General features: G+C 57.1%; 88 protein-coding genes (1 of these 88 cut by a window edge). 54 read left to right on the top strand and 34 right to left on the bottom strand.

Going from position 1 to position 93360, the window contains the following annotated elements:
- A partial coding sequence (locus tag QZQ97_RS17865) for a transketolase-like TK C-terminal-containing protein (RefSeq protein WP_311994545.1) occupies positions 1-718 on the top strand: 718 nt, incomplete at its 5' end.
- Between the two features lie 71 nt (positions 719-789).
- Here the strand turns inward: QZQ97_RS17865 and nudK are convergent.
- The 8 genes from nudK to QZQ97_RS17825 form a co-directional block, all read right to left on the bottom strand.
- The gene (gene nudK / locus QZQ97_RS17860; RefSeq protein WP_311994544.1) at positions 790-1365 is read right to left on the bottom strand and encodes a GDP-mannose pyrophosphatase NudK; all 576 of its coding nucleotides are present in this window, start codon (positions 1363-1365) and stop codon (positions 790-792) included.
- A gap of 130 nt (positions 1366-1495) precedes the next feature.
- Positions 1496-2113: a cytochrome c-type protein NapC gene (gene napC, locus QZQ97_RS17855; protein ID WP_311994543.1), complete on the bottom strand. Its 618-nt coding sequence runs from the start codon at positions 2111-2113 to the stop codon at positions 1496-1498.
- An 11-nt stretch (positions 2114-2124) separates the two neighbouring features.
- Positions 2125-2574, bottom strand: a complete 450-nt coding sequence (gene napB / locus QZQ97_RS17850; RefSeq protein ID WP_311994542.1) for a nitrate reductase cytochrome c-type subunit — start codon at positions 2572-2574, stop codon at positions 2125-2127.
- 52 nt (positions 2575-2626) lie between these two features.
- Positions 2627-5113, bottom strand: coding sequence for a nitrate reductase catalytic subunit NapA (napA, locus tag QZQ97_RS17845; RefSeq protein ID WP_311994541.1), 2487 nt, complete (start codon positions 5111-5113; stop codon positions 2627-2629).
- Positions 5110-5373 (bottom strand): chaperone NapD, encoded by a 264-nt coding sequence (napD, locus tag QZQ97_RS17840; protein ID WP_311994540.1) that lies wholly within the window; start codon positions 5371-5373, stop codon positions 5110-5112. The genes napA and napD overlap by 4 nt, the downstream gene beginning before the upstream one ends.
- Positions 5366-5860, bottom strand: coding sequence for a ferredoxin-type protein NapF (napF, locus tag QZQ97_RS17835; protein ID WP_311994539.1), 495 nt, complete (start codon positions 5858-5860; stop codon positions 5366-5368). The genes napD and napF overlap by 8 nt, the downstream gene beginning before the upstream one ends.
- Before the next feature lie 260 nt (positions 5861-6120).
- Positions 6121-7107: a phage integrase gene (locus QZQ97_RS17830; protein WP_311994538.1), complete on the bottom strand. Its 987-nt coding sequence runs from the start codon at positions 7105-7107 to the stop codon at positions 6121-6123.
- A 66-nt stretch (positions 7108-7173) separates the two neighbouring features.
- A complete protein-coding gene (locus QZQ97_RS17825; RefSeq protein ID WP_311994537.1) occupies positions 7174-7467 on the bottom strand; it encodes a helix-turn-helix domain-containing protein in 294 nt (97 codons plus the stop codon).
- A 136-nt stretch (positions 7468-7603) separates the two neighbouring features.
- On the opposite strand from QZQ97_RS17825, the gene QZQ97_RS17820 reads away from it, so the two are divergent.
- The 10 genes from QZQ97_RS17820 (at position 7604) to QZQ97_RS17775 (ending at position 13983) form a co-directional block, all read left to right on the top strand.
- On the top strand, positions 7604-7873 hold the full coding sequence (locus QZQ97_RS17820) for a Cox family DNA-binding protein (protein WP_311994536.1): 270 nt from the start codon (positions 7604-7606) through the stop codon (positions 7871-7873).
- A gap of 2 nt (positions 7874-7875) precedes the next feature.
- Complete coding sequence (locus QZQ97_RS17815) at positions 7876-8127, top strand: hypothetical protein (protein WP_311994535.1); 252 nt, start codon at positions 7876-7878, stop codon at positions 8125-8127.
- A gap of 2 nt (positions 8128-8129) precedes the next feature.
- Positions 8130-8348, top strand: a complete 219-nt coding sequence (locus QZQ97_RS17810; protein ID WP_311994534.1) for a phage filamentation protein Fil family protein — start codon at positions 8130-8132, stop codon at positions 8346-8348.
- 107 nt (positions 8349-8455) lie between these two features.
- On the top strand, positions 8456-8812 hold the full coding sequence (locus tag QZQ97_RS17805; protein ID WP_311994533.1) for a hypothetical protein: 357 nt from the start codon (positions 8456-8458) through the stop codon (positions 8810-8812).
- 188 nt (positions 8813-9000) lie between these two features.
- Entirely contained in the window at positions 9001-9516 is a 516-nt protein-coding gene (locus QZQ97_RS17800; RefSeq protein WP_311994532.1) for a hypothetical protein, read from the top strand.
- The gene (locus tag QZQ97_RS17795) at positions 9513-10313 is read left to right on the top strand and encodes a hypothetical protein (RefSeq protein ID WP_311994531.1); all 801 of its coding nucleotides are present in this window, start codon (positions 9513-9515) and stop codon (positions 10311-10313) included. The genes QZQ97_RS17800 and QZQ97_RS17795 overlap by 4 nt, the downstream gene beginning before the upstream one ends.
- A complete protein-coding gene (locus tag QZQ97_RS17790) occupies positions 10310-10879 on the top strand; it encodes a 3'-5' exonuclease (RefSeq protein WP_311994530.1) in 570 nt (189 codons plus the stop codon). Before QZQ97_RS17795 ends, QZQ97_RS17790 begins: the two co-directional genes overlap by 4 nt.
- Positions 10876-11166 (top strand): DUF5405 family protein, encoded by a 291-nt coding sequence (locus QZQ97_RS17785; RefSeq protein ID WP_311994529.1) that lies wholly within the window; start codon positions 10876-10878, stop codon positions 11164-11166. Before QZQ97_RS17790 ends, QZQ97_RS17785 begins: the two co-directional genes overlap by 4 nt.
- On the top strand, positions 11153-11407 hold the full coding sequence (locus QZQ97_RS17780) for a DUF3850 domain-containing protein (RefSeq protein ID WP_311994528.1): 255 nt from the start codon (positions 11153-11155) through the stop codon (positions 11405-11407). Before QZQ97_RS17785 ends, QZQ97_RS17780 begins: the two co-directional genes overlap by 14 nt.
- The gene (locus QZQ97_RS17775; RefSeq protein ID WP_311994527.1) at positions 11404-13983 is read left to right on the top strand and encodes a replication endonuclease; all 2580 of its coding nucleotides are present in this window, start codon (positions 11404-11406) and stop codon (positions 13981-13983) included. The genes QZQ97_RS17780 and QZQ97_RS17775 overlap by 4 nt, the downstream gene beginning before the upstream one ends.
- Before the next feature lie 25 nt (positions 13984-14008).
- Here QZQ97_RS17775 and QZQ97_RS17770 read toward each other — a convergent pair whose 3' ends face one another.
- From QZQ97_RS17770 to QZQ97_RS17750, 5 genes are read right to left on the bottom strand one after another with little or no spacing between them, the layout of a single operon-like run.
- The gene (locus QZQ97_RS17770; RefSeq protein ID WP_115061052.1) at positions 14009-14275 is read right to left on the bottom strand and encodes an ogr/Delta-like zinc finger family protein; all 267 of its coding nucleotides are present in this window, start codon (positions 14273-14275) and stop codon (positions 14009-14011) included.
- A gap of 59 nt (positions 14276-14334) precedes the next feature.
- Positions 14335-15117 (bottom strand): hypothetical protein, encoded by a 783-nt coding sequence (locus QZQ97_RS17765; protein WP_311994526.1) that lies wholly within the window; start codon positions 15115-15117, stop codon positions 14335-14337.
- Positions 15114-16955, bottom strand: coding sequence for a hypothetical protein (locus QZQ97_RS17760; RefSeq protein WP_311994525.1), 1842 nt, complete (start codon positions 16953-16955; stop codon positions 15114-15116). The genes QZQ97_RS17765 and QZQ97_RS17760 overlap by 4 nt, the downstream gene beginning before the upstream one ends.
- Positions 16948-18003, bottom strand: coding sequence for a phage portal protein (locus tag QZQ97_RS17755; RefSeq protein WP_311994524.1), 1056 nt, complete (start codon positions 18001-18003; stop codon positions 16948-16950). Before QZQ97_RS17755 ends, QZQ97_RS17760 begins: the two co-directional genes overlap by 8 nt.
- Complete coding sequence (locus QZQ97_RS17750) at positions 18000-19772, bottom strand: terminase large subunit domain-containing protein (protein ID WP_311994523.1); 1773 nt, start codon at positions 19770-19772, stop codon at positions 18000-18002. The genes QZQ97_RS17755 and QZQ97_RS17750 overlap by 4 nt, the downstream gene beginning before the upstream one ends.
- Before the next feature lie 175 nt (positions 19773-19947).
- Here QZQ97_RS17750 and QZQ97_RS17745 point away from each other — a divergent pair, with 175 nt between their 5' ends.
- The 24 genes from QZQ97_RS17745 (at position 19948) to narL (ending at position 40339) form a co-directional block, all read left to right on the top strand.
- Positions 19948-21003 carry a GPO family capsid scaffolding protein gene (locus QZQ97_RS17745; protein WP_311994522.1) on the top strand — a complete coding sequence of 352 codons (1056 nt, stop codon included), beginning with the start codon at positions 19948-19950 and terminating at the stop codon, positions 21001-21003.
- Between the two features lie 34 nt (positions 21004-21037).
- Positions 21038-22057, top strand: a complete 1020-nt coding sequence (locus QZQ97_RS17740; protein WP_311994521.1) for a phage major capsid protein, P2 family — start codon at positions 21038-21040, stop codon at positions 22055-22057.
- 26 nt (positions 22058-22083) lie between these two features.
- On the top strand, positions 22084-22788 hold the full coding sequence (gene gpM / locus QZQ97_RS17735; protein ID WP_311994520.1) for a phage terminase small subunit: 705 nt from the start codon (positions 22084-22086) through the stop codon (positions 22786-22788).
- Between the two features lie 101 nt (positions 22789-22889).
- Positions 22890-23357 carry a head completion/stabilization protein gene (locus QZQ97_RS17730; RefSeq protein WP_311994519.1) on the top strand — a complete coding sequence of 156 codons (468 nt, stop codon included), beginning with the start codon at positions 22890-22892 and terminating at the stop codon, positions 23355-23357.
- Positions 23354-23848 (top strand): phage tail protein, encoded by a 495-nt coding sequence (locus QZQ97_RS17725; RefSeq protein WP_311994518.1) that lies wholly within the window; start codon positions 23354-23356, stop codon positions 23846-23848. Before QZQ97_RS17730 ends, QZQ97_RS17725 begins: the two co-directional genes overlap by 4 nt.
- Complete coding sequence (locus tag QZQ97_RS17720; RefSeq protein ID WP_311994517.1) at positions 23845-24546, top strand: phage virion morphogenesis protein; 702 nt, start codon at positions 23845-23847, stop codon at positions 24544-24546. Before QZQ97_RS17725 ends, QZQ97_RS17720 begins: the two co-directional genes overlap by 4 nt.
- On the top strand, positions 24546-25667 hold the full coding sequence (locus QZQ97_RS17715; protein ID WP_311994516.1) for a DUF2586 domain-containing protein: 1122 nt from the start codon (positions 24546-24548) through the stop codon (positions 25665-25667). The genes QZQ97_RS17720 and QZQ97_RS17715 overlap by 1 nt, the downstream gene beginning before the upstream one ends.
- Positions 25668-25673: 6 nt before the next feature.
- Positions 25674-26132 carry a phage protein gene (locus QZQ97_RS17710; RefSeq protein ID WP_311994515.1) on the top strand — a complete coding sequence of 153 codons (459 nt, stop codon included), beginning with the start codon at positions 25674-25676 and terminating at the stop codon, positions 26130-26132.
- A gap of 9 nt (positions 26133-26141) precedes the next feature.
- On the top strand, positions 26142-26441 hold the full coding sequence (locus QZQ97_RS17705; RefSeq protein WP_311994514.1) for a phage holin family protein: 300 nt from the start codon (positions 26142-26144) through the stop codon (positions 26439-26441).
- Positions 26428-26766, top strand: coding sequence for a M15 family metallopeptidase (locus QZQ97_RS17700; protein WP_311994513.1), 339 nt, complete (start codon positions 26428-26430; stop codon positions 26764-26766). The genes QZQ97_RS17705 and QZQ97_RS17700 overlap by 14 nt, the downstream gene beginning before the upstream one ends.
- A complete protein-coding gene (locus QZQ97_RS17695; RefSeq protein WP_311994512.1) occupies positions 26766-27149 on the top strand; it encodes a hypothetical protein in 384 nt (127 codons plus the stop codon). The genes QZQ97_RS17700 and QZQ97_RS17695 overlap by 1 nt, the downstream gene beginning before the upstream one ends.
- 120 nt (positions 27150-27269) lie before the next feature.
- Positions 27270-27536: a putative phage tail assembly chaperone gene (locus QZQ97_RS17690; RefSeq protein ID WP_311994511.1), complete on the top strand. Its 267-nt coding sequence runs from the start codon at positions 27270-27272 to the stop codon at positions 27534-27536.
- The gene (locus tag QZQ97_RS24560) at positions 27533-27724 is read left to right on the top strand and encodes a DUF6890 family protein (protein ID WP_442995268.1); all 192 of its coding nucleotides are present in this window, start codon (positions 27533-27535) and stop codon (positions 27722-27724) included. Before QZQ97_RS17690 ends, QZQ97_RS24560 begins: the two co-directional genes overlap by 4 nt.
- Positions 27724-29562: a phage tail tape measure protein gene (locus QZQ97_RS17685; RefSeq protein ID WP_311994510.1), complete on the top strand. Its 1839-nt coding sequence runs from the start codon at positions 27724-27726 to the stop codon at positions 29560-29562. Before QZQ97_RS24560 ends, QZQ97_RS17685 begins: the two co-directional genes overlap by 1 nt.
- On the top strand, positions 29555-29890 hold the full coding sequence (locus QZQ97_RS17680; protein WP_311994509.1) for a DUF2590 family protein: 336 nt from the start codon (positions 29555-29557) through the stop codon (positions 29888-29890). Before QZQ97_RS17685 ends, QZQ97_RS17680 begins: the two co-directional genes overlap by 8 nt.
- A complete protein-coding gene (locus QZQ97_RS17675; RefSeq protein WP_311994508.1) occupies positions 29880-31073 on the top strand; it encodes a baseplate J/gp47 family protein in 1194 nt (397 codons plus the stop codon). Before QZQ97_RS17680 ends, QZQ97_RS17675 begins: the two co-directional genes overlap by 11 nt.
- Positions 31066-31674, top strand: coding sequence for a phage tail protein (locus QZQ97_RS17670; RefSeq protein ID WP_311994507.1), 609 nt, complete (start codon positions 31066-31068; stop codon positions 31672-31674). Before QZQ97_RS17675 ends, QZQ97_RS17670 begins: the two co-directional genes overlap by 8 nt.
- Before the next feature lie 14 nt (positions 31675-31688).
- Positions 31689-33431, top strand: coding sequence for a phage tail-collar fiber domain-containing protein (locus QZQ97_RS17665; RefSeq protein WP_311994506.1), 1743 nt, complete (start codon positions 31689-31691; stop codon positions 33429-33431).
- Positions 33428-34048, top strand: a complete 621-nt coding sequence (locus QZQ97_RS17660) for a tail fiber assembly protein (RefSeq protein WP_311994505.1) — start codon at positions 33428-33430, stop codon at positions 34046-34048. The genes QZQ97_RS17665 and QZQ97_RS17660 overlap by 4 nt, the downstream gene beginning before the upstream one ends.
- Complete coding sequence (locus QZQ97_RS17655) at positions 34048-34746, top strand: hypothetical protein (RefSeq protein WP_311994504.1); 699 nt, start codon at positions 34048-34050, stop codon at positions 34744-34746. Before QZQ97_RS17660 ends, QZQ97_RS17655 begins: the two co-directional genes overlap by 1 nt.
- The gene (locus QZQ97_RS17650) at positions 34743-35288 is read left to right on the top strand and encodes a baseplate complex protein (protein ID WP_311994503.1); all 546 of its coding nucleotides are present in this window, start codon (positions 34743-34745) and stop codon (positions 35286-35288) included. The genes QZQ97_RS17655 and QZQ97_RS17650 overlap by 4 nt, the downstream gene beginning before the upstream one ends.
- Before the next feature lie 2 nt (positions 35289-35290).
- Complete coding sequence (locus tag QZQ97_RS17645) at positions 35291-36961, top strand: hypothetical protein (protein WP_311994502.1); 1671 nt, start codon at positions 35291-35293, stop codon at positions 36959-36961.
- A 902-nt stretch (positions 36962-37863) separates the two neighbouring features.
- Positions 37864-39546: a nitrate/nitrite two-component system sensor histidine kinase NarQ gene (gene narQ, locus QZQ97_RS17640; protein WP_311994501.1), complete on the top strand. Its 1683-nt coding sequence runs from the start codon at positions 37864-37866 to the stop codon at positions 39544-39546.
- Between the two features lie 160 nt (positions 39547-39706).
- Positions 39707-40339 (top strand): two-component system response regulator NarL, encoded by a 633-nt coding sequence (gene narL / locus QZQ97_RS17635; RefSeq protein WP_311994500.1) that lies wholly within the window; start codon positions 39707-39709, stop codon positions 40337-40339.
- Positions 40340-40366: 27 nt separating this feature from the next.
- On the opposite strand, the gene QZQ97_RS17630 is transcribed toward narL, so the two are convergent.
- Positions 40367-40645 carry a winged helix-turn-helix domain-containing protein gene (locus QZQ97_RS17630; RefSeq protein ID WP_311994499.1) on the bottom strand — a complete coding sequence of 93 codons (279 nt, stop codon included), beginning with the start codon at positions 40643-40645 and terminating at the stop codon, positions 40367-40369.
- Positions 40646-40926: 281 nt separating this feature from the next.
- Between QZQ97_RS17630 and acrD the strand changes: the two genes are divergently transcribed.
- Positions 40927-44061: a multidrug efflux RND transporter permease AcrD gene (acrD, locus tag QZQ97_RS17625; RefSeq protein ID WP_311994498.1), complete on the top strand. Its 3135-nt coding sequence runs from the start codon at positions 40927-40929 to the stop codon at positions 44059-44061.
- Between the two features lie 242 nt (positions 44062-44303).
- Here the strand turns inward: acrD and ypfM are convergent, their stop codons facing one another.
- Both ypfM and QZQ97_RS17615 read right to left on the bottom strand, forming a co-directional pair.
- Positions 44304-44363: a protein YpfM gene (gene ypfM, locus QZQ97_RS17620; protein ID WP_100396732.1), complete on the bottom strand. Its 60-nt coding sequence runs from the start codon at positions 44361-44363 to the stop codon at positions 44304-44306.
- Between the two features lie 262 nt (positions 44364-44625).
- On the bottom strand, positions 44626-46665 hold the full coding sequence (locus tag QZQ97_RS17615) for a TonB-dependent receptor domain-containing protein (RefSeq protein ID WP_311994497.1): 2040 nt from the start codon (positions 46663-46665) through the stop codon (positions 44626-44628).
- Between the two features lie 393 nt (positions 46666-47058).
- Between QZQ97_RS17615 and yncE the strand changes: the two genes are divergently transcribed.
- The 4 genes from yncE to QZQ97_RS17595 all read left to right on the top strand — a co-directional run bounded on the left by yncE (position 47059) and on the right by QZQ97_RS17595 (position 51412).
- A complete protein-coding gene (gene yncE, locus QZQ97_RS17610; protein WP_442995248.1) occupies positions 47059-48129 on the top strand; it encodes a 7-bladed beta-propeller protein YncE in 1071 nt (356 codons plus the stop codon).
- 9 nt (positions 48130-48138) lie between these two features.
- On the top strand, positions 48139-50310 hold the full coding sequence (locus QZQ97_RS17605; protein WP_311994495.1) for a TonB-dependent siderophore receptor: 2172 nt from the start codon (positions 48139-48141) through the stop codon (positions 50308-50310).
- A 312-nt stretch (positions 50311-50622) separates the two neighbouring features.
- A complete protein-coding gene (locus QZQ97_RS17600) occupies positions 50623-50967 on the top strand; it encodes a hypothetical protein (RefSeq protein WP_311994494.1) in 345 nt (114 codons plus the stop codon).
- Positions 50968-51076: 109 nt separating this feature from the next.
- A complete protein-coding gene (locus tag QZQ97_RS17595) occupies positions 51077-51412 on the top strand; it encodes a hypothetical protein (protein WP_311994493.1) in 336 nt (111 codons plus the stop codon).
- Between the two features lie 35 nt (positions 51413-51447).
- Here QZQ97_RS17595 and imm45 read toward each other — a convergent pair whose 3' ends face one another.
- From imm45 to QZQ97_RS17580, 3 genes are all read right to left on the bottom strand, one after another.
- Positions 51448-51759: an Imm45 family immunity protein gene (imm45, locus tag QZQ97_RS17590; protein ID WP_311994492.1), complete on the bottom strand. Its 312-nt coding sequence runs from the start codon at positions 51757-51759 to the stop codon at positions 51448-51450.
- Entirely contained in the window at positions 51759-62444 is a 10686-nt protein-coding gene (locus QZQ97_RS17585; protein WP_311994491.1) for a hemagglutinin repeat-containing protein, read from the bottom strand. Before QZQ97_RS17585 ends, imm45 begins: the two co-directional genes overlap by 1 nt.
- Positions 62445-62517: 73 nt before the next feature.
- On the bottom strand, positions 62518-64239 hold the full coding sequence (locus tag QZQ97_RS17580) for a ShlB/FhaC/HecB family hemolysin secretion/activation protein (RefSeq protein ID WP_311994490.1): 1722 nt from the start codon (positions 64237-64239) through the stop codon (positions 62518-62520).
- Between the two features lie 388 nt (positions 64240-64627).
- Here QZQ97_RS17580 and QZQ97_RS17575 point away from each other — a divergent pair, with 388 nt between their 5' ends.
- From QZQ97_RS17575 to QZQ97_RS17565, 3 genes are read left to right on the top strand one after another with little or no spacing between them, the layout of a single operon-like run.
- Entirely contained in the window at positions 64628-65107 is a 480-nt protein-coding gene (locus QZQ97_RS17575; RefSeq protein WP_311994489.1) for a tetratricopeptide repeat protein, read from the top strand.
- A gap of 9 nt (positions 65108-65116) precedes the next feature.
- A complete protein-coding gene (locus QZQ97_RS17570) occupies positions 65117-65548 on the top strand; it encodes a GNAT family N-acetyltransferase (protein ID WP_311994488.1) in 432 nt (143 codons plus the stop codon).
- 16 nt (positions 65549-65564) lie between these two features.
- Positions 65565-65882 carry an isochorismate lyase gene (locus QZQ97_RS17565; RefSeq protein WP_311994487.1) on the top strand — a complete coding sequence of 106 codons (318 nt, stop codon included), beginning with the start codon at positions 65565-65567 and terminating at the stop codon, positions 65880-65882.
- Between the two features lie 99 nt (positions 65883-65981).
- Here the strand turns inward: QZQ97_RS17565 and QZQ97_RS17560 are convergent, their stop codons facing one another.
- Positions 65982-66407, bottom strand: coding sequence for a GNAT family N-acetyltransferase (locus QZQ97_RS17560; protein ID WP_311994554.1), 426 nt, complete (start codon positions 66405-66407; stop codon positions 65982-65984).
- 226 nt (positions 66408-66633) lie between these two features.
- On the opposite strand from QZQ97_RS17560, the gene QZQ97_RS17555 reads away from it, so the two are divergent.
- The 7 genes from QZQ97_RS17555 to QZQ97_RS17525 all read left to right on the top strand — a co-directional run bounded on the left by QZQ97_RS17555 (position 66634) and on the right by QZQ97_RS17525 (position 76061).
- Positions 66634-66999 (top strand): ArsC family reductase, encoded by a 366-nt coding sequence (locus tag QZQ97_RS17555; RefSeq protein ID WP_311994486.1) that lies wholly within the window; start codon positions 66634-66636, stop codon positions 66997-66999.
- A complete protein-coding gene (dapE, locus tag QZQ97_RS17550) occupies positions 66996-68123 on the top strand; it encodes a succinyl-diaminopimelate desuccinylase (protein ID WP_311994485.1) in 1128 nt (375 codons plus the stop codon). Before QZQ97_RS17555 ends, dapE begins: the two co-directional genes overlap by 4 nt.
- Positions 68120-68794 carry a M15 family metallopeptidase gene (locus QZQ97_RS17545; RefSeq protein WP_311994484.1) on the top strand — a complete coding sequence of 225 codons (675 nt, stop codon included), beginning with the start codon at positions 68120-68122 and terminating at the stop codon, positions 68792-68794. The genes dapE and QZQ97_RS17545 overlap by 4 nt, the downstream gene beginning before the upstream one ends.
- A 2-nt stretch (positions 68795-68796) precedes the next feature.
- Positions 68797-68988 carry a YpfN family protein gene (locus QZQ97_RS17540; RefSeq protein ID WP_311994483.1) on the top strand — a complete coding sequence of 64 codons (192 nt, stop codon included), beginning with the start codon at positions 68797-68799 and terminating at the stop codon, positions 68986-68988.
- 262 nt (positions 68989-69250) lie between these two features.
- A complete protein-coding gene (locus QZQ97_RS17535; RefSeq protein WP_311994482.1) occupies positions 69251-72538 on the top strand; it encodes a transglutaminase family protein in 3288 nt (1095 codons plus the stop codon).
- 107 nt (positions 72539-72645) lie between these two features.
- Positions 72646-75138 (top strand): circularly permuted type 2 ATP-grasp protein, encoded by a 2493-nt coding sequence (locus tag QZQ97_RS17530; protein WP_311994481.1) that lies wholly within the window; start codon positions 72646-72648, stop codon positions 75136-75138.
- The gene (locus QZQ97_RS17525; protein WP_311994480.1) at positions 75135-76061 is read left to right on the top strand and encodes a transglutaminase family protein; all 927 of its coding nucleotides are present in this window, start codon (positions 75135-75137) and stop codon (positions 76059-76061) included. Before QZQ97_RS17530 ends, QZQ97_RS17525 begins: the two co-directional genes overlap by 4 nt.
- A gap of 38 nt (positions 76062-76099) precedes the next feature.
- Here the strand turns inward: QZQ97_RS17525 and ypfH are convergent, their stop codons facing one another.
- The 6 genes from ypfH to dapA form a co-directional block, all read right to left on the bottom strand.
- Complete coding sequence (gene ypfH, locus QZQ97_RS17520; RefSeq protein ID WP_311994479.1) at positions 76100-76789, bottom strand: esterase; 690 nt, start codon at positions 76787-76789, stop codon at positions 76100-76102.
- A gap of 111 nt (positions 76790-76900) precedes the next feature.
- Positions 76901-78895 carry a tRNA(Met) cytidine acetyltransferase TmcA gene (locus tag QZQ97_RS17515; RefSeq protein WP_311994553.1) on the bottom strand — a complete coding sequence of 665 codons (1995 nt, stop codon included), beginning with the start codon at positions 78893-78895 and terminating at the stop codon, positions 76901-76903.
- A 75-nt stretch (positions 78896-78970) separates the two neighbouring features.
- Positions 78971-79837, bottom strand: coding sequence for a KPN_02809 family neutral zinc metallopeptidase (ypfJ, locus tag QZQ97_RS17510; protein WP_311994478.1), 867 nt, complete (start codon positions 79835-79837; stop codon positions 78971-78973).
- Positions 79838-80006: 169 nt separating this feature from the next.
- Entirely contained in the window at positions 80007-80720 is a 714-nt protein-coding gene (gene purC / locus QZQ97_RS17505; RefSeq protein ID WP_020828051.1) for a phosphoribosylaminoimidazolesuccinocarboxamide synthase, read from the bottom strand.
- Between the two features lie 251 nt (positions 80721-80971).
- Positions 80972-82024, bottom strand: coding sequence for an outer membrane protein assembly factor BamC (bamC, locus tag QZQ97_RS17500; RefSeq protein WP_006316873.1), 1053 nt, complete (start codon positions 82022-82024; stop codon positions 80972-80974).
- 16 nt (positions 82025-82040) lie between these two features.
- Positions 82041-82922 carry a 4-hydroxy-tetrahydrodipicolinate synthase gene (dapA, locus tag QZQ97_RS17495; protein WP_311994477.1) on the bottom strand — a complete coding sequence of 294 codons (882 nt, stop codon included), beginning with the start codon at positions 82920-82922 and terminating at the stop codon, positions 82041-82043.
- Between the two features lie 110 nt (positions 82923-83032).
- Between dapA and QZQ97_RS17490 the strand changes: the two genes are divergently transcribed.
- Positions 83033-83638 (top strand): glycine cleavage system transcriptional repressor, encoded by a 606-nt coding sequence (locus QZQ97_RS17490; RefSeq protein WP_311994552.1) that lies wholly within the window; start codon positions 83033-83035, stop codon positions 83636-83638.
- A gap of 2 nt (positions 83639-83640) precedes the next feature.
- Positions 83641-84105: a thioredoxin-dependent thiol peroxidase gene (bcp, locus tag QZQ97_RS17485; protein ID WP_006316879.1), complete on the top strand. Its 465-nt coding sequence runs from the start codon at positions 83641-83643 to the stop codon at positions 84103-84105.
- Between the two features lie 48 nt (positions 84106-84153).
- On the opposite strand, the gene QZQ97_RS17480 is transcribed toward bcp, so the two are convergent.
- Positions 84154-85224, bottom strand: coding sequence for an AI-2E family transporter (locus tag QZQ97_RS17480; protein ID WP_311994476.1), 1071 nt, complete (start codon positions 85222-85224; stop codon positions 84154-84156).
- A 604-nt stretch (positions 85225-85828) separates the two neighbouring features.
- Between QZQ97_RS17480 and QZQ97_RS17475 the strand changes: the two genes are divergently transcribed.
- Entirely contained in the window at positions 85829-86746 is a 918-nt protein-coding gene (locus tag QZQ97_RS17475; protein WP_311994475.1) for a bestrophin family protein, read from the top strand.
- A 62-nt stretch (positions 86747-86808) separates the two neighbouring features.
- On the opposite strand, the gene moaE is transcribed toward QZQ97_RS17475, so the two are convergent.
- The 7 genes from moaE to QZQ97_RS17440 form a co-directional block, all read right to left on the bottom strand.
- The gene (moaE, locus tag QZQ97_RS17470; protein ID WP_311994474.1) at positions 86809-87258 is read right to left on the bottom strand and encodes a molybdopterin synthase catalytic subunit MoaE; all 450 of its coding nucleotides are present in this window, start codon (positions 87256-87258) and stop codon (positions 86809-86811) included.
- Position 87259: 1 nt separating this feature from the next.
- Positions 87260-87505, bottom strand: coding sequence for a molybdopterin synthase sulfur carrier subunit (gene moaD / locus QZQ97_RS17465; RefSeq protein ID WP_311994473.1), 246 nt, complete (start codon positions 87503-87505; stop codon positions 87260-87262).
- Positions 87498-87983, bottom strand: coding sequence for a cyclic pyranopterin monophosphate synthase MoaC (gene moaC / locus QZQ97_RS17460; protein WP_311994472.1), 486 nt, complete (start codon positions 87981-87983; stop codon positions 87498-87500). Before moaC ends, moaD begins: the two co-directional genes overlap by 8 nt.
- 144 nt (positions 87984-88127) lie before the next feature.
- Positions 88128-89114, bottom strand: a complete 987-nt coding sequence (gene moaA, locus QZQ97_RS17455; RefSeq protein WP_311994471.1) for a GTP 3',8-cyclase MoaA — start codon at positions 89112-89114, stop codon at positions 88128-88130.
- A gap of 159 nt (positions 89115-89273) precedes the next feature.
- The gene (locus QZQ97_RS17450) at positions 89274-89420 is read right to left on the bottom strand and encodes a DUF2474 domain-containing protein (protein ID WP_311994470.1); all 147 of its coding nucleotides are present in this window, start codon (positions 89418-89420) and stop codon (positions 89274-89276) included.
- 28 nt (positions 89421-89448) lie between these two features.
- Positions 89449-90459, bottom strand: a complete 1011-nt coding sequence (gene cydB, locus QZQ97_RS17445; protein WP_311994469.1) for a cytochrome d ubiquinol oxidase subunit II — start codon at positions 90457-90459, stop codon at positions 89449-89451.
- Position 90460: 1 nt separating this feature from the next.
- A complete protein-coding gene (locus tag QZQ97_RS17440) occupies positions 90461-91870 on the bottom strand; it encodes a cytochrome ubiquinol oxidase subunit I (protein WP_311994468.1) in 1410 nt (469 codons plus the stop codon).
- A 627-nt stretch (positions 91871-92497) separates the two neighbouring features.
- Between QZQ97_RS17440 and QZQ97_RS17435 the strand changes: the two genes are divergently transcribed.
- Positions 92498-93360: the 5' portion of a Dyp-type peroxidase gene (locus tag QZQ97_RS17435; protein WP_311994467.1), read on the top strand. Its footprint extends 103 nt past the window's final position; the window shows 863 of its 966 coding nt (coding positions 1-863); its start codon is at positions 92498-92500; its stop codon lies off the right edge, out of view.

Raw genomic sequence — 93360 nt, 5'->3', positions numbered from 1 at the left:
CTTCCTGCCGTACTCCGCGACCTTCCTGATGTTCGTGGAATACGCCCGTAACGCGGTGCGCATGGCGGCGCTGATGAAAATCCGCAATGTGTTCGTTTACACCCACGACTCCATCGGTCTGGGCGAAGACGGCCCGACGCACCAGCCGGTCGAGCAAATCGCCAGCCTGCGTGTGACCCCGAACATGAGCACCTGGCGTCCGTGCGACCAGGTGGAATCGGCGATTGCCTGGCAGTACGGTATCGAGCGCAATGACGGCCCGACCACGCTGATTTTCTCGCGTCAGAACCTGACCCAGCAGCCACGTACCGCCGAACAGCTGGCCAACGTGTCCCGCGGCGGCTACGTGCTGAAAGACTGCGCGGGTACGCCGGACGTGATTTTGATTGCGACCGGTTCGGAAGTGGGCATTACCGTGGAAGCGGCAGACAAGCTGAGCGCGGCGGGCACCAAAGTGCGCGTGGTGTCGATGCCGTCGACCGACGCGTTCGACAAGCAGGACGCGGCTTACCGTGAATCGGTGCTGCCGGCGGCGGTCACTGCCCGCGTGGCGGTGGAAGCGGGTATCGCGGACTACTGGTACAAGTACGTGGGCCTGAACGGCGCCATCGTGGGCATGACCAGCTTTGGTGAGTCGGCTCCGGCAGACCAGTTGTTCAAAGAGTTCGGTTTCACCGTGGACAACGTGGTGGCCAAGGCGCAGGCGCTGCTGAAATAAGTCACGGCAGGGGCGGCTCATGCCGCGCCCTGAACATGACAACGCCAGGCCCGGCAAATTGCCGGGCTTTTTTATGCCATAACTTGGTGAATTTGCAGGTATTGCAGCAGCATAATGGTTTTGCCGTCCTTGATCCTGCCGTCGGCGATCATCGCTACCGCCTCGGTGAACGGCAGCTCCACCACTTCGATATCTTCATCTTCGATACCGCCGCCGGCGGCACGGCGCTCGTCGTCATGGTATTCGGCGATAAAGAAATGCACGATCTCGGTCACGCCGCCCGGCGACATGTAGGCCTCGAAAATCTTCTTCACGTCACCGACCTGAAAACCGGTTTCCTCCACCGCTTCACGGCGCGCGCACTGCTCCGGGGAATCGGCGTCCAGCAGGCCGGCGCAGGCTTCCAGCAGCATACCGCTGTCGTTGCCGTTGACGTAGGTCGGCATGCGGAACTGATTGGTCAGCACCACCGTGCCCTTGGCGCGGTTATACAGCAAAATGGTGGCGCCATTGCCGCGATCGTACACCTCGCGCATCTGCTGCACGGAACCGCCATCCTTGCGCTTCAAATCAAAGGTGTACTTGTGCAGCACATACCAGTTATCCGACAGCAACTCTTTCTTCACATTCTCAATTTTCGCCGACATGAACCCTTCTTCTTTTCCATTAGCTGAATCGCAAAAATGATACCGCGATTGGGTCTCAAGGCGACAACGGATTTGCAACAAAAAACCCCACGGCTCAGGAAAAGCGGCGGGGCTATGGGCATTGAAGGGTTTAAAACCCGTTGGGAACGTCGCGCATATCCGGCAGCTTATGGGCGATGCCCTTATGGCAATCAATGCAGGTTTTGCCTTCGGTTATCGCCTTGTCATGCATCTTCGCCGCCACGGTTTTCTGCGCGGTGAAGTCCATATACTCGAAGTTATGGCAGTTACGGCACTCCTGCGAATCGTTGGCCTTCATCCGCGCCCATTCGTTGCTGGCCATCGCCAGCCGGTGCTGGTCAAACTTCTGCGGCGTATCGATCAGGCCGAACGCCTTGGCGTACAGCTCCTTGCTGGCTTTCAGTTTGCGCAGCATTTTCGGTGCCCACTCGTGCGGCACGTGGCAATCCGGGCAGGTGGCGCGCACGCCGCTGCGGTTGTTGTAATGCACCGTACCCATGTATTCCTCATACACGTTTTCGCGCATTTCGTGGCAACCGATACAGAACTGTTCGGTATTCGCCGCCTCCATGCCGGTATTAAAACCGCCCCAGAAGATAATCCCGGCACCAAAACCCAGCAATAACAACGTGCCCAGGGCCAGGCGGCTGGGCCTGCGCCACCAGCGCCACAGGCGCAGCAACGGGCCGGTTTTTTTTTCGGTCGGGGTGTGATCAGGTTCTGCCATAAGGCCTCCGTTTAGCGCCCAAAGCCCGGCATGGGCTGGAAATCATTGCCGACAATCGGCGCCGCATCGGTTTGCGGCACGTGGCACTGCAGGCAGAAATAGCGGCGCGGCGCAACGTCGCTCAGTACCCGGCCATCACGATCCATAAAGTGCGTCGGGCTGATACGCGGCGCGCCGGTGGTGCGGTAATGCTCCACCCCGTGGCACTGCAGGCAGCGGTTGGTGTTTTTGCTGACCTGATAACCGTCCACGCTATGCGGGATCATCGGCGGTTGATTGACATAGTTCAGCGCCATCCGTTCCTGCTGTTTAGGCGTGGAGATTGGCCCGACGGCGGTGGCGGAGACCTCCGGCGACTGGCTGAGATCGACATCGCCGGCGGCAAAGGCCAGGCCGGTAAACGCCAGCGACAACGCCGCTGCCCACAGGGCAAGCGTCTTTTTCACGACAGGGCTTTTCATTTTTATTTGGCTCCCGGGTAATAAAATGGGTGTTGAACGCACCTGGGCGCACTCACGCCTTCTCCAGCTTCACCGCGCATTTCTTGAAATCGACCTCTTTCGATAGCGGATCGGTGGCGTCCAGCGTCAGGGTGTTCACCAACTGCGCGGCATCAAAGAACGGCATATACACCAGCCCACGCGGCGGACGATTGCGGCCACGGGTTTCGACCGTGCTGATCACCGCGCCACGGCGCGACAGCACTTTGACCTTGTCGCCACGGCGCAGATTACGGCTCTTGGCATCCAGAGGATGGATAAACAGCACCGCCTCCGGGAAGGCGCGGTGCAACTCCGGCACCCGCCGGGTCATAGAACCGGTATGCCAGTGTTCCAGCACCCGGCCGGTAGACAGCCAAAGGTCGTATTCGCCGTCCGGGCTTTCCGCCGCCGGTTCAAACGGCAGCGCGAAGATAACCGCCTTGCCGTCCGGTTTGCCGTAAAAACGCACCGCCTCCCCCGCTTTGACATAAGGATCCGTACCTTCGCGGTAGCGCCACAGCGTCTCTTTGCCGTCGACCACCGGCCAGCGCAAGCCGCGCGCCTGATGGTACATATCGAACGCGGCCAGATCGTGGCCGTGGCCGCGGCCAAAACCGGCATATTCTTCGAACAACCCCTTTTGCAGATAGAAGCCAAAGGCACGCGCTTCATCGTTGAGCTGGTCCGCCGGGATTTCCGTCAGCGGGTATTTATTCACCTCGCCGTTGGCGAACAGGACGTCGTACAGCGTTTTACCCCGGTATTGCGGATTTTGCTCCAGCAGTTGCGCCGGCCATACCTCTTCCACCGTGAAACGCTTGGCGAACTCCACCAGCTGCCACAGATCGGATTTGGCCTCGCCCGGCGCTTTCACCTGCTGGCGCCAAAACTGGGTGCGGCGCTCCGCATTGCCGTAAGCGCCCTCTTTTTCCACCCACATGGCGGTCGGCAGGATCAGGTCGGCGGCCAGAGCGCTGACGGTCGGATAGGGATCCGACACCACCACAAAGTTGCGCGGATCGCGCCAACCCGGCATCCGTTCCTCATTGATGTTCGGCCCGGCCTGCATGTTGTTGTTGCACATCACCCAGTAAGCGTTCAGCGTGCCGTCTTTCAGCGCACGGTCCTGCGCTACCGCATGCAGCCCGACTTTTGCCGGAAGGGTACCGGCCGGCAGTTGCCATTTCTGCTCGGCCGTCTGGCGGTGTTTTTCGTTGGTGACCACCATGTCGGCCGGCAGACGGTGGGCAAAGGTGCCTACCTCGCGCGCGGTGCCGCAAGCGGAAGGCTGACCGGTCAACGAGAACGGCCCGCAGCCCGGTTTGGCGATCTTGCCGGTCAACAGGTGCAGGTTGTAACACAGGTTATTGGCCCAAACGCCGCGCGTATGCTGGTTGAACCCCATGGTCCAGTACGACACCACCTTGATATTCGGATCGGCATACAGCTTCGCCAGCGCTTCCAGCTGGTCTTTCGGCACACCGCTCATTTCCGCCGTTTTATCCAGCGTATATTCGGCGACAAAAGCCTTGTACGCCTCAAAGCTCATCGGTTCCGAGGCATCGCTGCCCGGATTCCTGGCCGCTTTTTCCAGCGGGTGGGTCGGGCGCAGGCCGTAACCGATATCCGTCGCCCCTCGGCGAAAATTGACGTGCCGATTGAGGAAGTCCTGATCTACGGCGTTGTGTTGAATGATGTAGTTGGCGATGTAGTTCATGATCGCCAGATCGGTCTGTGGCGTGAACACCATCCCGTTATCCGCCAGTTCGAAGCTGCGGTGCTCATACGTCGACAATACCGATACGTTGACTTTCTCGTTGCTCAAACGGCGATCGGTAATGCGCGACCACAGGATCGGGTGCATTTCCGCCATGTTGGAGCCCCACAGCACGAAGGCATCAGCCTGCTCGATATCGTCATAGCAACCCATCGGCTCGTCCATGCCAAAGGTGCGCATGAAACCCACCACCGCCGAAGCCATGCAATGGCGGGCGTTCGGATCCAGGTTATTGGTGCGCAGCCCGGCCTTGAACAGTTTGGCGGCGGCGTAGCCTTCCCACACCGTCCACTGGCCGGAGCCGAACATGCCCACCGCGTCGGGCCCCTTCTCCTTCAAAGCCTGTTTGAATTTTTCGGCCATGACGTCGAAAGCCCGTTCCCAACTGACGGGGGTAAACTCGCCTTCTTTATGGTACTGGCCGTCTTTCATGCGCAGCAGCGGCTGGGTCAGGCGATCTTTGCCGTACATGATTTTCGGCAGGAAATAGCCTTTGATGCAGCTCAACCCGCGGTTGACCGCCGCATCGGGGTCCCCCTGCGAGGCAACGATACGGCCATTTTGAGTGCCGACCAGCACGCCGCAGCCGGTGCCGCAGAAGCGGCAGGGCGCCTTGTCCCATTTGATGGCATCCGCACTGCCTGCCACCGCCTGCGCTACCGTTGGAATAGTCAGCCCGGCCGCCGCCGCAGCGGCCACCGCGGCGTTAGCCTTCATGAAGTCTCGACGACTGAGTTTCATGGCGTTACCTCACCTTGCAAGTCCTGCTGGTGATAAACCAGCGATACCGCCAGCACGCCGTCCAGATTGCGCACTGACTCAATTTTTTCCAGCAGCGTCTGGGAGCAAGACGCCTGCATCACTACCACCAACTTCCCCTGTGGCCGATCCTGCACCGGGATTTCGGTGTCCGTTATCGCCAGCAGTGCCAAGACAAGCCGTGGAATTTTTTCCGGCCGGGCCTGCACCACCAGCCCGCTTACGTGCCATTCGTTATTCATTGTTTTCGCTCCGGATTAGGGTGACGGCATTCGCCGGGCAGCCGGCAACACAGGCGCCGCAGCCGTTACAGGCCGCCGTATCCAGCATGGGTTGCGCCATCTCGCCCAGCCGTGGCCGAAAGCGGATCGCCTGCGGCGCGCAGCTGTCCTGGCAACTGCGGCATTCAATACCTCTTTGCGCCAGGCAATCGGCGCCAAACGCCGCATATTGCCGCCAGGGGATTTCCGCCAGCGGGCGAAACAGCGGCGCTTCGCAGGCCTGCGCGCAACGCCCGCAAAACGTGCATTCCGCCCGCTGGAAATCAATCTCGGGAAAGCCGCCGCTGCCGCCGATCAGTACGCCGGTTTCACAGGCGCGAATGCAGGCCTGGCAGCGGGTACAACCGGCAATAAAAAGGGACTCTTGATGCGACCACGGGGGGCGGTTCGCCGCCGAAGAGAGACGCCATTGTCCGCCGAGCAGCCTGCGCCGCGACAATACGGTCATGCTGTTTATCCTTGAGGTTGCAAACATACCCACACGCCAGTTTGCGGGCAGCGGCTATAGCCTGGGGATTTAAAACCCTGAAAAATACGGAGGTAACATAAGAGGAGTCCGGGGGGTATATAATCACCCTAAAGGGGTAAAGTGGGGGTTTCATTGCGCTAGGTCAATAAAGCGTTGAATATAAAAATCAATCACTTGTGGCGACCTGTTAGCTGTTCATCGCTGCTAAAGGCCGCCTAAACGTGGACAAGGTGTGGACGTTAGCCCACTACATCAAGCCCCCCACTTAGTGGGTTCAACGCAACGGCATCTTGCAGATATTCTGGAGAAAAATGCGCATACACCATCGTCTGTTGAATCGTTGCATGACCAAGTATCCGTTGTAAGGCAATGATGTTGCCGCCCTTCATAATGAAGTGGCTGGCAAATGTATGCCGTAAAACGTGGGCCGCTTGGCCTTTCGGTAAATCGGGTTTAATAGCTTTCAGCTTTAATCGAAACTTGGGGTAGTCAACATTGAATAGCCGCCCCGAATCGCTCGTTTTGATCTCATCCTGAAGCACTGATGAAATTGGCACCGTTCGCGGTTTGCCGCTCTTAGTTACCATGAACGTGACCCGCCCGTGATTTACCCTTTCCGCAGTCAAATTATTGGCCTCACCAAACCGAGCACCCGTACTCAAGCAAAAGAGCGCAAAACGCCTTTCCTCTCCTTCCAACATGCTAAGTAGCCTTGCGACCTCCGGTATTGAGAGGTAGGTCATTTCAGGGTGTTTTTCTTCAAGCTTCCCAATGCCGCGCAGCGGATGCTCAGCGGTAAATAGGTCGGCTTTACACAAGAATGAAAACATTCCAGACAAACGGCCCAGGTCGCGATTTATGGTTGCAGCAGTGATACCGAGTGATAACCGGCGTGCGCGGTACTCCAGAACAGTGCGCTTATTGAAACGGTTAACGGCTGGATCGCCAATATCTGCGACCGTCTTTTTCAACTGGCATAAGTAGGTTTGACCACAGCGAAGGTTCTGGCCGTGATATAGCCACCATGTATCCAGTAACGTGCTCAATTGTCGGCGGTCAACTACTGCGCCTAACCATTCCTTTCTATCTGCATTTGCCAGGACGTAGCGTTCAAACGCCTGTGCTTCCATCTTCTTATTGAACCGCTTGCGGATACGCTTTCCATTGCGACCGGCTGGGCGGATGTCCACTTGGTACTGACCATCATCGAGCTTCTTAATCGACATAGCGAAGCCCTCCGATGAATTGCTCATCTTGGTAACAGATTGTGAAAATGTATTCTTTGTAAAGGTTTATCCAATTTTCTTTTCGGATTGGGACGATTCCGCGCTCTCTTGCCCAGAGTGTGCGAGAGCCGGTGCTATTTGCCCGGATTCTGGCGCTGTCTGGCCGGTCATCATCCAGAGCGTGTATTTAATGAAGCGAGGGTGTTGCAGGATTTTCATTAAAACAGCTGATCCAGGCTCTGCAAAACCACCGTCGTACTTCTTCACCGTACTAATTGAAATCTCTAGCATTTCGCTAAATTTAGATTGACTTAAACCTTCAGCCATTCTCATTGCCTTCATTTTTTCATGTATCTGCATTGACGAGTTCCACATCTGGATATAGTATTCACGCAAAGGTATCCATATACGGATACACCTGAACAACAAAACATCAACCGCCATATATGGCAGTTAGAAGCAGTTAAAGGCAGTTGATCCAGAGAGGTTAGCACACATGATCGAGAGCTTTCAGGAAATCAAGCACCCGGTAGACGCGGTGCATTACGTGAAATTCGCCGAGATGATCGGCAAACCAGCCACCGCAGTGAAAACGATGATTGATGACAACAAGTTGCCAATCATCCCGTGGCGTGTCCCGGGTGGTAAATCTAAGAAGGGAGAAAACTGGGTATTCCTGCCGGAGTTCAACCGCGCCATGCGTGACGCATTCGAGAACCGCCCGAAAGAGCAGCGCGACGCGTGGTTGTTGTGGTTGGGGCTTTAATCATGAAAGCCCCGTTCTTCGCAGCCGCTAACCGTGTGATCCGCATGTACGAAATGCGCCAGGAGCAAGCATTCCAACGTAGCCCAGCGCATTCCCCGTCCGAAATCCATTGGGCAAGCGAAATGTTGTATTCACTGGCGGGCGCCGCGGGATATGCAGCAAGTAAAGAAGCGATCGGGTTGCGCGATGCAGCCGACCACTGGCGGAACCATGAGAAGGTTCCCGACTTTTTCCCCGAAGAGATTGAGGATTGACCATGACTATCACACAGCAATGTCCATCAATGGCGGCCCTGTTGACTCAGGCACACCAGATTACCCACCGGAGCCACCGCCGCGGATGGCTGGAACTGCCAGACGGTCGCCACTTCCAGCCATCTGTCGCCAACGTGCAGTTTTTACCTGGGCTGCAAAAGCCTTATATGTCCCGACCGCGTCGGCGCTGGTTCGCTCGCTTGATGGGCATTTTCGCTTAGCCGGGGAAACCCGGCCCTATCTTAAAGCGTCCCCTTTCCTTTTATGTGGGTGATTGGCGTCACTGGGGACGCTTTAAAATAGGTAATTAATAATGAACGGGGGATTTATGGGCGGTATTACACAAAGTCAGGAAACAAGGAAATTGCCATTCCGCGATTTTTGCGTCGAATGGCGAGAGAACGCCAAAATAAATCAAAATGTCGCCTGCCGTCATTTTAATGCAAACCATAACTGCCAGGAACAAGGCGACGAAGACCGAGAGGTGATCTTGTTCCGGGCTAATCGTATTGCTGACAAGCGGGGACAGAAAAAACCTTTCCGTACGTCAGACGCCAAACGCCGCTTTGAGACATTCACCGAAGCCGAGCGGGAATTAATAGTTCTGGCGATGAATGCCGAAAGCCGGTTAGGCCGCTGCCTACCGAAGTTTATTTCCATCGCTGACCGCACGCTGAATCTTTAATTAACAACCTGTAAAGCACTGGCGCGTTTATTCCGTGCCGGGATTTTTATTGCCTGAAATTGGAGGTACCGCCATGCATTACGCGTTTTATATCCTTCTCGCCATCGTCCTGATCGTCAATGGAACGCTGGCCCTCCACTGCTGGCGACGCTGTCGCACTACGGCACCTCGTCCAGAGGAACGCAACTATGACTAGGCTTTACTCCCCCAGTGTCACCGGAAGATTGAACCAGGCTAAGCCCGAATGGAGCCAGGGCGATATAGCGTTACTTATGAAGCACAAGGACACATTGACCGCCGCCGCTATTGGCAATCTCATGACGCCACCACGTAGCCGAAGCGCCGTTATCAGCAAGGCCAATAAACTGCACGTGAATCTTACGGCAAGAAGCTTTACTCATTTCACAACCGCGGAAAGTGAGTTTATTGAAAATAATGCGGGAAAAATACGCGTAAAGGAAATGGCCGAGAAGTTAGGCAAGCCCGAATGCGCTATCAGAAAACACGCCAACTACAAGGGCATTAAGTTACGTATCCCCAATGACGATATTTATTTAGTGCATCAGCTAAGAACGAATTACGGCCTGAGCTACTCAGAAATTGCCAAAAAGTTCGAGGTATCAACTGGAACGATTTTCTATTGGTGCCGGAAGCTTCAAGAAGATCAGTCAATAACCGACCAAACCAATGAGGTGACAAAATGAGCTACCCAGTAAAACCTAAACATACAGAAAACTTGCGCGTAATTATCAGCTTCCTGCGTGCGTTAATTCCAGCTGAGAACAATGCATTCGCAAAAGCGCAAGTTGGTGTTTTTGCCGACATGATAAACGATGCCATTGTCGAATTAGATGCACGTCAAAAAACTGCCGGTATAGGCCAGTACACTGAGGAACTGAAGGAGGAAGCTAAAAAGCAACGCCAGCGCATCGAGCACCTGGAGCAATACAAAGCGGGCTGGCTTTCTATCATCAATGCTTGCAATGAAGCCTACCCGCATTGGGCACCAATATCTGAAACCGATTTCCTGCGGGTCGCTGACTTAATCAAGTCTGTAGCCGCTGACCCCGTCGGATTTCACGCCCGCGATGCCATTCTCGGTGGAGCAAATGAGCATTTCAAACGCCGCTATGCTGGGCATGGCCGCCGTGTTCTGTTCATCCAGAAGAAGGACACCGACGAAATCTGTCTCCGCCAAGTGATCGCCACCCAGGCACTGCAAGCCTTAATCATCGCGGGGCTGAATACCGACGCCTGGGAAAACTACACCGACCTTTCTGCCTCCGCTTACGCGATCGCCGACGAGTTCCTGACCGCGGGAAAAACATCTGCCCCGAGGCTAGAAAGATATATCAGCAGCCAAGACATCGATATTTTCCGCCAGTGGTATAACGCCGTTGAAGACACGAATAGGCCTTTCTTAAAAGACTATGACAAAGCCGCATACCTCAAGATTTTGTCCTTTTTGGAAGACTCAGCCGCTAAAGGCGGTGCGCAATGACACCACAACAGCAAGCGAATAAATGGCTGGGCGATGACCGTCTGATTTTCGATACCGAAACAACCGGTTTAGGTGTTGATGCCGAGATCGTGGAAATAAGCATTATCGATTGCAATGGGTTCATCATGCTCAACACGCTGATAAAGCCAACAAAATCAATCCCATCAGAAGCCACAGCGATCCACGGCATCACCGATGAAATGGTGGCAAACGCCCCGACATGGCGAGATGTGCATGGTGCTGTTGGCGCTATGTTTTTTGAACATGGTTTTGTTGCCTACAACGCTAGTTTTGATGCTCGGATGATTATCCAATCAGCCCGTTTGAATGGGCTTGGTTATGATGGCTTATGTTCTTTTATTGGTGAAAATTCTCATTGCGCCATGCTGGCCTACGCGGAGTATTACGGCGAAGAAAGCAACCGTGGCGGCTACAAATGGCAAAAGCTGACCGCCGCTGCTGAACAACAAGGCGTCGTCATTGAAGGAACGCCACACCGTGCACTTTCAGATTGCCTGACCACTCTCGGTGTTATTAAGGCCATGGCAGCAGGCGGTGCGCAATGAGCATCCATATCACGATTGACGATCGCTTCGTCATCACCAGCGACGCGCACCAGTTCATCCTCAACCAGCGTGTAGTCGGCAAAGCAGGAAAGAGCGCGGGCGAAGAACGCCTGGTCCCACTGGCTTACTGCCCGACCATTCCCCAGTTGGTCAACGTTCTCATTTACCAACACGTCCGCGAATCCGATGTCCGCAGCATTTCAGAACTGGCCGCCAAGATTCTGCGTATCGGCCAGAAGTGCGAAGCAGCCTTCAGCAGCGAGGAACATCACAATGAAAACCCATGAACTGAAGATTACTACAGCCAATTTTTGCTTTGTGGTGGCCGGGGTTAAAAAGGCGGAGTTTCGTTTCAACGACCGTGATTTTCAGGAAGGTGACATTCTGAAGCTTCGCGAGTGGTTGCCTGAAGCTGAAGGCTACACCGGTGAATATGTGCATGTTCAGATCACACATATCACTGACGTCAGTGAGTGGGCGCCAGGCTATGTCATGCTGAGTATCAAACGAGGCCCCTGGAAGTTATGACCAAAGCTGTGAAAGGTCGTTACTCCCCGACTCCGCCGCTGCCCTATCCGGGCGGCGGCGCTGTCGCTTCTGATCTGCCATTCACCTGGAACGCACCGCGCCAAGCGATAAACCCGCGCCAGGAAGAAACCCCGACCGCGCCGCCCCAATCATCCCTGGCCGGTATCATCGCGCTGTACACCTCGGAACGCCGCCACCTGGCCGAACAGGCGGAAGCCCTGAGCGAGGCCACCTGGCGCAAATACTTCAATAGTGATGAGCGCGACCCGGAACTGCGCGGCTTCAACCAGGACAAGCGCATTAGCCAGGTCAAACTGGCACGGGAAATGTATCGCCACAACCCCGCCCTGGCCGCCCAGGCAGACCTTAATGCCCAGCCAAAATTCATCCGCCAGCCGCTGCAACAGCGGGTCGACTATTTGCGCCGGGAAGAAGGCGACGATCGGGCCAATGCGTTTTTATGCGACATCGTAAAAAGCGAATTGGCACGGTTGGACGTGGTACGTAACCGCCAGCAAACCATCGGTTTTCGGCATATGGCCCGCCATGAAGGCATGGAAACCCTGCTAAGTTTGCCGGAGCTGTACCAGGACGACGTTAAAGGGCTTGCCGTCAAAGTAGCCACCCACATGGATATGCTGTTCGTTGACCTGTACGAGCAAATTGTCACGGACGAAGAGAACATAACACCCGACGACCTGCTCCAGCTTTACCGCCTGGTCGCCAACGAGGCGGCCAAGTTGTGCGTACAGCCGCCGGGTTATCATGCATTACTGCATAAAGGTACCCGCCGCGCTGAGATCCCCTATGACCTGATCCCCGGTGCATTGGCCCGCTTGCGCTGCGCAAATTGGTGGTATCGAAATCTGTGGCGTCTGCGTTGCGAATGGCGCGAAGCCCAGCTCCGTGCTGTCTGCCTGGTGCATAAGCACGCGTCCGTTTATATCAGCCATGACGCCCTGATACACAAGCGCGAACAGCGTCGCAAGGCAATGGAGTTTTTCAAGGCGCATGAGCTGACCAATGAGGACGGCGTCACGCTGGCGATGGAAGACGTGATCGAGGCCAGCAACAGCAACCCGAAGCACCGCCGCAATGAAATGATGGCCTGCGCCAAGGGGCTGGAACTGTTGGCTGAAATGCGCGGCGACTGTGCCGTCTTCTATACGATCACTACCCCGTCGAAATATCACGCGACGCTGGCGAGCGGAAAACCTAATCCGAAGTGGAACCACACCACCCCACGCGAAACCAGCGATTACCTTGTCAATCTGTTTGCCGGTATCCGCAAGGCAATGCACCGCCAGGGCTTGCGCTGGTATGGCCTGCGCGTGGCCGAGCCGCACCACGACGGAACAGTACACTGGCATTTGCTGTGCTTCATGCGCAAGAAAGACCGCAAGGCGATCACCACCTTGATGCGCAATTTTGCTATTCGGGCCGACCGGGCCGAACTGGGGCCAGGCCTGGGTAAAAACATCAAGCCGCGTTTTGATGCCGAGCTGATCACCAAAAGCAAAGGCAGCCCAACCAGCTACATCGCGAAATACGTCAGCAAGAACATTGACGGGCGAGGGCTGAAAGACACCATCAGCAAAGAGACCGGAAAATCCCTGAAAGAGACAGTGGAGAACGTCACCGCCTGGGCGTCGCTGCACCGCGTGCAACAGTTCCGATTTTTCGGCATTCCGTCGCGCCAGGCTTACCGCGAACTACGGTTACTGGCCGGGCAGTTGCTTCGTAAGCAAGACCCGCAACAGGCAAAGAAACCCGGTACCCCGATGCTGGCAGACAAGAAAATGGACGACGTGCTCGCCGCCGCCGACGTCGGCTGTTTCGCCACGTACATCAGCAAACAGGGCGGCGTACTTATCCCGCGCAAATACCATGTTGTCCGCACCGCTTACACCTCATCGGAGACACCGAACGATTACGGCGATCACGGTACGCAAATTTATGGCGTCTGGTCGCCACGCCTGGGCGATGCCTCCCGCATCTGTACCCATTCCGGCGACTGGAAAATGGTACGAAAAACCGACAGCAACGCCCCTAATTCGGCGACCGACGCCAACGGCGGCGATCGCTTCGGGTTTGACGTTGACCATCAGGGCGGCCCTACCGCCCCTTGGACTCGTGGCAATAACTGTCCCCTTGAGCAAAATTCAAACAGCGAAGGGGGAGAGATTGCCACGCATGAAAAGCCGGAATACCTCAATTTTGACGTACTGGGATATAAAGAGCGGCGGGAGCTACTGAAGCGATTGCGGGATGATGAGCCGAAGAAGGTGCAGGAACGGCGCCAGCCCCAACCACCTACGCCCGGAGAGCGTGCATTATCACCACAACAGGACGAACTGATCGGGAAACTGGATGATTACGCCTTCACACTGGGGATCGATATCAGCCGGGCCGCACTGCGGCGCCTGGTCATTGGGCAAACGGTCAACATTGACGGCGACCGCTACCGCGCCGGGCCGGAGGGCGTTTTATACCTGGTACGGGAGAACAATACGCCGTCCCCTGGCGAACTGATCACCCGCTTCGGGCGGGCACTTCGCAAGAACAGCAGCCAATAAAAAACCCGCTTTCGCGGGTTTCATGTTAAATCGCTTGCCCCTGGAGCAAGTCCAGCGCCATCTGCCGTTCGTCCGGTCTCAGTAAACTGAGTAGCGACCGCACCAGGCTACTGCCTGTTTTGGCGCTGGGGCTGATCGTGTGCGAGAAGGTGACGTTTAACACAAACGTATGGCCACACTCCACGTCAGAGCACGCACAATACAGGTCGGACAATTTTTTATCTTTCCGGCATGTTTTCCGAATAATGGCATTATCACCACACTCAGGACAGTAAACCTTCATTACTCGCATAGCTTCCCCCGAAACCGCTTTATTTATCATATTTTAACCGTTTCGGGGGTAAGGGCAAACTAAAGCGACCAGCCGTATTGATATAAGAAAATCGACTTAATCCAGTTCCTGAAAAAGGCCACTTCATCAGCGGTCAGTGCGCGGCTAAAGATGGCTACTGCGGCAATTTCAGCAGGCTTACCATTCACACTCCCCAGGGCGCCACCTAATGAGCCGATCATGATATTCCCACCAATCTCAATATGCCCCCCTGGTGGCAAGCCATACGCTTTGGCTGCTGTTACCCCTTTCTGCGTAAACCAGAAATTGCCGCCGTTCAGACCCGCTGAACTCCGGGCTTCAATAATGGCCCACTCCCCTGGCGTATACGGCGTACTGAGCTGACCCAGCGCGACACTTCCGTCGCTGCTTACCAACGCATTGTTATAATAAAAGCTGTTCGGGCGGAACATGATGCCGGTGCCTTGGGACGTCCCGCCCCCAGGTTTGGGGCCGTTAAAGTTGGACAGGATAGCCGACTCATCCGCAGGGTTTGGCGCCTTAGCAATGGCAATCAACGTCATAGAATCAGTGTGGGCAACACCGGAATCAATGTAGTCGACAAGGCTATGAAAGGTTGCGCTCATATCGTTGAGCAACGGCGTACCTACAATACGGCCACGCTTTTTCCCCCGCACCAGGTTCCGGCTTAAGTTGCGCGTCGGGTCCGAAAAGTCGGGGTTATCACAGAAAAAATTCAGGTATTCGAGGCCAGCCAATGGCGCGGGGATACCGTTAGAGCGGCGGATCGCCCGCGCCCCTTTTGAAACAATTGTCATGCCGATGTCGATAATGTCACTCATTTTTTAGCCTCGATACGGTACGCGGCGCACGCGTTGTTTAACGGATAGGGTTTATTGACATAGGTCGGCAGATTGGCCGCAGCAAACTGGCCGGAACCTTCGTGATATTCGTAGTTATAGAGCGACAGCGTGCTGTCCGAGTCATACAGGTTGCCGTCGCCGCTGTAGGTAGTTTGCCCGGCATACCAGACGAACACCGGTGCCACCAGGTCACGATCTGCGATAATGCGCGTAATGGTATCGGCGGCGATCTCGACTTTGGTGATTGTCACAGCGCCAACAGCATCAACCAGGCGATAGCCTTTATTTTGATACATCGTGGGGGTGATCGTGCTGAATGTCTCCCGCCATGCTACCGGCCAACGCATGACCATATGGTCGACCAGCGCCTCCTTGCCTGAATAGGTCGCGTTAAGCGCATGCATCGGGAACCATTTACGACGTAAATCAATGGTGTGGTGCAGCACTTGGCCGATCTTCTGACCCAGCCACCGGTAGCCGTTTGGGTCACGATGCCCGCCAGGTTTTGATGGAACTGGATAATTTGGCCCTGCGCAGAAGAAATTATCGCGCTCATTTTGCAATTCGATATGTGCCGTACCGATAGAAAGGTTAGTCGAATCTCGTGTGTAGACATCGCCCGTCTGGGTCGTGATAAATACAGGCCTTTTATTGGTGCCAAAAATAGCTTGGTTTTCGGAAGCGATAGTGTCGCCCATTGAACCCAGCTCGACTTTATATTCATCTAACTTCGTTGTACCGTCGGTACCCAGGTAGTTCCATTCATTACCGATATAGATACCGGCAACAATGCCACATGTTAGCGTCCGCCCCACTTCAGCAGATTTAGCATCAACCAAAGATTTGATGTTATTTAGCGCTTTTAGTACCCGGTTTTCGTAATGACGTGATTGTGCACCTTTTTTAAGTTGTTCAATCGAACGCCCGGCAACACAGCAGTTAACAACGATGATTTTCCGGTCGGGGTTAGACGTGGCCCCCTGCATCTGTAATTGCAGCTCTCGCCAGAAATGAATGGCGCTAACCTCAAGGCTTTCACCCTCACAAGTGCTTTTTTCATCTAATACGGCCACCTCTTGATCGGACAGCGCCAGGGCCGGGTTAGCAGTGCTTTGCACCACCGCCCGCAAGTCCTGGAAGATGTTTTCCCCCAGGGGCATATAGGTGCCATTACGAGAACTGCCCCGGACAGAGTTGCCAACCATCAAAATATTGCCTACCTCACGCGCCACCTTAGTGAGAGCAGGCCAACCCTCCATTCCAGAGCCGAGGGATTGACCGTAAACAAGCACGATGCAGTAGTCCCAAATCATCCCGGCAATGTCATGCGCCAACACCTGGGATTGTTTGAGCATAGATGCCAGCTTGTTGCGGTTATCTCGCTCAATCAGCGAGTTATCCGGGGGCGTAGGCGGTGTGGGGGTCGTCGGGGTGTAAACATCTTCAGGCTGGAATTCGAAGCCCTGGGGATCGCACTCAATGCGACGCCCTTCTGTGTTCGTCGTGATGTAGAACGCATTATTTTCAATATCACGATTACCGACAAATGCGTCTGGGGTACCGAACCCCCCTGTTTTCTCAACCTCAAAAATTGAGAACAGACTTTCGTCACGCAGTGCGGCGGCTACCTCCCCGGTTTCTGGGCGGAATGCCTGGCCGAGAATATGATCGGAAAGCGTCGCAACCTTCACACCTTGCGTGCGGTACACGGATGTGTCGTTTTTGTCGTTTTGTGCAACGGGTAATACGTCATTGCTGCCTAGCGTTTCAGACGCATTTAATTCGGAAATACGCTTTCCCGCCGGTTGGTCACTCATCTGTTGCCCCTCGTGTTGTCTCAATAATAAATCGCAGGTGTAATGACTCCGGGACTTCCGGGTCAGTGTTCACGGCGTTCATGAACATTTTTTGCAGCGGGATCACCTCGTCTTTGCGATAGGTTTCACGCGCTTTAACTGGGTCGCCCAAGCCCCCGGCATTTTCTGGAATAATCCCCGCCAAGCCCGCGGGGAATCGGTGTGCATTTAGGATGTCCTGGGCGGAGATATTCTTGACGCTGGCAAACTCGTCTTTGGCGCCAATATCGCCAACAGAGATAAACTTCACCCCGTCCGGGTCGCCTTTCGGGATATTGATGTACAGGTTACGGAAATTGCCGATCCCCTTGCTTTGTTCAACCTTCTGTTTGATCTCGTCTTCCATTTCATCCGACAAGTTGGCATCCGTGGTATAGAGAATGCCGCCCATGTGGGCACCGTTGTGGTAATAGCGGCGGCGGAAAATGGTTGCTTCGCTGTTCAACAGGGCGCTGTTGATGCCACCGATATAATCAGGAAGCCCGTAAACCTGTTGCTGTGGGTCGTATTGTTTGATGAAGATCACGTCTTCGGGGTCATAAATTAGCGGCGCCCCCTTTTGCAAAAGGGCGAAAGAGTCGTCCTTGCGCACCCGCAGGTACAGCGACGGCAGCGGCGCCAGGCGAATAACTTCACCGAAGTAGTTCCGTACCTTCAATAAGCCCGCATCGCCGAAGGTGGTGAAATCGAACGCCGCCGCTTTCAGCTCTTCATGTGACAGGCCGCCACTCATGTAATCAGCCGACATCATGTTGCGCCGGGCGTAAATGACCCCGCCGTGCTGGCCGTTGCTGTTGACCAGGTTCGCCAGGGCCAGCCGGTCAATCGGCTGCGTCCAGTGGTCAAAGTCGCTGTCGTACCAGACATCCTGGTAATCGGTACCACTTGTCAGCACCATTTCCGGCGGTCCGAAAACCACCGACCCCGGCTTACCGCCGGTCATGCTGGGCAAGGCTGAGAACTGTTTGCCGCCTTGGCGGCGCTGCTGCTGGCGCTTTTTCTTTTTCATGCTGCCTTTCCGAATGCCCAGGTTGATTTACGTTTGTGCTCGTAGTCGATCGGCTCGTTGGCTACGGCGTGAGAGATAGCGAAGAAAACATCCGCATGGCCGGTTTCGGCGGTGCGATCGGCTACAAAGGTCAGGCTGTTGCCGCTAGCCGTGGTGGTGCGGCGGATAGCCAGGAAGCTGGCAGGGATTTCGGTTTGGTCTTTGTCCCATTCGATACGGTTTTCACCGATGACGTCGATCATCTTCAGCACCAGACGGTTTTTGCTTTCAACGCTGTAATGGATTGGCACGGCTTCGCGCATGGCAAAATGCTGCACCAACTCAAACACACCGCGCCCGCTGCCGGTAATGTCGATACCGATATAGGTCATGTTGTAACGCTGTTTCAGCGCCTTGATCTGCTTGGCCTGATAGTTGAAGTTCATCCCCTGCCAGTAGAAGGTGGCCAGAACGCGGAACCGCTCCCCGTCAAACAGAGGCGGCGCCACAATGACAAAGGTCGAGGTATCGCCGGTGCGTGCCGGGTCGAAACCGGCCCACACTTCACGATTGCCGAAAGGCCGTGGCGCATCGGGGTTGTGATCCAGCCAGGTATCGAAATCAACACCGCATCGCTCCAGGTCGCTGAATTTGAAGACGCTGTCCCCGGAGTCGACGAACACGCACATGTAAAGCATGTTGAAGGTGTCCGGGTTGTACTTGTTGCGCAGCCGTTCGATGTCGACCAGTTTGTCGAGGCCACCGGCCACCGCGTCTTCCATCGTGACAATGAAACGCCACTGGCCATCAGGACACAGGCGCCCGCCGTCACGCATCTGGTCGAAGGTCGGGAATTTAACCGCGCTGCGTTTCTTGCTGCCTTTCTTCCACTCGTCACCCGTCCAGAAGGGGTACGCCTGGTGCGTCTTGGCGCTGGGGGTAGAAAAATAGGTTGTGCGCAGGTGTTTATGGGTTGCCATGGCGGAAGACACTTCATTCAGCACATGGAAGTTGGGCACCCAGAAATATTCGTCACAGTACAAATGGCCGCGGTGAGATTGCGCCGTGTTTTTGTTGGTCGACAGGAACATCATTTCGGCGCCGTTACTCAGGCGGATGTCCTTGCCGGTCAGCGTCAGGTCGAAAAGTTCCTGGGCAAATTTGACGATATAAGAGCGGAACACCTCCGCCTGTCGCTTCGACGCCGACAGGAAAATCTGGTTCTCCCCAGTCAGAACCGCGTCTTCGAAGGCTTCAAAGGCAAAATACCAAGTGGCGCCAATCTGGCGCGACTTGAGCAGGTTGCGAACCAACTGATGCTTGTTGTCGCGCAGGGTCTGCTGATAGGCGAACAGGTTCTCTTTCGCGAAGTATTCGAACTCCTCCCCCGTCAGTTTCGATATGTCGTTCTTGCGGTACTTCCGTTTTTCGGGCTTTTCATCGTCAGGTATCCCGGCGCCCGTTTGGCTCCCTGCCCTGGCCGCCGCCATCTTCTCTTCGTGTTTATAACGTTGAGTCAGCAAGCGGACGTGCTTTTCTATCAGCATGTCCAGCTCTTGCGCCTGCTCCGGGCTTTTATTGTCCCGTGGCGCCAGCGCCATGATCCGGCGGTTAATACACTCTTCGACGCTTTCCGCGCTGAGCATGTCGCGCCAGCCATCTTTTTGCGCCCAGTGGTATATGATCCGCACAGAGGGCAGATTAAGCTCTTGGCGTATTTCTTGCGGCGTCCACTTTTTTATATAAAGGGAACGGGCAACGCCTTTTAATTCATCTGAATATTTAGCCATGCGCTTATTATGCAGTGCAAAAATAACGAAAATGACAACTAAATATCGGATGCATTCGGTAATAGGGCTATATCCGAACGTATAAGAAAAAAAGGGAATGCGAGCACATTAAATATTCGCAATACTGCAATTCGCCAAGTAATTAAATTTACCCCAACTGATTAAAAGGTCTGTTATGCCTCAATTAGTTTCTGACTGGTTACGTGTTTGCACGTCCGGCACATCCGTAGACGGGCGTCCTATAGAACCGCAATGGCTGATTGATTGCGCAAACAATTACAGCCGTGAGACATACACCGCACTGTTGTGGCCTCAACATGAAGATGATATTTCAATGCGCCAATACGCTTATAACATGGGCGAAGTTGACGAGCTGAAATATGAAGAGCAAAACGGTGTAGTCGAGCTATATGCGAAATTAATCCCAAATCAATTTTTGATTGACGCTAATCGCATGGGGCAAAAACTTTTCACCTCTGTGGAAATCATCCCCGACTTTGCCGGTAAATATTCTAATTACCTCATGGGCATGGCCGTTACTGATATTCCGGCCAGTCTGGGGACTGAGAAACTTTCCTTTGTGTTCGACGGTGAAACGGTCGAAGGCAGTCGCGGAACCGTGGAAGCGTTCAGCCTGGGGAAATTATCAAAACGAAATAACGACAGCGGCAAAAAAACCTCTTTCTTAGGCCGCTTATTTACCACCGGTAAAACCTTCACCCCCGAAGAAGACGCTACCGCCACCCTATCCGAAGAGGAAACAGGAAAAATGGACGAGTTAAAAGACCTCATCACAGCGCTGGCGCAGCGTCTTGATGCACTGGAGGCTAACGCCAACGGCGACGCCGAAGCCAGCACCCCGGAAGAAGCCGCTGACGCAGTCGCCGATCTGGCCGATGAAATTGCCGCAGTGGCCGACGAAGTCGCCGCCGCCGCTGAAGAAGTTGCAGCCAACCCGGAAGACGAGGTGAAGCAAGAAGAGTTCACCGCGAAAAAAGCCAAGATGGCCCAACTGTGGCAAACCTTCTCCGCCAAGACGCCCGCAGCGAAACGCATGTCACGCCGTCAAGGACGCCGTCAACCAGCAGCCAAGCCAGAATCGCAGGACTTCAGCGTCCTGAAAACCCAGCTTGCGGCGTTGACTGAGCGCATGACCCAGTTGTCGACTCGCGCGACGCCATTGCCCAGCAAGACGCCAGCAGGCGGCAAAAAGCCGTTTGAATTCGTCTAACGGCGCCTAACCACCACTTTCAGGGGATGCAGACATGCAACTGAACCAACGCGCCTTTGCGCTTATTAACCAATACCTGGGCGGTCTGGCGCTGTCCTATGGCGTGGATAACCCGTCGCGTTATTTCTCGCTGACCGACCCGAAGGAAACCAAGCTGCGCGATGCCCTGCTGCATAGCTCTGCATTCCTTCAGATGATCACCGTGATGGACGTCGACCAGTTACAGGGTCAAGTGGTTGCCGTCGGCAATCCGGGTCTGTTCACCGGTCGCAAAAAAGAAGGCCGCTTTACCAAGAAAGTCGGCGTGGATGGCAACGAGTACAAGCTGGTTGAGACCGACTCGTGCGCCCAACTGACCTACGCCCTGCTGTCTGTTTGGGCCAACGCGGGCAGCGAAGAAGAGTTCTTCCAGCGCGTTACCAACTTCAGCAATGAATCGTTTGCCCTGGACATGATCCGCATTGGTTTCAACGGTACCAGTATTGCCGAAGACACCAACCCGGCAACCAGCCCGAACGGTGAAGACGTCAACCGCGGCTGGCACAAAATCGTCTTTGACCGTTCACCGGGTCAAATCGTTACCGACGCGGTGGTACTGGGCGAACACGGCGACTACAAATCTCTGGACGCCATGGCGTCGGATTTAATCAACACCAAGATTGCCGAGCAGTTCCGCCAAGACCCGAACCTGATCGTGTTGTGCGGCTCCGACCTGGTGGCGGCTGAAGAGTTCCGCCTGTACCAGGCAGCCGACAAGCCAACCGAAAAGAACGCCGCGCAGCTGCTGAGCAAATCTATTGCCGGTCGCCCCGCATATGTACCGCCATTCATGCCTGGCAAGCGTTTGATCGTCACCACCCTGTCGAACCTGCACATTTACACCCAGCGCGGCACGCGCCAGCGTAAATCGGAATGGGTCGACGACCGCAAGGCATTTGAAAACAAATACCTGCGCAACGAAGGCTACGCCGTCGAGTATGACGAGATGTACGCCGCGTTTGATGAAAAGGCCGTCACGATTTCCGACGACGTCCCCGCCCCAGGCGGCGAATAACCCTTAACCGACAGTAAGGATTGAACATGGCACTTTCACCCTGCCAGCGACACACCGCCCGCATCAAGGCCGAGAAGGCCCTGGCGGAAGGTCGCGCACTGAGTAGCAGCCCGGATAGCTTGAACGTCCAGTTCCGCAGCCTGGACATGGACGTCGCCCGCCTGCGTGACCTGCCGCAAGTCGCCGACAGGGTGGAAATGAAGCGCAACATCCTGCTGCCGAAATGGACGCCGACAGTAGAGCAATACCTGAAAGACGGTATCGCCTACCAAAACCCGACGTTCGCTTATTGCGTGATCTGGCTGTTTGACGTTGGCGAATATGACATGGCCCTTGAATGGGCCGATATCGCCATCGAACAAGGCCAGGCCACCCCCGAAAACTTTGGCCGGACGTTCCCGGCATTCGTGGCCGACACCATGTTGTCCTGGGCAATGGCCGAGGCTGACGCCGGTCACAGTGTTGAACCGTACTTTAGTCGCACCTTTACCAACATCTGCGACAACTGGCGGCTGCACGAAGAAATCAATGCCAAGTGGTACAAGTTCGCCGGGCAACTTCTGCTGAAAGACAAAAACGGCAAGGTGCAGCCCACGGCGATCGACGACGTGGCTGTCCTGGAACAGGCCGACGCCCTGCTGGCGAAGGCGCACAACTATCACCAGCCGGTCGGGGTGAAGACATTGCGCGACAAAATCGCCGCCCGTATTCGGTCACTCCAGGCCAATTAACGACTACCGCAAGCCGGGGCGGGCACGGTGGAGGCTGATAACCCGTAAGGTTTTCGTGGCCAAAGAAACCGGTTAGCCCGCTTCTCTTTCACAGGTGATGTATGAGCTTAGGATTCAGTGGCAAAAGCCTGGACTACCAGGACGTGACAATCGCCAATACCGCCGTGCCGTTTTGGCCGGACTTGAACCTGGGCGAGTTTCAGAAACAACGCGCCATCCCGCCGCACATGGACGGTGCTACCGCGGTGCAGGCACTGCTGGCCTCCGTCAGTGAGGTGAACAAAAGCCTGGCGGGTTACGTGGAACAACAGCAGGCCAAAGGGTACGACGCAGCCCTGGCCGTGCCGGGCGCCACCGTCAACGGTGAAAACCAACTGACTGCCCAGTACAAAAAGGCCGTGTATGCCCGCGCCAAAGCCGATTTGATGGGCGAATTAGCCAGTATTGGCCGGCGGGAAACTCACCCAGGCCAGGAGAGCAACGAGACCCGCGAATCGCTGATCGCCGAATCGACGCTGGTCATTCGCAACATCAAGGGCAAATCCCGCGTTGGGGTCAGTCTGGTATGAGCCAGTTAACGAGCCTGACCGCGTTTTTGCAGGAAAATCTGCCGGTTAGAGTGCGTGACTTTGACAGCTACATGGACGACCAGAAAATCGTGTCCAGCAACAAGGACATGGGGATGGGACAGCGTCGCATCGGATACACCACGTACACCGGCGAACTGCGCTGGGACGACTGGCCCTATCGCCTGTGTGACCCCCAGTTGCTGTACACGCTGGTGCTTGTCTGGCTGGGTGACCATGCCAATGACCTGCGCGAAGAACTTGGCCTGGAAGACCCGGACATCGACCCACAACCCATTGACGAGCAAACCGCGATTGTCAGTGTTTCCGTCCCCTTGGTGGACGAACTGGGCATTATCGAAGACGAAGACGGGCCAGTGCCGCACGACAATAAACGCTGGCGCTTGGGCGACCCGGTGGTACTGATTGCCGAGACGGCCACCGTGTACGGCGCCGACAACGTCGGGGCCAACGTGGACGGCAACAGCGAATGATCCATGGTGAGCTGAATAAAGCCCAACTGGCCGCCCTGAAAGAGGCGTTAGCCTCCGGCGACATGCCCGCTAGAAAGCAGCAGCGCCTGCTGTGGCGCATCGCCAAGCTGGGCGTGATCACCGCAGCAAAGCGTAACGCCCGTAACCAGACAGATCCCGACGGACAGCCCTGGGCAAAGCGCAAGCGAGGCAAAAAGAAGATGTTACGGCAGTTACCGAAACTGCTGCACGTCAAGGAAATGCCGGAAATTGGCGCCGTGCGCATTTATCTCCAGGGCGGGAAGTACCAGAACGCCGGGAAATCCGTTGCCGCCGGACTGATTGGCGCCGTGCACCAGGGCGGCGCCAGCATCCAGGGTAACGCCGGTACCGCACCGCGGCCCAGCAACCAGGACAAACCGGCCAATGCCCGGCAGGCCAGGAAGCTGCGCAAGCTGGGTTACAAGGTCTGGCGCGGCAAGCGGTATGCCAAGGCCACGGCAAAAGAAATCACGGAAAAAATGAGCATGGCCCAGGCGGGCCTGCTGATTAGAAAGCTAAGCGCTAAGCCGCCGAAGCGTACCTGGAAAATTGATATTCCCGCCCGCGTATTCCTGGGCGTGAGTGACGACGAGTTCAACCGCATTCTTGCCCGCCAGCTCCAGGCTATTGGTTTTGGTTGGGATGTGAAGGCACAAGACATTAAGGGGAAACAATAATGACCTGGCCGAATGTCACCATTAACCAGCTCAACCAGTACCAGGGCACCACCAACGAGGTGGAGCGCGTCCTGTTGTACATCGGTATCGGCGCCGCAACCGGCGGCCTGCTGTCAGTCAACAGCCAGTCTGACTTCGACGCCCTGTTAGGGGCCGCTGACAGCGTGCTGAAAAGCAACGTGAAAGCCGCCTTTGCCAACGCAGGCCAGAACACTTTCGGCTATGTCCAGGTATTGGCCCCCGAGGCCAAAACGGAGGATTGGGTCGCTGCCATCAAAGCCGCGCAAGCCGTCGCATCCGTGGAAGGCGTGGTGTTGCTGATCGACGTCAAAGCCAAAGCTGACATTGAGGCTGCCAATACATTACGCGCTGACCTGATTGCCCGTTACGGGCGTTGGGTGTGGTTCATCCTGGGCGTGCAAGGTATCCAGGCCGAAGAGACCTGGGCGGAGTATGAAACACGCTTGGCCGCACTGGAGAACGGCGTCGCCGCCTTCGGCGTGCAGTTGGTGCCGCGGCTGTGGGGAAATGAACCCGGCGTTCTTGCCGGTCGACTGTGCAACCGTAGCGTGACGATTGCCGACAGCCCTGCCCGCGTTAAAACCGGCCCGCTGTTGAACATCGGCAGCACTGAAAAGCCTACCGACAAGGACGGACTTGAAATTAGCCTGGCGAACCTGCAAACGCTGAATGCCAACCGGTACAGCGTCCCGATGTGGTACCCGGACTTTGACGGCATGTACTGGGCCGACGGGCTGACGCTGGATGTAGAAGGCGGCGACTACCAGGTGATCGAATACCTGCGCACCGTCGACAAAGCCGCGCGCCGGGTGCGTTTGCAAGCCATTACCAAAATCGGCGATCGCAGCCTGAACAGCACGCCGGGTAGCATCGCGGCAAACCAGGTGTACTTCAGCCGTACATTGCGTGAAATGTCGCGCAGCACCCAAATCAACAACGTTGCGTTTCCTGGTGAGGTGAAGACACCACGCGACGGCGACGTGGTGATCACATGGCTGGACAGCAAGAACGTCAGCGTTTATCTGACCGTCCGCCCGTATGAAAGCCCGAAGGGGATCACCGTCAACATCTTGCTGGATACCAGCCTGGACACGGAGTAACCGCCAATGAGCACCAAACGCATTTCGGGGCAGTCGTTCGACATCGACATGGGCGGCGTTGCCATCCAGGTGAAGAACATCTCCCTGGACATCACCGACAACACAGAAGTGTCGCAAACCCGCGGCATTCCTGACGGCTATACAGACGGGTCAGTCGCCGCCGAGGGCGAGATCGAACTGGATACCAAAAACCTGAAGCTGGTGCAGTCGAAAGCCCAGGCTGCCGGGTCATGGCGCGGGATTGATCTTCAGGATTTCCTGTTCTACGCCAAGGCGGGCGACGAAGAACTGAAGGTCGAAGCCTACGGGTGCAAGCTGAACGTTTCCAACCTGCTGGCGATCGACACATCCAGCGCCGGGACGTCTAGCCACAAAATCAAGTATCTGGTCACGTCGCCCGACTTCGTGCGGATTAATGGTATTCCGTACCTGTCCGCCGATGATACCCGCGACCTGCTGGGCTAAGGGGACAGGATGCAAGACCACGAAAAGAAAATCCTGACGCTGGCCGCTATCGGTGCCGTGATCGCACTCGGGCAGATATTGAATAACAAAGACCCGATCACCCCGCGGCTGATGGTTGGCCGCATCATTCTGGGGTCTGCCGTTTCCATGGTGGCCGGGGTCGCGCTAGTGCAGTTTCCTGACCTGTCCCCGGTCGCTATCAACGGCATCGGGTGCGCCTTGGGGATTGCGGGCTATCAATTCGTTGAGCGCTGGCTACGCCGCCGCGGTAACAAGTGGGTACAAGGGGAAAACAATGACGTTAAGTGAAAAACAACAGCTTTTCACCAAGCTGATCGCCCAGCTCATCATGTGGGCGGACGAAAAAGGCTATCGGCTGACATTCGGCGAAGCCTACCGCACACCGGAGCAGGCCAAGCTGAATGTCCAGTCCGGCAAGGGGATCGCCAACAGCTTGCACACGCAGCGCCTGGCTGTCGATTTTAACCTGTTCATTAATGGGCAATACCAGACTGACAGCGCCGCTTATACCGAGCTGGGTAAGTTCTGGGAAAGCATTGGCGGCAGTTGGGGCGGTCGATTCTCCCGCCCGGACGGCAACCACTTTAGCCTGGAACACAACGGCGTCCGCTGATGAACCTGTCGCCGATCGCCTTACTGTTGGCACTGGGTGCCGCCTTTGGGTGTGGCTGGACGGCTGCCGGGTGGTACCAGGACAGCCAACAACTGGTTATTGAACGGGCAGCCACCGCCGGGGCAGAACAAAGCCGCCGGTATACAGAACACATGGCCGGGGCTTCGGCCAGACTGCTGGAAGAAAAACTGGAGGCGTTGCGCGGTAATGAAATACGTACTGAGCGGGAAATCCGCACTGAAACGGTTAAACCGGTGTTTCGCAACGTGTGCGCTACTGACGAGTTTGTCCGGTTGTTCAACGCCGCCACCGACCGCGCCGAACGTGCCTTATCAGGCCAACCTGCGCAGCCGCTGCCCGACGGTTCTGCCGCGCCTCACTGATGCCACCGGCAGCGCCATGACCGCCGCGCTGCTGGAATATCAGAAGCTTTACCCATTATGCGCAGCCCGCCACAACGCGCTGGTTGCAGAAATTGAACAACGAGAGAACGGGATAACACCATGAGCGAACAAGTGAAAATCATTCTGGATGTGGCTGGCGTTGAGCTGGTATTTGAACCGACTACCACCGCCTATAACAAGATGGTCAACGAAACCAGCATGGACAACAAAGTCGCCCCGGCGACCAACTACCTGCGCCGCATCGTGGCCGCTGAATCAAAAGACTCTCTGGAGACCTTCCTTAAGCAACCCAGCGCCGGGATGCAGATCGCCGCGAAAGTGAATGAGCGTTTTACCCCTGAACTGGACATCCAGGTAAAAAACTGAGGGAGCGGGTCAAGGCGATCGAGTCCAACGAGCTGGAACAGCTATTCGCCCTGCGGCGCCATTACCTGCCGCAAGAAGCGGACGACGAAGAAAGCCTGGCTCGCGCCATTTGGCTGGATAACAGACATTGGAAATATATGGGCATTGCCGTCAATAACGGCATAGCCCAGGCATTCAAAGGCGAATAATGAAACAGCTCGACTTTACCCTAAGCCTCATCGACAAAATGACCCGCCCGCTCAAGCAGGCGCAGTCAGCCGTCGGTAACTTTGCGGAAAAGTCGCAGGCCAACTTCAAGCAGATCGGTATTGGCGCCGCCGCCATTTGGGCCGTGACGCAATCCATCAAAGCTATGCTGGGGCCAGCCTACGAAATGCAGCACGCCCTGGATGAATTATCACTCCGTGGCGTCGATAACAATGCCCTGAATAAGCTGGCATCCGATGCCAACCGCTTCAGCATCCGCTACGGAAAAAATGCCGTTGAATTCGTTGCGTCGGCTGCAACCATCAAAGGCAGTATCGCCGGTCTGACCAACGACGAACTGCCCCGCTATGTTATTGCCGCCAACACACTGGCCGCCGCCACCAAAACCAGCGCCGAAGAAGCGGGCGGATACATGGGCGCCATGTACAACCAGTTTAAAAGCACTGCGGACAAGATGGGCAAAGTCCAATTTGCCGAAAAGCTGGCCGACCAGGGCGCCTATATGGTGAAAACCTTCGGCATGGACATGGCGACCATTCAGGACATGCTGGTCGGCAGTAAGGGCGAAGGCAGCAACTACGGGATCGGTATGGATGAGCAGTTCGCCGTCCTGGGTGAGTTGAATCGCACCATGGGCAGCGAAGGCGCGGGCGCCTATGAACAATTTTTGAAAACGGCTCAGGCTGGCGCCAAGTCACTGGGGCTGAGCTTCACCGATGCCAGCGGCAAGATGATGTCCATGCCGGACATGCTGGAAAAACTCCAGGGCAAATATGGCAAGACCATCGAGGGCAATATCAAGGCCCAGGCCGAACTGGATAAAGCCTTCGGTGAAGGCGCGAACGTTATCAAGCAGCTGTATGACAACGTCGGCGATCTGCGAAAAAACATGGACGCCATGGGCAACGCCCAGGGCATGAAGCACGCCACTGATATGGCTAACAAGATGGCCGACCCATGGCAGCGGCTTATCGCTATCTGGAACGCCATCAACACCACGATCGGGCGCACGCTCATCCCAGTGCTTAATCCTGTGCTTGCCAAGGTAGCGGCCATCGGGGAAAAGTTCGCCAGATGGGCTGATATGTTCCCCAACATCTCGCGATGGATTGGCTACATCGCTTTAGGTTTGTTGTCGCTGGCCGCCGTGGGTGCCGTAATCACTGTGATCACCGGCCTCTTCACATTGTTGACCAGCCCCATACTGCTCATTATCGCCGCCCTGGCTATTCTGGCCTGGGCTGTCTATGACCAATATCTTTATTGGAGCTGGGCATTTTCCGAGATTGGCAAAGACCTTACGGCATTGTGGGGGCAGATTGTCGGTGTTTGGGACAGCGTCACGGCATATTTCTCCGGCGTTTGGGCAAGCATCATGCTGGGCTGGGAAATGGTGGTTAACTTCTTCGCCGGGCTGTCACCACTGGCCGCATTCGAAGGGTTCGCAGACGCCATCACCGGCGTTTTCAGCGGACTGTGGGATTACCTGAAAAGCGCGTTCAACGACACCTACAACTGGATTGTGGACAAACTGAATTACCTGCCCGGCGTCAATATCGCCATCAAAAGCGATGCGCCAACCCTGCCACCTGGAGCGCTTGGGAACCCGGTTCCGAACAGCAACCCGACCACGTCACCAATGTTGACCGGCGGCCAGGCGAAGACAGTCGGCCAGGGCGGGATCGGGCGTCAGTTAGGACAGGCCAACAACAACAGCAAGAAAGTCGAAAATAATCAGAATATTGGCCGGATGGAGTTCAACGTTACCACCCCGCTGTCTCCGCAGCAGCTTCAGGAATATCAGGAATTGTATGGCTGACGAATTGTACATCGACCTGCTGATCACTGATCGGGACATTACGCTGAACGCAGGTAATGAGCCATTGCTGTGCAGCAACCGGGTCAGTATCGCCCAGGACATCAAGCATTCGCTGATGGAGTCCGGCTTACCGGCCCTGTTGATTGCCGAGCGCAGTCCAACGTTACGGGCGGATATCATCATGCAAATGATCATCCTGGTCGAAGACGACGAACGCCTGGTACCGGGAAAGGTATATATCAACGAGGAAAGCAGCACGCGCTTAACCATCCTGGCCGAAACCTACGAGTTCGGCCAGATTGACGCGGGGATCATCTATGGCGACTAAACCCACTAAACCCACTATCGACTTCGAAGCCTCCCTGCATGAAGGCGGGATGCCTGTCACCGAAGAACAGGCCCGCGCCGAGTTTGACACTATCGTCAAGCAGGAAGGGTTAATAACCAACACCTCCAAAATGTCACCGTTCTGGCGATTAATCACGGCTATCGTGACTGCGCCGGTCATGTGGCTAAAAGACATTCTGGTTACGGCTGTAATGCCGAGCATGTACCTGGCAACTGCATCCGGGGTGTTTGTCGACTTGTTCGCCTGGGCGCTCAATCTTGAACGGAAAAAGGCGTCGGCGACCGTTGGGCTGATTACCTTCATCAAGACTGACAGTAGCGTAGCGATCACCATCCCTGCCGGTACTCTGATCCAGACTGAGCGTATCAACGATAAGGTGTACGCGGTCGCCGTCAATTCCGACACCGTTATCCCTGCGGGCATTGCCTCTCTGGACATTGCCACCACGGCAACCAAGCCGGGAACAGCCTACAACCTGGCTCCGGGCTACTACCGTATTTTGCCGAAAGAAATTAGCGGGATTGCGTCGGTTGAGAACCGGGACAACTGGCTGAGCACGCCTGGTGCTGACGTGGAATCTGACGACGACCTGCGCGATCGTTGCCGTAACCAGTACAACCTGGTCGGCAGCTATCACGTTGACGCGGTCTACCGCGGCATGATCGCCGCCGTGGCCGGGCTGAGCACCGACCGTATTTTCTTCGAACATGACGCCCCCCGCGGGCCGGGAACCGCCAATGCCTTTTTGCTGTTGGATACCGGCGTGCCGTCCGCGTCCTTTGTCGAGAAGGTTAACGACCACATCAACGGTCAGGGCTACCACGGCCACGGCGATGATATGCAGTGCTTCCCCATCCCGGAGACGCAGCACAACCTGACCGTGCACGCCTGGTACTTCAGCACCTTGAACCTTGACGACGACGAACAGGCCGTCCTGAAGAATAAAATTACCGATGTCGTGCGCTGCGCCTTCCGTGATAACGCGGACTATCAGGTCTCTAAAACCTGGCCGCATAGCCGGTTTTCATTTTCGCGCCTGGGCGAAGAACTGCACCTGTTATTACCTGAGCTGGAATCCGTGGTTTTTTCTCTGCCGGACATTATCAGCGGGCTGAATATCCCGCGCCTGGACGCGTTGAGCGTGGAGTTGACCAGTGGATGAGCAGAAATTAACGATCACCCTCCCCACCTGGTTAAACCGTGGAGAGATTAAAAAGCTGGCCGTCGCAGCGGGAAAATTCTGGGAGAAGGTACGCGGCTGGATAAGCTGGCCGCTACAGCAAACTGACCCGCTCACCTGCACGGTGCAAATATTGAACCTGCTGGCGTACCAACGTGACATAAACCGTTTTGACGGTGAACCGTTGAGCCTATTTCGCAAACGCGTCAAATACGCGTTCCTCAACGCCCAGGACAGCGGCAGCCTGGCAGGATTCCGCAATATCTTTCTGCGCCTGGGGATTGGGGAAATCGGTCAGGCAGAACGCCAGCCCGGAATTGACTGGGACGTGATCATCATTCGCGTGGACGACAGCCAGCTCGCAAGCAACGCGGCGCTGATGCAGGAAATTATTCGCCAGTATGGGCGTACTTGCCGCCGGTACCAGTTTCAAGTGGTCAACACCGCCGCCGCGGCTGTCCGCGCCGGGCAATTTGATAACGATCACCAGCTCTTTGCCGCGCAACCGGGCATTGATGCAAATATTTTGACGGAAGACCCGTTCAACCTGCTGACCGAAGACGGTTACTACGTGACGGTATAACGAGGAAAAACACGATGTCCGCAATCATTACCAGAAAATTTGAGCAGTGGTGTGCCGAGCGTACTGCGGCCAACCTGCCCGCCAGGCCGGACACTTTTATTTTTGCTTTTGTGCCTGGGCAAGACCACGACGGCGAGATGGACAGAGACGAGGCATTGCCTCCGGCTAGTCAAATTGTGCATCAGGCACCAGTAGCGCAACACGGTCTGATTAACACGGACGCAGTAGCCTACTCTGTCGTCATGGACACCACCGTTGGCGACTTCGACTACAACTGGATCGGACTTCAAGACGCCGCCAGCGGCACGCTGTGCATGATTGTGCATACCCGTACGCAGAAGAAAATCGCAACCAGTGGACAGAACCAGGGCAACACGTTAACCCGCACGCTGGTGATGGAGTTCAACGGCGCCGCGGGCGCATCGCAAATCACCGTCACCGCGGCAACCTGGCAAGTCGACTTCTCTGCCCGCATCTTCGGCCAGGACGAACAATTGCGCCTGGCTAATCTGGAAGTCTACGGCGAGGCCGCATTTTTTGGCGACGGCTTCCTTGTTGTCAGGAACGGCGACACTTTCACCGCGACAGCGGGTCGCGGCTATGTCGGTGGTATACGTGCTGAGCTGGCGGTCAACACACCGATCACAATCAGTAAATGGACGACTAAAGTCTGGGCTGATGTGAGTTGGCAAGGCGCCACGACCAGCCGCTGGTCAGCTCGTATTACCCTGTCCGCCGCAGACAATCTGGTCGATTACACCGACGCCCAGGGATACCGGCATTATGTAACCGCTCTGGCCGGTATCGGCGCCGACGGCACCGTCACCGACCTGCGTAAAAAAGGTTCTCAGGCTGAACAGGGGGCAAATCGCGTTTTTCTGCGGAAAGACCAAAACCTGGCCGACATTGTGGACAAGGGAGCAGCACGCCAAAACATCAACGTGCTTAGTCAAAGTGAAGCTGACGAGCGTTTTGTTAAACAATCAGGTGACAACGTTGCATGGATGACGGTTGAGGATGGCCTTACCGTTAACGGCAAGGGATTCATTGTAAAAAATGGTCTGGGTGACATCGAAGGTAACAACGAGCGCCAGACCAACGGCGTACGCATCACCGGAGCCGGTAACTTGTTTGCGGATTTTTACCACCGTGAACGCATCGGCCAGCACCACTTGATGGGCATTCACGTTGCAAATGGTGGCGCGGATGGCTGGTTCGAATTCCGTAACGACGGCCACTTCGTCACAAACGGCAAGGTATCCGCTGGCGGTGAAGCCGGTGGCACATTACATCATGATGGGAATGTGCAAGGCAGTATTTGGGGCGGTTATCTATCTGAATATATCAATAGCGCTGCAACCGTAACCGGCTGCCCTCTGCCGTGGCCGGGGCCAGGCGCGCCTACGGGGTGGCTGATGTGTAATGGCGCCGCATTTGACCGCAATGCATTTCCCCGCCTAGCCTCCGCCTACCCCAATGGGCTACTGCCAGACTTGCGGGGGGTTTTTATTCGTGGCTGGGATGCCGGTCGCGGACTTGACCCCAATAGGGGACTGGGCGACTTGCAGGCCGGACAGGCTCCAGCATCGGCCATTGGTCGCGGGGACTGGGGCGATTACGCAGGCCGGAGCACCGGTATTACGGCGATGATCGGGACGGACGCCGACGGACACCCGACGGTTAAGCAGGAAACCGAACAACAGCGGGAAACCCGCCCGGTAAACGTCTCATTCAACTACATCGTAAGGGCAGCATGATGACCGAACAAAAATATACGCTCAACGCGCCAACGGCGGTGATCGGCAAAAATGGCCTGGCAACCGCTGCCGGGTGGCTGACGGTTTACAACTCCAGCGCCCAAAACGGGGAATATACCGGCGCCAGCGTGGAATATATTCCCGTCGGCGTCGGACTGCCCGCCGGTGGGCATCAGGACGCCCCACAATTGCCAGCCGATAGCAGCCTGGCGATACAGCGCCAGGGCAGCGCGTGGCAGTTAGTTGCCGATCACCGCGGTAAAACCGCATTTTTCATCCAGACAGGCCAGTCGGTGATTATCAGCCAGATCGGCGAACTGGACGCCGCACTGACATTCCTCGCCCCGGCAACGCCGTTCGATAGTTGGGACGGTCAGAAATGGGTCACGGATGAAGACGCGCAGCACCGGTCACAGGTTGAAACAGCCCAGGAAGAACTGGCACGGCGTACCACTGCTGCCACCACAGCGATCGCCCCACTTCAGGATGCCGTGGACACCGAGATAGCAACGGATGCCGAACAGGCAGCACTGCTGGCCTGGAAAAAATACCGTGTGGCGCTAAGTCGCATTGACGCAGATACTGCGCCCGATATTGCCTGGCCGGAGTTGCCGTAATGTGGCACCTGGCGCGTTTGGGCTTTCCTGACGAACTCCAGGCAGTAACATGCTCACTGCTGACAGTACACCCCTGGACATATGGGGCGGCCCAGGTGACTGAGTCGGGGCCGTATCTCAGCCCACAGAACGCCATCAACTATCTGGCCGAAAAGCTGCGGGGTGCAGGGGGCATTCAGGACGTGATCGTCTTTCTGTTGACCAGCTACGCCCTGCCCGACTTCAAAGCATCGTTGGACAGCATGGCAGGCGTTTTTCCGCTGCCGGTATTCATGCAGACAGCCCGAAAAAGCGCCGCAGCGCTTCAACTGGATACTACAAAAATGCAGTTACCTGGCGTTATGGGCGGCGGACTTCCCGCCAGTATGCCGTTATCAATAGGCACTTGCCGCACTGCAATAAACGCGCAACGCCTGGCAACGGCAGCAGCACAAGCCAGCCAGGGAACATCGCTTGAAGGCATTGAAAACGCGCTGAACGCCCTTTCTTCACTGCGACAACAGGCTAGCCAAGCTGCCGCGGATGCCCTGGCGGAACTTCAGGGTAAAAGTGTCCAGGTTTGGACATATCAGGCACACGGTGAACCGGCAAATATTGCCGCAGACATCGTCAACGGTGTGCCTGTTCCCGACGCTATCTACACAATGGGCGCAATGTTTACAGGCGACCTTGAAGGACTGAAAGGGATGATCACATGACACAAATCATCATGCTGGCGCTGGATGGTGAAGCCATCCCGCTGAAAGAAATCCTGGTCACACCGCAGATGCAAATCCCAGATAAAGACCAATCCGGCCAGGCGTCCAGCACCGCAACAGCGGAGCAAGGCGTTAAGGCCAAGGAACTGCGTATCTCCGGGGAAATTCCGTTTAAAACCCCGCAAGTGCTCAACCGGCTGTTTGCCCTGGCAGAAGCCAAAGGTAGCAACGGCGCAATGAAACGCTACCGGGTGGCGAACAAAACCGCGCAGTTGGTGAATTTTCGCGAAGGCATGTTTTCCGGCTCTATCGACGCAGCCCCCCAGACCAATAAAATGGTCTGGCTGGTCAATTTCACCTTGAAAGAACAGGACAGTGTCGCCGAGAAAGCTGCCGCCCGCACCGCGTCCAGCGTGAAGAACAAAACCCAGACGGCCAAAGGAACCAGTGGCACGCCAGGTGCTGCCGCCGGTGAAGAAGGTAAGCAGGAATTGACCTCCTTTGAAAAGTTCCTGAAGAAAATCGACGATAAGCTGGCGTAATCATGAAACCGATCATCACTCTTCAAATTGATGCCAACACCGTGCCGGTAGCAGCCAGTGAGCTGGTTATCGAGCTTAGCGCGTGCGGTCGGGGTTTCATCACTGCCCAGACTGACCAGGTGAGCACCGGCAAACTGATCCGGGTCAACGTCGGCTACAACGACCAGACCTTGCGCTGGTTTACCGGCTATGTTGAGCGTGACCAGGCCGCCGAAAATGGCTACCGCCGGATGTTCGTGCGGGAATTGGTAGGCGTATTCGAGAAAAGCTGGCCGGTATCTATGCAGCACCCCACGCTACGCCAGGTCGCGGACAAATTGGCCGCCGAATCCGGGTTGGCGTTCATTTTGCCGGATGGCAAAGCGTATACCGATACCCCAATCCCCCATTTCGTTCACAGCGGCACCGGATGGCAATTACTGTCAAATCTGGGGCGAGCATTCGGGATTACTGATTACATCTGGCAGCAGTTGCCGGACGGCACGGTATGGCTGGGTGCCTGGTCAGATTCACGCTTCGCCAATCTGCCGATCGACATCCCAAACGAATACACCAAAGCCGCCGGGGCCGGTAACAGCATCACATTACCGGCAATCCCGTCTATTCGGCCTGGCGTGCTGGCGAACGGCCAGCGTATCACCCGCGTGGCGTTAAAAGACAACGACCTTACCCTGACCTGGACGCCGTTAAACAGTAAAGGCCAGCCTAAGCAGAAAAGCCCCTTTGAGCGTCAGTTGGAAACCGCACACCCTGAGCTGGCCGCGGGGCTTCATCTGCCGAAGTTGGCCCGCGTCGAAGCACCAACCGAAGGCGCCAGCCTGGGCGATATTTCCGACCCATTCCGCCCACGTTTCGCGGTCGACGTGCAACTACTGGACGAGAACGGCGCAGCGAACCATGAAACGCCGGTTTATCCTGCGGTCGCCCTACCGGTACCGATGGCCGGGGATGAGTCGGGCTTGATGCACTACCCACCCGCGGGAACTCTGGTAGAACTGGCATTTACTGACGGCAGACCCGATAAACCCTTTATCCGCCAGGTATTACCGCAAGGTAACAGTCTCCCCAGCATCAAGCCGGGTGAGCAGCTCCAGCAGCAACGTGCCGAAGTGTTCCAGCGCGTCAACCAGGCTGGCGACTGGCAACGGGAAACTGACCAGGCGATACAGGAAACCAGCGCCACACGTACGATAACCGCGGACGAAGAAAACCGAACGCTGACCCAGCGAACAACCACAATCCAGGCGACCGACAGCACCACTGTGATCGGCACGGCCAAACTGATGGCAGGCGCTATCGTTCAACTGGCCCAGGGAGACTACAGCATCGGGACAACCGGCCAACTCTTGGTGAAAGCGAAAAGCAGCAGACACAATATATCCGGGGATGCCCAGACCGAGATTGGCGGCCAGCTCACAGAGAAAATTAGCGGGCTGCGCCGCAGCGTGTCCGCCAGCCTGGAACTGATCGCCAACCAGGTGCGCGTGGGTACTGACGACACCAACGTATTGTCACTGTTGCTGGAAACCCTGGACGTGGTACAAGCCCTGGCTCAACGCACCGCCGAGCATACCCATTCGAACACCGGCAGCCCCACCAATGGCGAAGCGATCGCCGAGACCGGTGCATCGGCCAGCATCCTGAAATCCCGCTACCAACCCTACATTGCCTGACCTGGGCGGAAGCCTCCGCCCTCAACCTCACACGACCGCATGACACGCCTTTAGCGCGACGCACCGCCGCCGCCACACCCGCACGCCTGCGCACCATCAAACGTCGCACCACACGCCAACCACAGCGCCAGAAATTGACGCGACGGAATACTCAACCGACGTAATCGGCGCTACACCGCACCCGCCTGCACGTTTTGCGTGCTAAAAATATTGCAAAAGAATTTTGGTGCAAACGACCACGCCAGCCCGCGCCGTGACTGGGGTTCTGACGAGCGCGGCCAATTGCACGCGGTGCAATGAATTTCAGTATTTTGCAAAGAACGCCCAGCGCGGCGCCTAGGGCGCTGAAGCTAAGTGGTTGGTTTAAAATGGATCGATTTACTTTCCGTGAGGATCGCTGCCAAAAAATGCGACGTTGCCGCAAATGATGGGCAGCACCTAAAAACCAGCAGTGGCGCGGGCTGGCGGGGAATTGGAGCAGCGGCGACACGTTGCAAAAGTTGCCACGATTGGATCGGCAGACGATCACAAGTAGCCGGTAGTCAGCATTGATAAGAAAAGAGATGATAAAGCCCCGACAAACGGGGCGTTTATGTCGATGTGGTCAATGTGTGGACATTGAATGAAATAATTCCTTTTACTTCATTGTGTTACTTCCATTACCTTAACCCTAAAGGGGTAAATGCGGGGGTAGCTTGCGCCAGATCAATCTATTACTGTGACTAAGGGTATTTTGCCGCGCCCTTTTCACTCAATCGCTATCTATTTAATTATACAGCGATCGTTTTTCCCGTTGCTTACATCTTGAGATAAAACCCGGCGAATTTTAGTTGCAAAACTTATAATTTTGCTTTCGAATGAAACCCGACGATGCGCGTCGCCCGTGAGAAAAGGATCCGTGATTGCTTGTTAAACGTTCCGTGACCGGCAGCCTGGCCAAGGCGCTGTTTTGCATCGTGATTTTGTCCGTGCTTTCTACCGGGCTGGCGCTGACCACCGTTGCCGGCAGCCTGCGTGACGCCGAGGCGGTGAATATTGCCGGCTCACTGCGCATGCAGAGTTATCGGCTGGCTTACGATCTTGCCCGGCACTCCGCAGGGATGGATCAGCATCTGCAGCAATATCAACAATCCCTGCAGGCCCCGGCGCTGCAAAACCTGGATCGCTTTTACGTGCCTGCCGACGTCCGGGAAAAATACCTGTCGCTGCAGCAAACCTGGCAGCTGCTGGCGCAGCAGATCCGGGCCGGACAGTCGGCAGATTATCAGGCCAACGTCGCCGGCTACGTTAACCAGATCGATCATTTTGTTTTAGCTCTGCAACGCTATTCCGAACTCAAGCTGACCATAGTGGCGACCATCAGCGTGGTGGGCTATATCGCCATTATCGGGCTGGTGCTGTTTTGCATTCGCTTTATGCGTCGCCAGGTGGTGGCACCGCTGAAACATCTGGTGGACGCCAGCCAGCGCGTGCAACAGCGGGATTTTCACCACCCGCAACTGGATGTGGCGCAGCCGAACGAGTTGGGTGTGCTGTCGCAGGCCTTTACCGCCATGTCGGACGATCTGGCCAAGCTATACCAGTCTCTGGAGTTAAAGGTTCAGGAGAAAACCCAGCGTTTGCAACAGGCGAACAAGACGCTCGAGGTGCTCTACAACTGCTCGCAAGCGCTGAGCGTGCGGCAAATTGGCAGACAGTCTTTTGAGCAGATCCTGCAGATCGTGCGCCAAAGCGAGCAGTTGCACTGTATCCGCCTGAACGTGGCGGACAGCCTCAGCGAATGGCAACTGACCAGCGGTGTGCCGTCACCAACGCAGGCCTGGCACGCGCTGGCTATCGTTCAGGACGGCAAGCCGCAGGGGGAACTGAGCTGGCAGCATCAGGACCAACCGCCACACCCGCACCTGATGCAAAGCGTGGCCAACATGCTGAGCCGCGGCGTTTATTTTAATCGCGCGCAGAAACAGCACATGCAGTTTTTGCTGATGGAGGAACGCGCCACCATCGCCCGCGAATTGCATGATTCATTGGCCCAGGCGCTGTCGTTTTTGCGGATTCAGCTTACGTTGCTCAAACGTACGTTGGCAGGCGGCTCACCCCGGGCGCAGGAGATTATTAACGATTTTGACCGTGCGCTGGCCGACGCCTACCGCCAGTTACGCGAGCTGCTGACCACCTTTCGCCTGAACATTCAGGAGGCCGATTTGAACGCCGCGTTGCACCAGTTGCTGGTGCCATTAAAGGTTCTAACCGGCGCACGGATTCAGTTACACTGTCGGCTTTCCTCTCAGGCGCTCGATGCCCAACAGCAGGTGCATGCATTGCAGATTGTGCGGGAAGCGGTGCTCAATGCCATCAAACATGCAGATGCGCGCGAGATAGTGATCCGTTGCGAGGTCACCGCGAGTGGCGATAATGCCATAAGCATTGTTGACGACGGCTGCGGCATCGCCAGCCTGAATGAGCCGGAAGGCCACTATGGGCTGACCATCATGAGCGAACGCGCTGCGCGACTGGGAGGCACGCTGCTCATCCAGCGAGGCGAACCCAAGGGTACGGAAGTCCGTTTGACATTTCCGCCATAAATCAGGGTCATTCACCCCCTCGTTAGGTTTTAGGAGGGTATGAAGACTATTTCAGGATGTCGTGGCGTTGATTGCCACTATTTTACAAGAGTCTGTCCCACTGTGAAGCGCGCTGCACAGCGCGTTTGAGTGGCTTTACTCGCTACAGGGAGCATATGTCATGGTGATGAAGAATTACCGAGTATTGATCGTCGACGACCATCCGCTGATGCGCCGCGGCATCAAACAGCTGCTGGGGCTGGACCCGTGGTTTACCGTGGTGGCCGAAGCCAGCGACGGCAACGAAGCGATTGCCCTCGCGCTGCAGCACACGCCGGACGTGATCCTGCTCGATCTGAATATGAAAGGGCTGTCCGGCCTGGACACGTTGAAAGCGCTGCGCAATGAGGGCGTCGATGCGCGCATCATCGTGCTGACGGTTTCCGATTCGCGCAGCGACGTCTATGCGCTGATCGACGCCGGCGCCGACGGCTATCTGCTGAAAGACAGTGAACCGGAACAGCTGCTGGAACATATTCGCGCGGCGGCGGAAGGCCAGAGCGTGATCAGCGATGCGGTGGCGGACTACCTGTCATCCCGCAGCGAACAGCACGATCCCTTCGCCGAACTGACCGAACGCGAGCTGGACGTGTTGCAGGAAGTGGCGCGCGGCATGTCCAACAAACAGGTGGCGGCACAGCTGCACATTTCCGAAGAAACGGTGAAAGTGCATATCCGCAATATGCTGCGCAAACTGGACGTCCGTTCACGCGTGGCGGCGACGGTGATGTACCTGGAACACAAGAGTCAATGATGCTTCCCCCGGCATGCCGGGGAAAGTTTATTCGATGGCGGCAAGCAGCGCCTGATGATGCTGGTGGATCCAGCTCTTGTTGAGTGGCCCCCAGTTTTCCAACTGGTAAAAACCGTCGTTATTGCGCACGCCCTGCTGCACGAACTGCAACTCCACCCCCAGGCCAGGCAAGGCTTTCAGCACGTCTTGCAGCGTACGGCGCGGCCAGCCGGTCAATTCCATCAGACGCGGGACGTTTGGCCGCTCACTGTGGCTGATCAGCCAACACAGATAAAGGCGTCGGGCAAATACCGGGTTAATTTCCATGCCAAGCTCCTGCTTTACGATGAGTCCTGATTGTTTTCCGGGAACCTTGATCGGCCAGGCCCTTGATAGTCATAAAATTGTCTTAATGACGTTTTTCACTGGCATTGGGACGTCATTACCGGTTTCTACTACTGTTATTTACATTATCTCCTTTTTTTCTCCACGCTTTACTCCCCCTTCGCGAGTAAAGTGCAATAACGCCGGAATCCTTCCCAGCCGCTGGTAAACGCAATCCAGATGCGTCTTAAAGATAGAACAAGTCATAACGAGGTTCGCGCTGCATGGCCAATTTTTTTATTGATCGCCCGATTTTCGCCTGGGTTTTGGCAATTATTCTTTGCCTGACCGGCGCTTTGGCGATTTTTTCCCTACCCGTGGAACAGTATCCGGACCTCGCGCCGCCGAACGTTCGCATTAGCGCCACCTACCCTGGCGCCTCGGCACAAACGCTGGAAAACACCGTTACCCAGATTATCGAACAGAACATGACCGGCCTGGACAACATGATGTACATGTCGTCGCAGAGCACCAACACCGGGCGAGCCACGGTGACGCTGACCTTTGAGGCCGGCACCGATCCCAACGAGGCGATGCAGCAGGTGCAAAACCAGTTGCAGGCGGCGATTAAACGGCTGCCGCAGGCGGTGCAAACTCAGGGCGTGACGGTATCAAAATCCGGTGATACCACGCTGATGATGGTGGCGTTCGTCTCGACCGACGGCAGCATGGACAAACAGGATATCGCCGATTATCTGGTGTCCAATCTGCAAGATCCGCTCAGCCGCATCAACGGCGTGGGCAGCATGGACGTTTACGGTTCGCAGTACGCCATGCGCATCTGGCTCGATCCCAACAAGCTGACCAGTTACCAGCTCACTACTCAGGACGTGGTAACTGCAATCAAGTCCCAGAATGCCCAGGTGGCGGTCGGCCAGCTCGGTGGCACGCCGTCCGTCGACAAGCAGGCGCTTAACGCCACCGTTAACGCCCAGTCGCAACTGCAGACACCGGAGCAGTTCAAGCAAATCACCCTGCGGGTCAATCAGGACGGTTCACTGGTGACGCTGGGCGACGTCTCAACCATCGAGCTGGGCGGCGAAAACTATGACTTCCTCAGCCGTTATAACGGCATGCAGGCCGCCGGCATGAACATCAAGCTGGCTTCCGGCGCCAACGAGCTGCAGACCGACCAGTTGGTGAAGGACAAAATCGCCGAGCTGTCGCAGTATTTCCCGCACGGGCTGGAGGCGAAGGTCGCCTATGAAACCACTCCGTTCGTTAAGGCCTCCATCAAAGACGTGGTGAAAACCCTGCTGGAAGCCATTGTGCTGGTGTTCCTGGTGATGTACCTGTTCTTGCAGAACTTCCGCGCTACGCTGATCCCCACTATCGCCGTGCCGGTCGTATTGCTGGGCACCTTCGCCATTCTTTCCGCCTTCGGATTCAGCATCAACACCCTGACCATGTTCGCCATGGTGCTGGCGATCGGCCTGCTGGTGGATGACGCCATCGTGGTGGTGGAGAACGTCGAGCGGGTGATGAGCGAAGAGGGCCTGCCGCCGCGCGAGGCCACGCGTAAATCCATGGGGCAGATCCAGGGCGCGCTGGTCGGTATCGCCATGGTGCTCTCGGCGGTGTTTATTCCGATGGCGTTCTTCGGCGGTACTACCGGCGCGATTTATCGCCAGTTCTCGATCACCATCGTGTCCTCCATGGTGCTGTCAGTGCTGGTGGCGATGATCCTGACCCCTGCCCTGTGCGCCACGCTGCTCAAGCCGCTCGCCAAGGGCCATCACCACGGCAAGCGCGGCTTCTTCGGCTGGTTCAACCGCATGTTCAACCGCAATGCCGATCGCTACGAGCGCGGCGTGGCGCGCGTGCTGCATTTCAGCTTGCGCTACATGGCGATTTATCTGCTGCTGCTCGCCGGCATGGCGCTGCTGTTCATCAAGCTACCGAGCTCGTTTCTGCCGCAGGAAGACCGCGGGGTATTCACCGTGCAGGTGCAGTTACCGCCGGGTTCGACCCTGCAACAGACCGCCAAAGTGGTGGAAAAAGTCGAGCACTACTTCCTGACCAAAGAAAAGCAGGATGTTCTGTCGGTATTCTCCACCATCGGTGCCGGGCCGGGCGGCAACGGGCAGAACGTGGCGCGCATGTTTATCCGTTTGAAAGACTGGGATCTGCGCACCTCCGGCGCCAATACCTCTTTCGATATCATCGAACGCGCCACCCATGCGTTCAGCAAGATTAACGAAGCGCGGGTGATTGCCAGCAGCCCACCGGCGATTACCGGCCTGGGCAACTCCGCCGGCTTCGATATGGAGTTGGAAGACCACGCCGGGCTGGGCCACGCCAAGCTGATGGCGGCGCGCGACCAACTGCTGCAACTGGCGGGGGACAACCCGCTGCTGGCTCGCGTTCGCCATAACGGCCTGGACGACAGCCCGCAACTGCAAATCAATATTGACCAGCGTAAGGCGCAAGCGCTCGGCGTGGCTGTCGATGACATCAACAACACGCTGTCCACCGCCTGGGGCTCGACCTATGTCAACGACTTTGTCGATCGCGGCCGGGTGAAAAAGGTGTACGTGCAAGCCGCCGCGCCGTTCCGCATGCTGCCTGGCGATATCGACAAATGGTATGTGCGCAACAGCGCAGGCGGCATGGTGCCGTTCTCGGCCTTCTCGTCCTCACATTGGGAATATGGTTCCCCGCGCCTGGAGCGTTACAACGGCAGCTCTGCGGTGGAGATCGTCGGCGAGGCGGCGGAAGGCGTCAGCACCGGCACCGCCATGGCCGAAATGGAGAAAATCGTCAGCCAACTGCCGACCGGCTTCGGCCTGGAATGGACCGCCATGTCCTATCAGGAACGGCTCTCCGGCTCACAGGCGCCTGCGCTGTACGCTCTCTCGTTGCTGATTGTGTTCCTGTGTCTGGCTGCGCTGTACGAGAGTTGGTCGATTCCGTTCTCGGTGATGCTGGTGGTGCCGCTCGGGGTGATTGGCGCCGTTGCCGCCACCTGGCTGCGCGGGCTGGAGAATGACGTTTACTTCCAGGTTGGGTTGCTGACCATCATCGGGTTGTCGGCGAAGAACGCCATTCTGATCGTCGAATTCGCCAACGAGCTGAATCACAAAGGGCAGGATTTGCTGTCCGCCACGCTGGAAGCCTCACGCATGCGCCTGCGGCCGATTTTGATGACCTCGCTGGCCTTTATCTTCGGCGTATTGCCGATGACAATCAGCAGCGGTGCCGGCTCCGGCAGCCAGCATGCGGTCGGCACCGGGGTCATGGGCGGCATGATATCCGCCACCCTGCTGGCGATCTTCTTCGTGCCGCTGTTCTTTGTGCTGGTTCGGCGCCGCTTCCCGGGTAAACCCTTGCCGGCGTCAAACGCGGAAAACGCGGAATAGCAGGCATAAAAAAGCAGCATCGGCAAACCGATGCTGCTTTATCTTGAACGAGAATGTCGCTCCCAAGGTGTTTCAAATACCGACAAATAAACCATACCCTATACCCTATGAATTTCACGTTGCGGCCAGGCAGCCAGCTTGCTCATCTCCAGGCGCTTACTCAGGTAAGTAACTGGGGTGAGCCAGCGCAGCCAACAACGCTGCAATTTGAAATGCGACGGGTATTCAGTTTCAACACAGTGTCAGTTACCTAACATCTCATCGATGAAGTCTTTCCAGTTTCCTAACTCACGATCAACCATAATACTTTACAACCTCAATTATTAGACGAAGCGAATTCTACGCCTGTTTTTTGAGCAAGTGAAGTGTTCCGGGAACGATGCCGGCCGCAGAAACCGGCGTTGGCGCACATTTTCGTATTAATCCTACCCAAGGGCATTTCGCCATATTCCCTGTTGCGATAAGCCCCATCACCGCCGCGTGCAGAAAGCATAAAAGCCGATACTGTGCCGCAAAATACCGGCCGCAGTCAGGCAAGCGGCCGGGTAGATCGCTCAGGCGCGTTTAGAAATCAACGCGCAAACCGAGGTTGTAGCGGCGTCCTTCAAGCTGCGGATATTCGCCCCAATTGGTGGTGCGTTTAGGTGCGGTATCGAAAATGTTATACACCCCGGCCATCACCTGGGTGTGCTTGTCCAGACGGTAAATGACCCCGGCATCCAACAGGGTATAAGCGCCATAACGGGTATGGTCGCCGCTATCGTCGTTGCGGCTGCGATAATTGACTTTGGACCACACATCCAGCGCCGAAGCCGCCGCCCATTTGACGGATAAGTTGGCCATGTGTTTGGGGAAGTCATTCAGCGCATAGCCCTTATTGATACCGTTTTTCTGCTCGCTCTTGTTGAAGGTGTAGTTGGCGCTGACATTCAGCCGATCCGTGGCCTGCCAGTCCGCATTGAGCTCCACGCCGTAGACGTTGGCCTTGCCGATATTGAAATACTTATCAATGGAATCGGCACTGTAACCGTTGACTACGCAGGGGTGATTTTCGCTCGCCTCGCAGATATTGACTTCAGCAATCTTGTCCTTGAAATCGGTATAAAATACCGTGCCGTCCAAAGACAGATCGCGGTTGTTATTCCAGTACAGCCCCAGTTCGGTATTCAGGCTGGTTTCCGGCTTCAGTTCGCTATTGCCTACCGACAGGTAAGGGTAAGGCGGGTTGCTGCCACGCGGGGTAATAAATTGCTCCGAATTTTCCCGCAGCGAAGGTTTTTTATAACCGGAGGAGATCCCGCCCTTCAACGCCCAGGCTTCGTCCAGCATCCAGTTGCCGTAAATTTTCGGGCTGATGTGGGTGCCGAAATAGTCATCCCGGTCCATGCGTGCCGAGGTGGTCAGCGAGAAGTCATCGATGTTCCACTGCCCTTCGGCGAACAGCGCCCAGCCGTCACGCGAAATTTTCGTCACCGGATCGATCCCCGGCGCCCGTTTGCTGTCGGCGTAGAAGTCGTCATTGAGCGTTTCGCGGCTGTAGTTGCCGCCGAGCGTCAGGTTGTGCTCGCCGAGGCTCAATTTGGCCTGGCTGTTCAGAACGTAATTCTCGGTCTGAATATGCTGCGGCGCCAGTTGGGCGCTGTGGTAGGTGGATTCGCCTTTCTCGTACTGGAAATAGCTGGTGGTGGCGACGGTATCTTCCGCATACCAGCCCGAGTGGGTCAGGCTGAGGGCGTCGCGATCGAAGTCCCATCCCCAGGGCGTGCCGCCGCCTTTGGCCGAGCGACTGCGCTTTTTCTCCCCTTTGGCGAGGTTGAGGTCAAACAGGTTGGTTTCGTTGGCGGCAAAGCCCAGCGTCATGTCGAGGGATTTTTTGTTGTTCTTGCTGAAAGCGTTGGGTTTTTCATCTTCGCGACGATCGAGGTAATCTGCCGAAAGATTGAGCCCCAATACGTCCGGCACCAGCGGCCCCATCAGGAACAGATTGGCCTGCTGGGTATTGCCGAAATCCCGATGTTGCTGCAGGAAGCTGTTACCGGCAATGGAACCCACCCATTCCCGTACGCCAAACGGCTTTTTGGTGATCACGTTGACCACGCCGCCAATGGAGTCGGAGCCATACAACGATGACATCGGGCCGCGGATCACTTCAATACGTTCAATGGCCGCCAGCGGCGGCAAAAAGCCGGCTTCGGTACCGATATTTTGGCCATACGGGCGCGACTCGCCGGTATTTTGCTTGATGCTGTTCACCATGAAAGAGGTGTAACTCGAGTCCATGCCGCGGATCATGACATCCCCTGAAACCTCGCTGCCGGCACCGCTGCTGACGAACACCCCGGAGACATCCTGCACCGCTTCGGCGACATCGCGGCTGTTTTGCTTTTCGAAAGATTTTTTATCGATAACCGAGATACTGGCGGGCGCATATTTCTTGTTCTGCTTAAACCCGGAGGCCGTAACCACCAGTTGGTCTTCCTGCGAAACGTTATTTTCTTTCTCGGCCCCCTCTTCCTGCGCGTAAACCTGAGGCGTACCCATCAATGCCAAAGCAATGACCGTCGCGATGCTGGAGCGTTTTCCCATGGATTGTTGATAAATCATCACTGTTCCTAATCGAGCCTGTTTCCGGTTGGTGTTGTAGCTCACAGAGCGCCCAATACGGCAAACGTAGAGCGCGAGCACGGCATTGACAGCCACTGCGCACGGCGCTGTACCTACTTCTGAACGTTGTATTTTTATTTACAGTTCTTAACAAAAGCCAGGCGAATATAGCGGATATCCGTCAACAATAAAAACGAAATGAAAATCATTACAATGCATAAACAAGCAGAAAAAAGACGTAACAAACAGAACAAAAAATCCAACAATCAAAATAAAAACCTTTATTTTCAACAATAAAAACCAATGCACACCAATGATTAATTAAATGATATTGATATTAATTATCAATATCATTAGCATCGGCAAATCGTAAATTGATGTAAAGGAATGTCTATGCCGATGCACCTGATCGCCCCAACCAAAGGTTTCTCTCTCAGCGCCCTGACGTCTGCCCTGCTGCTGTGGTCTTGCTCAACGCTGGCTGCCGAACTGCCCGAAAGCCATTTTCAGACCAAACCGGTAGGATATGGCCTGTACGAACTGGCTTTTGACGGCGAAAACAATACCCTGTTTGCCGCCTCTACGCCTTCATTCGCCAAAGGGAAAAACACCGGTATCGTCTACCGGGTCAACCCAAGCACACTGGCCACCGACGCCAATATCCTGACCCAGCGCCGCGCCTTCGCCACCGCGTTGGATGAACAGCGGCATCTGCTGTATATCGGCAATACCGTGGACGGTTCGGTGACGGTGATCGACACCCAGACAGGCAAAGAACTCGCCACCATCCAGCTCGACGAAAGCGTGAAAGAAGACCAGTTCACGCCAACGCGCGAGATGGTGCTCGATAAAAAAAACCAGCGTCTGTATGTCTCCGGCACCGCCAAAAAAGGCGTGTTGTGGGTTATCGATACGGCCAATCGGAAAAAAATCGCCACCCTGAGCAACATGGGTGAATACCCGACCGGCATTGCACTGGACAGCGAACGTGGCCGTATCTACTGCGTCAACGGGGGTGGCGAACTGATCACCCTGGACACCGCCAACCACAAAATCCTGAAACGCTTAGTCGTTGAACCCGCCAAAAAACACTTCTTCCTCAACATCAGTCTGGACAGCAAAACAGGCCGCGCTTTCATCACCGATCCTGATCTGCCGAAGGTGCTGGTTGTAGATGTGGATAGCGGGAAAATCCTGCACCAGATTGACGTGATCAATTCCCTGGCGGTGTTGTTCAACCCGGCACGCAGTGAGATCTACGTCAGCCACCGCGAAGCCAAGCGCATCAGCATCGTTGACAGCAACAGCTACCAGGTAAAAAACAGCATCACTACCACCGCCTTGCCGAACAGCCTCGCGCTGTCCGCAGACGGCAATACGCTCTTCGCCAGCATCAAGCAAGCCAAGGAAGAAATGGAGAAGAAGCAGGACTACCTGATTAAGATCAACCTTGGCGGACTGTGAGACTTATCCATGGCCAGTTTTATGATTCGCCTTTCCGGGGGAGCACTGCTGTGCCTCCCGGTCATGGTTGCACAAGCGGCGGGTACCGAGCAGGCCGCCCACGCTCAGAAAGAAGACACCCTTGAGGTGGTCGCCTCGCCCTTTAGCGATGACGGCAGCACCGAGAACACCGGCTCCTATACCACCAAACAGATGACCACGGCGACCGGGTTGCCGCTGAGCATCAAGGATACGCCGCAGGCGGTCTCGGTTATTACTCGCCAGCAAATGGACGATCTCAACGCGACGTCGCTAAAGGAGATCCTGCGCTGGTCCACCGGGGTCAGCGAAAGCAATTACGATAGCGAACGCTCCTCGTTCAACTACCGTGGTTTCAGCGTTGATAACTACCAATACGATGGCGTCCCCACCTTCTTTGACTCCGGCTACTCCGGTGGAGAATCAGAGATTGACGCGATCACGCTGGATCACGTGGAGATCGTCAGGGGCGCTGCGGGTTTGCTGAACGGCGTCGGTAATCCGGGAGCCGCCATCAACCTGGTCAGAAAGAAAGCCTCCAGCCTTTCACCTTTTGCGCGTGCCGAACTTTCCGCCGGTTCCTGGGACCGCTACCGGACCACGGTTGATGTCGGGACGCCGCTCAATGACGAAGGCACCGTCAGAGTGCGTATCGCCGCTGCCGGCGAACGCGGCCGCTCCTTTATGGAACGGCATCAGGAGCGCAAAGGCACCGTTTACGGCACGCTGGAGGCCGACCTGAGCAGCAATACCCTGCTGCGCCTGGGGGCTGATTATCAGCAAAACAGGCCGAAAGCCTCCACCTGGGGCGGCGCGTTGCCGACCGGCTGGTTCAGCGACGGCAGTGAAATTAACTGGGATCGGCACTATAACGGCGCCTCTGACTGGTCGAGCTGGGATACCACCCTGACTACCCAGTTTGCCACGCTGGAACATGAGTTCGATAACAGCTGGAAAGGCGTGGTCAACTATACCCATAGCCGCCAGGCTTTCGATGCCAAAATGGCGATGAGCCTCGGCGGCCTGATCGATCCGGCAACCTGGGCGGTGCAACCTTCAAATCCTTATGCCGCGCGCTATGAAGGCTATCGGGATCAACATGCGATAGACATGAAGTTGAACGGTGACTTCACTCTGCTGGGCCGCAACCATAAATTTGTGGTGGGTAACTCCTCCGCCTGGCAGCACAGCTACAGCACCTATCGCAGCGCCACCTACTCGCAGAAATTCAGCGGTAGCCTGCGGGATTGGAACGGCGACGAGGGCGAGCCTGAGTGGTCGGATAAAATGCCGCAAATGGATTACCGCACGCGGCAAATCGGCATTTACAGCAGCGCCGATTTCTCGCTGACTGATCGGTTGGATCTGGTGCTCGGCGCCCGTTTCAACAGTTTTAAAAACACCACGACCTCCATCGCGAACAAGGTCACACCGTTCGTGGGAACCGTCTATAAGCTGACCGAACAGGTCTCCGCCTATGCCAGCTACACCGACATATTCAAGGATCAAAACCTGCTCGACAGCAGCGGCCACTACCTGGCGCCGATTGAAGGGGTGAATAAAGAGGTGGGTATCAAGGCCGCGCTGCTGGATGACCGGCTCAACGTTTCGCTGTCGGCTTTCCGCATCACGCAGGACAACCTTGGGGTGCTGGACGAGAACACCCGCGAACTGAACTGGTTACAGCAGACCTATCATGAGAGCCAGGGCGCGACCAGCAAGGGGGTCGAGTTCGAACTGAGCGGTGAGCTGGCACAGGGCTGGAACGCCCAGCTCGGCATCACGCATTTCTCACTGAAAGACAAGGACAAGGTTAATCTCAACACCGAGCAGCCGCGCACCCGCATCAACCTGTTCACCACCTATCAGCTGACGGGCGCTCTGCGCGATCTGACGCTGGGCGGCGGCGCACGCTGGCAGAGCGGCATTTACGCCAACGTCACCGGGGCCAACAACGGAGAATTTGTAGACCGCAAGGCCGAGCAAGGATCTTATGTCCTGTTCGATGCGATGGCGCGTTACAAACTCACCCCGCAGACCTCGGTGCAGCTTAACCTGAACAACGTTTTTGACGAGAAATACTACTCGCAGGTTAATTTCTACAGCACCCGCAACTATGGCGAGCCACGTAACCTGATGCTGACGCTGAAGCACGAGTTCTGATCGTCCTGCCATAAAAAAACCGGCCCCGGATAACGGGGCCGAGTCTCTCGAAGAAGTTTCCCTGCCATTGGCAGTGGGCGAAGTTTCTCGCAAACGTGAAACCTTTAAACATAAACCCATTTCATGAGTCACAATCGGATAGTATTTGGGTAACTCCCCGCCCTAACGGGAGTCTGTTTTCTATGTCATTAGCTACCCGACTATATGAATAACGTAAAAAGTTAGGGCTTTACTACCGGCCAGAGGATCGAGATGATCACCGAACCGGTAACAGTTGATTATCCGCATTGCGCCAGCCACGGAGGGCACAACATGAACATAACTTTTACCCCGGAACCCATCCCCGAGTTGACAATCACAGGCATTGAGCTGGCCGAGTTGGGTTTTGGTATCGGCGAGCCGTTGCAAATTACGCTGCGACCTGATGGGCTGTGGGTCACCGTCGTCACCGATGACGCCATCTGGGAAGCACTCTGCGAAGCCAGCCAGCACAGCCCGGATCTTGGCGCAGATTGGGTCCGAGAGAACGGCGAGCTGGTGATTGCCGGGGATTGGCTGATTGGGGCTGGGATCACTGAGGCTGAACAGTTGGAGATCACTTCTGCACTGGGTGTTATTCGGCTGCGGCGGCGGGAGATTGGGGGATTAGAGGCTTAACAGCGCCCCCGGCACAGGCCGGGGGAAAACACCGGACTTAAGAGGAGCGGGTCGATCACCTAGCCGGGTCTGTTGATTATCCGTATCGCCCCGCTACGGAGGGAGCCGCATGAATATCATCTTTGCCCAAGAACCGCTCCCGCAGCTGACTATCGTAGGCGTTGAGCTGGGTTTTGGACTCGGTGAACCGTTGCTGTTCACGCTGCGGCCCGATGGGCTGTGGATCACCGTCGTCACCGATGACGCCATCTGGGAAGCACTCTGCGAGGCCAGCCAGCATAGCCCGGATCTCGGTGCTGATTGGGTACGGCAGAACGGCGAGCAGGTGATTAGTAGGGATTGGCTTACCGAGTTCAGGATCACCGAGGCTGAGCAACTGGAGATCACCGCCGCGCCCAGTGTTATTCAGGTGCAGTGGCGGGAAGATGGGGTATTCAAGGCGTAAAAGCAAAGATCCCGGCCAGTTGGCCGGGATCTTTATCATTCAATAGCAGTTGCTACATATTGTTCAATAATATGAACATTTTCAACATTACATTCTGGATAGATCCATTTTTCCCAATTATCGATCACCCATGTTGTGCTTAAAGCTCTACCCTCTTTCGAACCACTTTCAGCAGGCAGTGCTATCAACACTAAACCTGCTTTATGGCCTGATGACACAACCAAACCATGAGTATCAAATAGATCAACAACCATAAAATCTACCCATGCTTCATAAGGCCAAACCGCAGGCAATCTAAAAACTGAACCTCTCTTGATAGACTCATTCTTATAATCGACTAGTTTCATTATTTCACCTTCAAATCGTGGCCGCCCGATTTATCTAAACTGTTAGGAATTTTTTGCATTGAGAAGTCAACTTCACCTAAATGCTTTCCCTTCGGCGTCACAACTTCAAATCGCGCATGTTGTGTGTCAAGTGCATAAAGATTTCCATCTTGCCCTCGATACACCTCCCGACCACCATTCTTTTTAGTTAACTGACTATCTTTGACCATGCCGTATTCTGCTGCAACTTTAGGGGCGGTCTGCTTTATAATAGCTACTCGTTCTCCAGGAGGAAGGTGAACCAAGCTTTTCTCGAAAGCACCGACAGTTTGCCCTGTTGCGATTTTTGCGCTCGGATCAACAGCAGGAATCTTACCAGCTTTACCTATAACCCCAAGCGCCGCCAGGGCCTTACCACCGACCGCAGCACCCAGCCCTATCGCTTCTACCGCTTCCTTACCGTTCAGCGCCACCTTCACATAGTCCGGCATCGCCTGGTAAATCGCTCTGGCGCTGTCTTCGTTCTCTGCCAACACGAACCGGTCAAGCTGCACCAGATCATCATTGCTCAGATTAGAGAATACTGACAGACGTTTCAGGCTGTTGGCAATATCAGTACCCGCACCGGCTTCTGACAACGCTCCGTTCGCACAGAATGGATTACCCGAACACCCTTCAGCTACCGCTTCTTCGCGGTTTTTCTTACTGATCTCTGCGTATTTCTCGTAAATATCCTGCTTGTCAGCACCGGTTTTGTCAGCCGTCTCCAGTTCTTTGTGAAGACTTAACACATCTTTTGAACTGAGGAAATTATTAGTCGCTGAGTTCTGTCCCGCCTGCGCCCCGACTACCGCATCTGCCGTGCCGCTTCCGGCAAGTCCCCCAGCTAGCCCCGCCGCCAATGTCCCCAGAGTGGTGATAGTCTGCTTCTGATCTTCGGTTAACTCGTTGACGCTCTTGCCCGGATAGAGCTGGCTCATCACAAGTTGCGCCATCAGCTCACCGCTGACTGCACCCGCCGCCCCTGCTGCTGCGCTGTTGCCACTCGCCTGAGCGACTACTGCCCCGACCACCGCATGCGCCATCGCCCGGCTGGCTTCATCCGGTGCCAGTTTGTGGATCTGCTCAGCCAGGTAAGGTGACAGACCACCGGCCACAGCAGCGTGCAGGTCACCGCCCGCCAGCCCCTGCACTGCCGCCGTCGCCGCGCTGATGCCCTGCTGGATAGCGCTGCCGGTGCCCCACTGTTTCTGCGCCGCCTTGTAACTGTCTGTCGCTTGCACCTTGTCGTTGTAGTCTTTCCACTGCGCTTTCGTGGCCCCTTCACCCGGCTCTTTCTCGCCTTTCGCCGCCAGCTCGGCCTTGCCCGCGGTGAGAGAACGAATATCCCCCTCCGTTCGCGCGATGTCCGCCGCCTGGCTGCCGACCTCACCAATCAGCTGCGCGGTTTTCAGCCGGTTCTGCTCTTTCTCCTTGTCGAATATCGGGCTCAACGTCTGATTCGCGTGCTCCACGTCGCGGCTCAGGTCATCGACATTCTGCTGCTGTTTGTCCTGGTCGCGGATGATGATGGCGCCGTCGCTCACCGCCGACTGTGTAGTCGAGCTGGCGTGCCCTTCGTTGTTCGCCCCAACCAACAGGTTATTGGCGGCGTTGCCCGCAAACTGGCTGCCGATGGCACCGCCGCTGCTGAACCCCGCGCTCTGGTGTTCGGTCTTGAAATCCGCCTGATTGTGGATGTCCGTGAAGCCCAGCGTCCCGGTATCGAGCCTGTTCTTGTCCGCCGTGGCGGTTGAACCTATCACTGCACCATCCAACTGCGTATGCTCACCGACGTGAATGTCAAAACCGCCCTTGCCGGCGAAGATGCCCGTCTGTTCCTGCACACTGTCAAAGTTGCTGTGCAGCTTGTCCTGGCTGACGTTGACGCTGCCCGAGCCGGTCATCGAACCGAAGGTAAAGCTGCCGCCTGCGCTGGCACTCTGCTGTTTGGCATCGTAACGGTCGCTGTCCTGCTCTGAGGTCAATGTCAGGTTGCGCCCGACATCGGCTTTCACCGTCTCGCCGGTCACCTGCGCCCCTTTCAGCGTGGTGTCGCGCCCGCTGATGATGTTCACCTGATGGCCCGCGTTGACCGTGGTTTCGCTATGGGTGGTGCCGTTGCCGCTCTCCGAACCCTGGCCCTTGTTCACGCTCGCCGATACGCTGATACCCCAGCCGCCAGAGCCCACGCCAATCCCCACCCCAACGGTGCCGCCCTGGCTCTCGTTCTTGCCGTCCAGATACTCGGTGTTCTTCGCCGACAGCAGGTTCACGTCCCGTGCCGCATCCAGGTTAAGGTCTTTGCCCGCCTGCAGTTGGCTGCCCCGCACGGTGATGTCGCCTTCGGTGGCGCGGATACTCAGGGTGTTGCCCGCCTGCAAACTGCTGCCCTGTGCAGCGCTCTGCCCACTGGTCTGGGTGGAGCTCGACGACTGGCTGCCGTAAGACAGGCTGACGCCCACCGTATTGTTGTTCGACGGATCATTGCCTTTTGCCGCATCCATGCGCCCGGCCTGCACCGCCTGCACGCCGGACAACGCCGCCTTGGTGCCCTGCAAGGCACTGAGCCGCCCGTCGCCCTCTTTGTTGGCCTGCTGCGCGGTACTGACCGCCGTGTTAAGCGCGCTGCCCACCGTACCGGAAAGCGCCAGCGTCAGGCCGCTCTGTTTCGACTCGAACTTTTCCTCCCGGCTGCGCTGATCGTAACCCGGATCTATCAGCACGCTGCTGCCACTGAGGCTCAGGTCTTTGCCGGCCACCAGATCGGCGCCGCCAATGTGCAACTGATTGCCGGCCGTGATGTTCACATTGCCCTGGCTGCTGCCGACGGTACTGACGCTTTGGCTCTGGGTGGTGCCACTCTCATCCACCTGATGGCGGGAAGACTGGCTGCCGACGGTAAAACCAATGCCGCCGCTGCCCAGCAGGCCACTTTTTTTCTTCTCTTCCAGCAGGTAGTGAGACTCGGTTTCGGTGGCGGCGGTGATAGCGATGTTGTTGCCCGCCTGCAGGTTAACGTCCCGGTCTGCGGCAATGGCCGAGCCGCTGACCGTCAGATCGTTGCCCGCCGTAATGCTGACGCTGTCACCGCTCAGCAACGTGCCTTTTTCGCGCGTGATGCGGTCGTCGGTCACGGTGTGGCCGCTGCTCTTGTTCAGGAACCCTTTTTTCTCCGAACGTTCTTCGCTGTAGCGCGACTCTCGCTCGGTGGCGGTATTGAGGGTCACATCGTTTTTCGCTTGCAGGGCGATACCGCCCTGTTCGCTGTGCAGGGTGCTGCCGGTGACGGTTACGTCACCTTCGCGCCCGATCACGGTCACGCCGTCGCGCCCGCTGAAGGTGCTGCCCACCACTTCATCGCGCGCCGTCTCCACCTCGCGCCGGCTGTTAGTCTTGCCTTCGCGCTTTTGTTCGCTGTCGCGATCCTCGGTCTGCCCGCGCGCCTCCTTGATGGTGACGTTTTGCGCACTCAGCCCCACGCGCCCTTCCTGGCTGTCAACCTGTGCCCCTTCCGCCAGCAGATTGTTGCCCGCCACCAGGGTCACGCCCCGGTCACCACTCAGGCTGCTGAGTGTCAGGCGATCTTCTTCACGGCTGTTGCTGACCGACGAGGTACGGCTGTTGGCCTCAAGATGCGACTTGTTGGTGGCGGTCTCGGCCTTGATATTGATATCACCCCCGGCCTGCACGCGGGTGCTGCCGGACGCGTTGGCCTGGCTGCCCACGATCGCAACGTCCCGCCCGGCCGAGAGGTTGAGGTTGCCGCCGGCGTTGAGCTCGCTGCCCTGCGCCTGCCGCCACTCGCCACTGAGCTGCGCCAGGCGGCTGCCGGCCTCCTCCATGCCGTCGCGGGTGCGATTGCCCATCGAACCGGAAATGACCGCCAGATTGGCCGTATGGCTGCTTTTGGCGGCGGTGATGCTCAGGTCATTACGCGCGCTCAGGTTGAGGGCGTTCGTGGCGTCGAGTTTCGCCCCCGTAAGCGCAATATCGGTACCGCTGAGACGGATATCGTCGGCGCTCATTGTCGCCTGGCGCAACGCATCCTGCAGATTGGTGCTCATGGTCAGGCTGTCGGCCTGCACGTCGATGCTGCCGGCCTTGATATCGCCACCCTGATGCAGGAACTGCCCGGCATCAATGTTCAGCGCCTGGTCGGCAAACAGGTTGCCGGCGTTATTGATGCTGTCGGCGGAGAGCTGCAGATTGCCGCCGCCGATCAGCGCGCCGTCACCGGTCAGGCGCAGCGTAGTCTGGGCCAGATACACCTTCGGCACCCACACCGTCTGCGGGCCATCGGCCGTTTGCACCGTTTCGCTCACCAGCCAGACGATATCCTGCTGCAGCGCCGCTATCTGTGCCGGCGTCAGCGCTACCCCGGCCTCCAAATGGAAGTCTTCCGCCACCTTCACGCCGTTGTTCATCAGCTGCTGATACTGTTCCATGGCATCCCACCCTTTGACGGACGGTTTGCCGGTAAGCGCAAGCACCTGCTCGCGCACCAGGCGCTGCTCATAAAAACCGTCCCCCAGGCGTTTGTGCGCCTGCGCCGGATCGTACCCCACGCGCGCGAGCAGGTAGTCGCTGCTGATAAAGTTGTCACGGCGGGTAAAGCGGTCGTCGGTCACCACCAGGAACGGGCTGCCGACGGCCGTGTGCTGGCTGAACAGGCCGTTATCGGGAATATTCGTCGCTACGCTGTCCAGATGCTGCATGGCGGTTAGCGCCAGCTCTGCCGGCAACAGCGGACGCCCGATCGGCGATGATGGATTGGTGCCGGGTTGCGTTATCTGGCTGCCCGGGGTGAGTTGCGTATCGCCGTCAGGCCGGGCAGCGCCTTCCACCGTAAAGGCCAGCGGGTTGCGCTCATATTCGGCGCGCTCGGCATCCACCGCCTTCAGCGCGGCCTCAAGCTGGCTGATTTGCGCCTGATTGACCGTGGTGTTGGTGATGCTGGCGCCCTGAATGGAGACGTTGCCGTTACCGGTGATAACCCCGTCAACGGTGGTCAGCGCGGTAGTCTCGTCTCGGCTGAACGTCGGGTACCAGTGGCCTTCAGCACGATCATAATGGTCAACAATGTATTCCTGGCGCCGCTCGTTGACCGAGTAGCCCCGGTTGTCCACGCGACCGCCGCCGTCCTGCGTCAGGTTGCCGTTCGCCGTAATCACGCTGGCGTCGTTGAGCAGTTGCCCGGTGATGCGCAGCACCATGTTGCCGCCCGCCAGAATGCGCGCCCCGACACCTTCGGAGACCAGTTTGTCTGTCGTCACCGTGCCGGTCGCCGTACGCTCGCGCAGGTTGTTGTAGTCGGTGACGTAAGGCACATTGCCAATATCGATAAACCGTTCGGGATCCCACAGCTCCACCTTTTCGCTATCGGTGGCATTCCACCAGACGGTGTTTTGATAAGGGGTAGGAACAGCTTTCTGCCGCTGGCCGCGCGTCTCATAAAACGTCATGGCGTAGCTGCCATCGGTATTAGGCACCAGTGCCAGGTAGTTGACCCACAGGTCGGTCAGTTGGCCCCGATGGTCTTTAACCCGCACCTGAGCGCGCTTGCCGGATGCATCTATGGCCAGCAGCGTGCCATAGCGGTTGCCCTGCGCGGCGTCATCGTTCCGGAAGGTCAGCTGCTGCGTGGTCGGCGCCATGGTGCTGACATCGGTATTGACGTCTTCGCCGTAAGAACGCCAGTAGTAGTTGTAGCGGTGCCATTTGTAGTCGCGCTTTTCCGCATCGCGTTGTATCTCCAACCCTTCGCGCAGGTTGTCCAGGCGCCGGGCTTCGAGGGTGACGTCGCCATCGGCTTCGATAAAGCTAGCCCGGTTTTCAATCAGATCATCGCTGCTCAACCGGAGTCCGCCGCCGCTGTAGATCAGGGCGCCGTCGCGGTTAGTCAAGCGCTCCCCGGTCTGCAACGTCAGGCCCTGGGTCGCCGCTATCACTGCCGGCTGTCCGTGGTTGTCGATGACGCGCCCGCTGACGGTGATATCGTCCCCCATCAGCGCCGCCGTGTTGTCCAGGGTGTCGACGTTAAGCGTCATGGTGTCCGCTTCAATGCGGCCGCTGTTCTGCAGGGCGCCGGTCGTCAGCTGCACTCCCTTGCCGACCAGAATAGCCGGGTTGCTGATGCCGGCCGCATTGAGCACCAGATTGCCCGGCAATAGCCAGTCCGCCAGGTTGGTGAATACGCCGCTCAGGGAGAACGTCACCGTACCGTTACTGCTGACCGTTTCCCCGGTCTGTCGGGTATAGTCCTGCTGCGCGCTCAGCGTGAGCGCCTGCAGCCCCAGCAGGGTACCGTTCTGATTGTCCAGGGTACGCGCATGCAGCGTCAGTGCGCCTCCGCTCTGCATCTGGCCGCCCTGGTTGAGCAGCGCCAGGGGGGAGTCTGTCGGGGACTGCCCGGCATTGACGTCCAGCGCGCCGTTGGCGATAACCCGCCCCTGGCGATTGTCCAACGCGGATACGCCCGCGAGCGCCAGCGTGCCTGCGCTCTGCAACCGGCCGCCGGCATTGTCGATATCACGCGCGGTTACCCCGGTGTGCGTCGTGCCCAGCAGCATACCGCCGTCGCGGTTGTTCAGACGGTCAGCCTGCACGTCAAGCGCCGCCTGGCTGCTGACGGTACCCTGGCCGCTGTTGTCGAGCTGGTTCGCCCTGAGCGTCAGCCCATCGGTTGACACCAGTTGCCCGCCCTGGTTATTCACCTGCTCGCCGTCAAGCGTCAGCGCTGCGCCGCTGTGCACCTTGCCCTGCTGGTTGTTAAGCGTGCCGATGCTGTAGCTGCCGCTCCCCTGGCTGATGAGCGTTCCGGCGGCGTTATCCAGCCGCGCGGTGGTCAGCGCCAACCCGCCGCGGCTGCTGAATACGCCCTGACGGTTATCGATGCCGGCCGCCGCTATTTGCTGCTCGCCGTTGCTGCGCACCGCGCCGCCGGCGTTATTCAGCGCGCCGAGAATACGCAGCGCCAGCTGTTGCTGGCCGTCTATCGTGCCGTCGGCATTGTTCAGCGTCTGCGCATCGAGCTGGAGCGCCTCGCCGCTCTGCAGCTTGCCCTGGCGGTTATCCAGGCGGCCTGCCAGGTTCAGCATCAGCTGCTTTTGGCTATACAGCAGACCGCCCTGCGAATTGTCCATGCCGAGAGCGGCAAATTTGAGCGTGTCACCGGCCAGCCATTGGCCACCGGCGTTGTTGATATTACCGGCGCGAGAGCCTGACGCTGCGCCCCGCACATCCAGTTGCCCCTGAGCGCTGACTTTTCCGGCGCGATTTTCGATGTCATTCGCGACGCGCAGTGCCAGCCCGGCGCCCGCCTGCAGCACACCTTTGGCGTTGTTTAGCCAGTTCGCCGCGAGCACCGCATCCTGCTGGCTTTGCACGCTGCCTTCACCGTTGTCAAAGCCGCCGCTCACGGCGCTCCAGCCGCCCTGGCTGCCCATCCAGCCCTGCATGTTGAAAATATCCTGCGCCTGCAACACCTGAGACAGTTTGCTGAATACCCGGCCGCCGGCGTTATCCAGCGCGCCGGTGAACGCCATGTCCAGGCTGCCCAGCGCGTTAACGACGCCCCGCGCGTTGTGCAACTCCGCCGCGCGCACCAGCGTATTGCCATTGCCGGTCAGCGTGCCGCCCCGGTTGTCCCAGCCCCCGGTCAGGTTCAGGGAAAGCGTCTGCCCACCGAACACCACACCTGCGGCGCGGTTGGTCAACTGACCGCCCCGCACAGATAAGTCGCCGCCGCTTTGCAGCGAGCCGCCGTCGTTGTCGAACAGGCTGGCAGCGCTACCCCGGATGTCGAGCGCCTGTTGCGCGGTCAGCTTGCCGGTTCGGTTGAGGATATCACCTGCGGCATCAAGGCGAAGGTCACCGCCAGACTGCAAGCGGCCACCGGTATTGTCGAGAGTATGTGCGGTAGCGGTGACCTGACGACCGCCCTGTGCGGTACCGCCTCGGTTATCCCAGCCCTCTCCGGTATTCACGAAGAGGGCATTGTCGGCCTCAAGCCAACCGCCCGTGTTGACCAACCCTTGTTGCGCCGTCAGGCTCATATCCTGCCTGGCAACTACCTTGCCCTGGGTGTTTTCCACCTGTTGCGCCGTCAATGTGAGCGACTCACCGCTGATTTCCCCTTCGCGGTTGCCCAGCGCGCCCGTGGCGTTAAGCGTTAACTGCTGGCCAGACAACAGTTTGCCCGCCGCGTTATCGACCTGCTGCGCTGTGACCGTCAACTGCTTGCCGCCTTGTGCGGTGCCGTCGCGGTTATTCATCTCACCCTCGGTGAGCACGGTAAGCCGATCGCCGGCGGCCAGCAGCCCGCCTTGGTTATCTATCCCCTGGCGGGCGTTGAGATCCAGCCCCTGCAGGCCAATGAGCTTACCCTGCACGTTGCCGAGGCGCTGCGCGTCAACATTGACGGCTTCGCCGCTGATCTCACCGCCGCGGTTATCCACCGCCCCCGCCGCGTTCAGCGTTAATTGTTGCCCGGATAACAGCTTGCCATCGCCGTTGTCGATGTTCTGCGCCGCCACAGTCAGCTGTTTTTCACTTTGCGCCGTGCCGCCGCGGTTATCCCAGTTGCCGTCGGTGTGAATCTCCAGGGCCGTATCAGCCCCGAGGAGGCCGCCTCGGTTATCCAGGCCTTCACGCGCCGTCAGTAACAGCGCCCCTTGGCTGATCAACTGCCCCTGCGCATTGTTCAGGCGCTGCGCCGTCACCGACAGCTGGCCGCCGTTGATGTTTCCGGCCTGATTATCGAGGGTACCCCGGGCCTCCAGCGTCAGGTTTTTGCCCGCCAACAGGCTGCCTGCCGCGTTATTGATGCCCGCGCCGATCTCAAGGTTCAGCGCCAGCACGCTTTTGACGGTACCGGCCTGGTTGTCGAGACTGCCTGCGTCCAGCGACAGATCGCCGTTGCTGCCCAGTTCGCCGCCGTTATTGTCGAGCAGACCGCCGACCCGCCAGTGCTGTGCCGCGTTGTCGAGCGCCACCAGGCGGCCACGCTGATTGGTCAACGCCGCCGCTTTGAAATCGAGCTGCCGGCTCTCGATGCCGCCGTCGCTATTATCCAGTTTGCCCGCCAGCGTGAAGCGGCTCTCTCCGTCCCCCGTTTGCGACCATGCGCCCTGCTGGTTGAACAGGTTGTTGCCGTCGACCTGCCAACGCCCGGCGCGCACCTGTGCGTGCTGTGCATCAATATCACCGGCGGTGCTGATTGCCAGCTCTGCGCCGTCGACTTTCGCCTGCCGCATCGCTACGCCGCTGCCCTGAGCCTCCAGAGTAGCGCGGCCGGCGGCAAGCGAGGCCTGGCTGATGTCGATCTGCCGCCCCGTCAGTTTGACGTCCTTTTTACTCAGCAGGCTGCCGCTGGCCCGGATATCGCCCTGGCTGGCGAGCGTCAAATCCGCCTCACGCACGATCTGGCTGTTCGCATCGCTGCCCGCCAGCAGATGCCCGCTGCTTTGTATGCCGCGCGCGGCGGTCACCTGCAGGTCGCCGGCTGCAGCCAGGGTGCCGGATTGCGTAACCTCGCCCTCGCGGCTCTGTACCTTCAGCGCGCCGCCGCTGTGCAATTTACCCTGATATTCAATGGTGTCTTTGGCCGCAAGGCTGATGTCGCCGCCGGCCCGAGTGACGGCATCTTGCGCGGTGGATTGCCAGCTGAGTTTACCTTCGCTGCTCACGGTCAGCGTCTTGCCCGCCTGTACCTGACCGTTCTGATTGCGAACCCCCACGCCCGATTCGGTGCCGATCATGCGGATCTGGCCGCTGTACATGCCGCCCATTTGCCCCATGTCTATCGCCAGCTCGGGTTTGGCGCTGCCGTCATCAGCCAGCGGCACCGCGGTTTTACCGTCGGCGCTCACCCGGTTACGGCCCGCCACGACCGCGATCCCTTCTTTGGCCCAGACCCCGGCATTGACTTCCACCGCACGCGCCAGGATGTCGACATACTCGGTATCATGACGGACATCGCCGTTAAGCCCGCCGCCCTCAACGCGCACCACGCCCCGTTCAACCCGATAGCCCGCCAGGCTGCCATCGGCGTTCATCTGCGGTTTACCGGTTGTCAGCGTCATGCGCCCTGCGTTGATCGTTCCGCAGCCGTTGCACACAATGCCAGCGGGGTTAGCCACGATCACCTGCGCCTTACCGCCGGCTACTTCTAAAAATCCACGCAGCTGGCTGGGATTGTTGCTGTTAACTTCGTTGAGGATGACCCGCGCCGGCGCGGCATTGGGATTGAGATTGGGGTTGCCCTGAACCATCCCGGCCAATTGGGTGGAGGTCATCACCGCCGAGTTGTTGAGGATGGCGCCTTTCTGGTCGACGTCGAATTGTCGGTATTGGTTATGCGACACCCCGGCCTGATTGGGCGCGGTGATATTGACCTGCGGCAAGCCGTTTTGGGTGGCGATCACCTCCGGCCGCTGGCCGGGTGCCGCCCCGCCGTCCGCCACAATACCGCCCGCCACGGCGGGCCCGGCAAACAACGCCAGCCCAAGCAGCCATACCGACCGGCGCAACGTAACCCACAGGCGCGGCGTACCGCCGCCACGGCTCTGACCAGGCTCGCTGCTGCAGCTGCGGGCCAGTTCAGAAACTACCCGCAACTCCCCGTGAGTGCGGCTAAAAATAAGGCGATAACAATGTTTGTTCATGGGTCCCGTCCGTGAGAAAAATCAGTCCTGTGTCAGTAAGGCCTTGCCGGCGTCATTCCGGCCAAGGGAGGGGTCAGATTTCCAGGTTCACGCTAAAGCCGGCAGTCGCTCCGGAGGTGTGAAAATTGCCCGGTTTGTAGAGCGGCACGCCGGCAAACAGGTCGTAGCTGAACCGCCCCCACAGCGCGCCGCGCACGCCCAGGGCGCTGCCCACCAGCTGATGCCCCGCCAGGTAACGGCTGCCGGGGCCGTCCACCCGCCCGTAATCCAGCGCCCAATAAAGTTCGTGACCGCGCGACAGCACATTCCAGGCCAGTTCGTTGCGCCAGAGCAGGCCCTTCTCGCCGGACAGCACCTGTTCGCCGTCAAACCCGCGCACCGTATAACGCCCGCCAATCGCCATTCGGTCCTGCGGCGTCAATGCGTTTGCGCTCCACTGCCCGCGCAGGCTGGCGTAGTAACGCCAGGGCTGTTCGCCCAGGGCAAAAGGCTGATTGACGCTCACATCCCCCAGCAGAATCCCGGTGCGGGCGCTGCCGTTGTGGGCCGCCTCTTCCGGGGCCGGCAAGGCGCCGAACGCCCCGGTGCCGCGGCGCCAGTTGATATTTGCGTCCAGCGTGGCGTCGTTGAAGTAGCCGCGCTGGTTAAGCCCCAACTCCCAGCCTGCGGTGCGGCGCTTTTGCTGTTCGATGTCGATGCCGTCCATCGCATTGGTGGAATGCCTGCGGTAAGCGCGAAGATTAAGCGTGGTTTTATGCGACTGGTTGCGGAACAGCAGCCGGGACAGCGTCAATTGCAGATTGTCGCTCTTGCCGCTGTAGCTCAGCACCTCATTGGCATTGGCGATGTTCTGGTGGTAGGTATAGTCGTTGTAGTTGGCGGAAAACGCCCAGTAGCCAACCGGGAAAAAATAGTTCAGCGTGTGCGAACGGTTGCCGAAAGGCCCGTGCTGGAACAGATCTTTGCCGATATTGGCGTAGAACAGGTCGTTTTGCGCAAAGGGCGCATCCACCGCCAGCGTGGCGGAACCCAGATAACGGCCGGTGCTTGTTGAGCCACTGTCGTCCAGCCCCAGGCTGAGCCGCACCGGGCGACCCTCTTTCCAGTTCACCAGCAGATCGCTGGTGGCCTCCCACTCGCCGGGCACAATCTTGATATCCGCCGTGGCGCTGGGCACACGCCTGAAATTCTCCAGCCCCTGCTCGATATCGCGCAGGTTGAGGATATCCCCCGATGATGCCGGGATAGCGTTCCACAGCCGCCCGCGCCAGGACACGTCTTCGTCAAAGCGCATAGCGGCAATGCGCCCCGGCTGGAGCCTGAGCGTCAGAATGCCCTGCGTCAGATCCTGCTCCTGCGCCATCACCCGGGTGGTGACGTAACCTCTGGCCAGAATGGCGTTCTGCACCTGGTTGATGGCCAGCACAATGCCCTGTCCGCCGAGACAGCGGCCTTTGGCCGCCGCCGCGGCATCGAGCGCCCATTGAAAATGCTCGGCCGACTCGCCCGTCAGGCGCAGCGTATTGATGGTAAAGCAAGGGTATTCATTGGTGGGATAATCGGGCAAGGCAACGTCGGGCCGCGTCAGGCGCACGTCGTTGCTCGGGGCATGTTGTTCTTGCAGCGCACGTTCGCGCTCTTGCTGGCGCTGCTGTTCCCGTGCATCGACGGTGGCGGCGCTTTCTGCCGGCCGGTCGGAAAAGGGGGCGGCAAGCAACGGGGCGGAGGTGATGGCTAACCCCAGTAAGCCCGATTGGATCAGACATGGTAAAACTTGAGTGAAATCGCGGCGCATCCCTGGCTCCTGGTATTCCCTGTTTTATGCAAAATAATGGACAAAACCTTCGCTGATATCATCTGGCGGCATGGTGAGAAACACGCAACACAACGGCAAATGTAAGCAATCGTAAAAATCCTTTTACGCTGCAGGCATTATGCTGGCAATAGATTAAAAATCAATCATTTATAATTGTGATATTAAGCAATTTAATAATTCGTAATCGATATATTTTCACCGCAAAAATAAGGGGGATATCAAGCCCTGCGCCCCCTTTCCGCCCAGAGGCTCGCCCTGCAGGAATAACCTGACCGACCCCTTACTAACCTCTATATTTCTTGTAGGATGAATTCTTCCGTAGTAGCGTGCCAAGGGTAGAAAAACCCCACTTTTCTGAGGCCATAACATGTCCCCTACGCTGACGATCGAACAATTGAAACAGCTGGGCCGCTATCAGGAAGCGACCGAACTGGCGCAACAGCAGTTGCTGCAAAAACCGGAAGAGGCCACGCTGCACTACCAATTGGCCTGCTTGTACGACGTGCAGGGATTTGAGCAGCAGGCGATCCCCTGCTACCTCGCGGCGTTGGCGCGCACTCTGCCGGCGGCGCAGCGGCAGGAGGCCTGGCTTGGCCTGGGCAGTACCTACCGCGCACTCGGGCTGTATCAGCAATCGCTGGCCACCTTCGACAATGGGCTGGCCGAGTTCCCGCAGGCCAGGGAGCTCACCTTGTTCCGCGCCATGACGCTGTACAACCTGGGGGAAACCAAACAAGCGGTAGCAGACCTGCTGCTGCTGTTGGCGGAAACCTCCTCGCATCGCGACATCAGCAGCTATCAGCGCGCTATCCGTCAATATGCCGCCGATCTGGACCGCATCGGCTAGGAGATAAGCATGGAGATTGTGACCGATCCCAACCGCTACCGCATCGACTGGCCGCAATTGGCCGCGTTGTTGGCCGCCGCCGGGCTGGGCCAGCGTGACCCGCACCAGCTGCAGCGCGTTTATCAGCACAGCCAGTTTTGCTATTGGGGATACCTCGACGGCGAACTGGTGGCCACAGCCCACGCCATCAGCGACATGACCTCGGTGGCTTACCTCGCCGACGTGGCTATCCATCCCCACTATCAGGGCCGCGGTCTGGGCAGGCTGCTGATGGATCGGGTCATGCAGGATTTGGCGCCGCTCGGCAAGGTGTTTATCTATTCGGTGCCCGACAAACTGGAATTCTATAAAAAGTACCACTTCCACGAGCTGACTACCGGCATGGTCTATGCCGAGGGTCCGGCCTTGGTCCGTCTGCAGCAAAGCGGCTATGTACGCTAAAAAAAGGACACCCCAAGTGATCATCGAGAACAAGCTTTCACCGCAAGACTGTGCGGGCATGAGTGATATCCGCGCGGAAATCGACATGCTGGACGAACACATCATTAAACTGATCGCCCAGCGCTTTGCCTACGTGAAAGCCGCCGCCAAATTCAAAACCAGCCCCGATGCGGTGCGTGCCAAAGAGCGCTTCGAAGCCATGCTGCAACAAAGAAGATCCTGGGCCGATGAACAGGGCTTAAGCCCGGAAGTGATAGAAAAAATGTATCGCGACCTGGTTAATTATTTTATTGGCGAAGAGATGAAACACTGGTCCAAAGACCAACATGAATAAAACGGGAATTCTCTCCATCATCGATCACACATGGCCGATGGTGAAAAAAGCCTGAGCGATAAATTGCGACAGGCCAGAGACTGATGACGGCCCGCTAAACTACAGCGTCTTCATCATGAAAATTCGGCTGGTGCCTGCCGGCAGGCAAGGCACTTCGCCAAAGCGCGTCCAACCATTCAGTTCGTAAAACCTCGGTGCCTGGAAGCTGATGGTGTACAGCACCGCGGAAACGCACCCCCTGCGGCGTCCTTCCAGCTCGAAGCGGCGCAGCAGTTCGCTGCCCAGGCCTGCACCCCGCATTGATTCAGGCAGGTAAAACAAATCCACAAACAGCAAGCCCAGCGAGGAGCGCCCGGTAATGCCGCCAAGCACCTCACCGCTGATCGGATCTTTCACCGTCACCGCCAGCGGGCGACGATCGCTGCTGCCGGTCACCTCGTCGTTATACTGATTCAGCCCTTCCGCGATCAGCGCTTCTATTTTATCGACGGCGTACTCGGTGGTTTCGATACGGTATTCTTCCACATTACTCTCTCCGATAGGATGGCAGATTGCCGCATTCAGATTAGCAAACATTCGTCGCACTGAATGCGGCCCGAATTTTTTCGCCCTTTCCCTGGCTTTCGGACCATTGGACGGTGGAACTCCCCGCCATTTTTCGGCATGCTGGGCGCTGGTTTTCATTTTACCGCCACGGCGGTTTACCACTGGCGCCATGCCGGTGTTGGGTTGCGAAGAAGGTTCTTATTCCATGACGTTGACCATGTACGGCATCAAAAATTGTGACACCATCAAAAAAGCGCGCCGCTGGCTGGAAGAGCAAGGCGTGGCTTATCAATTTCATGACTACCGCGCCGACGGGCTGGATGAACAGCGGTTGCGCGGGTTCGTCGAACGTCTGGGCTGGGAACCGCTGCTGAATACCCGCGGCACCACCTGGCGCAAGCTGGATGAAGCGCAGCGCAACGCCTGCGACAACGCCGATGCGGCCATCGCTCTGATGCTGGCGCAGCCGGCAATCATCAAACGCCCGCTGCTGGACGACGGCAAGGGGCACGCCCTGCTCGGCTTCAACGCCGAAGGCTACCAGCTATTTATTTCTGAGGTAACAGCATGATTTGCCCGGTTATCGAACTGGCTCAACAGCTCATCAAACGCCCGTCCCTCAGCCCGCACGATGAAGGCTGCCAGGCGCTGATGATTGAACGTCTGGAAGCGATCGGTTTTACCGTTGAACCAATGCACTTCGGCGACACCATGAACTTCTGGGCCTGGCGCGGCGAAGGCCAAACGCTGGCGTTTGCCGGCCACACCGACGTAGTGCCGACCGGCGATGAAAAACGCTGGGACAACCCGCCGTTTGAACCCACCATTCGCGACGGCATGCTGTATGGTCGCGGCGCGGCGGACATGAAAGGTTCGCTGGCGGCGATGGTGGTGGCTGCGGAGCGCTTCGTGGCAGCCAACCCGCACCATCAGGGCCGCCTGGCATTTCTGATCACCTCCGACGAAGAGGCCAGCGCCACTCACGGCACGGTGAAAGTGGTGGAAGCGCTGATGGAGCGCAACGAGCGCCTGGATTATTGCCTGGTCGGCGAGCCGTCCAGCACCGAACGCGTCGGCGACGTGGTGAAGAACGGCCGCCGCGGTTCGATTACCGCCAACCTGCACATTCACGGTATTCAGGGCCATGTCGCCTATCCCCACCTGGCGGATAACCCTGTGCATCGCGCCATGCCTGCGCTCAATGAGCTGGTGGCGACCGAGTGGGATCGCGGCAATGAGTTCTTCCCGCCGACCAGCATGCAGATCGCCAACGTGCAGGCCGGTACCGGCAGCAACAACGTGATCCCGGGCGACATGTTCGTCCAGTTCAACTTCCGTTTCAGCACCGAGTCAACCGACGCGACGATAAAGCAGCGCGTGGAAGAGCTGCTGGAGCGGCATCAGCTGAACTACAGCATCGAATGGCGTTTGTCCGGCCAGCCGTTCCTCACCGCGCGCGGTGCGCTGGTGGACGCGGTGGTTAATGCCGTCGAACACTATTCTGAATTGACGCCGCAGTTGCTGACCACGGGCGGCACCTCGGATGGCCGCTTTATCGCTCAAATGGGGGCGCAGGTGGTTGAACTGGGGCCGGTCAATGCGACCATCCACAAGGTCAATGAATGTGTACACGCCGCCGATTTACAGCTGCTGAGCCGCATGTATCAGCGCATTATGGAGCAATTGGTCGCATGATCACGCCGGCAATGCTGACCGGGCTCTCGACCGATCATCTGGCGCCCCTGAGCGGTAACCATCGCCTGCAGCCCCCGGCGGTGACCGCGTTCCTCGCCATGCAACAGGCGGCGCTGGCGGCCGGGTTCGATCTGCAGCCCGCCAGCACATTTCGTGATTTCGATCGGCAACTGGCGATATGGAATGGCAAATTCTGCGGCGAACGACCAGTATTAGATAAAGACAGTCGGCCGCTCGACATCGAGCCGCTGTCCGCCGCCGAGCGTTGCGAAGCGATCCTGCGCTGGTCAGCCCTGCCGGGCGCCAGCCGCCATCACTGGGGCAGCGATCTGGACGTGTACGACCCTTCTTTGTTGCCGGAAGGGCAAAAGCTGCAGCTGGAGCCGTGGGAATATGAGGAAGGCGGTTATTTTTATCCGCTCAATCAGTGGATGACGGAACATATGGCCGAATTTGGTTTTTACCGTCCGTTCACCGAAGACGGCGACGGCGTGGCGGTAGAACCCTGGCATCTGAGCTACCGGCCGCTGGCGCAGGAAGCCGAGCATCTGCTGACGCCTGCGCTGCTGCTGGCCGCCTGGCAAAATAAGGACGTTGCCGGTGCCGAATGGCTTGAACGCCATCTGCCCGCGATATTTTCACGTTTTATACGCAGTGAAGGAAAGGAGTAAACATGCAATGGTTAGCTGACTACTGGTGGATTATCCTGCTGATTTTAGTCGGGATGATCATCAGCGGGATTAAAGAGCTGCGTCGCGTCGACGTAAAACGTTACCTCGCCGATAAGCCGGAATTGCCGCCACACCGCGATAATAATGCCCAGTGGGACGACGAAGACGACAACTGGCCGAAGAAAAAACCCTGACCGCCCACACGCGCCGTCCTCCGAGGGCGGCGCTTCATTTCCCCTCTTTCCCGTAGAAAAAAGAATCGACTTCTCAAAAAATTGCCTCTAGATTTAACCCTAATTGGTTAATGTGATGATCATCACACTCCCAGCAGGTAAAACGGTCTGAATACAGACGGGGGTTAACCAAAGCACCACCCTCCACGGTAACGGCTACAGCATGGCATCAGCAGACTGATGTGACCCGATTTCAGATTCCCCTATTCTGAGGCTCGAGCTTATGGCTATTAATATTGCGCTAAACCACGTTACCGAATACCGCTACGACCGACGCATCAACCTGGGTCCCCAAGTCATACGCCTGCGCCCTGCCGCGCACAGCCGCACCTCTATTCTGGCCTATTCACTGAAAGTGACCCCGGAAAACCACTTTATCAACTGGCAGCAGGATCCTAACGGCAACTACCTCGCCAGGCTGGTGTTTCCGGAAAAAACCGACCACTTCCGCGTGGAAGTGGATATGCGGGTTGAGATGTCGGTAATTAACCCCTTCGATTTCTTCCTGGAGCCGCAGGCGGAACATATTCCCTTTTGCTATTCGGAAGAGCAGAAAATCGAGCTGGCGCCTTATCTGCACTGCCAACCACTAACCCCAGAGCTGGAAAGCTACCTGAGCGGCATTCCCGATGAAGCCCGGCGCAGCGCGGAATTCCTGGTGGCGATCAACCAGCAGTTGCAGCAACACATCGGTTACACCATCCGCATGGAGCCGGGTGTGCAGACGCCGGAAGAGACGCTGACCCTGCGCAGCGGCTCCTGCCGCGATTCCGCCTGGCTGCTGGTGCAGATCCTGCGCAACCTCGGGCTGGCCGCCCGCTTCGTGTCCGGTTATCTGATCCAACTAACGCCGGACGTCAAATCGCTGGATGGCCCGTCGGGGCCGGAGGAAGACTTCACCGACCTGCACGCCTGGACCGAGGTTTACCTGCCCGGTGCCGGCTGGATTGGCCTGGATCCCACTTCCGGGTTGTTTGCCGGTGAAGGACACATCCCGCTGGCCTGCACGCCGGAACCTTCCAGCGCCGCCCCGATCAGCGGCGCGATTGATGAGTGCGAATGCGAATTTGAACACCTGATGGCGGTCGCCCGCGTGGACGAAGTGCCGCGCGTGACCAAGCCCTATAGCGAGGAACAATGGCAGGCGATCGACGCGCTCGGTTATCAGATTGACAGCGATTTGCAGGCCAACGGCGTTCATCTGACGATGGGCGGCGAGCCGACGTTCGTCGCCGTCGACGATCCTGACGGCGATGAATGGAATACCGACGCTCTGGGGCCAACCAAGCGCCTGCGCGCCGCCGACTTGTTCTTGCGCATGCGCGAACGCTACGCCCCCGCCGGGCTGGTGCATTTTGGCCAGGGTAAATGGTACCCCGGCGAGCAACTGCCGCGCTGGTCGCTCAACTGCTTCTGGCGCCGCGACGGTGAGCCGCTGGCCGATCCGGCCATGTTTGCCGATGAACGCGAGCCTTCCGCAATCACCAGCGGGCAGGCGGCGGATTTCCTGCAACGCGTCGCGCAGTATTTAGAGGTGTCCGGCCAGCATATCTTCCCGGCTTATGAAGACCCGCTCTACTACCTGTGGCGCGAACGGCGCCTGCCGGACAACGTCGATCCGTCGGATTCCCGGTTGGAAGATCCGCTGGAGCGAGCACGGTTGCACAAGGTGTTTGAACAAGGTTTGGGGGCCATCATCGGCCACGTTCTGCCGCTGGCCAGAGAAGAGAACCAGCCGTGGCAAAGCGGTTCCTGGTTCCTGCGCAGCGAGCACTGCTACCTGCTGCCGGGCGATTCACCTCTGGGTTACCGCCTGCCGCTGGATTCTCAACCCTGGGTGCATAAAAGCGACTATCCCTACATTCACAGCGCCGATCCGCATCAACCTTTCCCTGCGCTGCCGGCCTACCGCCAACTGCTGCAGCCGCCTTCATCTGCGGCCGAAAATTCCCGGCCTCAGCCGATAACCCGGCGCCCGGAGCAAAAACAGTCCGCAGACTGGATTGCCCGCACCGCGCTGTGCGCCGAGCCGCGCAACGGTATTCTTTATCTGTTCATGCCGCCGACGCGCACGCTGGAAGATTACCTGCAGGTAGTGGAGGCCATTGAGGCCACGTCACTGTCGCTGGGCATTCCGGTGGTGCTGGAAGGCTACGAACCGCCTTCTGACCCGCGCCTGACCTGTTTTCGCATCACTCCCGATCCCGGCGTTATCGAAGTCAACATTCAGCCGGCGGCCAGTTGGGGCGAACTGGTGGAGCAGACCACCTTCCTGTACGACGCCGCGCGCCAGTCGCGCCTGACCACTGAAAAGTTCATGATCGATGGCCGTCATACCGGCACCGGCGGCGGCAACCATATGGTGATGGGCGGCGCCACCCCGGCGGAAAGCCCGTTCCTGCGCCGCCCGGACGTGCTACGCAGCCTGATCGGCTATTGGCATAACCACCCGTCGCTTTCCTATCTGTTCTCCGGCCTGTTTATCGGCCCGACCAGCCAGGCACCGCGCATTGACGAGGCGCGTAACGATTCGGTCTATGAAATGGAAATCGCTTTTAGCCGCTTCCCGGAGCCGGGTGAAGAAGCGCAACCCTGGCTTATCGACCGCCTGCTGCGCAACCTGCTGATCGACTCCAGCGGCAATACCCACCGGGCGGAGTTCTGCATCGACAAACTCTATTCGCCGGATGGCCCAAGCGGCCGTCTGGGGTTGCTGGAACTGCGCGCTTTCGAAATGCCGCCGCATGCCCGGATGTCACTCACCCAACAGTTATTGCTGCGGGCGTTGCTGGCCCGTTTCTGGCAGCAGCCTTATCAACCGGAGCGGCTGCGCCGTTGGGGCACCGAACTGCACGATCGCTTCATGCTGCCGCATTTTGTGCGTCAGGACTTTAACGACGTGCTCGCCGAACTGCGTGAATTTGGCTACCCGTTTGAAGCCACCTGGTTCGACGCACACTTCGCCTTCCGCTTCCCGCAGCATGGCGAATTTTCCGCCGACGGCGTCCAGGTGCAAATCGATCATGCACTGGAACCCTGGCATGTGATGGGCGAAGAAGGTGCAAGCGGCGGAACCGTGCGCTATGTTGACTCATCCGTCGAGCGTCTGCAGATCAGGGTCACCGGGTTTAATGACGATCGCCACCAGGTAACCGTCAATGGCCGCCCGGTGCCGCTGCAACCCACCGGCAACGTCGGCGAGGCGGTCGGCGCCGTGCGCTACCGGGCATGGCAACCCGCAGCCAGCCTGCATCCCACCATTGGCGTGCACGCGCCGCTGACCGTGGAACTGGTCGATACCTGGATGCAACGTTCGCTGGGCGGTTGCCAGTACCACGTCGCCCATCCGGGCGGACGCAGCCATGATACCCACCCGATCAACGCCTATGAGGCAGAAGGCCGCAGGCTGGCGCGTTTCTTGCAAATGGGTCATACGCCTGGAAAATTAACCGTCGAACCCCAGACGCGCAATCCGAACTTCCCGTTCACGCTCGATTTGCGCTGGAAATAGGGGGTTCGATACCGAGGAGGGCGCAAGTCGGTACCGGGAAGGTGCCGGCCTGCGCCGCAAGGGAGCTGCCGTCGCAGGGCCTCATGGAAAACGGGAACGCAAAGCCTATGCCGCAATCACTTTTTGTCCGCTATCGCCACTCGCAAGCGCACTATGACGAGCTGTTCGCCGGTGAGGCTGTCTTTCGCCCGCACTGGCAGCGCTTTGCCGCCGAGCTGGCCGCCTATCCGGACGAACAGCTGCAAAGCCGCCTCAACCACGTGGCGCGCCAGATTTTTGAAAATGGTGTCACCTATAACGTCTACGCCGATCCGCAAGGGGTTAAACGCCCCTGGGAACTGGATCTGCTGCCGCAGATTATCCCCCACGACGAATGGCAGCAGATAGAATCCGGTATTGCCCAACGTGCGGAACTGATGAACCGTATCCTAGCCGACGTGTACGGTGAGCAGACCCTGCTGCGCGACGGCTTGCTGCCGCCTGCACTGGTACACGGACATGCCGGTTTTCTGCGCCCGGCGCACGGCATTCGCTGCCCGGGCAACGTTTATCTGCATCTGTACGCCGTCGATCTGGCCCGTTCCGCCGATGGCCGCTGGTGGGCGCTGGCCGATCGCGCTCAGGCCCCTTCCGGCGCCGGCTACGCGCTGGAAAACCGCACGGTGATTTCCCGCGCTTTCCCGGAACAGTTCAGGGATCTGAAGGTGCAGCGGCTGAATACCTTTTTCCGCACGCTGCAACAGAGCCTGCGCCACTGGGCACCGTTCGCCGCCGGTGATGGCGAAGCCCCGCATATCGTGGTGTTGACCCCCGGCCCTTACAATGAAACCTATTTCGAGCATGCCTATCTGGCGCGGCATCTGGGATTCCCGCTGGTGGAAGGCCAGGATCTGATGGTGTCCCAGGGGCGCGTCTGGCTGAAAACCCTGGACGGGCTGCAGCGCGTGCATGTGATTTTACGGCGGCAGGATGATGACTTCTGCGATCCGCTGGAGGCGCGCCCCGACTCTTCACTGGGCATTCCGGGGTTGATCCAGGCGGCACGAGAGGGCCAGGTGCTGATCGCCAATGCGCTCGGTTCCAGCCTGATTGAAACCGGTGCGCTGTACGGCTTTCTGCCAAACCTCAGCCAACAGATCCTCGGGCAACCGCTACTGTTGCCTTCCGTCGCTTCCTGGTGGTGTGGTGAAAGCCCCGCGCGGGAAACGGTGCTGGAAAATCTGCCTAACCTGATTATCAAAGGCGCTTTCCCGCAGCTGCGCATCAGAACCTGCATCGCCGGCGATCTGAGCGCCACCGAGCTGGCTCAGCTAAAGGAACGCATCCGCGCGCGCCCTTACAACTATGTCGCCCAAGAGCTGATCGGCCTGTCGCAAGCGCCGGGCCTGTCCCCGCGTCCGCCCTACCAGTTACAAAACCATACCACCTGTCTGCGAGTCTTTGCCGTCGCCACCCCAGACGGCTACCGGGTGATGCCCGGCGGCCTGACCCGCATCTCCGGCCCCAACAGCCGCCAGATCGTGACCATGCAGCAGGGCGGCGGCAGCAAGGATACCTGGGTGCTGGCACCGCCTTCCGCACCACCGCCACGGCCCGGCGTGATGGCGCAAGAGTTGCCGCCGACCGGCCACAGGCTGTCGACGCGGGTGATTGAAAACTTATTCTGGCTGGGCCGCTATACCGAACGCTGCGACAACATCGCTCGTCTGCTGCGCACCACCCTCACCTTGCGGCTCGACGAAGACGAAGGCAGCGAACAGCAACATAAGGCCGTGATGCAGCTTTGTCTTCACTACGGTCTGTTGCCGAACGATGAAGAGTCCCCACTTGAAGAACTGGCGCCGCAACAGTTGAATACCCTGCTGCTGGAAGCGCTGTTCAATCCGGAGATCCCACAGGGGTTTGCCGGCACCTTGCAGCAACTGCTGCGTATCGGTTTTCAACTGCGTGAACGGCTTTCGCTGGACAACTGGCATATCCTCAATCGGCTGGCCAAGGATCTGGAACAACGTCATCAGGCCCAGCGCTGGAACCTGGCGGAGGCACTGGCGTTTCTCGATCAGGCGATCGGGCATATGATGGCGCTCTCCGGTTTTGCGCTGGACGGCATGACGCGTGACATGGGCTGGCGCTTCCTCAGTATTGGCCGTCGGCTGGAACGCCTGCAGCAAGTGACGTATATGCTGACGCTGGTGCTGGACGATGACGAAGTGCGCGACGCCGGGCTGGAGTGGTGGCTGGAGTTGTGCGACAGCACCATCACCTACCGCTCCAGTTATCCGCAGCGGCCGGATCTGGCCACGGCCCTGCCGCTGTTGTTGACCAGCCCGGAGAATCCGCGCTCGGTGATGTTCCTGCTGAAGGGGCTGGTGGAATACCTGCAAAAACTGACCGACCAGTTCGGGCCTTTTACCGAACAGGCCATTTTCGATCTGCCGGAGAAAATTGCCGGCCTGGGCCATGCCGGGTTTGCCGGCGGCCCGCAACCCTTGTCAGAATCGGTGTCGCAGTTGCAACAGGCGCTGGACCGGCTGTCCGATCAGATTGGCCTGCGCTTCTTCAACCATGGCCCCCACTACAGCACGGGAAATGACGAATGAGCCAGAGCCAAACTCAAACTGCCGGCCAATCCCTTGTGCCCGCCGGCGGATGCCACTATAGCGTCAGCCACGTGACCGAATACCAATACAGCCTGCCGGTGCCGCATTCGCGCCAGTTGCTGCGGCTGTCTCCGCGCAATCTGGCCTGGCAACAGTGTCACGCTTCGCGGATCCAGGTCGATCCGCAGCCCGATGAATGGTTTGAACTGGACGATTTTTATGGCAACCATCTGGTGCAATTCGCCCTGCGAACGCCGCATACCCAACTGACCGTGCGGGTGGATTCGCAAGTGCTGGTTTTGCCGCACGCCGCACAGTGGGTAGCGGAAAACAGCCTGTCCTGGGAGCAGGTACGCCAACAGTTGGCCAACGGGGGAACCGAAGTGCTGGATCCCATTCAATACCTGTTTCCCTCCACCTTTATTCCCATCGATAACGCACTGAGCCACTACGCCCTGCCGAGCTTTACCCCGGAGCGGCCGCTGCTGTCGGCGTTGCTGGATTTTACCGGGCGCATTTTCAACGACTTTACCTTTGATCCGACGGCCACCACCATCGCCACGCCGGTAGAAACCCTGTTGCGGGAGAAGAAAGGGGTTTGTCAGGACTTTGCTCACCTGCAAATTGCCTGCCTGCGTTCGCTGGGGTTGGCAGCACGCTATGTCAGCGGCTATATCCTCACGCAGCCGCCGCCGGGGGAGGAGCGAATGATTGGTGCCGATGCCTCTCACGCCTGGGTTTCGGTTTATTGTCCGCCGTACGGCTGGGTAGATATCGATCCGACCAACAATGTGTTGGCCGATACCCAACACATTACCGTGGCCTGGGGCCGCGATTTCGGCGATGTCAGCCCGATGCACGGCATTATTTTTGGCGGGGGCGCTCACCAGCTGGACGTTCAGGTTACGGTGATGCCGCAATGACAGCGGGCGCAGCATAGCCGCGCCCGCCAGGGAGAAGATTAACGAAAGGCGATCAAATCGCCGCGTTTGCCAAACAGCGCTTCATCCCAGTAGCGCTGAGGTACGTAGTAATGCAACCGCTCAAGGGCACTATTCATCATGCCCTGATTGATGCCGTGCCCGACGCCCTGCTCCACGTCCAGCGTGAAATCGACGCCGACGGCCTGCAACCGCTCCGCCGCCGCTTTGGCGTGCTGCACCGCGATCACCGCATCCTCTTCGCCGTGGATCAAATGCACTACGCTTTCGCCGAAAGCTTGTTCCGGCAGGCTGGCGAAGCGCCCGCTGAAGGCTACCACGCGACCGGCCAGTTTAGCTTCCGCTTTCAAGGCTTCCAGCGCCATGATCGATCCCTGAGAAAAACCGACCAATGCGGTACCGGCGTAACCGACGCCGCTCTGCTGTTGCCAGTAGCGCACGGTTTCGACGAATTGCGGCATTACCTGTGCAATGCGCTCGGCGCGGTTCTCTTCAGTCACGCCCTGCACCGAGAACCATTGACGACCGTTGCCGTTATCGAAAGCCTCCGGGCCGCCAATGCTGACGACCTGCGCCTGCGGGAAATCTTTGGCGAAGTAGCTGCCGATTTCACCCATTGCCACCGGGTTATCGCCGACACCGTGAAACAGCAAGATCAGCTGTACCGCCGGTGTTGCCGGGCTTTGGACAACGAAATGCTCATGTTTCATGGTGACTCCTCGTCTTCATCAGATGTCGCCCGGAGGTTCCGGGCCGTTGGCGTCTACTATACGCCGCCGAGAAATCAGGAAAATCGGGTTTTATTGAACAACATTGTCGATTTATTGCAATGATTGCGATTGCGCCCAGTTGCGCCAGCGCAGGCAGTGCTGCGCATCCAGTTGTTCGAGCGCCTGCGCCGCCTCCAGCCGCCAGTGGCGCAACAAGGCTTTTTGTCCACTGAGACCAAACAGCGTCACGCAGTCTGCCGTCGTCCTTTGCTGTTGCAGATGCCCGCGCAGCGCGGGTAGCGGCAGGCCGCTCGCCAGCAGCAAGCGTTGCAGCGCGCCCAGGCTGGCCTCCAGCGGCCGATGGGCGAAGGAAAATCCGGCCAGTTCACGCCAGTCATCCTCACTCAACTGCGTATCGCCGTCATCGCCGGTGATCTCCAGTTGCAGATCAACCCGTTGCTGCAACCAGCGCCAATCGCGCGCCAGGTGCTTATGCGCCGCATGCCGCAGCGCTTCACCCTGCTCGCTCAACGCCAGGATGGCCATTGCGGTATAGCAGCCGCTGCTGGCCTCCGTCTTGCTGCCGATGCGCACCAGTTCAAAACCGCAGGATTGCCAAAAACGCCACAGCGGTTCGGTGTAGCCAAAACTGACCGAAAGGAAATCCAGCCCTTGTGCCTGTTGGCGTTGCTGCGCGATCAGGCTGCGAGCGATGCCCTGTTGGCGCAAGGCGGACAGTACCGCAATGCGGGTAATACGACGCGAACGCAGCGTCGGCGCCCACCACTGGCCGCCATGCGCCGCCAGCGACTGAGCCACCAGGTTGCCGCGCGGCCGCCGTCGCCCCGCCCAGACCTCATGCGCCAGTTCGACGCTCAATCCCCCCTCATCCACCAACCACAGCGCGCCAACCACGTCTTCTTCCACCTGCGCCACGCCAAAATGCATGCCGGGCGCATCCATCAGCCGCCGTAAATCGAGCGGCGAGGTGCGGTAATGGGCACTGCTCAGCAGTGCGTAGAAACGCGCCAATCGTTGGGGATCGGCGCACAACGCGCTCTGTTCGGCCAGGCAGAAACGAGCGGCCTGATCGGTCGCCCGCCATTCCGGTTGTTCGTTGAACAACAGAGCATTATCTATCACCCGTTCCAACGCATCGCCTTCAGCCCAGCGCATGGGTTGCCGTAATCCTAACGGCCGGAACGAAGGCAACCCGGCGCAGAACTTCAGCAAAAACCCCCGGCCGGTGCCTTCATAGCCCTGCACGGTGGTAGTCAGCAATACACGAGGGAAATAACTGACCAACTGCTGCAACAGCGGGCCGGGAATAGCTGCCGCTTCATCTACCAGCAACCAGCCCAGGCTGCTGACGTCATGCTCGCGGCAATGGGCGAGCAGCACGTCTGGCGCCCAGAACTGTGCGCGCCCCTGCGCCCATTCGCCGGCAACATCGGTGGCAGCACGGCTCGGCCCGGTAATCCAGCAGGTTAGCGACGTGTTCGCTACCAGCATACCCGCCAGCGTCGACTTGCCGCGGCCGCGAGCTGCGGTCAGCACCCAGATGCCCGTCGCGGCGTTCAACAGGCGTTCCAGCAGCCTTTGTTGTTCGGCGGTGGGTTGACCATCGGGTGCTTGCCAAGTCGGACGCTCCGGCAACGCCGCCAACTCAAGCGTCTCGCCCTGTCGCCAAAGCGTGACTTCGCTGTCCGCCGCCAGGTGGCGTTGCAGATGATGGATAAAATGCGGGGTGGTGATCGGCTGAGGGCAATCGCTCCAGCGAAGGCTGTCGGCGTCCGGCTGCTGATGCCATTGGCGCCATGGCGGCGTCAGCAACAACAGCCAACTGCCGGCGCGCAGCGTGCCCGCCAGCGCCGCCAGGGCTTCAACATCCAGGCCCATTGTCGCGTCGAACACCGCATGCAGTCGCTCTTGCCCCAACAGGGTTCGCACTGCGCCGTTCGCCAGAGGTTGCAAGCCGGCGGGTGGGTTTTCTCCCACCCACGGCCAGTCGCCCGGCAGGCTTGCAGCCAGCTGTTGCGCCTGTTGGCGGCACCATTGCGGTTCACCGCTGAGCACCAGCAAACGCCTGATGCCCTGCAGCTGCATAAGTTGTTGCATTGCCTGTAGCAAGGCTATGTTCCCACCTAAAAAAATGCCGGAGTCAGGCTCCGGCACGGTATGTTAACGGGATGCGAAGGTGTTGCAGGTGTTAGGATCGCCGCTGTCGAAGCCCTGTTTAAACCAGGTGTAACGCTGTTGCGAGGTGCCGTGGGTGAAGCTGTCCGGTACTACGCGCCCCTGGCCCTGCTGCTGCAAACGGTCGTCGCCGATCGCCTGCGCGGCGTTCAATGCCGCCTGCAAGTCACCTTCTTCCAGCATCTGCTGCTTCTCGGCATATTTGCCCCAAACGCCGGCAAAGCAGTCCGCCTGCAGTTCCATTTTAACCGACAGGCGGTTCACTTCGGCCTGGCTGGCACCCTGTTGCATCTGACGCACTTTAGGTTCAATGCCCAGCAGATTCTGCACGTGGTGGCCGACTTCGTGCGCCACCACATAGGCCTGGGCAAAATCACCGCCGGCACCCAGCTTGGTTTTCATATCCTGGTAGAACGACAGATCGATATACACCGTTTTGTCGCCCGGGCAATAGAAGGGCCCCATCGCCGACTGGCCGGTGCCGCAGCTGGTGCGCGTCACGCCGCGGTACATCACCAATTTGGGCGGTTGATAGGTTTTGCCCATACGCTGGAAAACTTCTTTCCAGTTATCTTCGGTAGAAGCCAGCACCACCGAGGTAAATTTGGCCAACTCATCGTCTTTTGGACTGATGCTGGCGCTCTGTTGCTGAGTTTGCGGACTCACGTCACCGCCGTTCAACAGCGGTGAGAGATCGATGCCGTAATAGCCGGCCACCAGCACCACTACCAGAATGACGATGCCGCCTTTGCCGCCGACTGGCGCGCGAAAACCACCGCCACCACCCAGACCTGAAGACTGCCCGCGACGATCCTCAACATTGTCACTTTCCCGACGCCCTTGCCAACGCATAAGTAAACTCCAGATTAGGTTTTTAATAATCGTAGGAAACTAGCCCACTGATTGCCATTATAAATGGTTAACGGTGCGGGAAATGTAGAATTTTTCTGGAAATGCAGGCGGAAGAGAAAATGAATGACGGGGCGCTCCGGCGGGATGGCCCCGTATTGCGGCAGTGCGTTTAGTCCAGTTTCACGCCGATGCGGCGCGCCACTTCTTCGTAGGCCTCGATCAGGCCGCCCAGGCTCTGACGGAAACGGTCCTTGTCCATCTTGTCCAGGGTGTTTTTGTCCCACAGGCGGCTGCCGTCCGGCGAGAACTCATCACCCAGCACCACTTCGCCGTTGAACAGACCGAACTCCAGCTTGAAGTCGACCAGGATCAGGCCCGCGTCGTCAAACAGCTTGCTCAGTACGTCGTTCGCCTTATAGCTCAGCTCACGCATGCGCGCCAGATGCTCTTTGTTCACCCAGCCGAAGGTTTCGCAATAGGATTCGTTGACCATCGGATCGTGCATCGCATCGTTTTTCAGGAACAGATCGAACAGCGGCGGGTTCAGCACCAGGCCTTCTTCAATGCCCAAACGCTTCACCAGCGACCCTGCTGCGCGGTTGCGGATCACGCATTCGACCGGCACCATATCGAGCTTCTTCACCAGCACTTCGTTGTCTGACAGCAGGCGTTCCATTTGCGTCGGGATGCCGGCTTCTTCCAGTTTGCTCATGATGAAGTGGTTGAACTTGTTGTTCACCATGCCTTTGCGATCAAACTGCTCAATGCGCTGACCATCCAGTGCTGACGTATCGTTGCGGAACTCTAACACCAGCAGATCGGGGTTTTCGGTGGTGTAGACGGTTTTTGCCTTTCCGCGATACAACTCAGCTAGCTTTTGCATCTTACATACTCCAATAAAGAATTGTTTTAAAAACGCTTCAACACACAGGTGTGATATACCCAAAATAATTGGAGTTACAGCAAGGCGGCAAGGGCAGGAATCCCCGGGAGCTTACTCAAGTAAGTGACTGGGGTGAGTGCACGCAGCCAACACAGCTGTAGCTTCAAGAATGATGGGTATATTGTGCCAAACCTGCGACGCAAACGATACCGTGCCGACAAAACAAAAAGGGGCCGCGGCCCCTTTTTTAGTTATTTAACGCTGGTTTTACTGAACGCAGCCTGGAATGCCGCAACCAACCCGTCGTTTTGCGACTGGGTCAACGGCTTCCCTTTCGGATCGATAAATTGCAGGCTGGTGCGGTTGTTCAAATCACCCACCTGCAGTTTGTAATCACCTTCCGTCAGTTCAGGATCCTTGGCGCCCAATGCATCCCAGTCGCTACCGCTCAGGGATTTGTAGGTCACGGCGACGGTGCCCTGCGGACGGCTGCGGTCACCCACTTTCATCCCCAGTTTTTCCAACGCCGCAGGCAGGCGATCCCACACTACGGTGTACGGACCACGCACGACCAACATCGGCAAGCCGGTGTCATCTGCGCCGCTCTGCACGTCCAGCGCGCCGAAGCGGTTGGCCGTTTGGCTGCTCGCCAGGTTATCCTGCTTGTCCAGGCCCTCAACGATAGTGTTCATCATCATGCCGTTGTAGCGCTGTACTTCAGAAGGGTCGGTAATCTGCTCGGTTTTGCCCTGCTGCTGCAAACCAACGGTTTTCACCACCAGCGCCTGCTGGTAGCCCTGCTGCTGCACGCTGATCTGATAGCGGCCTTCGTACTGGTTGTCTTCATCCAGACGGTTCCACTTCACCCAATCGGTAGTCAGGGTCTGGCCGGCATCCTGACGTGAGGCAATCGCGATATTTTTCGTCTGCAACATGCTGACGACGCGTGACCACAGGTTCTGGTTTTGCGGGCTGTTTTCCAGCAGCAGCGTACCGCTGTCGCCGGCATATTGCGCACGTGAACCGCTCAGCAACGCCAACGGCTGCACCGGCGGACGAATATCCAGTTGCTTGCCAACGCCGCCTTTCAGCGTGGTTGCCGGAACATCATAATTCCCGCTCTGCACCGGCAGGATCATACCGGCCGGCGCGTTCAACGGTTTGAGCTCCGACGCGTTGAGATAAGACTCATCGCCGCTGACCTGGCGTTTGTAACGTTGATCGGTGGTACAGGCGGCCAGCATCATAACCAGCGAAATACCCACGACTTTTGCTACCGTCGACTTTTGCAATGAATAAACCATCAAATTTCCCTTAGAGTTACAGCAAACCGGCGCTTTTCAACGCACGCTCAACGATCGGGCGAGCAGCGTCGGTCAACGGCGTCATAGGCAGACGCGTCGTATCGGTTGCCATCAATCCCAATGCCTTACAGGCCCATTTCACCGGAATTGGGTTTGCTTCTACAAACAAATCCTGATGCAACGGCATCAAGCGCTGATTTAAGCGGCGTGCTTCAGCAAAGTTGCCCTGTGCTGCCAGCGTGCAAAGCTGCGCCATTTCACGCGCTGCCACGTTGGCCGTCACGGAAATCACCCCTTTGCCGCCCAGTTGCATGAAATCCAGACCGCTGGCGTCATCGCCGCTCAGCAAAATGAAATCTTCATCATCAACCAGCACTTGGATCTGACTTACACGACTTAAGTTCCCTGTTGCCTCTTTAACGGCAACAATATTCTTAATTTTTGCTAAACGCGCAATCACCGGCGGCAGCATGTCACAACCGGTGCGTGAAGGCACGTTATAGAGGATCTGCGGCAACTCGGTGCTTTCGGCAATCGCCTTGAAGTGCTGGTACAGCCCTTCCTGGGTCGGCTTATTGTAGTAAGGCGTTACCGTCAGGCAACCCACTACGCCGGTATTTTCGAAGCTTTTGGTCAGCGAAATGGCTTCGGCGGTGGCGTTGGAGCCCGTGCCGGCGATCACTGGAATGCGGCCTGCGGCCAGCTCCAGCGTCTGCAATACCACTTCAACGTGCTCGTCATGGGCAAGCGTTGCGGACTCGCCGGTCGTCCCTACGGAAACAATGGCCGCGGTCCCACTGGCTACATGATAATCAATCAGTTTTTTTAGGCTCGCACGATCGACAGCACCTTTGTCGTCCATCGGCGTAACCAGTGCAACAATACTTCCCGTAAACATTGGCCGTCCCCTCCACAAACAAGTCACTCATGGTACTTTTGCTGCCTATCCAAAAGCAAGCAAACAACAGCGTTGTAAGCGCTTGGCAGGCGGTTTTTTTTATGTTTACCATGGTAACCCCATTGAGCACGACAGGAAGATCCATTTTGCCTAAGCCAGATGAACACTATCTCGTGATTACCGCGCTCGGCGCCGACCGCCCCGGAATCGTTAATGCCATCACCCGCCACGTCAGCAGTTGCGGATGCAATATCGAAGATAGCCGTCTGGCCATGCTGGGTGAGGAGTTCACTTTCATCATGCTGCTTTCCGGCAGTTGGAACGCGATTACCCTGATTGAATCCACTCTGCCGCAAAAAGGCGCGGAGCTGGATCTGCTGATTGTGATGAAACGCACCAACTCGCATGAAAGGCCCCCCATGCCGGCCACGGTGTGGGTTCAGGTTGAGGTGAAAGACTCCCCGCACATCATTGAGCGTTTCACCGATCTGTTCGACTCCAGCCAGATGAACATTGCCGAGCTGGTGTCCAGAACCCAACCGGCGGAAGGTCACCTGCCGCCGCAGCTTTACATTCAGATCACCGCGCACAGCCCCGGCAACGCGGATGCATCAAATATCGAGCAAGCCTTTCATCGCCTATGTACAGAATTGAACGCACAAGGCAGTATTAGCGTTGTTAACTATCCACAGCATGATGAGAAAGATGGAGAGTAGTGATGAGCCCATTGAAAGCCGGTGACACAGCGCCGAAATTTAGTTTGCCTGACCAGGACGGTGAGGAAATTAACTTGGCCGACTTCCAGGGACAGCGAGTGCTTGTTTATTTTTATCCCAAAGCGATGACGCCGGGTTGTACCGTTCAGGCCTGCGGCCTGCGGGATAACATGGATGATTTGAAAAAAGCGGGTGTCGAAGTGCTGGGTATCAGCACGGATAAACCAGAGAAGCTGTCGCGTTTTGCCGAGAAAGAGTTGTTAAACTTCACGTTGTTGTCTGATGAGGATCATCAGGTGGCGCAGCAGTTCGGCGTTTGGGGTGAAAAAACCTTCATGGGGAAAACCTATGACGGCATTCACCGCATCAGCTTCCTGATTGATACCAAGGGTAAAGTCGAGAAAGTGTTCGATGATTTCAAAACCACCAATCATCACGACATCGTTCTGAGTTACCTGCAGCAATAATTCTCACGAAGCGCAGCGGCCTGGCCTGCTGCGCTTCGTCATTTCCGCTTAATCCTGTTCCGTCTCCACCCGCAGTTCATCCGGCCAGGCGTGTATCACCGCCTTCACCAGCGTCGCCAGCGGGATAGCAAAGAACACCCCCCAGAAGCCCCACAGCCCGCCAAAGATGATCACCGACAAGATAATCACCAGCGGGTGCAGATTGACCGCCTCCGAGAACAGGATCGGCACCAGCAGGTTGCCGTCCAGCCCCTGCACCACCAGATAGGCGACGATCAGCGTCCAGAAATCGGCGCCGACGCCCCACTGGAACATCGCCACCACCACCACCGGAATGGTCACCAGCACCGCGCCTATATAGGGGATCAGTACCGAAAAACCGACCAGCACCGCCAGCAACAGCGAATAGCGCATATCCAAAATAACGAACACCAGATAGGTCGCCACGCCGACGATCACCATCTCCAGCACCTTGCCGCGGATATAGTTGGTGATCTGCTGGTTCATCTCGATCCACACCTGCCCTGCCAACCCGCGATTGCGCGGCAGCACGCGGCGCACCGCGTTGAGCATTTGCTCTTTGTCCTTCAGCAGGAAGAACATCATCATCGGCACCAGAATCAGGTAAATCGCCAGCGTCAGCAGCCCGACCAGTGAAGCCAGCGAGAATTTCACCACCGACTCTCCCATGCCCGACAGACGCCCACGCAGGTTCTCCGCCATCATATCGATGATGCCGGCATCGACCAGCGCCGGATAACGCTTCGGCAGCGTCGCCGCAAAGTTATAGAACTGATTGAGCATCCCCGGCAGATCGGTCATCAGGTTGATGCCCTGCTGCCAGGCGGTCGGCGCCACCACAAACACCAGCAGCATCGCGATGCCGGCGAACATGATCATCACCATGCTCGCCGCCCAATTGCGCGAACAGCCGATACGCTGCAACCGCGCGGTCGGCCATTCAAGCAGATACGCCAGCACGATGGCCACCAGCAGAGGCGTCAGAATACCGTGCAGAAAATAGAGAATGAGGAACCCGGCGACCAGAATCACCAGCAGCGCGATAGCCTGCGGATCGGTAAAGCGTCGGCGGTACCATTGTAATAACATCTCCAGCATCAGAGAGTGCTCCTAGAGGTTTGACTTGCAGGCATTGCGGTTCCTGGAGTGGGTCTTTTTATGAAATGAACGGGGTACAGGTTTGGGCATACCGACACTCAAAGTCCCTGAACGAGGTCGCTATGCTTCAACACCTGACTGATTGGATTTTCCGCACAGAGAACATCCAACTCACAACATGCTCCATAAGAATACCAGAGCCCAGAGCAAGCGTATCCTTAAACCGGGCCGAATCGCAATCCGTGCATCCCGGCAATGCGCGTGGCTTTCCGTTGGCATCAAATAATATTTGCTCTCATCTGGTCTCCGCGTCTCGGCCATTAAACGAAAACGGGACGAGCAAACGGCGAGTCATTCAATAACGCTTATTTATCTTCACACCAAAAGCCTAATTATTTTTCGGACGTATTGATTATTGAATAAATAAATCAGATAATTTAAACCACCGACTCAGAGAGTCTGATTACCATCACCCTATGTCATACATTAAACATTCACTTGCCGACGAGAAACTTCATACGTTGTTACATATTATCGGCCATGATAATTATTCATCACTAAAAAAATCACAGCCAAAAGCAAACTACCAGGGAGTAGTAAACCCATGATTATTCGCCCAAACCAGCACTGGTTTCTTCGCCTGTTTGATTGGCACGGTTCGGTGCTGTCAAAAATCACCTTCCGTCTGTTTTTAAATATCCTCATGTCTATTGTTGCCATCATTATTTACCAATGGTATGAACAACTTGGCATACATCTCACCATTGCCCCCTTTAGCCTGCTGGGGATCGCCATCGCTATTTTCCTGGGTTTTCGCAACAGTGCCAGCTATAGTCGTTTTGTTGAAGCGCGAATGTTGTGGGGAACCTTGCTGATAGCGGAGCGCACATTATTAAGACAATTAAAAAACCTGCTTCCAGAAGATAAAAATTCTCATGAGGAAATAGCAAAATATCTTATTGCGTTTAGCTGGAGTTTGAAGCATCAATTAAGAAACACCGACCCCACTGCTGATTTGTATCGCATTTTACCGAGAGAGGCTTTCTCGGAGGTCATCGCCAGCCCAATGCCCACTAACAGAGTCTTGTTATTATTGGGCGATGAGATTGGCAAATTGCGCCTGGCGGGTAAATTAAGCGATGTCACCTATAGAATGCTCGACAATAAACTGGATGAACTCGCACATGTTCTCGGCGGTTGCGAAAGAATCGCCAATACGCCGGTGCCTTTTGCCTATACGCTGATCCTGCAACGCACCGTTTATTTATTCTGTACCTTACTACCGTTTGCGCTGGTTTCCGATTTGCATTATATGACACCGTTTGTTTCCGTCTTTATTTCCTATACCTTTTTATCCTGGGACTCACTGGCCGAAGAGTTGGAAGATCCCTTTGGTACCAGCGCCAATGATCTGCCATTGAATGCCATCTGCAATACCATCGAACGCAATCTGATGGAAATGAACAATCAAAAGCCTCTGCCCGCCCCGCTCAAACCCGACCGTTACTTCAATCTGATCTGACGCCACTCTTCGGCACGGTGCAAACCGTGCCGAAACCTGATGGGAATAACATGTTCAGATAACTACCAGCGTTCAACCGCCGCACAATCTTTATCTTTTGCGGCAACCCATCGTTCGCCCTGTGGCGTTGATTCCCTTTTCCAGAATGGCGCTTTGGTCTTCAAATAATCCATAATAAATTCGGCGGCAAGAAAGGCGTCGGCTCTATGAGCGCTGCTGACGCCGACCAAAACGATGCCATCTCCAGCCTGCATCTCGCCGATGCGGTGAAACACGACCACCCGCCCCAGTGGCCAACGGCCGCGGGCTTCATCAACAATCTGCGCCAACAACTTTTCGGTCATACCGGGATAATGTTCCAACGTCAGGGAACTGACATCGCTGCCCAGATTATTATTTCGTACTTTGCCGACGAAAGTGACCACGGCGCCCTCGTTCTCCGAGGCTGATAACCATTGGTGTTCCCGTGCGATATCAAAATTTTCGGTATCGACGACAATCTTGTTTTGCATCTCAACCCCCGGTTACCGGCGGATAAAAGGCCACTTCGTCACCGGCATTCAAGGGGTGATCGAAAGGCACCAGCGTTTGGTTTACCGCAGCCAAAAGTTTATCGCCCTCCAACGCCAGCGCCCAACGGTGGCCCTTTGCCAACAGCGCCTGGCGTAACGTCTCCACCGTGGCGTAATCGGCAGGGAGTTGCAGATGGTTGCAACCGATCAGCTCACGCACCTGAGCAAAGAATAAAACATCAATCATGATCCACCGCCTTGTAATCTGAGGATTTCCCCCCTCGCTTCGCCAGTAAACGAACATTGCCGATGACGATGTCTTTTTGCACGGCTTTGCACATGTCATAAATGGTCAGCGCCGCAACCGAAGCGGCGGTCAGGGCTTCCATCTCGACGCCGGTTTTACCGTTTAAACGGCACAGCGCCTGAATAACCACCCTATTGTTTTGCTCATCGGCACGCAGCGCGACTTCAACTTTATTCAGCATTAACGGATGGCACAGCGGGATAAGTTCCCAGGTCCGTTTCGCCGCCTGAATACCGGCAATGCGGGCGGTAGCGAAAACATCGCCTTTATGGTGTTTGCCTTCAACGATCATTTTTAGCGTTGTCGGGCTCATAGACACCGTAGCTTCGGCAACGGCTTCACGCTGCGTCTCGGGTTTGGCGGAGACATCCACCATATGGGCCTCGCCCATCGTATTGATATGTGTGAAATGCGCCATGATTACACTGTCTTTAAATAAGGAACGAATTGACAAGGAGCGGTGGGTGCACACGAATGGCGGCAAGCCCCGGGTGCCGACACTGCCCGGTTTGAAAGGACAAATTCAGCCGAAGTTTTGCGCATGGTTTTTCCCCAGTAAAATTTACCCCCCGATAAACGACAGGTTTTGCGTGATGCCGGTATTCCCCTGATGCAGGAAATGCGTTTGTTTTTTCTGCAATAAACCGTGCGCAATACGCTCCTGCAATTCTTGCTGGCTGCTGTCGGACTGCAACAGGTCACGCAAGTCAATGCCGCCGTCACCAAACAGGCACAGGTGCAACTTCCCCGTGGCCGAGACTCGCAGCCGATTACAACTGGTGCAGAAGTTCTTTTCGTACGGCATTATCAGGCCGATTTCCCCCTGGTAATCAGGGTGGAAAAACACCTGAGCCGGGCCTGCGCTGCGCTCTTGTTCCCGGCGCTGCCACCCCATGGCGACCAGGCGTTCGCGGATCACCTCTCCCGAAATATGATGTTGGCGGAACAGATCTCGCCCTTCCCCCGTTTCCATCAGTTCGATAAAACGCAGCTGAATCGGGCGGTGCTTAATCCAGTCAAGGAACGTCTGCAGGCTATGATGATTGATCCCGCGCATCAAAACGGCATTGACCTTGACCTTGTCAAACCCCGCCGTAAAGGCGGCGTCAATTCCGTCCATGACCTGCCTGAACTTGTCCTGGCCGGTAATGGCGTGAAACTGGTTGGCGTCCAGGCTGTCTACGCTGACGTTAATGGAAGTCAGCCCCGCAGCCCGCCAACGTGCCACATCACGCGCCATGCGGTAACCATTGGTGGTCATGGCAATATTGCTGATTTCCGGATTTTGTCTGACGGTTTCAATGATTTCGACAAAATCTCTGCGCAGTGACGGTTCACCGCCGGTCAGACGGATCTTTTCCGTGCCGCAGGCGGCAAAAGCCCGCGTCACCCGCCGAATTTCATCCAACGTCAGAAAGCTTTTGTTGTTGCCCCCAGTGGGACGATACCCATCAGGCAAACAGTAGCTGCAACGGAAGTTACACACATCCGTAATGGAGAGCCGCAAATAATAAAACTTACGTTCCCAGGGATCGGTAAATGTCGACATCTGCAATACCTCCCAATTGAGCAGTAACAAGAAATCATCAGGCACTTATTACTTAAGTGTCAGAGCGGAAAATAATGGCGTTGCCGTTGATTGCCCCGAGGCTGACTGAAAAGCAAAGCCAGGCTAGCGATTAAGCCCATAGCCTGGCTGCCGTTTTTTTCAGTGAGACTTCATGCCGGCTGCGACCATCAGCAGTTTAAATACCGATGCCACTACGCCGAGGGCCAGCACGCTGGCGGCCCAAATAGCCACCATCCACATCAAGCGCCGCCAAAAGGCTGGGTGGCTGTCTATCACTGGTTTCATGATATTCGTCTCCTGGTAACGTTATCGATCAATGGTAACCTTCATCCGGTTTGATTTTTCCGCGGAACACGTAATAGCTCCAGCAGGTGTAAGCCAGAATGACCGGAATAATCAGCAACCCGCCGACCAGCATAAAGCCCTGGCTCTGAGGCGGTGATGCCGCCTGCCAGATGGAGATCGACGGCGGGATGATATTCGGCCAAATGCTGATCCCCAGGCCGCTGAAACCAAGGAACATCAAGCCCAGGGTCATCAGGAACGGACCATAGCTGGCCCGGCGGTTGTACGCCGCCCGCACGATGCCCCAGGCAAAGGCCAGAACCAGCAGCGGTACAGGCAGGAACAAGAAGATATTCGGCGTGGTGAACCAGCGCGCGGCAATATCTGGGTGCGCTAACGGCGTCCAGATGCTGATGATGGCAATGGCAGCCAACAGCACCAGCGTCAGGGGGATTGCCAACTCGGACATCTTGCGGTGCAAGGCCCCTTCCGTTTTCATAATCAGCCAGGTACAGCCCAATAACGCATAGGCGACCACCAGGCCGAGGCCGCAGAACAGCGGGAACGGCGCCAGCCAGCTCAGTGCCGAACCGCTGTAGACACGGCCGGTGACCTCGAAGCCATTCAATATTGCCCCGACAGCCACCCCCTGGCTGAAGGTCGCCAGGATCGAGCCAACAATAAACGCTTTGTCCCAAAACGGACGATGCTCCGGCGTGGCCTTGAACCGGAATTCGAACGCCACGCCACGAAAGATCAGGCCAATCAGCATCGCGGTCAACGGAATGGATAACGCATCGGTGATAACGGCATAAGCCAGCGGGAAAGCGCCATACAGCGCCGCGCCGCCCAACACCAGCCAGGTTTCGTTGCCGTCCCAGACCGGCGCCACGGTATTGACCATCATGTCGCGCTCGGTGGCATCCTTATTGAACGGAAACAGGATACCAATCCCGAGATCGAAACCATCCATCACGATATACATCAACGTGGCGAAGACGATGATGGTGAACCAAATAATTGAAAGATCGATGCCCATGTTAGTTTCTCCCTTCCGGCTTGTTCAAAGGATCCTGAACCGCAGACAGCGGACGAGCTGGCGTACCCTCGACAACGGCGCCATGCGTATCGTCGCTCCCCGGGCCTTTCTTGATCAGACGCATCAGGTACATATAGCCAACGCCGAACACCGAGCAATACACCGCAATAAAGGCCAGCAGGCTGAAGGTCATATGCATATCACCGTGCGCGGAAACGGCGTCGCGGGTCCGTTGCACCCCATAGACCACCCAAGGTTGTCGGCCAATTTCAGTAGTGAACCACCCGGCCAACAACGCAATCAGGCCTGAAGGCCCCATTAACAACGCGAACCACAAAAAAGGACGCGACTGATACAGACGGCCTCTCCAACGCAGCCATGCGCTGACAACGCCAAGCAGAATCATCAGCATGCCCAAACCGGCCATCACGCGGAACGACCAAAAGATGATGGTGGAATTCGGGCGATCTTCCTTAGGGAAGCTTTTCAATGCCGGTACTTGCTTATCGAGGCTGTGCGTCAGGATCAGACTGCCCAGATAAGGGATTTCCAGCTTGTAGCGGGTTTTTTCCTGTTCCATATCCGGCACGCCGAACAGCACCAGCGGCGTGGCTTCACCCGGCCTGTTCTCCCAATGGCCTTCAATGGCCGCAATTTTCGCCGGTTGATACTCCAGGGTATTCAAGCCGTGGGCATCGCCGATAACCGCTTGAATCGGGGCGACAAACAGCGCCATCCAGAGCGCCATGGAGAACATTTTGCGGACCGCCGGCGAATCATTGCCCCGCAGCAGGTGCCACGCAGCCGATGCCCCGACAAAGAAGGCGCTTGCCAGGAAAGCGGCGGTAGACATGTGCAATAAACGGTAAGGGAATGACGGGTTAAAGATAATTTTCAGCCAGTCGACCGGGACCACAATGCCATTTTCGATCGCATAGCCTTGCGGCGTGTGCATCCAGCTGTTCGAGGCCAGGATCCAAAAGGTCGAGATGAGCGTACCCAGCGCGACCATGCAGGTCGCAAAGAAATGCAGCCCGCGCCCTACCCGGTTCCAGCCAAACAGCATAACCCCGAGGAAACCGGCTTCCAGGAAGAAAGCGGTAAGCACTTCATAGGTCAACAACGGCCCGGTAATGCTGCCGGCGAACTGCGAAAAACCGCTCCAGTTGGTGCCAAACTGGTAAGCCATTACCAGACCTGACACTACCCCCATACCAAAATTGACCGCAAATATCTTCGACCAAAAATGATAAAGCTCACGGTAGGTGTCATTACGTGTTTTCAGCCACAAACCTTCCAGTACCGCCAGAAAACTTGCGAGCCCGATGGTAATAGCCGGAAAAATAATATGAAAGGAGACAGTAAAGGCAAACTGTATCCTCGCTAAATGGAAGGCATCTAATCCCAACATTGTTCACCCCTGTGTATCACCATTTTGATAAGTTTATAAACCATGAGTTATATTGCTATTCCAGGTCACTGCCCGTTATCCATTAAAAATCGGCCCACACCCTTTACATGAGCCACGCAAAAAATGAGGAAAACCTCATACCGTACTTTGTTTTTAATCCCGGTAATTTTTTTAATTTTCTTTCCCTGGCCGTATTTTTTAGCGAAACAGGTCTGCGGGTGCCCCAAGGGTTGGTTTATGGACACAAACATGGACAGAATCAGGAGAATTAATTAGCCTTGCTACGCCAAAGTCGATGTAGATGATTTTATTTTAAATTTTAACTGCAAATCTTATCAACTTACCGCCGCCCCTTTTTCAGCTAATAATCTGTTGGTTTTTCTCAGTCTCCCCGCTTTGTGAAGTAATTTTACCTGCCAATAACATTTCGTCAAATTGGTTAATTTTATTGCGCAATAGATACAATCTATCACGCACCCTGTTAAGTTTTGATATGCTATTTGGAAAGGTTGTATCAACATTGACAACACAAAGTAAAAAAGGTAGCTCTATATTTAATGCGTTTTACATCAGTTATTGTTGCTTTTTAAATATCATATTTAACCTTTACTGGATGGTAGACGACTTATGAGCACGTATTATGATGATTCACAGGCAGTTTTTAGCCCTGTTACGCGCAGTGCCATCTTCATTGTCGCGACAATAACAAATACGCCGGAACACCACTCCACCGTACGTAACTGGTGTGCCGACGTGTCGGCAGTGGTGCGTTCGGTGGCAAAAAGAGCGCCGGCTGGGCAGCTGTCATGCGTCTGCGGATTCGGTTCCACCGCCTGGAATACGCTTTTCGGCATTCCGCGCCCGGCGCAATTGCATCCTTTTCGTGAAATAGGATCCGGTGGCCGCGTCGCCATCGCTACACCCGGTGACATTCTGTTACATATTCGTGCCGAAGAAATGGATCTGTGTTTTGAGCTGGCGACCCAGTTGCTGAACAAACTCGGCGATGCCGTCACCGTCGTGGATGAAGTCCAGGGCTTCCGTTATTTCGATCAACGCGCCATGATCGGCTTTGTCGACGGTACCGAAAACCCCGAGGGCCGCGGAGCCATCGACTTCACCGTGGTGGGTGAGGAAGACCCGGCCTTTGCCGGCGGCAGTTACGCTTTGGTGCAGAAGTATCTGCATGATATGAAAGGCTGGAACTCGCTGACCGTTGAACAGCAAGAGGGCATTATCGGCCGCCATAAACAATCCAATATTGAGCTGGATGCCGACGTAAAACCGTCCTCATCCCACAGTTCGCTCACCACGCTGGAAGATGAAAACGGTAACGAAGTAAAGATCCTGCGCGATAACATGCCATTTGGCAGACCCGGCATGGGCGAGTTCGGCACCTACTTTATCGGCTATGCCCGATCCCCGGCGCCGATAGAACAAATGCTTGAAAATATGATTATTGGTCTTCCGCCGGGTAATTATGACCGCTT

Origin of the sequence: Serratia sp. root2 (genome assembly GCF_031931805.1) — a bacterium.
Taxonomy (GTDB): domain Bacteria; phylum Pseudomonadota; class Gammaproteobacteria; order Enterobacterales; family Enterobacteriaceae; genus Serratia; species Serratia inhibens.
The sequence above is the reverse complement of the archived record's forward strand: the minus strand, read 5'-3'. Positions and strand labels throughout refer to the sequence as shown.

Bases quoted from the DNA above. Each gene is read 5' to 3' on its own strand.
- napA (WP_311994541.1), bottom strand. From the start codon at position 5,113: ATGAAACTCAGTCGTCGAGACTTCATGAAGGCTAACGCCGCGGTGGCC.
- QZQ97_RS17730 (WP_311994519.1), top strand. From the start codon at position 22,890: ATGAGCTTAGGATTCAGTGGCAAAAGCCTGGACTACCAGGACGTGACA.
- QZQ97_RS17745 (WP_311994522.1), top strand. From the start codon at position 19,948: ATGCCTCAATTAGTTTCTGACTGGTTACGTGTTTGCACGTCCGGCACA.
- QZQ97_RS17810 (WP_311994534.1), top strand. From the start codon at position 8,130: ATGACTATCACACAGCAATGTCCATCAATGGCGGCCCTGTTGACTCAG.
- QZQ97_RS17570 (WP_311994488.1), top strand. From the start codon at position 65,117: ATGGAGATTGTGACCGATCCCAACCGCTACCGCATCGACTGGCCGCAA.
- QZQ97_RS17530 (WP_311994481.1), top strand. From the start codon at position 72,646: ATGCCGCAATCACTTTTTGTCCGCTATCGCCACTCGCAAGCGCACTAT.
- QZQ97_RS17800 (WP_311994532.1), top strand. From the start codon at position 9,001: ATGACTAGGCTTTACTCCCCCAGTGTCACCGGAAGATTGAACCAGGCT.
- QZQ97_RS17805 (WP_311994533.1), top strand. From the start codon at position 8,456: ATGGGCGGTATTACACAAAGTCAGGAAACAAGGAAATTGCCATTCCGC.
- QZQ97_RS17475 (WP_311994475.1), top strand. From the start codon at position 85,829: ATGATTATTCGCCCAAACCAGCACTGGTTTCTTCGCCTGTTTGATTGG.
- QZQ97_RS17540 (WP_311994483.1), top strand. From the start codon at position 68,797: ATGCAATGGTTAGCTGACTACTGGTGGATTATCCTGCTGATTTTAGTC.
- nudK (WP_311994544.1), bottom strand. From the start codon at position 1,365: ATGTCGGCGAAAATTGAGAATGTGAAGAAAGAGTTGCTGTCGGATAAC.
- narL (WP_311994500.1), top strand. From the start codon at position 39,707: ATGGTGATGAAGAATTACCGAGTATTGATCGTCGACGACCATCCGCTG.
- QZQ97_RS17490 (WP_311994552.1), top strand. From the start codon at position 83,033: ATGGTAACCCCATTGAGCACGACAGGAAGATCCATTTTGCCTAAGCCA.
- QZQ97_RS17690 (WP_311994511.1), top strand. From the start codon at position 27,270: ATGAGCGAACAAGTGAAAATCATTCTGGATGTGGCTGGCGTTGAGCTG.
- QZQ97_RS17785 (WP_311994529.1), top strand. From the start codon at position 10,876: ATGAGCATCCATATCACGATTGACGATCGCTTCGTCATCACCAGCGAC.
- QZQ97_RS17665 (WP_311994506.1), top strand. From the start codon at position 31,689: ATGTCCGCAATCATTACCAGAAAATTTGAGCAGTGGTGTGCCGAGCGT.
- QZQ97_RS17605 (WP_311994495.1), top strand. From the start codon at position 48,139: ATGGCCAGTTTTATGATTCGCCTTTCCGGGGGAGCACTGCTGTGCCTC.
- dapA (WP_311994477.1), bottom strand. From the start codon at position 82,922: ATGTTTACGGGAAGTATTGTTGCACTGGTTACGCCGATGGACGACAAA.
- moaA (WP_311994471.1), bottom strand. From the start codon at position 89,114: ATGTCGACATTTACCGATCCCTGGGAACGTAAGTTTTATTATTTGCGG.
- ypfJ (WP_311994478.1), bottom strand. From the start codon at position 79,837: ATGCGTTGGCAAGGGCGTCGGGAAAGTGACAATGTTGAGGATCGTCGC.
- QZQ97_RS17820 (WP_311994536.1), top strand. From the start codon at position 7,604: ATGATCGAGAGCTTTCAGGAAATCAAGCACCCGGTAGACGCGGTGCAT.
- QZQ97_RS17595 (WP_311994493.1), top strand. From the start codon at position 51,077: ATGAATATCATCTTTGCCCAAGAACCGCTCCCGCAGCTGACTATCGTA.
- QZQ97_RS17440 (WP_311994468.1), bottom strand. From the start codon at position 91,870: ATGTTGGGATTAGATGCCTTCCATTTAGCGAGGATACAGTTTGCCTTT.
- QZQ97_RS17755 (WP_311994524.1), bottom strand. From the start codon at position 18,003: ATGAAAAAGAAAAAGCGCCAGCAGCAGCGCCGCCAAGGCGGCAAACAG.
- acrD (WP_311994498.1), top strand. From the start codon at position 40,927: ATGGCCAATTTTTTTATTGATCGCCCGATTTTCGCCTGGGTTTTGGCA.
- QZQ97_RS17695 (WP_311994512.1), top strand. From the start codon at position 26,766: ATGAACCTGTCGCCGATCGCCTTACTGTTGGCACTGGGTGCCGCCTTT.
- QZQ97_RS17645 (WP_311994502.1), top strand. From the start codon at position 35,291: ATGAAACCGATCATCACTCTTCAAATTGATGCCAACACCGTGCCGGTA.
- QZQ97_RS17525 (WP_311994480.1), top strand. From the start codon at position 75,135: ATGAGCCAGAGCCAAACTCAAACTGCCGGCCAATCCCTTGTGCCCGCC.
- QZQ97_RS17725 (WP_311994518.1), top strand. From the start codon at position 23,354: ATGAGCCAGTTAACGAGCCTGACCGCGTTTTTGCAGGAAAATCTGCCG.
- QZQ97_RS17760 (WP_311994525.1), bottom strand. From the start codon at position 16,955: ATGAGTGACCAACCGGCGGGAAAGCGTATTTCCGAATTAAATGCGTCT.
- QZQ97_RS17825 (WP_311994537.1), bottom strand. From the start codon at position 7,467: ATGCAGATACATGAAAAAATGAAGGCAATGAGAATGGCTGAAGGTTTA.
- QZQ97_RS17740 (WP_311994521.1), top strand. From the start codon at position 21,038: ATGCAACTGAACCAACGCGCCTTTGCGCTTATTAACCAATACCTGGGC.
- QZQ97_RS17600 (WP_311994494.1), top strand. From the start codon at position 50,623: ATGAACATAACTTTTACCCCGGAACCCATCCCCGAGTTGACAATCACA.
- QZQ97_RS17615 (WP_311994497.1), bottom strand. From the start codon at position 46,665: ATGATTTATCAACAATCCATGGGAAAACGCTCCAGCATCGCGACGGTC.
- bamC (WP_006316873.1), bottom strand. From the start codon at position 82,024: ATGGTTTATTCATTGCAAAAGTCGACGGTAGCAAAAGTCGTGGGTATT.
- QZQ97_RS17580 (WP_311994490.1), bottom strand. From the start codon at position 64,239: ATGCGCCGCGATTTCACTCAAGTTTTACCATGTCTGATCCAATCGGGC.
- QZQ97_RS17480 (WP_311994476.1), bottom strand. From the start codon at position 85,224: ATGCTGGAGATGTTATTACAATGGTACCGCCGACGCTTTACCGATCCG.
- QZQ97_RS17700 (WP_311994513.1), top strand. From the start codon at position 26,428: ATGACGTTAAGTGAAAAACAACAGCTTTTCACCAAGCTGATCGCCCAG.
- ypfH (WP_311994479.1), bottom strand. From the start codon at position 76,789: ATGAAACATGAGCATTTCGTTGTCCAAAGCCCGGCAACACCGGCGGTA.
- QZQ97_RS17775 (WP_311994527.1), top strand. From the start codon at position 11,404: ATGACCAAAGCTGTGAAAGGTCGTTACTCCCCGACTCCGCCGCTGCCC.
- yncE (WP_442995248.1), top strand. From the start codon at position 47,059: ATGCCGATGCACCTGATCGCCCCAACCAAAGGTTTCTCTCTCAGCGCC.
- QZQ97_RS17715 (WP_311994516.1), top strand. From the start codon at position 24,546: ATGACCTGGCCGAATGTCACCATTAACCAGCTCAACCAGTACCAGGGC.
- napB (WP_311994542.1), bottom strand. From the start codon at position 2,574: ATGAAAAGCCCTGTCGTGAAAAAGACGCTTGCCCTGTGGGCAGCGGCG.
- QZQ97_RS17705 (WP_311994514.1), top strand. From the start codon at position 26,142: ATGCAAGACCACGAAAAGAAAATCCTGACGCTGGCCGCTATCGGTGCC.
- QZQ97_RS17685 (WP_311994510.1), top strand. From the start codon at position 27,724: ATGAAACAGCTCGACTTTACCCTAAGCCTCATCGACAAAATGACCCGC.
- moaD (WP_311994473.1), bottom strand. From the start codon at position 87,505: ATGATTGATGTTTTATTCTTTGCTCAGGTGCGTGAGCTGATCGGTTGC.
- napF (WP_311994539.1), bottom strand. From the start codon at position 5,860: ATGACCGTATTGTCGCGGCGCAGGCTGCTCGGCGGACAATGGCGTCTC.
- QZQ97_RS17830 (WP_311994538.1), bottom strand. From the start codon at position 7,107: ATGTCGATTAAGAAGCTCGATGATGGTCAGTACCAAGTGGACATCCGC.
- QZQ97_RS17780 (WP_311994528.1), top strand. From the start codon at position 11,153: ATGAAAACCCATGAACTGAAGATTACTACAGCCAATTTTTGCTTTGTG.
- QZQ97_RS17450 (WP_311994470.1), bottom strand. From the start codon at position 89,420: ATGAAACCAGTGATAGACAGCCACCCAGCCTTTTGGCGGCGCTTGATG.
- QZQ97_RS17655 (WP_311994504.1), top strand. From the start codon at position 34,048: ATGTGGCACCTGGCGCGTTTGGGCTTTCCTGACGAACTCCAGGCAGTA.
- QZQ97_RS17545 (WP_311994484.1), top strand. From the start codon at position 68,120: ATGATCACGCCGGCAATGCTGACCGGGCTCTCGACCGATCATCTGGCG.
- QZQ97_RS17710 (WP_311994515.1), top strand. From the start codon at position 25,674: ATGAGCACCAAACGCATTTCGGGGCAGTCGTTCGACATCGACATGGGC.
- QZQ97_RS17630 (WP_311994499.1), bottom strand. From the start codon at position 40,645: ATGGAAATTAACCCGGTATTTGCCCGACGCCTTTATCTGTGTTGGCTG.
- QZQ97_RS17795 (WP_311994531.1), top strand. From the start codon at position 9,513: ATGAGCTACCCAGTAAAACCTAAACATACAGAAAACTTGCGCGTAATT.
- QZQ97_RS17770 (WP_115061052.1), bottom strand. From the start codon at position 14,275: ATGCGAGTAATGAAGGTTTACTGTCCTGAGTGTGGTGATAATGCCATT.
- QZQ97_RS17575 (WP_311994489.1), top strand. From the start codon at position 64,628: ATGTCCCCTACGCTGACGATCGAACAATTGAAACAGCTGGGCCGCTAT.
- imm45 (WP_311994492.1), bottom strand. From the start codon at position 51,759: ATGAAACTAGTCGATTATAAGAATGAGTCTATCAAGAGAGGTTCAGTT.
- QZQ97_RS17585 (WP_311994491.1), bottom strand. From the start codon at position 62,444: ATGAACAAACATTGTTATCGCCTTATTTTTAGCCGCACTCACGGGGAG.
- napC (WP_311994543.1), bottom strand. From the start codon at position 2,113: ATGGCAGAACCTGATCACACCCCGACCGAAAAAAAAACCGGCCCGTTG.
- QZQ97_RS17765 (WP_311994526.1), bottom strand. From the start codon at position 15,117: ATGAGTGACATTATCGACATCGGCATGACAATTGTTTCAAAAGGGGCG.
- QZQ97_RS17680 (WP_311994509.1), top strand. From the start codon at position 29,555: ATGGCTGACGAATTGTACATCGACCTGCTGATCACTGATCGGGACATT.
- dapE (WP_311994485.1), top strand. From the start codon at position 66,996: ATGATTTGCCCGGTTATCGAACTGGCTCAACAGCTCATCAAACGCCCG.
- QZQ97_RS17815 (WP_311994535.1), top strand. From the start codon at position 7,876: ATGAAAGCCCCGTTCTTCGCAGCCGCTAACCGTGTGATCCGCATGTAC.
- napD (WP_311994540.1), bottom strand. From the start codon at position 5,373: ATGAATAACGAATGGCACGTAAGCGGGCTGGTGGTGCAGGCCCGGCCG.
- QZQ97_RS17515 (WP_311994553.1), bottom strand. From the start codon at position 78,895: ATGCAGCTGCAGGGCATCAGGCGTTTGCTGGTGCTCAGCGGTGAACCG.
- QZQ97_RS17750 (WP_311994523.1), bottom strand. From the start codon at position 19,772: ATGGCTAAATATTCAGATGAATTAAAAGGCGTTGCCCGTTCCCTTTAT.
- cydB (WP_311994469.1), bottom strand. From the start codon at position 90,459: ATGGGCATCGATCTTTCAATTATTTGGTTCACCATCATCGTCTTCGCC.
- moaE (WP_311994474.1), bottom strand. From the start codon at position 87,258: ATGCAAAACAAGATTGTCGTCGATACCGAAAATTTTGATATCGCACGG.
- purC (WP_020828051.1), bottom strand. From the start codon at position 80,720: ATGCAAAAGCTAGCTGAGTTGTATCGCGGAAAGGCAAAAACCGTCTAC.
- QZQ97_RS17555 (WP_311994486.1), top strand. From the start codon at position 66,634: ATGACGTTGACCATGTACGGCATCAAAAATTGTGACACCATCAAAAAA.
- QZQ97_RS17650 (WP_311994503.1), top strand. From the start codon at position 34,743: ATGACACAAATCATCATGCTGGCGCTGGATGGTGAAGCCATCCCGCTG.
- QZQ97_RS17660 (WP_311994505.1), top strand. From the start codon at position 33,428: ATGATGACCGAACAAAAATATACGCTCAACGCGCCAACGGCGGTGATC.
- QZQ97_RS17790 (WP_311994530.1), top strand. From the start codon at position 10,310: ATGACACCACAACAGCAAGCGAATAAATGGCTGGGCGATGACCGTCTG.
- QZQ97_RS17675 (WP_311994508.1), top strand. From the start codon at position 29,880: ATGGCGACTAAACCCACTAAACCCACTATCGACTTCGAAGCCTCCCTG.
- moaC (WP_311994472.1), bottom strand. From the start codon at position 87,983: ATGGCGCATTTCACACATATCAATACGATGGGCGAGGCCCATATGGTG.
- gpM (WP_311994520.1), top strand. From the start codon at position 22,084: ATGGCACTTTCACCCTGCCAGCGACACACCGCCCGCATCAAGGCCGAG.
- QZQ97_RS17535 (WP_311994482.1), top strand. From the start codon at position 69,251: ATGGCTATTAATATTGCGCTAAACCACGTTACCGAATACCGCTACGAC.
- bcp (WP_006316879.1), top strand. From the start codon at position 83,641: ATGAGCCCATTGAAAGCCGGTGACACAGCGCCGAAATTTAGTTTGCCT.
- QZQ97_RS17720 (WP_311994517.1), top strand. From the start codon at position 23,845: ATGATCCATGGTGAGCTGAATAAAGCCCAACTGGCCGCCCTGAAAGAG.